98 protein-coding genes, 2 pseudogenes and 1 riboswitch (1 of these 101 running past the window's edge) are annotated in these 115,343 nt (G+C 47.2%); of the genes and pseudogenes, 14 read left to right on the forward strand and 86 right to left on the reverse strand.

From position 1 onward, the window contains the following. Nucleotides 1-227: 227 nt before the first annotated feature. The 3 genes from DXC51_RS04555 to DXC51_RS04565 form a co-directional block, all read right to left on the reverse strand. A complete protein-coding gene (locus DXC51_RS04555) occupies nucleotides 228-1,316 on the reverse strand; it encodes a DUF4179 domain-containing protein (RefSeq protein WP_117543908.1) in 1,089 nt (362 codons plus the stop codon). Beyond that, nucleotides 1,313-1,876, reverse strand: a complete 564-nt coding sequence (locus tag DXC51_RS04560) for an RNA polymerase sigma factor (protein WP_117544024.1) — start codon at nucleotides 1,874-1,876, stop codon at nucleotides 1,313-1,315. Before DXC51_RS04560 ends, DXC51_RS04555 begins: the two co-directional genes overlap by 4 nt. A gap of 174 nt (nucleotides 1,877-2,050) precedes the next feature. Next, on the reverse strand, nucleotides 2,051-2,254 hold the full coding sequence (locus DXC51_RS04565; protein ID WP_025489623.1) for a hypothetical protein: 204 nt from the start codon (nucleotides 2,252-2,254) through the stop codon (nucleotides 2,051-2,053). Between the two features lie 361 nt (nucleotides 2,255-2,615). Here DXC51_RS04565 and DXC51_RS04570 point away from each other — a divergent pair, with 361 nt between their 5' ends. The 5 genes from DXC51_RS04570 to DXC51_RS04590 all read left to right on the forward strand — a co-directional run bounded on the left by DXC51_RS04570 (nucleotide 2,616) and on the right by DXC51_RS04590 (nucleotide 6,788). Continuing rightward, on the forward strand, nucleotides 2,616-3,296 hold the full coding sequence (locus tag DXC51_RS04570) for a response regulator transcription factor (RefSeq protein WP_117543910.1): 681 nt from the start codon (nucleotides 2,616-2,618) through the stop codon (nucleotides 3,294-3,296). A 106-nt stretch (nucleotides 3,297-3,402) separates the two neighbouring features. Further along, the gene (locus DXC51_RS04575; protein WP_021636059.1) at nucleotides 3,403-4,341 is read left to right on the forward strand and encodes an ATP-binding cassette domain-containing protein; all 939 of its coding nucleotides are present in this window, start codon (nucleotides 3,403-3,405) and stop codon (nucleotides 4,339-4,341) included. Continuing rightward, nucleotides 4,319-5,026 (forward strand): ABC transporter permease, encoded by a 708-nt coding sequence (locus DXC51_RS04580; RefSeq protein ID WP_025489622.1) that lies wholly within the window; start codon nucleotides 4,319-4,321, stop codon nucleotides 5,024-5,026. The genes DXC51_RS04575 and DXC51_RS04580 overlap by 23 nt, the downstream gene beginning before the upstream one ends. 10 nt (nucleotides 5,027-5,036) lie before the next feature. Beyond that, nucleotides 5,037-5,774, forward strand: a complete 738-nt coding sequence (locus DXC51_RS04585) for an ABC transporter permease (protein ID WP_025489621.1) — start codon at nucleotides 5,037-5,039, stop codon at nucleotides 5,772-5,774. A 141-nt stretch (nucleotides 5,775-5,915) separates the two neighbouring features. Beyond that, nucleotides 5,916-6,788 carry a sensor histidine kinase gene (locus tag DXC51_RS04590; RefSeq protein WP_243003122.1) on the forward strand — a complete coding sequence of 291 codons (873 nt, stop codon included), beginning with the start codon at nucleotides 5,916-5,918 and terminating at the stop codon, nucleotides 6,786-6,788. Between the two features lie 104 nt (nucleotides 6,789-6,892). Here the strand turns inward: DXC51_RS04590 and DXC51_RS04595 are convergent, their stop codons facing one another. The 10 genes from DXC51_RS04595 to DXC51_RS04640 form a co-directional block, all read right to left on the reverse strand. Continuing rightward, nucleotides 6,893-8,245: an MATE family efflux transporter gene (locus DXC51_RS04595; RefSeq protein ID WP_117543914.1), complete on the reverse strand. Its 1,353-nt coding sequence runs from the start codon at nucleotides 8,243-8,245 to the stop codon at nucleotides 6,893-6,895. Between the two features lie 316 nt (nucleotides 8,246-8,561). Continuing rightward, nucleotides 8,562-9,677 carry a glycoside hydrolase family 5 protein gene (locus tag DXC51_RS04600; RefSeq protein WP_243003123.1) on the reverse strand — a complete coding sequence of 372 codons (1,116 nt, stop codon included), beginning with the start codon at nucleotides 9,675-9,677 and terminating at the stop codon, nucleotides 8,562-8,564. A gap of 78 nt (nucleotides 9,678-9,755) precedes the next feature. Next, nucleotides 9,756-11,207: a glycoside hydrolase family 30 protein gene (locus tag DXC51_RS04605; protein WP_117544026.1), complete on the reverse strand. Its 1,452-nt coding sequence runs from the start codon at nucleotides 11,205-11,207 to the stop codon at nucleotides 9,756-9,758. A gap of 117 nt (nucleotides 11,208-11,324) precedes the next feature. Next, on the reverse strand, nucleotides 11,325-12,881 hold the full coding sequence (locus DXC51_RS04610; protein WP_181970022.1) for an ABC transporter substrate-binding protein: 1,557 nt from the start codon (nucleotides 12,879-12,881) through the stop codon (nucleotides 11,325-11,327). 34 nt (nucleotides 12,882-12,915) lie between these two features. Then, the gene (locus DXC51_RS04615; protein WP_021636070.1) at nucleotides 12,916-13,833 is read right to left on the reverse strand and encodes a carbohydrate ABC transporter permease; all 918 of its coding nucleotides are present in this window, start codon (nucleotides 13,831-13,833) and stop codon (nucleotides 12,916-12,918) included. 17 nt (nucleotides 13,834-13,850) lie between these two features. Next, a complete protein-coding gene (locus DXC51_RS04620) occupies nucleotides 13,851-14,786 on the reverse strand; it encodes an ABC transporter permease (RefSeq protein WP_021636071.1) in 936 nt (311 codons plus the stop codon). 430 nt (nucleotides 14,787-15,216) lie between these two features. Then, a complete protein-coding gene (locus DXC51_RS04625; RefSeq protein WP_117543918.1) occupies nucleotides 15,217-17,049 on the reverse strand; it encodes a cache domain-containing sensor histidine kinase in 1,833 nt (610 codons plus the stop codon). After that, nucleotides 17,046-18,611, reverse strand: coding sequence for a response regulator transcription factor (locus DXC51_RS04630; protein ID WP_117543920.1), 1,566 nt, complete (start codon nucleotides 18,609-18,611; stop codon nucleotides 17,046-17,048). Before DXC51_RS04630 ends, DXC51_RS04625 begins: the two co-directional genes overlap by 4 nt. 343 nt (nucleotides 18,612-18,954) lie before the next feature. Beyond that, nucleotides 18,955-20,094: a DUF2264 domain-containing protein gene (locus DXC51_RS04635; protein WP_117543922.1), complete on the reverse strand. Its 1,140-nt coding sequence runs from the start codon at nucleotides 20,092-20,094 to the stop codon at nucleotides 18,955-18,957. Between the two features lie 44 nt (nucleotides 20,095-20,138). Next, nucleotides 20,139-21,278 (reverse strand): glycoside hydrolase family 88 protein, encoded by a 1,140-nt coding sequence (locus tag DXC51_RS04640; RefSeq protein WP_035321682.1) that lies wholly within the window; start codon nucleotides 21,276-21,278, stop codon nucleotides 20,139-20,141. A 432-nt stretch (nucleotides 21,279-21,710) separates the two neighbouring features. On the opposite strand from DXC51_RS04640, the gene DXC51_RS04645 reads away from it, so the two are divergent. Then, nucleotides 21,711-22,511: an AraC family transcriptional regulator gene (locus DXC51_RS04645; RefSeq protein ID WP_025489618.1), complete on the forward strand. Its 801-nt coding sequence runs from the start codon at nucleotides 21,711-21,713 to the stop codon at nucleotides 22,509-22,511. A gap of 274 nt (nucleotides 22,512-22,785) precedes the next feature. On the opposite strand, the gene DXC51_RS04650 is transcribed toward DXC51_RS04645, so the two are convergent. Beyond that, on the reverse strand, nucleotides 22,786-25,503 hold the full coding sequence (locus DXC51_RS04650) for a heavy metal translocating P-type ATPase (RefSeq protein WP_117530552.1): 2,718 nt from the start codon (nucleotides 25,501-25,503) through the stop codon (nucleotides 22,786-22,788). Between the two features lie 194 nt (nucleotides 25,504-25,697). Then, nucleotides 25,698-26,060: a metal-sensing transcriptional repressor gene (locus DXC51_RS04655; RefSeq protein ID WP_117543924.1), complete on the reverse strand. Its 363-nt coding sequence runs from the start codon at nucleotides 26,058-26,060 to the stop codon at nucleotides 25,698-25,700. A 241-nt stretch (nucleotides 26,061-26,301) separates the two neighbouring features. On the opposite strand from DXC51_RS04655, the gene DXC51_RS04660 reads away from it, so the two are divergent. The 3 genes from DXC51_RS04660 to DXC51_RS04670 all read left to right on the forward strand — a co-directional run bounded on the left by DXC51_RS04660 (nucleotide 26,302) and on the right by DXC51_RS04670 (nucleotide 27,373). Further along, complete coding sequence (locus tag DXC51_RS04660; RefSeq protein ID WP_117543926.1) at nucleotides 26,302-26,613, forward strand: hypothetical protein; 312 nt, start codon at nucleotides 26,302-26,304, stop codon at nucleotides 26,611-26,613. Between the two features lie 201 nt (nucleotides 26,614-26,814). Then, complete coding sequence (locus DXC51_RS04665; RefSeq protein WP_147332335.1) at nucleotides 26,815-27,192, forward strand: hypothetical protein; 378 nt, start codon at nucleotides 26,815-26,817, stop codon at nucleotides 27,190-27,192. Beyond that, nucleotides 27,161-27,373, forward strand: coding sequence for a hypothetical protein (locus DXC51_RS04670; RefSeq protein ID WP_117543930.1), 213 nt, complete (start codon nucleotides 27,161-27,163; stop codon nucleotides 27,371-27,373). Before DXC51_RS04665 ends, DXC51_RS04670 begins: the two co-directional genes overlap by 32 nt. A gap of 246 nt (nucleotides 27,374-27,619) precedes the next feature. Here the strand turns inward: DXC51_RS04670 and DXC51_RS04675 are convergent, their stop codons facing one another. The 16 genes and pseudogenes from DXC51_RS04675 to glmS form a co-directional block, all read right to left on the reverse strand. After that, a complete protein-coding gene (locus DXC51_RS04675) occupies nucleotides 27,620-27,919 on the reverse strand; it encodes a PD-(D/E)XK nuclease domain-containing protein (RefSeq protein WP_181970023.1) in 300 nt (99 codons plus the stop codon). A gap of 30 nt (nucleotides 27,920-27,949) precedes the next feature. After that, a complete protein-coding gene (locus tag DXC51_RS04680) occupies nucleotides 27,950-29,104 on the reverse strand; it encodes an AAA family ATPase (protein WP_181970024.1) in 1,155 nt (384 codons plus the stop codon). After that, nucleotides 29,008-29,265 carry an AAA family ATPase gene (locus DXC51_RS30525; protein WP_117543936.1) on the reverse strand — a complete coding sequence of 86 codons (258 nt, stop codon included), beginning with the start codon at nucleotides 29,263-29,265 and terminating at the stop codon, nucleotides 29,008-29,010. The genes DXC51_RS04680 and DXC51_RS30525 overlap by 97 nt, the downstream gene beginning before the upstream one ends. 322 nt (nucleotides 29,266-29,587) lie before the next feature. Next, nucleotides 29,588-29,803, reverse strand: coding sequence for a hypothetical protein (locus tag DXC51_RS04690; RefSeq protein WP_117543938.1), 216 nt, complete (start codon nucleotides 29,801-29,803; stop codon nucleotides 29,588-29,590). 279 nt (nucleotides 29,804-30,082) lie between these two features. Beyond that, a complete protein-coding gene (gene wecB / locus DXC51_RS04695; protein WP_117543940.1) occupies nucleotides 30,083-31,189 on the reverse strand; it encodes a non-hydrolyzing UDP-N-acetylglucosamine 2-epimerase in 1,107 nt (368 codons plus the stop codon). After that, a complete protein-coding gene (locus DXC51_RS04700; RefSeq protein ID WP_117543941.1) occupies nucleotides 31,186-32,448 on the reverse strand; it encodes a flippase in 1,263 nt (420 codons plus the stop codon). Before DXC51_RS04700 ends, wecB begins: the two co-directional genes overlap by 4 nt. Beyond that, nucleotides 32,449-33,630: a Coenzyme F420 hydrogenase/dehydrogenase, beta subunit C-terminal domain gene (locus tag DXC51_RS04705; RefSeq protein ID WP_117543942.1), complete on the reverse strand. Its 1,182-nt coding sequence runs from the start codon at nucleotides 33,628-33,630 to the stop codon at nucleotides 32,449-32,451. Between the two features lie 13 nt (nucleotides 33,631-33,643). After that, a complete protein-coding gene (locus DXC51_RS04710; protein ID WP_117543943.1) occupies nucleotides 33,644-34,927 on the reverse strand; it encodes a hypothetical protein in 1,284 nt (427 codons plus the stop codon). Between the two features lie 36 nt (nucleotides 34,928-34,963). Then, entirely contained in the window at nucleotides 34,964-36,076 is a 1,113-nt protein-coding gene (locus DXC51_RS04715; RefSeq protein WP_117543944.1) for a glycosyltransferase family protein, read from the reverse strand. A 21-nt stretch (nucleotides 36,077-36,097) separates the two neighbouring features. Further along, entirely contained in the window at nucleotides 36,098-37,207 is a 1,110-nt protein-coding gene (locus DXC51_RS04720) for a polysaccharide pyruvyl transferase family protein (protein WP_117543945.1), read from the reverse strand. Nucleotides 37,208-37,229: 22 nt separating this feature from the next. Beyond that, nucleotides 37,230-38,114: a glucosamine inositolphosphorylceramide transferase family protein gene (locus DXC51_RS04725; RefSeq protein ID WP_117543946.1), complete on the reverse strand. Its 885-nt coding sequence runs from the start codon at nucleotides 38,112-38,114 to the stop codon at nucleotides 37,230-37,232. Next, nucleotides 38,083-39,354, reverse strand: a complete 1,272-nt coding sequence (locus DXC51_RS04730; RefSeq protein ID WP_181970026.1) for a glycosyltransferase family 4 protein — start codon at nucleotides 39,352-39,354, stop codon at nucleotides 38,083-38,085. The genes DXC51_RS04725 and DXC51_RS04730 overlap by 32 nt, the downstream gene beginning before the upstream one ends. A gap of 15 nt (nucleotides 39,355-39,369) precedes the next feature. After that, entirely contained in the window at nucleotides 39,370-40,533 is a 1,164-nt protein-coding gene (locus tag DXC51_RS04735) for a Coenzyme F420 hydrogenase/dehydrogenase, beta subunit C-terminal domain (RefSeq protein ID WP_117543948.1), read from the reverse strand. Next, the gene (locus DXC51_RS04740; protein ID WP_181970027.1) at nucleotides 40,520-41,647 is read right to left on the reverse strand and encodes a polysaccharide pyruvyl transferase family protein; all 1,128 of its coding nucleotides are present in this window, start codon (nucleotides 41,645-41,647) and stop codon (nucleotides 40,520-40,522) included. Before DXC51_RS04740 ends, DXC51_RS04735 begins: the two co-directional genes overlap by 14 nt. Nucleotides 41,648-41,651: 4 nt before the next feature. Further along, complete coding sequence (locus DXC51_RS04745) at nucleotides 41,652-42,779, reverse strand: glycosyltransferase family 4 protein (protein ID WP_117543950.1); 1,128 nt, start codon at nucleotides 42,777-42,779, stop codon at nucleotides 41,652-41,654. A 391-nt stretch (nucleotides 42,780-43,170) separates the two neighbouring features. Further along, a pseudogene (glmS, locus tag DXC51_RS30530) lies at nucleotides 43,171-45,038 on the reverse strand (glutamine--fructose-6-phosphate transaminase (isomerizing)). 1,838 nt (nucleotides 45,039-46,876) lie between these two features. Here glmS and DXC51_RS30535 point away from each other — a divergent pair. After that, a pseudogene (locus DXC51_RS30535) lies at nucleotides 46,877-47,089 on the forward strand (DUF6444 domain-containing protein); the annotation flags it as partial. A 128-nt stretch (nucleotides 47,090-47,217) separates the two neighbouring features. On the opposite strand, the gene DXC51_RS04760 reads toward DXC51_RS30535, so the two are convergent. From DXC51_RS04760 to DXC51_RS04830, 15 genes are all read right to left on the reverse strand, one after another. Next, nucleotides 47,218-47,658 (reverse strand): hypothetical protein, encoded by a 441-nt coding sequence (locus DXC51_RS04760; RefSeq protein WP_147332336.1) that lies wholly within the window; start codon nucleotides 47,656-47,658, stop codon nucleotides 47,218-47,220. Further along, the gene (locus DXC51_RS04765) at nucleotides 47,571-48,806 is read right to left on the reverse strand and encodes a hypothetical protein (protein ID WP_117543952.1); all 1,236 of its coding nucleotides are present in this window, start codon (nucleotides 48,804-48,806) and stop codon (nucleotides 47,571-47,573) included. The genes DXC51_RS04760 and DXC51_RS04765 overlap by 88 nt, the downstream gene beginning before the upstream one ends. 23 nt (nucleotides 48,807-48,829) lie before the next feature. Beyond that, on the reverse strand, nucleotides 48,830-50,398 hold the full coding sequence (locus DXC51_RS04770; protein ID WP_117543953.1) for a hypothetical protein: 1,569 nt from the start codon (nucleotides 50,396-50,398) through the stop codon (nucleotides 48,830-48,832). Then, the gene (locus DXC51_RS29260) at nucleotides 50,373-51,839 is read right to left on the reverse strand and encodes a hypothetical protein (RefSeq protein ID WP_147332337.1); all 1,467 of its coding nucleotides are present in this window, start codon (nucleotides 51,837-51,839) and stop codon (nucleotides 50,373-50,375) included. Before DXC51_RS29260 ends, DXC51_RS04770 begins: the two co-directional genes overlap by 26 nt. Before the next feature lie 879 nt (nucleotides 51,840-52,718). Then, complete coding sequence (locus DXC51_RS04780) at nucleotides 52,719-53,711, reverse strand: synaptonemal complex protein 1 (protein WP_117543955.1); 993 nt, start codon at nucleotides 53,709-53,711, stop codon at nucleotides 52,719-52,721. A gap of 59 nt (nucleotides 53,712-53,770) precedes the next feature. Continuing rightward, nucleotides 53,771-57,016: a hypothetical protein gene (locus DXC51_RS04785; RefSeq protein ID WP_117543956.1), complete on the reverse strand. Its 3,246-nt coding sequence runs from the start codon at nucleotides 57,014-57,016 to the stop codon at nucleotides 53,771-53,773. Continuing rightward, entirely contained in the window at nucleotides 57,013-58,599 is a 1,587-nt protein-coding gene (locus DXC51_RS04790) for a hypothetical protein (RefSeq protein ID WP_117543957.1), read from the reverse strand. Before DXC51_RS04790 ends, DXC51_RS04785 begins: the two co-directional genes overlap by 4 nt. A gap of 13 nt (nucleotides 58,600-58,612) precedes the next feature. Continuing rightward, complete coding sequence (locus DXC51_RS04795) at nucleotides 58,613-59,008, reverse strand: hypothetical protein (protein WP_117543958.1); 396 nt, start codon at nucleotides 59,006-59,008, stop codon at nucleotides 58,613-58,615. A 13-nt stretch (nucleotides 59,009-59,021) separates the two neighbouring features. Then, nucleotides 59,022-60,677 carry a hypothetical protein gene (locus tag DXC51_RS04800; RefSeq protein ID WP_117543959.1) on the reverse strand — a complete coding sequence of 552 codons (1,656 nt, stop codon included), beginning with the start codon at nucleotides 60,675-60,677 and terminating at the stop codon, nucleotides 59,022-59,024. A 97-nt stretch (nucleotides 60,678-60,774) separates the two neighbouring features. Then, complete coding sequence (locus DXC51_RS04805) at nucleotides 60,775-61,602, reverse strand: hypothetical protein (protein WP_117543960.1); 828 nt, start codon at nucleotides 61,600-61,602, stop codon at nucleotides 60,775-60,777. Continuing rightward, nucleotides 61,593-62,588 carry a polysaccharide biosynthesis tyrosine autokinase gene (locus tag DXC51_RS04810; protein WP_117543961.1) on the reverse strand — a complete coding sequence of 332 codons (996 nt, stop codon included), beginning with the start codon at nucleotides 62,586-62,588 and terminating at the stop codon, nucleotides 61,593-61,595. The genes DXC51_RS04805 and DXC51_RS04810 overlap by 10 nt, the downstream gene beginning before the upstream one ends. A gap of 117 nt (nucleotides 62,589-62,705) precedes the next feature. Then, the gene (locus DXC51_RS04815) at nucleotides 62,706-63,443 is read right to left on the reverse strand and encodes a YveK family protein (RefSeq protein ID WP_117543962.1); all 738 of its coding nucleotides are present in this window, start codon (nucleotides 63,441-63,443) and stop codon (nucleotides 62,706-62,708) included. A 184-nt stretch (nucleotides 63,444-63,627) separates the two neighbouring features. Next, nucleotides 63,628-64,377, reverse strand: coding sequence for a CpsB/CapC family capsule biosynthesis tyrosine phosphatase (locus DXC51_RS04820; RefSeq protein ID WP_243003124.1), 750 nt, complete (start codon nucleotides 64,375-64,377; stop codon nucleotides 63,628-63,630). 28 nt (nucleotides 64,378-64,405) lie between these two features. Then, nucleotides 64,406-64,840 carry a helix-turn-helix domain-containing protein gene (locus DXC51_RS04825; RefSeq protein WP_117543963.1) on the reverse strand — a complete coding sequence of 145 codons (435 nt, stop codon included), beginning with the start codon at nucleotides 64,838-64,840 and terminating at the stop codon, nucleotides 64,406-64,408. 338 nt (nucleotides 64,841-65,178) lie between these two features. Further along, the gene (locus DXC51_RS04830; protein ID WP_117543964.1) at nucleotides 65,179-66,354 is read right to left on the reverse strand and encodes a tyrosine-type recombinase/integrase; all 1,176 of its coding nucleotides are present in this window, start codon (nucleotides 66,352-66,354) and stop codon (nucleotides 65,179-65,181) included. Between the two features lie 906 nt (nucleotides 66,355-67,260). On the opposite strand from DXC51_RS04830, the gene ytvI reads away from it, so the two are divergent. Further along, nucleotides 67,261-68,334, forward strand: a complete 1,074-nt coding sequence (gene ytvI / locus DXC51_RS04835; protein ID WP_035321797.1) for a sporulation integral membrane protein YtvI — start codon at nucleotides 67,261-67,263, stop codon at nucleotides 68,332-68,334. Nucleotides 68,335-68,420: 86 nt separating this feature from the next. On the opposite strand, the gene DXC51_RS04840 is transcribed toward ytvI, so the two are convergent. The 29 genes from DXC51_RS04840 to DXC51_RS04980 all read right to left on the reverse strand — a co-directional run bounded on the left by DXC51_RS04840 (nucleotide 68,421) and on the right by DXC51_RS04980 (nucleotide 99,813). After that, entirely contained in the window at nucleotides 68,421-68,699 is a 279-nt protein-coding gene (locus DXC51_RS04840) for a type II toxin-antitoxin system HicB family antitoxin (protein ID WP_021636140.1), read from the reverse strand. Nucleotides 68,700-68,884: 185 nt separating this feature from the next. Further along, complete coding sequence (locus tag DXC51_RS04845; protein WP_243003125.1) at nucleotides 68,885-71,179, reverse strand: penicillin-binding transpeptidase domain-containing protein; 2,295 nt, start codon at nucleotides 71,177-71,179, stop codon at nucleotides 68,885-68,887. Nucleotides 71,180-71,416: 237 nt separating this feature from the next. Next, on the reverse strand, nucleotides 71,417-71,761 hold the full coding sequence (locus DXC51_RS04850; protein WP_025489583.1) for a hypothetical protein: 345 nt from the start codon (nucleotides 71,759-71,761) through the stop codon (nucleotides 71,417-71,419). Nucleotides 71,762-71,982: 221 nt separating this feature from the next. Further along, nucleotides 71,983-72,600, reverse strand: a complete 618-nt coding sequence (locus DXC51_RS04855; RefSeq protein ID WP_117543965.1) for a precorrin-8X methylmutase — start codon at nucleotides 72,598-72,600, stop codon at nucleotides 71,983-71,985. 14 nt (nucleotides 72,601-72,614) lie between these two features. Next, nucleotides 72,615-74,114: a cobyric acid synthase gene (locus DXC51_RS04860; protein ID WP_117543966.1), complete on the reverse strand. Its 1,500-nt coding sequence runs from the start codon at nucleotides 74,112-74,114 to the stop codon at nucleotides 72,615-72,617. Between the two features lie 21 nt (nucleotides 74,115-74,135). After that, complete coding sequence (locus tag DXC51_RS04865) at nucleotides 74,136-75,197, reverse strand: pyridoxal phosphate-dependent aminotransferase (protein WP_147332339.1); 1,062 nt, start codon at nucleotides 75,195-75,197, stop codon at nucleotides 74,136-74,138. Between the two features lie 77 nt (nucleotides 75,198-75,274). Further along, nucleotides 75,275-76,243, reverse strand: coding sequence for an adenosylcobinamide-phosphate synthase CbiB (cbiB, locus tag DXC51_RS04870; protein ID WP_117543968.1), 969 nt, complete (start codon nucleotides 76,241-76,243; stop codon nucleotides 75,275-75,277). Then, nucleotides 76,204-76,827 (reverse strand): histidine phosphatase family protein, encoded by a 624-nt coding sequence (locus tag DXC51_RS04875; RefSeq protein WP_117543969.1) that lies wholly within the window; start codon nucleotides 76,825-76,827, stop codon nucleotides 76,204-76,206. The genes cbiB and DXC51_RS04875 overlap by 40 nt, the downstream gene beginning before the upstream one ends. A gap of 140 nt (nucleotides 76,828-76,967) precedes the next feature. Continuing rightward, entirely contained in the window at nucleotides 76,968-77,345 is a 378-nt protein-coding gene (locus DXC51_RS04880; protein ID WP_025489577.1) for a bifunctional adenosylcobinamide kinase/adenosylcobinamide-phosphate guanylyltransferase, read from the reverse strand. Nucleotides 77,346-77,460: 115 nt separating this feature from the next. Continuing rightward, nucleotides 77,461-78,243 carry an adenosylcobinamide-GDP ribazoletransferase gene (locus DXC51_RS04885; RefSeq protein ID WP_117543970.1) on the reverse strand — a complete coding sequence of 261 codons (783 nt, stop codon included), beginning with the start codon at nucleotides 78,241-78,243 and terminating at the stop codon, nucleotides 77,461-77,463. Beyond that, entirely contained in the window at nucleotides 78,240-78,839 is a 600-nt protein-coding gene (locus DXC51_RS04890) for a bifunctional adenosylcobinamide kinase/adenosylcobinamide-phosphate guanylyltransferase (RefSeq protein ID WP_117543971.1), read from the reverse strand. Before DXC51_RS04890 ends, DXC51_RS04885 begins: the two co-directional genes overlap by 4 nt. Continuing rightward, nucleotides 78,833-79,930: a nicotinate-nucleotide--dimethylbenzimidazole phosphoribosyltransferase gene (gene cobT / locus DXC51_RS04895; protein ID WP_117543972.1), complete on the reverse strand. Its 1,098-nt coding sequence runs from the start codon at nucleotides 79,928-79,930 to the stop codon at nucleotides 78,833-78,835. Before cobT ends, DXC51_RS04890 begins: the two co-directional genes overlap by 7 nt. 46 nt (nucleotides 79,931-79,976) lie before the next feature. Continuing rightward, nucleotides 79,977-81,419 (reverse strand): cobyrinic acid a,c-diamide synthase CobB, encoded by a 1,443-nt coding sequence (locus DXC51_RS04900; protein WP_243003126.1) that lies wholly within the window; start codon nucleotides 81,417-81,419, stop codon nucleotides 79,977-79,979. Next, a complete protein-coding gene (cbiT, locus tag DXC51_RS04905; RefSeq protein ID WP_117543973.1) occupies nucleotides 81,416-83,605 on the reverse strand; it encodes a precorrin-6Y C5,15-methyltransferase (decarboxylating) subunit CbiT in 2,190 nt (729 codons plus the stop codon). Before cbiT ends, DXC51_RS04900 begins: the two co-directional genes overlap by 4 nt. Next, nucleotides 83,602-84,363, reverse strand: a complete 762-nt coding sequence (gene cobJ, locus DXC51_RS04910) for a precorrin-3B C(17)-methyltransferase (protein WP_021638613.1) — start codon at nucleotides 84,361-84,363, stop codon at nucleotides 83,602-83,604. The genes cbiT and cobJ overlap by 4 nt, the downstream gene beginning before the upstream one ends. Before the next feature lie 15 nt (nucleotides 84,364-84,378). Further along, nucleotides 84,379-85,491, reverse strand: coding sequence for a cobalt-precorrin 5A hydrolase (locus DXC51_RS04915; RefSeq protein WP_117543974.1), 1,113 nt, complete (start codon nucleotides 85,489-85,491; stop codon nucleotides 84,379-84,381). Continuing rightward, entirely contained in the window at nucleotides 85,491-86,264 is a 774-nt protein-coding gene (cobM, locus tag DXC51_RS04920; protein ID WP_117543975.1) for a precorrin-4 C(11)-methyltransferase, read from the reverse strand. The genes DXC51_RS04915 and cobM overlap by 1 nt, the downstream gene beginning before the upstream one ends. Nucleotides 86,265-86,314: 50 nt before the next feature. Next, on the reverse strand, nucleotides 86,315-87,463 hold the full coding sequence (cbiD, locus tag DXC51_RS04925; RefSeq protein ID WP_117543976.1) for a cobalt-precorrin-5B (C(1))-methyltransferase CbiD: 1,149 nt from the start codon (nucleotides 87,461-87,463) through the stop codon (nucleotides 86,315-86,317). 20 nt (nucleotides 87,464-87,483) lie between these two features. Continuing rightward, on the reverse strand, nucleotides 87,484-88,965 hold the full coding sequence (gene cobI, locus DXC51_RS04930) for a precorrin-2 C(20)-methyltransferase (RefSeq protein WP_117543977.1): 1,482 nt from the start codon (nucleotides 88,963-88,965) through the stop codon (nucleotides 87,484-87,486). 201 nt (nucleotides 88,966-89,166) lie between these two features. Further along, nucleotides 89,167-89,403: riboswitch (cobalamin riboswitch) on the reverse strand. Nucleotides 89,404-89,587: 184 nt separating this feature from the next. Continuing rightward, nucleotides 89,588-90,628, reverse strand: a complete 1,041-nt coding sequence (locus DXC51_RS04935; protein WP_117544030.1) for a MupG family TIM beta-alpha barrel fold protein — start codon at nucleotides 90,626-90,628, stop codon at nucleotides 89,588-89,590. A 44-nt stretch (nucleotides 90,629-90,672) separates the two neighbouring features. Beyond that, the gene (locus DXC51_RS04940; RefSeq protein ID WP_117543978.1) at nucleotides 90,673-92,118 is read right to left on the reverse strand and encodes a PTS transporter subunit EIIC; all 1,446 of its coding nucleotides are present in this window, start codon (nucleotides 92,116-92,118) and stop codon (nucleotides 90,673-90,675) included. A 28-nt stretch (nucleotides 92,119-92,146) separates the two neighbouring features. Further along, nucleotides 92,147-93,055 carry an N-acetylmuramic acid 6-phosphate etherase gene (murQ, locus tag DXC51_RS04945; RefSeq protein ID WP_117544031.1) on the reverse strand — a complete coding sequence of 303 codons (909 nt, stop codon included), beginning with the start codon at nucleotides 93,053-93,055 and terminating at the stop codon, nucleotides 92,147-92,149. Nucleotides 93,056-93,190: 135 nt separating this feature from the next. Further along, entirely contained in the window at nucleotides 93,191-93,430 is a 240-nt protein-coding gene (locus DXC51_RS04950) for a hypothetical protein (protein ID WP_117543979.1), read from the reverse strand. Between the two features lie 292 nt (nucleotides 93,431-93,722). Then, nucleotides 93,723-94,643 (reverse strand): tyrosine-type recombinase/integrase, encoded by a 921-nt coding sequence (locus DXC51_RS04955; RefSeq protein ID WP_117543980.1) that lies wholly within the window; start codon nucleotides 94,641-94,643, stop codon nucleotides 93,723-93,725. A gap of 246 nt (nucleotides 94,644-94,889) precedes the next feature. Beyond that, nucleotides 94,890-95,549 carry a DUF2461 family protein gene (locus DXC51_RS04960; protein ID WP_117543981.1) on the reverse strand — a complete coding sequence of 220 codons (660 nt, stop codon included), beginning with the start codon at nucleotides 95,547-95,549 and terminating at the stop codon, nucleotides 94,890-94,892. A 183-nt stretch (nucleotides 95,550-95,732) separates the two neighbouring features. Then, nucleotides 95,733-95,927, reverse strand: coding sequence for a hypothetical protein (locus DXC51_RS04965; RefSeq protein WP_117543982.1), 195 nt, complete (start codon nucleotides 95,925-95,927; stop codon nucleotides 95,733-95,735). A gap of 10 nt (nucleotides 95,928-95,937) precedes the next feature. Next, the gene (locus DXC51_RS04970) at nucleotides 95,938-96,555 is read right to left on the reverse strand and encodes a helix-turn-helix domain-containing protein (RefSeq protein WP_021638628.1); all 618 of its coding nucleotides are present in this window, start codon (nucleotides 96,553-96,555) and stop codon (nucleotides 95,938-95,940) included. Between the two features lie 251 nt (nucleotides 96,556-96,806). Then, nucleotides 96,807-98,069, reverse strand: coding sequence for an ATP-binding protein (locus tag DXC51_RS04975; RefSeq protein ID WP_117543983.1), 1,263 nt, complete (start codon nucleotides 98,067-98,069; stop codon nucleotides 96,807-96,809). A 394-nt stretch (nucleotides 98,070-98,463) separates the two neighbouring features. Then, a complete protein-coding gene (locus DXC51_RS04980; protein ID WP_117543984.1) occupies nucleotides 98,464-99,813 on the reverse strand; it encodes a glycoside hydrolase family 30 protein in 1,350 nt (449 codons plus the stop codon). Nucleotides 99,814-100,047: 234 nt separating this feature from the next. Here DXC51_RS04980 and DXC51_RS04990 point away from each other — a divergent pair, with 234 nt between their 5' ends. Then, the gene (locus DXC51_RS04990; protein WP_021638634.1) at nucleotides 100,048-100,731 is read left to right on the forward strand and encodes an ABC transporter ATP-binding protein; all 684 of its coding nucleotides are present in this window, start codon (nucleotides 100,048-100,050) and stop codon (nucleotides 100,729-100,731) included. Beyond that, a complete protein-coding gene (locus DXC51_RS04995; RefSeq protein ID WP_117543985.1) occupies nucleotides 100,728-103,055 on the forward strand; it encodes an ABC transporter permease in 2,328 nt (775 codons plus the stop codon). Before DXC51_RS04990 ends, DXC51_RS04995 begins: the two co-directional genes overlap by 4 nt. Nucleotides 103,056-103,166: 111 nt before the next feature. Here DXC51_RS04995 and DXC51_RS05000 read toward each other — a convergent pair whose 3' ends face one another. From DXC51_RS05000 to DXC51_RS05030, 7 genes are all read right to left on the reverse strand, one after another. Continuing rightward, complete coding sequence (locus tag DXC51_RS05000; protein WP_021638636.1) at nucleotides 103,167-103,637, reverse strand: pyridoxamine 5'-phosphate oxidase family protein; 471 nt, start codon at nucleotides 103,635-103,637, stop codon at nucleotides 103,167-103,169. Then, nucleotides 103,634-104,470, reverse strand: a complete 837-nt coding sequence (locus DXC51_RS05005; RefSeq protein ID WP_181970028.1) for an alpha/beta fold hydrolase — start codon at nucleotides 104,468-104,470, stop codon at nucleotides 103,634-103,636. The genes DXC51_RS05000 and DXC51_RS05005 overlap by 4 nt, the downstream gene beginning before the upstream one ends. A gap of 78 nt (nucleotides 104,471-104,548) precedes the next feature. Beyond that, the gene (locus DXC51_RS05010) at nucleotides 104,549-105,256 is read right to left on the reverse strand and encodes an HAD family hydrolase (protein ID WP_117543986.1); all 708 of its coding nucleotides are present in this window, start codon (nucleotides 105,254-105,256) and stop codon (nucleotides 104,549-104,551) included. Between the two features lie 40 nt (nucleotides 105,257-105,296). Further along, nucleotides 105,297-108,098, reverse strand: coding sequence for a glycoside hydrolase family 3 protein (locus DXC51_RS05015; protein WP_117543987.1), 2,802 nt, complete (start codon nucleotides 108,096-108,098; stop codon nucleotides 105,297-105,299). Nucleotides 108,099-108,155: 57 nt separating this feature from the next. Further along, complete coding sequence (locus tag DXC51_RS05020) at nucleotides 108,156-108,995, reverse strand: sugar phosphate isomerase/epimerase family protein (RefSeq protein ID WP_117543988.1); 840 nt, start codon at nucleotides 108,993-108,995, stop codon at nucleotides 108,156-108,158. A gap of 101 nt (nucleotides 108,996-109,096) precedes the next feature. Then, entirely contained in the window at nucleotides 109,097-109,570 is a 474-nt protein-coding gene (locus tag DXC51_RS05025) for a VOC family protein (RefSeq protein ID WP_021638641.1), read from the reverse strand. A 222-nt stretch (nucleotides 109,571-109,792) separates the two neighbouring features. Then, nucleotides 109,793-110,923 (reverse strand): Gfo/Idh/MocA family protein, encoded by a 1,131-nt coding sequence (locus DXC51_RS05030; protein ID WP_117543989.1) that lies wholly within the window; start codon nucleotides 110,921-110,923, stop codon nucleotides 109,793-109,795. Between the two features lie 154 nt (nucleotides 110,924-111,077). Here DXC51_RS05030 and DXC51_RS05035 point away from each other — a divergent pair, with 154 nt between their 5' ends. Further along, entirely contained in the window at nucleotides 111,078-111,905 is an 828-nt protein-coding gene (locus DXC51_RS05035; protein WP_117543990.1) for a helix-turn-helix domain-containing protein, read from the forward strand. On the opposite strand, the gene DXC51_RS05040 is transcribed toward DXC51_RS05035, so the two are convergent. The 4 genes from DXC51_RS05040 to DXC51_RS05055 all read right to left on the reverse strand — a co-directional run. After that, nucleotides 111,883-112,773: a sensor histidine kinase gene (locus tag DXC51_RS05040; protein ID WP_117543991.1), complete on the reverse strand. Its 891-nt coding sequence runs from the start codon at nucleotides 112,771-112,773 to the stop codon at nucleotides 111,883-111,885. The genes DXC51_RS05035 and DXC51_RS05040 overlap by 23 nt on opposite strands. Before the next feature lie 71 nt (nucleotides 112,774-112,844). Continuing rightward, nucleotides 112,845-113,651: an ABC transporter permease gene (locus DXC51_RS05045; protein ID WP_117543992.1), complete on the reverse strand. Its 807-nt coding sequence runs from the start codon at nucleotides 113,649-113,651 to the stop codon at nucleotides 112,845-112,847. After that, complete coding sequence (locus DXC51_RS05050) at nucleotides 113,644-114,555, reverse strand: ATP-binding cassette domain-containing protein (protein ID WP_117530565.1); 912 nt, start codon at nucleotides 114,553-114,555, stop codon at nucleotides 113,644-113,646. The genes DXC51_RS05045 and DXC51_RS05050 overlap by 8 nt, the downstream gene beginning before the upstream one ends. A gap of 161 nt (nucleotides 114,556-114,716) precedes the next feature. Beyond that, on the reverse strand, nucleotides 114,717-115,343 hold the 3' portion of the coding sequence (locus tag DXC51_RS05055) for a response regulator transcription factor (protein ID WP_117543993.1). 45 nt of this gene lie beyond the right edge of the window; the window shows 627 of its 672 coding nt (coding positions 46-672); the start codon falls outside the window, past its right edge — the gene reads right to left on this strand; it ends in the stop codon at nucleotides 114,717-114,719.

Here is a 115,343-nt window from a genome sequence, read left to right on the forward strand (position 1 = left end):
CGGATATGAGCCTCCGGCGGAATTTAGCGCCTGGATTTCTGCGGCAAGCGCAGAAACCAGAATGCGCAGATATAATGTCGTCTTCGACGACATTATATCATATCCGCCCAAAACACACCACCGGAAAATACGTCATGCGGGCCATCCGGGAAATATGTGGCCAGCCGGAGGGTATCCGCAGGCGGCATCAACCGGTCTGTCCGACAGCTCCTGCAGTAGTCTGATATTTAAAGGGAAAAGGTAACTCTCCAGTCACCCTTTACATTTCTTCCTGCCGTGTAAAAGCTTCCGTACAGCCGGTATTCTTCCAGCGCCTCCTTCGGGATCTTAAACATCATCTCGTCATAGTCCACGCGCAGGTCATTGGATTCCGTATGCTCTGCAAAATAAACAGCGCAATAAGAATCGATGCGTTCCCCTTTTTCATTCATCAGATAAACGAAACCGTGTGGATCAAGCGTTAACGATTCCTTCATACGGAGCTGAATATGCAGCATGCCGTCCATATAGGCGGCCGCTGAAATATCCATGTTTTCCATGGGGGAATACAGGCTTTCTCCGGGAACAAGCATTGTAGTGGGTAGTTTTTTCTCCAGTTCTTCCATGGCAGTCTCATCTTCTATGGAAACGCCGAAGTCCTGCTGTGCCTCCCAGGAATAGCTGCCGCCCGTAATCACAGGATCGGTCAGCACTCCGGTAATCTCACGCTGTGCAAGGTCCGAAGGCTTCAGTTCTAAGGGAATGTCTTCCCTGGCAGTTTTGCCGCTGATGAATTCCCTTACGGAAAAAGTGATTTTGCCGCCTTTGATGTCACTGCCGCCCATGGCTGTTATCTCTATAAGGAAAGTGGCTTTTCTGTTTTCTTCATCATAGGCGACTCTGCTGCAGGTACCAACACTGTCAAAGCTGCGTCTGATGGCATAGCTGTCAAAAAGATCCGTCGTTTCATCGATTCGGTCTCCTTCCAGATCCTGAAGGGAAACATAAATCCTGGCAGTATCTCCTTCCAGGCCGGCGGATTCCACTTCCATCCGTATCCCATTATCAACACATGCCTCCCTGACCGGAATAAAGAACTGTGCCGCAGAAGGAGAAACCGAATAAAGGGCCTGGTAAAAAGCCGGACTTTCCGCAGCCAGCAGGGGAGTCCCCACCATGATGACAAGCGCAGCCGCGGCTGCAGACGCGATCCCTTTTTTCAGTCTGCTCTTCTTTCTTTTCTTTCCTGCCGGCCTGTCCTCCGGCTGACACAGCGCCTCTTCAATACGTGATTCGTCAATATGCCCCATTGCATCCCACAAAAGCTCAGATTTCATATCCGCACACCTCTTTCCTCCAGAAAGCATTTCAGTTTTTTACGGCTCCGTTCCAGAATCACCGCCGCATGATGCTCCGTGACGCCGCATTCCCTGCTGATACTTTTTACCGGCTGGGCAAACCAGTATCGGCGCAGAAAAACCAGTCTGTCACGCTCCTTCAGGGTATCCAGGAATTCCTCCAGATACCCTGCAAGCTCTCTGGCCTCGATCTGATCCTCCACCTCCCAGGAGGACGGCGCGGGAATGCAGTCTTCCAGTTCCTCCAGCACACAGGTCAGCTCACAGGTTCTTTTCGCCGCCGTATTGAGCCGGTATTTTTTTATCGCCTGATTCCGGGCAATTCTGCATAGATAGGCCCGCAGCGCTCCCGGACGCCGGGGCGGGATGCTGTTCCAGGCTCCCAGATAGGTATCGTTCACACACTCCTGCGTATCCTCTTCATTTCCCAGGATATTCCATGCGATTTTCCGGCAGATGCCCCCATATTTATCCGCAGTTTCAGAAATGGCCTGCTCAGAACGTTCCCAGAACAGTTCTATAATTTTTTCATCATCCATTGCCTTCTCCCTCATTCTGCCGCCATTCAGGCAGGCAGACCTATGTATTCCGGCCGCAACAGGCATCTTGTCGGATTAACTGCTGCGAGCCTTCATATATTAACTACGTTTTCTTGAGGAAATATCACAACGGACGGCAAAATTTCTGGAAACCGGACCGTTGCCGTACTTACCTTATAATGTCTGCGTCCCCTCAGCCCGCCGGCCCTTCTTTTCTGCAGCTTTGCGGGCCGGCGCTTTTCCCTTCTTTCTTTCGCAGTAGGGGGCGCTTTTCGTGTGTTTCTTTCTGCAGCTTTCACAATCGCCGTAACGCTCACATTTCGTTCTTGGGCAGGGGCAGGCGCCGCCGCATAGGCTGTCCTTTTTCTTTTCTTCCAACTATCGTCCTCCTGTGTGCTTCCAATTTCTGTTTGCCTTCAATTTTGCCCAGGCAGGCTTACATCTTATAATCAGTCGTTTCGCCGCCTGGTGCTTATGCTGTTTCAATGTCAGTTTTTGAATGAGAATCTGTAATCATGATACGTTTTTCTCCAGTCCCAGTCAAATGTAAAATAGTGGGGAATGGCCGTTTTCATCCATCCTGCGGTTCCACGCCTGTGCCGCAGGTAACGCGGTTTTGGCTTATGCAGCTTCGGGGCAGGTTGTCCCGGCGCGTAAATTGTTGTAAAATGGTAACTGTCTGTAAGAAAGTGATTCAGAAGTGCCGGACTGCGGCGCGCATTGCGGGAAAGGAAAAGGAATGGCGAGGATACTGATTATTGAAGATGATTTGGAAATCAGCGGGCTTTTATCCGAATTTTTGCTGGAAAACGGATATCAGGCCTCCTGCTTATATAATGGGCTGCATGTTCCTGAGGTTCTGCAGGAATACAGGCCGGATCTGGTTCTTCTTGATCTCATGCTGCCCTACCGCAGCGGTGATCAGGTACTGACGGACATACGCGCCGGCTGGGCCGTTCCCGTCATCATCATTTCCGCCAAAGGAACCACCCGCAATAAAATAGACCTTCTGCGCTCCGGCGCCGATGACTATGTGACCAAGCCTTTTGATCTGGAGGAGGTGCTGGCCCGTATTGAAAGCAATCTGCGGCGAGCCGCGCTGAGCGCAAAGCCTGAGCGGCGGCTGCGCTGCGGTGAACTGTTGTTGGACGAGGATAAAAATACCGCTTTTATAAAGGACGCCGAGCTTTCCCTGACGGCCAAGGAATACCGGATACTGGAGCTTCTTCTGCAATATCCGGACAAGATTTTTTCCAAGGCCAATCTGTTTGAAAGCGTCTGGGATTGTGAATATCTCAGTGAAGACAATACGCTTAACGTCCATATCAGCAACCTGAGAAATAAACTGAAGGCGCTCTCCCCCGATGAGGAATATATTGATACTATCTGGGGTATCGGCTACCGCTTACATAGAAGCTGAAGGGAAAAAACCTTCGGCTTTATTCTTTTTTTAATATTTTCCCGGTCCACTTAAGAAATTCTTTAACCTTTCGCCTTAGACTTGGGATTAGAAAGGAGCTGACGCTATGAATACTGCTGTTTTGGAAACAAACGCACTGACAAAAAAATATAAACATACCACCGCTTTGGATCATGTCAGCCTGCGGCTGGAAAAAGGGGAAATCTATGGCTTCATCGGCCAGAACGGCGCGGGGAAAACCACGCTTCTGCGGCTGATTACCGGACTTTCCTTTCCCACGCAGGGGGAACTTTCCTTATGGGGGAAAAGCACGCCGTCCGGGCTGCAGGAGCAGCGCAGGCGCATCGGCTGCATGATCGAAACACCCGCCCTCTACCCCAATCTTACCGCGGCGCAGAATCTGGAGGTTCAGAGAATCCAGAGAGGAATTCCCGACAAAAGCATCATCCCCGGCTGTCTGAAAACCGTAGGCCTTCAGGATACCGGAAAGAAAAAGGCCCGGAATTTTTCCCTGGGAATGAGGCAGCGTCTGGGGATCGCCCTTGCACTGTTAAGCACTCCCGAGTTCCTGATTCTGGATGAGCCTGTCAACGGCCTCGATCCCGCCGGCATTGTGGAAATCAGAAGGCTGCTGGGCCAGCTGAACCGGGAATACGGCATAACCATTCTCGTATCCAGCCATATCCTGGAGGAGCTTTATCAGACGGCTTCCCATTTTATCCTGATTGACAGGGGACGCATTATAGAAGAGCTTACGGACAGGGAACTGGACGAACGCTGTAAACGCTGTCTTTCCATCCGCACAAAGGACCCGCAGAAGGCCCTTCTTCTTCTGGAGCAAAAGCTGGATACGGAAGAGATGCAGCTTATGCCCGACGGAAGCATCCGCCTGTACGAGCATACGGATGAGCCGGAACTGGCGGCGCAGATCCTGTCGGATGCCGGAATCCTTGTTACCGGACTGCAGCAGGAGGGAGATACTCTGGAAGAATATTTTCTAAACAGGATAGGAGGGGGACGACATGGCACAGCTGCTGAAGGCTGAGTTGTATAAGCTTGTACATCAGAAAAGCTTTCCCGGGCTGCTCGTCTTTTCCCTGCTGCTGGGAAGCGTGATGATGCTTGACCGGAAGCTGCCCGCATCTGCGGCAGACTGCTTTTCCGGCGCACTGTTCAATACGCCGCTGCTTTATTTTCTCAGCATAATATTATGCCCGCTCTTTGTGGGGGTGGATTTTGAGAACCGGACCTTACATGCCGCCGTGGCTGCCGGACACAAGAGGCTTTCCCTGTTTCTTGCAAAAGGAATTGTTTTTCTCGCCGCATCCTGCTGTATCCTGACAGCGCCGCTATTTGCTGCGGCTCTCTGGGGACATCTTTTCTTCGGGGGAAGCTGTTTTCCAGCCACTGTCCGGCCGGCGGCTGAGGCAGGCGTTATCTTTATGGCCGTATGCGCCATGGGAAGCCTTCCCTTTTTCCTGGCTTTTGTCTGCCGGGATGTGGGGAAAACACTTTCCCTGGGAATGAGCGCCTTTTTTCTGATGATTTTTCTGCTCAACTTGCCCGATGCACAGCTTCTGGCGCCTTTTATTCCCATGGGGCAGCTTCGCTTCCTCTCTTTGGGACAGCTGGCCATACCCTTCACACAGCTTGTTTTTGTGGATGCTGCCTGGGTTTTCCTCTGCTTTGCGGGCGCGGGCATTATATTCTGTCATGCCGATTTAAAATAGGGAGGTTGCTATGCTTAATCTGATAAAAATGGAACGGTATCAGCTGTTCAGGAACCGGATTTACCAAATAAGTACACTGGCTGTTTTCGTTCTTGGTTTTCTTATGGCGGATACCTATCTTATTGATTCCCCGGGGAATCCGGGCGGCGAGCCAAAAACTTTAACGGATATATGGAACAGCATGATTTATGATTCCACTTTTCTGCTGATCCTGCTTTCCTGCCTGCTCGCCTTTCTCCTGGGACAGGAGTTTTCCTGCCGGACAATTGACCGGGAAATCACCGCCGGACATTCACGTTCCCATATCTTTGCCGCCAGGCTCGTGGTGCTGCTTCCAGCCTTTAATCTGCCTGCTTTTATTTATCCAGCCGCGGGCTGTCTGCGGGAGCTGTCCCGTTTTGGCCTTCCGGACGGCGGCATATTTCTACAGACAGTGTTGAGAACCCTGGTTTATTCCCTTCTGCAAAACAGCGCATTTTTCCTGCTGCCGCTGCTCTGCTGCTTCCGGCTGAGGGACATGGCGAAATCCGTTGCCGCTGCCGCCCTGGTTACCTTTACGCTTGCTCTTTACTTAGGTTATGGCATGATGCTGGGATTTCCTGTCCGTTTTCTTCCCACCTTCCAGATCAGGGAGGCTGTCGTGTTATCGGACTGGTTCTATCCGGAAGGGCTGATGGTGGCGCTGATCTGGTATGCAGTGCTGATTCCCGCGGCCTGGGGCGCTTTCAGGAGATGTGAACTGAAATAAGATACGTGACTGTAAAGTGTAATTGAAAAGTTATGGATATCCTGCAGCCGCCGCCTGGAGAATTTTGGGGCTGGGGCAGTTTAAACCGCAGGGAGGAAGGGGGCGGACGCCATCGGTCTTTACATCGTTTTTTTCGGTATTTTGTTCGTTTTTATCTGTACTAAATATTATCTGCTGAAAAAAGGAATCCGTCATCTGTCGAAGCAGCTTACCCTGCTCGCGGACGGCGAAACTGAAAAAATGCTGGAGCTGTCCCTCACTGATCGTGACCTGGAGCGCCTTGCCGGGCAAATCAACCGGCACTATGCCAGACAGCGCTCCCTTACGGCGGGTGCCCTGCGCCATGAGGAACAGCTCAGGGAGTCCATCGCCGGGATTTCCCATGATTTGCGCACGCCGCTTACCGTTATTATGGGACATCTGCAGCTGTTAGAGCGCACCTTTCTTTCAGAGGAACAGCTGCGCAGGACGGATACAGCGCTTCGGAAGGCCCGCCGTATGAATGAGCTTATTGAAGCCTTTTATGAGCTTTCTGTCCTGAATTCCGAACAGCTGCAGCCGCATAAAGAGTCTGTTAATCTCTCCAACCTGCTCATTGACTTTCTCACGGAAAATGCATTTCTGCTGGAAGCCGGAGGGATACATCCTGATATCCTGCTGCCCGAAAAATCTGTTTTCTTACGTACTGATCCGGGCATGCTGGAGCGTATTCTGCAGAATCTGCTGACCAATGCGGTTCGTTACAGTCCAGGGGATATCCGGATTTCCCTTTCAGAAAATCCGGAGGGGAGCATCATGCTGCGGATGGAAAATCCGGTCGAAGCAGGGGCGCGCCCTGACGTGGAGCGGATGTTCGACCGTTTTTATACAGGGGACGCCGCAAGGACACAGGGAAGCACGGGGCTGGGACTGGCTGTTGTGAAACTGCTTGCGGAAAAGCTTGGCGGGGAAGTCACTGCAACGCTGACGGGGAATTGGCTGGCTGTTACGTTGAATTTGTATGCAGACCTGTAGCTTAACGGGTGCCGGGGCGGATAATGATTACATTGTGCTAAATAGATTTGACACCCTCGTTGATGCATATTACACTGAAGGACTGCGAACCGGATTGACAGGACTTACTCTACTACCTCTTTTTTGGGTTTTCTGCGGTAAAGCAGGAGAAAATAGCCAACGCACAATATAATCTGTACCACAGAGGAACAGGGGGTTGCCAGGCCCACCTTGAACAAGGATACCGGCTTGATTCTGCTCATGATGAGGGACACGGGGATTCTGACGCCGAATGCGCCCGCAATGCCCTGCAGCATGACGAAGAGTGTTTTCCCGCAGCCGTTGAAATAGCCTATCATGCAGAACATGACGGACACCAGCAGGCAGTCGATTGCATAGGCCTTCAGATAATCCGCGGCAGCCGCAATGACCGCTTCATCCCTGGCGAACAGCCCTGCCAGAAGATCCCCGTGGAAGAAGGAAAGCCAGGCCATAAACACGCCGACCACAAGAGACATTCCGATTCCGCACAGCAGGGCGCGCTTGGCCCGATCCATTCTTCCCGCGCCCATATTCTGGGCTACAAAAGCGGACATAGACTGGTTAAAGGCCGAGGGCACCAGCATAATGAATCCGCACAGCTTCTCCGCCACGCCCACGCCTGCCGAAGGGATCACTCCCAGAGAGTTTACAATTGCCGTAATGGCAAGGAAGGAAATACTCACAAGAAGATCCTGGAAAGCAATGGGCAGTCCCAGGCGGAATACGCTTCCCATTCTTTTTCTGTCAAAAACAATATCCGTTCTGCGGAAGGTAAATGGAAGCTTCTGCCTCCGGATAATAAGTACGGAAATGATCACACTGAGCGCCTGGGCAAGAACCGTGGCAATCGCCGCTCCTGCCGTCGCCATGCCGAAAACGCCCACCAGAAGGAAATCTCCCGCAATATTAAATACACAGGCTATTGCCACTGTAACCAGCGGCATCCTTGAATCCCCGATTCCCCGGAAAATACTGCCCAGCACATTGTAGGCAACGATAAAAACCGATCCGGCCGAACAGATACGGACATACAGGACCGTTGCGTCAAAGGCCTCGATGGGCGTACGCATGATCTGCGCCACAGGCACCGCGCACAGTTCCATAAAAAAGGTGATTACCACTCCGATGATGGTAAAGAGAACGATACTGGCTCCGATGATTTTTCCGGCTTCTTCCGGCTTTCCTTCTCCCAGCCTCCGTCCAAGAAGCACTGTCGTACCCATGGCAATCCCCACCACAAACGAAGTAATCAGCTGCATCAGCCAGCTTCCTGTGGAAACGGCGGAAACATCCGCCGCCGTGGCAAACTGCCCCACCACCAGCATATCCACCGCACCGTACATCGTCTGCAAAAATAACGCCGCCAGCACCGGCAGCGCAAACCGGACGAGGGAGGTGAGAATATTTCCTTTTGTAAAATTCTGCGTTTCTTTCATATCTTCTGTTTCCCTTTCTCTGTATGTATATTTAGCTGACGCTTAAAAATCGCCGCACAAAAAACCGGATAAGAAGCAGGCATCTCAGCCAGCATCTTATCCGGTTACCATTTCCTTACGAATGGTTCACCCTCCGATGAACGGTGTCATTATATAACAGACTTTTTTCTTTGTCAATCCGTTTCCGGGTATTTTTGTTTCCGGACCTTTTGTCATCTGGTCATTTCCCCGGCCGGCGGAAAAGCCCGGGAAAATGAAGCCGCAGGAACTCAAAAGGAGCGTAGGCGGAAATCATCGGCACAGGCTTCGCCTGGAATCAGAAGCCTTTTTCCAGATTGTCCGGCAGCCAGCCTTTTTCCACGCACTTCCTGAAATCCCAGCCCTCCGGTTGGGAAAGCAGCTTGTAGCTCCAGAAGAAATATCCGCTTGCCGATTCCCATGCCATAAGCTGGGCATCACCGATAAGCCTGTAGGAAAGCTGTTTTTCCAATGCGGAATATTCTCTGCCGGGCTTCAGGTTATGGGACAGGCACCATTCTCCTATAATTACAGGAACCACTGCCTCCATTCGTTTCAGTTTTTTTACGTCTTCCTTTAATATGGCATTCATATAGGAAAGCTCATCCGTATCTTCATCGGGCTGTCCCATGCCCAGATACCAGTGCGCATCAAGCACCACATTTTCAAAACCTGCTTCCCTGAAAAAAGTATCCCATACCTCAAACCGGAAACCATCGTGGAACACGATTTTCTTGTCCGGAGGCAGGATACTTCGCAGCATATGATAGCCTCTGGTGTAAAAATCGTATAAAACCTCCAACGGTACAAAGGAGGAGCCTGCCGCCCTTTCCGGATCCTGCGGGAGATATCTGCTACGGATCATCTGCCACAACGGTTCGGATATGGGTTCATTCAACAGCTGAATCCCCCACAGCGCCGGATGGCTTTTATACCTCTCCGCCAGCATTCCAAGCACCTTGAGTACTCTGTCAATCCGTTCGGGACTCTGCGCCCATTTACAGACACCACAGATGCCGCCGTTATCAAAGCCGTTTTGGCTTTCCGGCGCCGTATGAAGGTCAATCAGTATCTGCAGGCCTGTTTCACCGGCCCAGTCAAATGCACGATCCAGATATTCAATACAGGGCACGTACGGTTCACAGTACACCGGGTCATCTCCAAATATAAAGTGAGGTACGGGTATGCGGACCATATTCAGTCCCCGCTCACTGATGTATATAAAATCTTCCCTTGTAATATAACTGCCTCTGTGTGCTGTCAGTCTTTCGATCAGCTCCTGTCTGGGGAGTTCCCTGCATAGCGCATCCTCGTCCTCCGCCTTCGTTCCTTCAAACAGCGCTGGACTCATCCATTTTTCCAGCACCAGCCAGTTACCCAGATTTACGCCTCTTATTTTCATGTTATTTTCCATTTCTGCTCCTATCTGCCCGCTGAAGCGCGCGTATTCGTCAGGCAGGATAAAACGGCTTTCTTCCTGCCAGACATACGGTTAAAATATGAAGGTTACGATGCTGTGCGCCGGGATAAAGGTCTGCGCTATTTCTTCATGGAACCGGAGTACCACCTTTTTTACTTCCTCCGATGCATTCATCGCCACAACGGCTATTGAGCCATCGGGATTTTGAAAAGCGCATACTTCCAAATCCGAGGTATAGACCGAGCTGCCGATTCTCTTTGCCCCACGTTTGATAAAACGGCTGAAATGGCCGATATAATAATAAGATGAGGCGTAATGCAGGCTTTTTTCCCCATGATCACACAGAAGCGGCGACTCGCCGAACCAGATTCCCTCTTCCTCCATCAGCTTCCGGAAGTCTTCCTTTTTCCAGTCGATTTCCAGGCCTCTTTCCAGGCGTTTCCGTGTGATGCTTTCCCACTGAAGCTGCTCATCCAGCCAGTGATCAGGGCCTCCGTTTTCATCCAGCAGCATATTCCAGTCCACCCACGCGCTCACCCAGTTATTCAAATCCCCTATGATATCATGGGCATAGGCCTCTCCCGACTCCCACGCCAGCTTCTCTCTCCCCTTGCACTGTTCGGAGGCAATAAGAAGCTTTTCCGGATACAGGCGGTGGAAAACATCCAGCGCTCCAAAATGATCACCGGAATACCAGTGAACCGCTATGCCGTCAAAGGCCGCTCTTGACCGCTCATTGCAAAGTGTTTCCAGCCCTCTGTCCACCGCGCGCTCTTTATTGTGATCCCAGAAAAAAATCTTTCTGTCACCCAATCCTGCTTTTTCATAAGCAGGCTTCAGGAAACCTGTCACAAAATCCCGTTCTTCTCCTGCCTCATAATGGCAGGATTCCCAGCCCTGCTCTGCTTTTGCCTCATTCTGTACGGTAACGCCCCAGATGGGGATTCCTTCCTTTTCATAGGCCTGAAGGTATCTGGCCGTATAATCCGCCCAGACCTGTCTGCAGTCTGCCCGCAGGAATCCTCCCTTATCCATTTTCCCATTGGTTTTCATCCAGGCCGGAGGACTCCAGGGAGAAGCGAACAAGAGCAGTTCCGACGCCTTTTCCCGGGCTGCATGGACCATGGGAATCACATCCTCCCTGTCCCTGGCAATGGAAAAATCCTTCAGTTCAAAATCTTCCGGTGTATCGTCATAGGAATACATTTCCGTGGAAAAATCACAGCTGTTGATGGTAAGGCGGCAGAAGCTGTAGCCAAGCCCCTTTTCCCTGTCGAAATAAGCAGTCAGCACCTCTTCCCTCTGTGCTTCGTCCAGCTTTTTATAGTTCACAGCGGCGGCCTGGGTAAAAGCCCCTCCGAAACCCAGGATTTCCTGATACTTTACCTGATCATATACATTCAGGACGTGTCCCTCATTACCATCATTTCCTGGTTTGTCCGCTTTAAAAACAAGCGGCGTCTCTTCCGAAAGGCGTCTGCCATTCCTGATATCTGTCAAATATACCTTCACTCTTCTTTCCATAAAAATCCCTTTCCCCTTTCTTTCCGGCATAATACCCCGTAAAGGCGGCGGAAAATTTACCGCCGCCTTTATACACTAAAACTTTTCTTAGCTTTAAATCTTTATTGCTTTAAATTCTTACTGTTTTAAGCCTGCAACATAAGCATCCAACTGCTGCTGCAATACCTCGCGTACCTTTTCAATACCGGCCGCTTCCATCTTTTCCTGATATTCCTTCAGCCCGCTTACCGGATCCGTATAGCCAAGCTCCAGAGGCCACCAGTACTGCTGATGCACATTCTGACAGGCCGCATACTCCGTTTCAATTGAAGAGGTATCCAGTACGAAAGAACGGTACTTCTGGCTTCCCACGCCATCCTTAATATATGCATCCCATTCCTTTTTCAGCTCTGTGGTACGCTCCGGTGTGCCGATGCCATCCCTGTTCAGTTCAGTGGTACGGGCCGCCCACATGGCGGATGCAGCATAGTTGTCAGGATCCAGTGTTTTTACCTCGCCCTTATCATTCAGTTCATAGGAAACATCCTTGATGCCATAGAAGAATGCGTCAAATGCTTCTCTGTCCGTAGTAATCAGGTTCCAGAGCGCCAACGCCCTTTCCGGATGCTTGGAGGTATTGGAAATAACCATGGCATCCTGTGTAAAGGACAGGTTCGAAACATCCTTCACCAGATTCGCATAATCAAAGGAATACTCCGGTTTGTCAATAACCAGTCCTGTAAAAGTATCAACATTATGGATTTTCAGCGCTGCCTTCCCGTTTTTCGTTTTTTCCGTATCCGTATCGGACAGGGCTGATTTGCTGAAAAAGCCTTTTTCATTCCAGCGATTCATCATTTCCAGGAATTCCGGGGTTTTGTCATATTCATAATAGGTGAAAAGCTTGGGATTTTCTTCCATGGGATCAATAAACAGAAAATCATTGGTTGATCCCTTAATAGCATACATCCCGTTATTGTACATATACAGGTCATCCATTTCGGAACCGGAGGAGCATACGTCGTAGGGTTCAAATTCAGGACGGTTGGCCTTTACCAGATCCATGTATTTTTCCATGTCCTCAAAGCTTTCCATTTTGCCGTCCCAGTCTGTTCCGTCAAGAATATCAGTGCGCCACATAGGGCCGTATGCGGAATAGGTTGCCAGCAGTGTGGGAACGCAGTAATAATGTCCGTCGATAGTAGCCTGCTGCTTGGCTGTTTCCGACTGCATGGCAAAATTATCAGGCGCATAGGTGGGCCAAAGTTCATCCAGATTCATGAACGCCCCCTTCTGTGCCAGCGCCGAAAAGTTCAGCCAGGTAGCGGCATAGGCCATATCAAAGGCTTCTCCTGAGGAGAACAGCAGCGGATACTTGTTGGGGTATTCCGCCCAGCCGATATAGTTGATTTTCAGCGTACAGTTCAGCTTTTCCTTAAAAATCTTATTCATGTTGTCCGTCAGCTCCTGCTGTTTTGCAGGCTCATTGCTGACTACGTACATTACCAGCTCCACCTCCTCCGAGGTATCAAGTCCTGTTTCCCCCGATGAGGCTGTCTCTGTGGAAGCCGTGCCCTTGTCCGCAACGGACTCCGTCGTGGTTGTGTTTGAACTGCTGCCGCCGCAGCCTGCGAGAAGTGTTCCCACCATGGCCACCGTAAGCAGCGTGGAGATCAGTTTAGAAGCTTTTTTCATGTTTATAACCCTCCTTTTTTTCATATATCATCCATCAGCCCTTCACGGAGCCGATTGTGACACCTTTAACAAAGTATTTCTGTACGAACGGATAAAGCAGAATAATCGGCCCTGTGGCCACTACCGCCATTGCCAGCTTCAACGTGTTGGATGGCAGGCTTTCCACCCGGATACCCGCCTGGCTGGCGATTCTGGCCAGCGCCTGCGTCTGCTGCAGCAGGTCATAAAGCATGTACTGAAGCGGATATTTTTCCGAACTGTTCATGTAAAGCATGGCATTGTACCAGTCATTCCAGTAGCCCAGCGCCATGAACAGACCGATGGTTGCAAGCCCTGATTTCAGAAGCGGCAGGACAATCTGGAGAAAGGTCCGAAACTCTCCCGCCCCGTCTATTTTCGCGGATTCCACCAGTGCAATGGGTACCGCCGCAACAAAGCTGCGCATGATGAGCAGATAGAAAATATTTACCATTCCCGGTAAGATAAGCGCCAGTAAGTTATCCTTCAGATGCAGGTACTGGATGTAAAAAATGTAGGTGCTTACCATTCCACCGTTAAACAACGTCGTAAAATAGAAGAAAAAGGAAATTACATTACGGTATTTAAAGTCCTTTCTGCTGATGACATAAGCTGCCATCGTAGTGATAAACAGTCCCAGCACGGTTCCCGTTACCGTAATAAATATGGATACACCGTACGCCCGTGCTATTTTTTCCGGATATTTGAATACAATCCGGTATGCTTCCAACGTAAACTCCTTGGGGAGCAGTCCATAGCCGGTAAAGCGGATGGCCTGTTCCGAAGAAAAAGAACCGGATATCAGCATGATAAAGGGCAATAAACAGATGATTGCCACAAGCCCTACCAGTATATAGCCGATTATATTGAATACAATCGCAGCCGTCCCCATTTTTACTTTCCTGGATTCCATAACCTGTTCCTTTGCTGCCATAATTTCTCACTCCCTCCCTAGAACAACGCGTAATCTTCGTCGATTTTTTTGACAACTGTATTTACCAGCATGATGATAATGAAACAGAGAATGGACTGATAGAAGGTGGCCGCCGCCGTCATTCCCAGATTGGAATTCTGCATCAGGGAACGGAACACGTAGGTATCGATTACATCGGTTGCATTATAGAGCTGCCCGTTATTTCCGACGATTTGATAGAACATTTCAAAATCGCCGCGCAGGATTCTGCCCACCTGCAGAAGAAGCATGGTAATTACCGTAGGCTTGATACAGGGCAGCGTAATGTACCAGATACGCTGAAAAATATTTGCACCGTCAATCTGCGCCGCCTCGTAGCACTCTCCATCGATTCCGGTAATGGCCGCTATGTAAATAATGGAATTGTAGCCGCACCACTTCCAGGCATTAAAGCAGCAGATGATGATAGGCCAGACCCACGGCATGGAATAGACATTGATTTTTTCCATTCCCAGCGAAGTAAGCCAGCCGTTAAGAAGCCCTGTTTCATAGTTGAAAATGTTGTAGACGAAAGCGCCGACGATTACCCAGGAAATAAAGTAAGGAAAAAAGATAACGGACTGGGTAATTTTCTTGTAGTATTTGCCTTGCATTTCAGAAATGATAATGGCAAGAATGATTGCAAGCCCCTGAGAGGTAATCAGATTCAGGAGATTGTAGAGAATTGTGTTTTTGGTAATCAGCCATCCTGTTCCCGATGAAAACAGGTAACGGAAGTTCTCCAGGCCATTCCAGTCACTGCCGAATACCCCCCTGTCAAACCGGTAATTCTTGAATGCCAGTATCAGGCCCGACATGGGCAGATATGACAGGACCAGGACCAGGAGCACCGCAGGCAGCGCCATGAGGAACAGCGCCCTGTTTTTTTTCAGTTCATGGCCAAAGTTCTTAAATCGCTCTTTCACGACTTCCATCCCCCTTCTTTACTGGTTACAGTCCGGCCAGGGCCGAACCATAATCTTTTCTGTACACATTTCACTTTTTACTACCGCGTTGTGTACGTATTGCTGATATAAGTATTGTATTATTCCTTGATAAAAATTGAAATATGACAAAACTGAGATTTACCGGATTATTTTATGCTTTGTGTGCATTTTGTATATTTATTTATAAATTATATTGCTTTTACAATCATTTTTATTTTATATTTTTATTCGCCATTGGTAATTTGCATAAAAATTTAAAATTAGCACATTTTTTATGCTCTTTTTTACCATTCAAGGTTGCTGCCACCGGCCTCCTTAAACCCAAAAAATAACGCGGCAGGAATCCTGTCCCCGGACTCCTGCCGCGTCTGCCGGCTATTTATTTTGCCGTTTTTTTATTTTGTTGTCTTTTTCCGTTTTAACTGTCAATATACAGAATCTTTTCCGCTTCCTCCGGGGTCAGGGCGGGCAGACGGACTGTAACCGTGGTTCCCTTTCCCACCTGGCTTTCATAGAAAACTCCATATTCTTCCCCATAGCACAGCTTAATCCTGAAGTTCACGTTCTTGGCTCCGTAGCCATGGCTTACTTCGCACGTATTTTCCTCAAAAATATGCGCTACCTGTTCCGCAGTCATCCCCAGCCCGTTGTCGGTGATACAAAAAATAAGATCCTTTCCTTCGGTCACCGCGGATATACGGATTCTGCATTCCACCATGTCAGGCACCCTGGCAATGCTGTACATAATCGCATTTTCCACAAAGGGCTGAAGGATGATGTTGATGCAGGACAGCTCCTCCACGCCCTCCTGCGCATCAATCTCAAGCCTGATGGCATTATCAAAATGGTAATTTTCTATCCTGACATAGGCACGTACATGGTTCAGCTCCTCCCGCACCCTGACGATCTGCCTTCCCTTATTCAGGCTGATCCGATAGAACTGAGCCAGATTCTGCGCAAGCTCCATGATTTCCGGCGCATTGTAATCCATGGCCTCCCAGTTGATCAAATCCAGGGTATTATACAGAAAGTGCGGATTGATCTGCGCCTGCAGCGCGCGCAGCTCGGCCGATTTCACGTTTTTACCCAGCCGGTACTGCTCCAGCATCAGCTTGCGCAGCTCCTTGGTCATATAACTGAAGCTGCGGAACAGCTCGCCGATTTCATCGCTTTCCTCTTCCGGTATTTCCAAAGAAAGCTGCCCATCCTGTACCTGTTTCATCTTCGTATTCAGCGTTACCAGACGCTTTGAGTAATATTTTCCCAACAGCCAGGAAATCAGAAAGATGGAAAGCACAATCAGCACGGAAAAAAAGATAAGCGTCATCCCCATTAAATAAGTCTGCCTGTAAAAATCCTGTCTGGGAATGATGGAAACCAGCGTCCATTCCGCCTGCTCCAGCTTTCTCTGACGGTAAAGATAGGCGCTTCCTCCCATCCGCAGCTCCTGCCATGAGGAATTCCTGCCATGGCCGGGAAGGCTTCCTTTTCCGGACAGCTCATCCAGATTTTCCTGACTGGATGCCGCCAGAATTTCCCCTCTCTGATTAATGAGGTAACTGATTCCCTTCTGCGTAACATCCGAATTCGCCACAATCCGTTCCAGTTCATCACTGGAAACACTCACCCTTGCGATACAGGAGCTGCCGCTTCCCGCCTCTCCGTATATTTTCTTCAGCATTGCCACACGCAGCTGCTTCTCTCCCACCAGCTCCGGGCCGCTTCTTTCAAGCCCTGTGAAATACAACAGCCCCTGATTGATTCGGCCGCACATTTCCTCATAATACGGTTTCTTCTGCAAATCGGATTCCGGGAAAAAATGGTATCTGTTATAGGCGTAAACAAGGCTGTCAGGCACATAAATTCCACATTGGTACATTTTATTGGAAAGCTCCAGCGAGGTCATAATATCATTGATCCTCCAGTAATCCCTCCACTGATCGCCCGCTTCCTGTCTGGTAAGGTAATTTCCCTCCTCCAGCATGTCCTGCAGCTCCCGATCCGCACCCACAAGCTCCAAAATATAATTCATATTCTGCAGATGGCTCTCCAGAAAGTTGACCGCCTGTTCAAAGGATTGATCTGCGGAATAGATAATCTGCGCTTCGTATCTTTTCTCAATCAGCATATAGCTGCAGGAAAGCAGCAGAATAAAAATCAGGATCATAGGGCCGGAAAAGGATACGATAAGCTTAATCCGCATGGGCAGGCGTTTGAAATAATTTTTCATCCGGGACCATATTTTTTTCACAGGTTCTTATTCTCCTTATATTCTGAGGGCGTCATTCCTGTCTGCGCCTTGAAAATCCTGGCAAAATAGGCGGCATCCTCATAGCCCACAAGATCCGCCACATGATACAGCTTCAGGCTGTTGTCACGCAGCAGCTTCTTGGCCTGGTCAATCCGCATGTTGGTCAAATACTGGTTGATGGTGGTTCCGGTCCTCCTTTTAAAAAGACCGGACAGATAGGAGGGCGTGAGGTATACGGCATCCGCCAGATCCTTAATACACAGGCTTTTGTCTGAATACCGCTGCTTCATCACTTCAATTACCTGGAAAATCACCGCATTTCCTCCGGTACCTTCCCTTTCCCTTGCTTCAATAGCTTCCATGGCCCGGGCGGCAACAAAGGTGTGCAGCTCTTCCAATGTCTGCGCGTTGTCCCAGAAACGTCCGGATTCCCGGCGTTCCCTTCCTTCTCCTGTCAGCAGTTCCTTTTCCAGCTGTTGGATATGGCTGTAAAGCAGGAAATACATATTTTTTACCGAGCTGTTCAACGCGGCCTTTTCTGTTATAAGCTGTGCATAAATCTGCTCCAGAATACGGATGGCTTCCTCCTTCTCCCGCCTGGAAAGCGCGCCCACAAAGGCCTCCTCCTGATCCTTTTCCACCTCAAAATACCGATCGGCCGGCGCTTCCCCACAAAATGCAAAGGAGGCAAAGCCCTTATAGGAAAGGCATCCTGCCGACTGGCAGGCGGACTGATAGGATGCATACAGCTTTCCGGGTTCCTCCACCATAGCTCCCACAGCGAGGAAATGACGGTATTCCCCTTTGGATTCCATGGCCAGTACACAGAGGGCACGAATCAGTTCTCCATCCCTGTCCAGCATGGACTTCGTGCCGGTTGCCAGCAAAATCAGCGTTCTGTTGTCGTGGAAATCCATATTACAATAGAATTGTTCTTCAGCCATAAATATCTGCAGTTTTTCCCGGTAGAAGCGGACAAACTCCCCGGTGTCGTCCACCGTTCCCGCCAGCTTTACAATCCCGATGCGCATCCGGGTATCCCCGCTGTCCCAAAGGCCGCTCCGGCGCAGCTGACATTCCAGCTTTTTTACATCCTCCGGCGTGGAAAGCAGGGAAAACAAAGCCTCCCTCTTCAAAAAATCCATGCTCTCCGTATAGCTGTCCTGCAACGCCTTCTGCTTTTTAATCTGAGCAATTCTTTCGATGCCTTTTTCCACCGCCCCGATTAATTCCTCCAAAACCACGGGCTTTTCCACGTACTGTATCGCCCCCAGCTCAATAGCGGCCTTCAGATACTCCTTGTAGGAATAGCTGCTGACAAAAATAATCTGGCAGTCCGGCAAAAGGCTGCGCAGCTGTCTGCACATCTCGATACCATCCATGCCCCTCATCTTAATATCGGAAAGCACAATATCCGGCTGCCATCTGGCGCATATCCCGAAAGCTTCATCTGCATTTTCCGCCGTTTCCACGGCATCCACGCCTATTTTTTTCCACGGGACATGCCGCATCAGGCCGCGCCTGGTTATCAGCTCATCCTCTACGATAAGCAGCTTTATCATGTATTTTTCCTCCCCTGTGCGCTGTCCGCCGACGGCGGCAGCTGCGTTCCTGCCAGCAATGTATCCCCGGAAAACCGGGACCAATCATTTTCATACGATGTAAAAATGTATGAATTTCTCTGGATATTATAGCATAAGGAATATGGGGTGACCAATATATTTCGCGGATGTGGAACTGCGTGATATGGAACTGTACACGGAACGAAATACGGGACGGGAAGGGAATGTATATGAGAATAGTTTTATTGAGGGGACAGGTATGGCAAAAAAATAAGAAGCCAAAACAGTCTGCATTTTGGCTTCTTATAATTATTATGATCCTGTCGGGTCAATATTGTCCAGTTCAGTCAATCGCATGATCAATCTGTACGTGGCCGCCGCTCCACACTTTTCGGGAGGTCCAGTCCGCATCTTCATCGGCCCAGAACGGGTCAGAGACGGGAAGGCCCAGCGGCAGGAATACGGCGCTGCACAGGTACAGGCTTCCCACATTGATATAGCCCTCCGCCAGTTCGGGCTGGCATCCGCAGACTCCCGGCCGCAGCCAGCCGTTTTGATCAAACATTTCCTGGTTTTCCATACATCTGCGGATAACCGCGGTCAATGCACAGCGGACCTGGGCAGGCTTCAGAGAGCCCTCCAGACGATGTTCCAGCACGGCCTGGGACAGCATCTGAAAAGCGCCGAAACGATAGCAGATGGAACGTCCAAGGATTGGATAGCTTCCGTCAGGCGCGATCATCCGTTCCAGAACGGAGGCATAACGTGCGGCCCGGGCGGCTACCCTTTTTTCCAGTTCCCGGAATTCTTCCCCCAGATTTACGAACATTTCCGCCAGATCCAAATACATGGGCTGGATAACAAAGCTGTTATAATAATCCCAGTGGAACATTTCGCCATCGCCATAGACGCCGTCCCCTTTATACCAGCCGTCAAATACCCTGAGGGCGTATGCAATGCGCATTTTATCATAATCTTTTTCACCCAGCACATACAATCCGGCTTCCACCATAGCGGAGAAAAAAATCCAGTTAGAATTGCAGGCCACAATCTGCCTGGAGCTTCTCAGGGCCGCCGCCAGATTCCTGTGCACTCTCTCCGGCAGTCTGCCTGCCAGCTGTCTGGGGGCGCGTACCAGCGCATGGCACAGGAATGCCGTATCCACCAGGGGCTGGCCGCCTTCGTTAAAAATCATAAAGTCCGCGGATTTCGGATCCGTCGCTTTGTCTATGCAGCGTACTGCCAGGCTGCGGTAGGTTTCCTGAAGTTCCTTTTCCTCTCCTTCAAGTCCCTCCGCCTCCAGCCAGGGCGCCAGGCCGAGCATGCTCCTTCCGAAAGCCTCCAAAGGCGCAAAGGGCGCTCTTTCTCCATGAAAATCCAGCGGCATGGTCTTTTTCAGTTCTTCTTTTTCCAAAGCCCGCAGCACCGGAGTTACGATGTGCAGCATGGAATCCAGCCATATTTTTCTTGTATTGTTTTCCATAATCTCTCCTGTCCGCGCGCATAGCACGCCTTTTTATAAATATACTACCAGAGGAAGCAGTCCTTGTGAAGCAGACGCAGGATCGCTTCTATGAAGAAATAGTCACCGTAAATAATCGCTTCCTGTCCGGCATCGCTGTGGTAAGCTGCTTTTCCCATTTCCAGGATAGCATCCTCTTCAGGGTTCCAGTTAGCAAAATTCTCTTCCATGGCGCGCAGGATACGGTATGCACCTTCCTCATACAGCCTCTTTTCATGTTCAGGCACAAAGGAGGCTATTTCCAGGAGGCCGCAGGCAGCACAGGCTCCTGCCGTGGAATCATAATATACCGGTTCCTGGGGCGAACGGAAATCACAGAGCGGCAGATAATCGGTCATAGCCACGTTAGCTAAAAAATAATGCGCCACTTTTTTCGCCGCGTCCAGATATCTGGCCTCACCGGTGTGATGGTAGCTGAGGGCAAAGCCGTAAACCGCCCAGGACTGGCCTCTGCTCCAGGCGCTGTTTTCACCGTAGCCCTGGCCTCCGGGCGCTTCCAGGAGTTCTCCTGTCAGCGGATCAAGGATGCCGATGTGATTGCAGGAGCCGTCAGGTCTTAACAGCTTGTCAATGGCCGTATCCGCATGGATTTTTGCAATTGCAGCGAATCGGGGATCCTTGCTTTCCTCGCTCATCCAGTAGAGGATGGGAAGATTCATAAGGCAGTCGATAATGATCCAGCCCACCTGGTTATCGCCGTTCCAGGCGCGGATAAAATTGCCCAGCGGATTGAATCTGGCTGCCAGAACATTGGCCGCATTTACACCTCGTTTTTTGGCTTCCTCGCTGCCGGTGAGACGGTAATCCGCAACTGCGGTATGCAGCCACATAAATCCCACATCATGATACAGCTTTCCGATATCGGCCAATGCGGTATCCATCCTCTTTTCCACGCCTTCGGCAGCTTTCCGGTATTTCTCATCCCCTGTGGCATGGTACATCTGCCAGAGCATTCCTCCCCAGAAACCATTGGTCCACCAGAATATGTCTTTTTCACCCCAGTCTGTTGTATATCTGCCGTTTTCCGGCACATACGGGATTTTGTCGCCGACTCTGTCGCATTCGGCGCTCATTTTGGCACAGATTTTGCCGTATACCTCCTCCAGCCATTTCTGTCTTTCTTCTTTACTTTCCTGTCTTGCCATGGTTTGTACTCCTTTATGTATTATTATTGTAACAGTTCTGGCAGGTTTGCGCATTCACTGCGCAAGCCGTGAGAAAATGTGGTGGCAGCAGGCATCCGTCCCTCGCCGAAGGCGACTATTAATGAGCGGATGCAGTAACAGTTTGACCGAAGGCTGAACTGTTACTTATTTTTTGTTTATTTGCAATTAGATGAGCCGGGCAGCGGGCGTCAGATACAATTGCAGAGAGACTGGCAGCGGTTTGCTGCTCTCCTGCTGTATACCCGGAGAGCGGCAGCCTTACATTTATTTATTTTTATAACAGCACTATACAAATCTGTAAAAGGCTGTAAAATATAACTGACAGGAATGCTGCGGATATCAGGGAAACTGCTCTTTTATCCAGATGTCCGGCAGGGCTGTCATTTTAACCTGAAAGGATATGTATCTGCCATGATTACTGTCGGCCACTGCGGTTATGATTCCAGGCACCGGACCAGGCTGGAAATGCGCCGTCCGGGAGGAACGCCTGACTATACTCTTCTGCTTATAAAAACGGAGGCTTTTTTCCGGATAGATGGAAAAACTCTGCAGACTCCGCCGGGGACGGTTATTCTGTATGAACCGTCGGTTCCTGTCCATTACGGCAGCGTAGGCGCCTCCTATAATGATGACTGGATTCATTTTCTGCCTGAGGACTGCGACTTACCATTCCTGCAGGAGCTGAAGCTTCCCTGCAATACGCCATGCACGCTTTCCTTTACCGGACAGCTCTCCGAATATGCCCGTATGATCGTCCTGGAAAAAAATTCGGAGCATCCCTACCGGGAACAGATTCTAGATTCCCTCATGCGGACTTTGCTGTATTCACTGGCCTCCCAGCTTTTGTCTTCTCCTGACGAAGCCATGGAAAACAAATATTATTCCGCAATGAATGAGCTGCGGATGTCCATTTTAAACACGCCTCATAAAAAATGGACAATTGAGGCGATGGCTGAGTTAGTGCATATCAGCCCTTCCTATCTGCAGCATCTTTACCGGGAGCTGTTTGGTGTTTCCTGCATTCAGGATGTGATTCAGGCACGCCTGAAATCCGCCCGTTTTTACCTGCGGACCACGGAAATGTCCATCCAGTCCATTGCAGAGCTTTGCGGGTATGAAAATGAGCTTCATTTCATGAGGCAGTTTAAGAAATTTACCAATATGACGCCCAGCCAGTACCGCAGTCATTATCTTTGTGAACAGCAGAAATGATGGGTGATGGGTGATGTTTGCAAAGATAACAGAAGTTGCTTGAAAAAGCCTCCGCACCGTGTTTCTGTCGGTGCAGAGGCTTTTATAAGCTTCTGAATTCAGTTTCTCCGGCAGAAGAAGCTGCATCCGGAATTCTTTCAGCTGTTTCGCTGCTTTGGGGCCGCGTCCCATTCGTTCCGGCTGGCTCTTCTTCTTTATACCTTATTTAGGTTCTGTGCGCAATGAACTATTCCCTGTTGAACTGACATATCCTGCTTTTTTGTTCAGCGCTGTTTTATCTGGTTACGCAGTCCACTGCGGTATAGCCGGCATCCTCCACGGCTTTCTTCAGGATGTCATCCGCTACGTCCGCAGACAGCTTAACTGTGGCTTTTTTTGCTTCCAGATCCACATTCGCTTCCTGCACACCTTCCACGGCTGCAAGGGCTTTCTGCACATGCATCTGGCAGTGTGCGCACATCATTCCTTCTACTGTGATTACTTTTTCCATTTCTGATTCTCCTTTTCCGGACAGTTCTTCCTGTCCATTCCTTTCTTTTTCTGGTTTTATTGTGTCCTGGCTGGAGGGGTCTTCCTGAGTAACGGATTCCTCCTGTGCAGCGGTCAATAGCTGTTTTTTGACGGCAGATGGCTGCTGTGATTCCGGCGCAGAAATTGCTTCCGGCTGGTCAAAGGCAGTAATGTCTGTTGTTTTCCCTTTGAAGAAGCGCAGACGGAGGGCATTGGTTACAACACATACGGAGCTCAAACTCATGGCTGCCGAACCAATCATGGGACTTAAGCGCAGGCCGAAGGCCGGATACAGAACGCCTGCCGCCACGGGAATTCCCAAAATGTTATAAAAGAATGCCCAGAACAGGTTCATGCGGATATTGCGTATAACCGACTTGCTCAAATCTATGGCAGTCGCCACGTCGACGAGGGAATCCTTCATAAGGACCACATCCGCCGAATCGATGGCAATATCCGTTCCTGCACCGATAGCGATTCCCACATCCGCCCTGGTGAGTGCGGGAGCATCGTTGATGCCGTCGCCTACCATAGCTACCTTATGTCCTTTTTCCTGAAGCTGCCTGATAACGGATTCCTTCTGGGTGGGCATAACCTCTGATATGGCTTCTTCAATATCTAATTTTTTACGGATTGCTTCTGCCGTAATCCGGTTATCGCCGGTCAGCATTACCACCTTCAGGCCGGCTTCCTTAAACTGCTTCAGGGCAGATCTGCTGGAATCCCTGACGGTATCCGCCACAGCTATGATGCCCTCAAGTTCGCCGTCTTTTGCAAAAAGCAGAGGGGTCTTTCCTTCATTGGCAAGGCTTTCCAGTTTCTGTTTGGCTGTTTTTTGCATGTCTTCTTTTTTAAGAAGGCCGTTTTCCTGTAAAAAGGCGAGGTTCCCGGCCAGATATTTTTTCCCTTCCACAACGGCGCTGACACCCCGGCCTGCGCGGGCGTCGAAGCTTTCCGCCTGGGGAACCGGAAGCTTTTTCTCTTTGGCTTTTTCTACCACAGCCATAGCCAGGGGGTGTTCGCTTCCGGATTCCACCGCTGCTGCTTCTGCCAGGAAGGTGTCCTGGGTTATATTTTTGTTAAAAATAATCACATCGGTTACCGAAGGGTGTCCGGAGGTGATGGTTCCTGTTTTATCCAGCACAATGGTGTCGATGGAATGCAATGTTTCCAGGCTTTCCGCTGATTTTATCAGGATGCCGTATTCTGCCGCTTTTCCGGTTCCCACCATAATGGCTACGGGAGTTGCAAGGCCCAGGGCGCAGGGACAGGAAATTACCAGCACTGCGATAGCATTGGAAAGGGCAAACTCAAAGGTATGGCCGGTGGCTATCCAGGCAATTGCAGTCAGAACAGCAATAACGATAACCGTGGGGACAAAGATTCCGCTGACACGGTCCGCCAGGCGGGCAATGGGAGCCTTGGTGTTGCCGGCCTCATCTACCAGACGGATGATCTGTGCCAGGGTGGTGTCATCCCCCACTCTTGATGCACGGAAACGGAAGGTGCCGTTTTTATTGATAGTAGCGGAAATCACTTCGTCTCCGGGGTCTTTTTCCACGGGGATACTTTCTCCGGTGATGGCGGCCTGGTCCACATAGCCGTGGCCTTCTGTAACCACTCCGTCTACGGGGATGCTTCCGCCGGGTTTGATAACAACGATATCACCGGCAATGACGTTTTCCGCCGGGATCGTCTGTTCCTGTCCGTCGCGGAAAACCACGGCGGTTTTGGGGGCGAGATCCACGAGTTTGCGGAGGGCATCGGAGGTCTTGGCTTTGGAGCGAGCTTCCAGGTACTTTCCTACGGTAATCAGTGTGAGGATCATAGCGCAGGATTCGAAATAGAGTTCATGGGCATATTGATGGATGATGTCCATATTGCCGTGTCCGAAGCCATAGGACATTTTATACATGGAAAATACGCCGTATAGGAAGGCGGCAGCGGAACCGATTGCCACCAGGGAGTCCATATTGGGGGCCTTTTTTATCAGGGCCTTGAAGCCGGACTGATAGAAATGGCGGTTGATGATCATAATGGGGATAGTAAGCAAAAGCTGGGTCAGGGCTGATATCAGGGCATTTTCCATACCGTTTAGAATACCCGGTACGGGTAATCCCATCATGGGGCCCATGGCTACGTACATGAGGGGAATCAGTATGGCTACGGAGGTTATCAGGCGGGTTTTCATGCCTTTCTGGTTTTCCTCGGTAAGTTCACGGCGGTTTTCCCATTCTCTGCTTATTGTACTCTCTTTATTTTCATTTTGTATCGGGCAGGAAGCGCCGTAGCCGATGCCTGTTACGGTGTCAATTATTTTGGCTGTGTCGGCCTGGGTTTCGTCATAGGTTACGGTCATCTGGTTGGCCAGGAGGCTGACGTTGACGTTTTGGACGCCGGGCAGCTTGCTGACGTTCCGGGTGATGTTGGCCTGGCAGGCGGCGCAGGTCATGCCGGTGATGTTGAATTTTTGGGTTTGCATGGGGGGATCACCTCTTTCTTTATTACTATCCTTATTTCTGCGGTGGGAAGCTGGCAAATGAGTTGGTGGGGGACATTGGGACTTTTGGGACTTGGTATGCGGTTAGAACTGGGATTTTTGGAAAACCCGGAGGAGCTTTCATTCATTTGGCGGCTGTCGCATTGTGAAGATTGTAATTAGGGTTATTGTCTGAATTATTTTAGTTTTTTAATCAGATCTATGGCTTCTTCTAAAATTTCTGTGTTACCGTTTTGGATTTCTTCCACGACGCAGGTTTCCAGGTGGTCCTGGAGAATGATATAGCCGAAGCTTTGGAGGGCGCTTTCTACGGCTGCTATCTGGGTGAGGATGTCGCCGCAGTAGCGGTTGTCGTCCAGCATTTTTTTGATGCCGTTTAGCTGGCCTATCATGCGGTTTAGGCGGTTTTGGAGCTGGTGGGTAGCTTCGGGGGTGCGGGGGGTGTGTTTGTGGTGGGGGCAGGATGCAGGCGAGCCGATAGTAGCAATGGTTGAAGCTGAAATTATGGGAATATCATTTGTCTCTGTGGAATCTTGCATAAAATTACCTCCTTAATATATGGACACTTTTATAAGTTAAACTACTGCGCATTAATTTTTAGCAATACCCTATAAGGGTATATTGTTTACAAGAACCACATTATACCCTTATGGGGTATTTGTCAAGTGCTTCTTGGTTCTTTCCAAGGTTAGACCCCTTAAGGAATCGTAAACGCCAAACCATGCGCTCTGTCTATATAATGTGAACTCTGCATATATTTTAGACTAAATGGAGGTATGTATGTACAGCAAAATATCTGTTCGAATTCCACAAGTTCCAGGAAAAATCACCTCAATCAAAAAAGGGAAAGCAACTTATATACTTTATGAATATGACCGTGTGTATAAACCGGAAAAAAAGTATACAATTGCCCAGAGAGCAATAATTGGTAAGGTTACTGATGCAGATGAGCAAAAAATGAGTCCGAACGAAAACTACCAGAAGTATTTTCCGAATGCAATTCTACCAGAAGAATTGCCAGAAGCATACAGAAGCTACTGTCTTAAGATTGGTACTTATCTTGTTCGGAAAGACTTATTTGGACTATTTTGATTTTAAATATGATAAAAAAGGAATACTTCTGTATGCAGAAGAAAAACGGAAATCGTACAGCGGGAACTGGAACTGTGCGGCTATTTTTGCATAATCACTTCTGAAAAAATGACAGCGGAGCAGGTACTGGTAAAGTATAAGGGAAAAGACATCTCTGAAAAGTTATTCAGTGCAGACAAGTCGTTTATAGGATCAAAAAGTATGCGTGCACAAAGCAGCGAAGCTATGTCCGCGAAGCTGTTTCTCGAATTTGTGACGCTCATCGTAAGAAACAGAATGTATAATCTGCTAAAAGAAGAGATGCTCAGAATAGAAACAAGTCCTAATTATCTGATCGTTCCTGCCGCAATCCGTGAACTGGAAAAAATTAAAATTGTGCGATATAACGGTGAAAAGTACAAACTGGATTATGCAGTAACGAAAAAACAGAAGGACATACTGGCGGCGTTTGGAATGAATGCAGAATACGTCATTCAGAAATCAAACAAAATCAGTGAATTACTACAAAATGAATTATCCATGAAGGACGATTTGGAGGAGGAAGAAGATGTCCAGAAAGAAAACGATTGCTTCGATTGAAGAAGAAAAGGAGAAGGTAAAGAACGAGCTGAAAAAAACGCAGGAAAAATGTGATAAACTATCATCCAGATTTCTGGAGCTTCAAGAATCACATAGAAAATATGAGGCAGAGCAGATCATAGATGCTTATATAAAAAGCGGAAAGAGCCTAAATGAAATGATGACATTTTTAGGGGTGTAAACATAACCCCCTAAAAATGTGTTTAGTCTAACTTTTTTGCAGAGTTCACAATATATAAACTCCCAAAAGGAAACCGATTTTCACAGAAATCTTGAATTTCCACAATCAGCTCCTACATAATTAATACTGTATAATATCAATTTTTAATACACCAACTTCTTAGGAGCCTTACGAGAATTTACTCTCCGTAAGGTTCTCATCATTTTATTATGGTGTGGTCTACTGTTTTACCCAGACATCAATCCTCTAATCTAAACGATAAGCAATCTCCGCCTGCTTCTTATAAAAAGCAATTCCCAGCTTCATCTTCTGTGTTATGCCCTCGTCCTGCATCTCAAATGCATAATTCTTCTCATCAATCTGCTGGAGTGCCATTTCAGAAAGTGCTGTCAATTTTTCGGTAACATTTTCTGGAGCAACGGTTCCACGCAGCACCTTCAGTTCAATCAGAATACCAGGCATCTTTTTGTTCAGCGGCATCATCTGAATGTCATACCTACCATCTCCGGCTTCACGGTTAGAGGTGATCCTATAATGATTGTTCATGATTGCGTACAGCCCCAACATCAGACCATGCTAAAAGCTTTCGGATGAAGCATCATAAATACTAATGGTCTGCCGCAAAAAATCCTGCAAGTGTTTCTGTAAATTTGGTACATCCTGCATTATAATCGCCTGCTGGATAGCAATCGCAGTAGACGGTGAAATGCTATCGGCAAGGCAGGACAGAATTTCTTTTTCATACACATAGAAAATCTCCTTATTGGGAATCGCTATGGTACAGATATTATTCCCATCATGCAGCGCCTGTCGATCAACAATCTTCAAATATCCTGCCATCAACAGGAAACTGTAAATCGTATAAGGGTTTCTTTTTATTTCAGGGTAGATGACTGCTATGTCCACATAGGTAGAGATTGTCTTTCCCTGCATCAACAGCTGCAAATTCTCCTGAATCTCCGATGTCGCGCCCTTGATAATTTCTCCTATAATACTGTTATTTCCGGTAGACTGCCAGAATGCTTGTGGCGAGCAATGTTCATTGATGTAGTTAATAACGGACCATGGATTGAATATTTCTGTTTCTCCGAACAAGTATCCGTCATACCATTCGCATACTTCACTGAGCTTCATCTCTACTCCATAATATTGAAGCATTACAGAAACCTCATCCTGTGTAAATCCGAAATACCTGCTGTAACGAACATCCAGAACAGAATCGACGCTCAGATTGTTCAGGCCGCTGAAAATGCCCTCTTTTGCAACCCGCAGAATCCCGGTCAGAAATCCATAGGAAAGATGGCGATTATCTTTGTATGCACCTGAAAACAGATTACACATAAAGGAAACAATCTGATTGTAGTAGCCTTTCATAAAGCCATTCTGAATCGGTGTGTCATACTCATCAATGATAATGACAGGAGCTATACCGTAGTAGGAATCCAGCATCTGTGACAGCTTACCGAGCGAAAATGCCAAATCCACTTCATTGGGTGAACCGGAAGCAATCTTCTCAAAGTCCTGTTTTTCATATTTATTAATGGCAGAACCATCCAATATTTCCAAATGGCGCAAATACTCATTTCGCAGCAACTGAGCGATTGAATTTAGTGCCAATTCCCATGTATCATATTTTACATCTTTAAAGGTGAGAAATATGACCGGATATTTACCTTGATGCTTGCGATAATCCTTGCCGCAACCCCAGATCTTTTTATCACGGAAATACACGGAAGTATCTTTGTCTGTCTTTTCAAAAAAACGCGAAGCATATCCATATTCAATGTTTTGCCAAAACGTCGAGGACGGGTAAACAGCGTAACCTTTGCGCGGGTATCGAGGAAATCTTTAATCAGCAGTGCCTTATCCACATAATAGAAGTCCGATACCACTTCCTTATTTTCATGTTATTAGTCTCACTCCATGTTATCAGACACGCCATGTGAGCATACCACTTTATCAGACACTGCATCTTATTAAATCGTAATAATCTATATATTCAGTCACAAAGAGAGGCCGATTTTCATCGGCTCCTCGTTCCGGTTTGTTCCGATTCTTCATTTTCTGTTTGGCTCACGGGTTGGCACTATAGGGATTTTGGGTGTTAAACACAATAAGTGTATTTACCACAGTTTTGTTGATACCAGAATTCCGCACCTTCTCCCCGTCTACAGTTTCTACCGTTTCCTTTAAACCACAACTCGTTTCCTCAAATCAGTCCTTACACTGATATCCCATCATCCGTAATTCTGCTATTAGTTCCATTTTGTTTGAATACGCAGAATACTCTGGAGTATCGCAATGGACTTCATATCCTTCTTTTCGTAGATTATTCACTCTGTTTATCAATGCTTCATCATTATAGGAAGGTCCAAAAATCTCGGCAGTTTTTAAACTATCATTAAATAAGACTTCCCAATATTTTTTCATTTCCTTATACCTCAGCTATTTTCTATTGTAGAGTATGCAACCTAAATAACAATAACAGTATACTACTTTTTTGGCAGACTGTAGTCTATCTTTTTGTGGTACACTTTGGAGGGAAACACATTTTTTCAAAATACTCTATTTCTTCAGAATGCTCTATTTCTTTTAAGATTGATATATTTTTGCTGTGCTTTATTGTGACTCTGCTGATATTTTTTCTATTCGAACAGGTAATCGAACAGTTGACTTATTGGCATTGAGATAAATTATTTTGTGTTGCTGTTAAATCTCTGTGTAACCAAACTCCAGAATATCAGCAATTCTCCTGCAAGTTTTACCATCACCATAAGGATTTGCTGCATGAGCCATTGCATTATATGATTCTTTATTTTCCAACAATTCCTTAAAATTCTTATAAATCACATCCTCATTAGTGCCAACTAACTTAAGAGTTCCAGCTGCAATCCCCTCCGGACGCTCAGTTGTATCTCTCATTACAAGCACTGGTTTACCAAGCGAAGGAGCCTCTTCCTGAATTCCGCCAGAGTCTGTGAGAATCAGATAGCTGTTAGCAAGAAGGTTATGGAAATCAAGTACTTCCATTGGTTCAATAATTCTAATTCTGTCACAACCGCTCAGTTCTTCATCTGCAGTCTGTCTGACTACAGGGTTCATATGGATTGGATATACGGCCTTAACATCAGGGTGCTCATCCATGATTCTTCTGATGGCGCGGAACATATGATGCATTGGTTCTCCAAGATTTTCTCTTCTATGCGCTGTGATTACAATTAGTCTGCTGTCTTCAGCCCAATCAAGAACTTCGTGCTTAAAATCAGCCCTTACTGTCGTCTGAAGAGCATCTATCGCCGTGTTACCTGTGATAAAGATAGATGCAGGATCTTTTCCTTCTTTAATTAAGTTGTTTGCGCTTCTTTCGGTTGGTGCAAAGTTATACTTGGCAATGATTCCAACAGCTTGGCGGTTGAACTCCTCTGGATAAGGGCTATAGATGTCATAAGTTCTAAGCCCTGCTTCAACATGTCCCACCGGAATCTGTTTGTAGAAGCAAGCTAATGCTGTAACAAATGTTGTAGATGTATCCCCATGCACCAGGACAACATCCGGTTTAACGTCATCCAATACATCCCCAATTTTATTAAGGATATTTGTAGTCACATCAAACAATGTCTGACGGTCTTTCATAATAGAAAGGTCATATTCTGGCGCTACATTAAAAACCTCAAGAACCTGATCTAGCATCTGTCGATGTTGTCCAGTAACGCAGACAACTGTCTTAATTCCTTCTCTTTTCTTTAATTCATTAACTAATGGGCACATTTTAATAGCTTCGGGTCTTGTGCCAAAGACCAGCATTACTGTTTTCATATACTCTCCTCTTCCGTGGATTTCACTTTTAATATTTGAAAAATTAATAGCAACATTAATCCGGCTTCACCAATAGCTGCTGCACTGGAAACACCATAAACGCCAAAAGCGATTCCCAGTGTGATATTCAGTATAACTGTAACAACTGCACTTAAAGAGAATGCCTGACTGTACTCTTTTTGATGCCCACTTGCCACAAGGAATTGTATCCCCAAGAAATTGTTTGTAATCGATAACACCATCCACATTACCAAAGGTACAATAATATTAGAATATTCTGTATAAGCAACGCCAAATGCAACAGAGATTAGGAAATTACGCAACAGGATAATGAGAAGTCCGCCTATTGCAAAGAGACCAATTATGTACATTGCTGCCCGCTTTACAGTTTGACAGCCCTTTGGAAAGGATTCCGAAAACTTTACACTTATATACGGATAAAGCGTCTGGCTGACCGGACTGAAAAACAAAATCATGATATACGGTATCTTATATATTGCGGAATAAATACCTACAATGCTCGGAGCAGCAACTGCGCCAAGAACAGTAATTCCCACGCTACTGAAAATTTTGGACATTGCCTGAGAAATAAACAGATACCAGCCGTCTTTAATTTCTTCAATAGCATCCTTGAACTTGCAAAGCTTCACCTTCAAGCCATATTTTTTTCTTGACAAAGCAAGACCTAAAATGGCAGAGAAAATGAATGTTCCGGAATAGCAAAAACAGTACAGATACAGATGCTCCTCTGCTTTCACAATTAGGAAAACAAGAAGCACGGAAATCAGACGAGACACAGCATTGATCATTGTAATCAGCTTCATGTCCTGTTTCCCCTGAAAAAGCCAAGTCAGCTGAAAAGCAACACCGATGATTACAAGGAAAAGAATATTCATACTTACATACTGCTGCACACCGACATGTGTTACATAAGCAAGTACATTCATCCCTAGATAGGAAACTGCCAACAGCAGGAGTCTTGCACTTATGATTCTGCTATATAAGTTTTGCAGACTGGAATCCCCCTCGATAGATACCTTTCTTGCACCAGTAAAACCAAAGCCGTATTCTACAATGACCTGGAAATAGGTTATCCAGTTCAGAGATAATGAAAAGATGCCATAGTTAGAGGCTCCCAAAACTCTGGTAATGTACGGCAGCGTCAACAATGGCACAACCGTATTAAAAATCTGTAGTAGGAACAGCCACATTCCATTTTTGAAGAGTTTGGTGCTAATCATTTTTTTTATATTTTCCATTTATTTTCTTCCCAGTACTTTTTTTACGCAAATTTTCGCTATGTGAATAATCGGTCTCTTAATCTTTTCGTTTTTAAACACAACATTGCATGCCTTGTCAAAACCATTTTGGGGATAAAGTTCCACAAAGCGATTGCGATACATCGAAGGAATCGAGGGATTAGCAAGCTGATTTTCAAACTTCAGTGCTTCCTCAAGAGGTCTCAAATCGATGGAAAGATCCCCCTCTACCTCCAATTGTGTAAGGAGTTTCTCTCCCTTCTCTGAATTACAAAGCACACAAGAAATACCCTGATATCTCATTTCTACAACATTTCCTTTAACTGAATCCACTTTGCCTAATCCGGTAAAGTCACCAATGGTCAAATCACTACATCTGTCAGGGCTGGCATACATACAATTGTAGCAATTTGGTCTGTAAATTGTTGCATTATGATATCCAATTTGAAAATTATCATCACTTTCTACGTATTTATGATAGTTCTTTCCCTTATAATCCACACTAAATACAAACTTAGACGTCATGAAGCGTTCATCTCTAAAAGATAAACCATCAATGCATTCGCCTTTTGTAACGTACTGCACATGCTCTTTGACGTAAAAATCAGAAGGAACCCCATGACAAATAAGATCGACTGTAAACAACTCATCGGTACTCACTTTTTTCGTTTCAGCATATTTTTTTACCGCAGCCACTTGACAAGGCAGACCAATAAAAAGCATTTTCTTGCCTGCCTTCAAGGTATCAACAACATCTTCACAAATGCCACCCATAAAGGAAAATGTGTATTTTGAATTTGTAAATTGACGGATATCTTCTTCTGTAACTCCAAGCTTATGTTTAGCCTTCAATTCTTTGTTGTCAAAGTATACACCTGAAAACAGAATTCCTTTCTTCAGACACCATCTATAAATTGCTTGCGCCATCCCCCCCGATGCGCTAGTTTTCCGGATTGTCGGATTCGTAGCATAGCCAGAATAGCACATTTGAGGTAAAGTCTTTTCAACACGATTGACTACGGGACATACTTTTTGGCACAAACTGCAATCCACGCATTTACTACTATCAATCACCGGATATATATTATTCAATGCATCTCTTTGAAACGTAATGGCATTTTTCTTACATGCTAATCCACAATTTCCACAGCCGGTACAAGAATCTCTGCTTACCAGTTCCATTTTCTTCCTCCTACTATTTTTTGCTAAATTTGATTTTGATTTTCGGATACTTTATATGCTGCTTGAGATAATACATAAAAATGAAGAAAATATACACAACATACACGTCTGTATTCTGTGTAAGCAAAACGAGTATGAGCATAAAAACCAAAGATTTTGATTTAGTTTGCTTCATACTGTCTGCAAAATAACAAAAACCAATCAGACCAAGTATACCCACAAGAAAGCCCAAATACCCAAAGTTGCACAACGTCATCTCATACCAGCAGGGAGTTGTTCCTGCGGGCAGCTTAGGAATCGGAAGATTGAGGATGGATGAAGTCAAATATTGATAATGACTATAGGGTTTACTAGGCCAAATAATTCTGGGAATAAAGATAAAAAGCGTTGAAAAAAAACTTTGCCCCGGATAATCCAAAATGTGTATTTTTTTGAAGAATTCTTCATATATGACATATTTAACAACATCATCTCTTCCAAAATCAACTCGCAACATATCATATACACTATCAAAGTTCATGTTTGAAAGCGGTTTGATTATAACCAAATAAAATGCTGAGAAGGCAATCAGACTGATTCCCAAAATCGGAAGTACCCAGAAAAGTTTCTTCCTTCCTTTCTTTCCAAGTTCTGACTTGGTAAGGAAGAAAAGATAAAAGACACCCATGACTGCAATGATAAAGCGTTTTCCCTGCATCCAAGCCAATACAAAAGTAATCATTAGTAACACGCAAATCTTTTTTGCAGTAATTCTTCCTGAGAATATCATAATGCAGGTGCAAAACAAACTGACTAGAATCAGCGAGTTCAGGATTAAATTGTCCTGTCCGCTTACGCCTCTCAAACTCATAGAACTATATATTAAAAATTGATCCACATTACCGGACAGCAATACAAAAAGTACAGGTGAAGCAATCCCCAAAATATAAATGCATGGATTTTCGTTTTTATTTCGCAAGGCACAGCTTGCAACTACCGCTCTTTGTGTCAATTTCTTATTCATCATTATGCCATAAGTGTACAAAGCTAAAATGGCAACTATTATATAGATATCATAAATAACAGCAACGCTCGCATTATTCATTGATTCTAAAAAAGACCTGTACCAATATACTACAATATATTGTGGCATTCCAATCAGATAATTCAAAAGAATTGGAAAGCAGCAAAAAATATACACAATAAATACCACATAAAATGATACAGAGCAGTATCTATCAAACACAAATTTTTTATACGATTTATATGTTACAATTGATGTAATAAAAATCATCAACCAATCTACGATTGGAGACATAATCTACCTCTCTCTATACCATGTAAAGATTTTATCTCATTGAATACCATTTTCTACAATAATCTGTTTCATCAGTGCTACATTGTCCGTTCCCTGATAAAAGTCATAAGCATTTTGGGCGTACAGGTCATAGTGATCTTCAATATCCCTAATTGCGTGTATAAGATCACCCCTTTTCATTGGTACGCAAACACCTGCTTTGGCTGCTCCAATCGTATTGATCAATCCGGGAACTTCATTTCCGATTGCTGGAATACGCAGTCCCGAGTATTCGTAAATCTTGTTCGGCGCGCAGAATGCACGGTTCAGACTGTTCCGGTCATCATAGAATACAAAGCCGATAGAAGCGTAGCTGGTAACTTCCAAATGATAGGGAGCCGGAATATTCTTAATAAAGATGCATCTTTCGTACTCTTTCTGAATATCTTCAAAAATATTCTCCGGATCCAATCCCATCAGTACAAAATAGTAGCCAGTACCAGAATCCCGAATTGCCCTTACCATTTCCAGCATATAGTCCAGGCTTTTTAAAATACCCTGGTAAATAATGAATTTCTTATCCTGAACCAGTTCGATTGCCTTCTGGGTTGCCTCGATAGAAGGCGTCTTGCGTCTTTCATCATGGAAATCATAGGGCTTATTTGGCATCACATAAGGCAGCTTCTTCAAGCCGTACCAGTTACGCATAATATAAGCTCTCGATGTCTCACAACAAACAATAAACTTAGCATCTCCAGTGAGTTTGCAAAATAACTTATTCTTGAACTTATTGTCATCTAAGAGTTCCAAAGATGTCAATGCATAATTGTATCCCTTCAACATTCCGATCATAGGCATCGCAGTCTCTGCGGTTCCGAACCAGAACAGTATCTTCGAAACATCCCGCAGGTTTTTCATTCTCTTTTTCACTGAGAACGCAAACTGTTGCCAGTTATTTAGTTTATCCAGTTTTCCAGGCAATTTTCCACGCTGCTCACGAAGATCCACATATGGAACATTCTCCGAATCAAAAATTGTAAGTAACTGCTTATCACAAGAGCCGTACCATACCTCAACATCCACGCCACACTTTTTCAGAATACGGATCTGTGCAATGCAAGGAGGATAAATATGTAACTCTGATTTTACTATATAAATTACTTTTTTCATCTCATTATTCTCTCATTTTTCTCATTTTTCGATTGCCGTTTTCAAGAACACCTTAGATGCATCTGCAACAGTTCGAATTTTTGAATCCACTTCAGCGTAATCAATCCTATTTTGTGGAATATCTAGTGCATCACCATAAAAAATTCTACCTTCAAGGCCAATCTGCGTTAGGTAGTCACGAATCCTAGAATCAGTACTTTGTCTGTTATTGATTACGGAATATATGGGCTTATTGAAGATTGTTGAGAAAACCGTACCATGATATCCATCTGTCAAAACAGCCGAGGCGTAATACATATAGTTTAGAAATTCTACCGGGCTGGCATCATTCATAAAGTTGCTCCGAAACGATTCCTTTTCCAGATGCATCCAAATATACTTTATCTTCATCCCGTGCGCTTTAGCAATCTGCTCTGCGATCTCCATATTCCGTTTTATAGGTTTCTTATCAATGAGATAGCACAGCAAGTATTTTTCTTTGGAAAGTACGCTTTCCTTATCAACAAATGATTCCCAGTCCTCCCGTGTCAGCAATAGAACCGGATCCACTGTATCCACCACACTATGTTCACAAATTGCTTCTACCTTTTCCCTCGCACCCTTTTCTCTCAAACCAACACATGGAAACTCTTTCGCATATTTGGAAAAAGCACGAATATCGTCCAAAGACGAATCTCCAATACTTACAGAGTAGCCAATTTTTTTAGCCTTTGTCTCAAAAGGGAAGAAAAACATCTCATCAAAGTCAAAGATATGAGGATTCCACACTTGATCACTCCCGCTGATAATAGCACAATACTGCTCTCGATCTACCAATGCCTTAAGTTGCTCTGTATTCACAACCTTTTCCGTATGTGGAATATAGTTTTCCACAAAATCAGCAAAGCCTTTCTCCTTCTTGAGTCTCTGTTTTACAAACGGTAGCAAAACGGCATTCACAAGAACATTCTTTACACCATCTTTCTTATGAAAAACAGAGTTGTTCTTTTCCTGAATTCTGGAAACAGCATTCAGCACAACAGCGTCGTATCCTGCTTTTTCTAAATACTTTCTGAGCGCATAACATTGCAAAACAGCTCCATAGTTTCTGGCAAAATGATATGTGATAATTCCAACTTTCTTTTTATTCATATATTAACCTCAATTCTTTCTGCTATCTCTTCATCGCGTGCTTTGCTTTTTCTATCAGAATCGTAGGGTTAATCTGATAATACAGAAGATCAATCACTTCTAAATTGCCCATTCTATTGAGCGTATGCACGCGCCAATAGTTTCTTTTGCTGTTTATTACCATGTCCGAAACGGAATAAGTACCAATTTCTGTTTCCTGTAAAGTTTCGCCATCAAAAGAATCCAGTTTGCACAAATGCAAATATTCACCATATACCCTTCCGCATTCCTGCAAAGCGTGATAGGTTCCATTGTCATATTGGATAAAGTTACCGGCTGGTCGCTTATCTACATAGTTTCCTTTTAGTGCGGAGAGTTTCGCCTTCCATGTATTGGTATCAATTTTAAACAATACATTGTTTTTTTCTGGAAGCTTTTGACCAATCGCATACATAACATTTCCTTCTGTCTTCACAAAAACTGTGTCCACTACCGCAATATCATCATACAGGATGGACTGCAATTTCCATTCATATGGGAAGTCGACAGCTTTGTACAGCCGTAACTGATTGGACTCACTGGTTTCCGGCATCATATAAAACTCGTTTTCAAACTTAAACACATTGGGGAACGACATGTGGAAGGGCTCATTAATGATTTCTACAACCTCCTTAGTATCCTGTAGATCAATCACGCCGATTGTGCCCTTCTCACCATTTGCATCATCTAAAATTTCTACGAAAATATATTCCCTGCCATTCTCTGCAAAGGGGAACGAGTCGGCATACCAACGGTGCAGTGTCGGTTCCAGCACCTCAAACGGCTGAGTATTATCAAAATGTGTAATATTATCACCGGCATGTCGGTAACCTACTGCATAGGCACCTTTATAAAAATTATGTAAGAACTTTTTGATTTCCTTTTTCATCCTTGCGCTCCTTCCTGAGAATGTCATCATACAAACGATTAACTCGAACAACATACGCAGCATAGCTATAATCCGCACATTTGAAAGAGTCCTTAATATTTCTTTGAAACTGATCGATGGAAGTGTCCTCTAGGGAAGCCTGAATTTTTTGTTTCAAAGCTTCCACATTTCCTGCCTCATAAATCAGACCATTTACGCCATCCCTAATAGTTTCCGTAGCTGAAGTACAGTCTGTAACAATACAAGGCAGACCTGCCGACATTGCCTCAGGAATGGTCAAAGGTGAGCCCTCGTTGCAAATAGATGGGAAGATTAAGGCTCTGGCTACCTGATAGTATTTCGTTAACTGCGCACTATTGACCCAGCCGACGAATTCAATTTGGGGGTATCTCTGTTTTAATGTATCCAGCAGAGGGCCTACACCAACAACCTGTCCTCGAATATCAGCACATTTTTGTAGTTCTGTAATTGCTTTGCAGAAATCCTCTACTCCCTTTTCTTCAGATACTCTGCCGACGCAAAGGAAAATATTGCTGCAATGGTGAGTCATTACCATCTGATCCGATAAGTCGATAGGATTTCTCAGGTAGTGAAATTCTGTCGACTGCATATATGGCTGGGACAGATTCAGAATTCTGTTGGAAATATATGCAAAATTAATGTCTTTGGAGTTTTGTACATATCGGTTCTGAACTATTTGTCTAGCACATCGCCAGATTTTTTGAAAATAAGATCGTTTATCACAATTACAGGCTATGCACTTCCAACTCATCGGTTTCAATTGGCACAGTTCTTTTTTCCGGTAGTCAAAAAAACCTCCATTGGGACACACCGAAAAGTAATCATGTAAAGTGATGAGTATCGGAAATTTCATTTTCTGGGTAACAGCAACAACGGATACCGACAATGCCTTACTCCATCCATGTATATGAACAACAGTATGGTTCGGGTCTAAACCTGTCAATATTTTCACTAGTTCAACTTTTGCCTGTCTGTTCCAAATGCCATAACAGCACGCTTTTAGCTTATTCCTATTGCCAGCAATATGAGGTGTATCTATACAGACCACCTTGATTGCGTCATTTGATTGTAGACACTCGTCAATCTCTGCATCTGCAGAGAAATAAATAACATTATTATTTGGGTTCTTTGCTAATTCAATCGCACTTTGAATGGCAATTTTTGCAGCACCTCCGCTGATAACTGCCTTATCATATACTATTACAATTGTTTTTTTCATATCTTCTCCCATTGTTTACAGCTTTTTTATGAAGCTATATTTTATCCATTCCGGAATATGGTTTTTAACAAAATTTTTTAGGGATTTTGGGGGAATCATCCTTTCAACAACATCGCTATCCTTCAAGCTATACTGGATTCTACATCCAACATCTGCACTCTTAATCACACTAGAATTGCTGGCAACAACTGCTTCATATTGAGACTTTTCCTTCCGAATAGTTTTTCTTGGAATCTCTTCGAATAAACGTTTCCCCTTATCGCTATAGATCAATACCGCAGATGCCCCGTACTTCGCATCAAAACTAGGATGAGCTTTCTCTATTCCCCAAAAGTCACACAACAATATATCTCCAGTGTGATTAAAATTTTTATATTTACAGTGATAGCAGGTGTCTCTTAATGTTTTTCCCTTCAGAAAAGATGCATAAAATGGATCTTCATTGGAGTACTTATAAATCTTTCTTCCATTCTGATCCTCAAATGAAAATGTATAATGCTCTCCCTTTTTATGCTTCACTTTATTTCTAAAAGTATAGTTTGCAATTTTAATGCTGTATTTTGCTTCAAGCCATGCAATATATTTCGCAAATAGACCGGGTGCAGGTACTCCGTGGCAAGCTACTTCCACAGCATAGAGAGTATCATAGTTTTTCCCCAAATAAGAGCGAAGTCCTGCAATTTGACATCCAGTTCCGCTATATAAAACTGGAACACCGTTTTGCAATAGGCCTTGCACCTCTTTGAAAGTATCAGCCGTATTCGATTGAATGTATTTCGACTTTTGAATGTTGAACAACGCATCTATTTTGGTTACTTTAATATGCTTTACACGGAAACCAACCTCCCACGTACAACCAAATACAACGCCGTTTTGGGATAAAATTTGTTCTGCAAACAGTACAAATACACCACCGGATGTGCTCTCTTTTAGAATATCATCTCTGATATCCGCAGCAGCCCAAACTTCGACTACTTTATTGACGAATTCAGTATTTTTCCTTTCCGGGCAAACATCCACACACAGACCGCATGAAATGCATCCATCACCAATCTGAGGGAGTAAAAAACCGCGATCGTTCTCAACCATCTGGATGCAATGTTTTGGACACTTCTGATAACAAGCACCACAACCATTGCAAGACTCTTCACCTACATTCCCTAAATTACACTTCATCATTCATTCCTTTTAAGCATACATTTAGCCATTCTTTTGACTTAGACGCATTTCTTCCCATTTTCCTGTGCAGCGCTTCCCAATTTAAATCACGACTCTTCTCAATATCCTGAACACCGGATATCATACAATCTTCGCACCCATATGTTTCTAGCAAAGTATAAATTCTGGAATTTTGTGACCTAATACTCGCGTCATCAAATCTTTTTGTTACATATAAATCCTTTTTGAAAACAAATGAGAATATACTTCCATGAAAAGAATCAGTGATTACAGCGCAAGAATTCTTAACCAAGCCAAGCCATTCACATGGACCAGCATTTTGAATAACCACGCCTTCAAATGCGTAGTGTTCTTTTTGCGTTGGAACCAGAACAAGTTTACAGCTATATTTCTGCGCAACCTTTTTTGCAATTTCTTCGTATGACTTCTTATTTGACAAAAAATAAGCAAATACATATTTTTCGTTTATCTCAGGATTAATCACTAACTCATTCCATTTCTCAGGCTCCAGCAATAGTGTTGGATCCACGTTTATGGGCACATTTTTTCCGATCAATGCATTTACAATTTTTGCACCTGTATTTTCACGGACAGAAATCTCAGAAAACTTTTCCAAATAGTTCTGAATAATTTCTTTCTTTTTGGTAGGAATTTCACTTACGCCAAAACTGCATGCATAAGCATATCTACGTTCATTCTCAGATAAAAAGTTAAAATAATAAACTGGATTCAGAAGCATAGGGGACCAGATTTGATCCGAACCACATATATATGCATCATATTTCCCTGATAGATCAGTCAATGTGTCTGCTTTGGAGTATTGTTTTGTTAAATTAATGTTCTGATTCATAAATTGTTCAAAGGCTAGATCTCTCTTGGATAATAATTCCGGTTCTCCTTGTTTTCTGCTTAAATATCCATCAAATTTTTCTCTAATCAATGAAAGTGAGTTATGACATTTAATCAGATTTTTCACTTTCTCTATTGTAGAAGGCTTAAAGTCAATATTGCTAACTTCATATCCCTCTCCCTTCAGGAAACTTTGCAGTGCATACGCCTGCAGAAGAGTGCCATAGTTTCCATTATGTAACCATGTTAATATTGCTATTTTCATTATTTCAATCCATTTCCTTGTTAAATAATTCACTATGCTCCGCAGAAACTCTCCGAGCGTTAAACCTGTTATGTACATCTTCTATACCCTGTGCTACTAATTTATCTTTCAGCTCATCTTTCTGATAAATTTGCATCACTGCTTTATATGTACCAACAGGATCGTCTACACTAACAAGTAAACCATTTTCTCCATCCCGAATTATATTCGGAATGGCATCAACTCGGCTTGCAACTATAGGCTTACCCGCCATCATATACTCCGGTAGAACCAATCCGAATCCTTCCCATCGGCTTAACAAACAAGCAACATCGAACAGTTCCACATAACTCATCGGATTATCAACCCACCCCGTGATATGTAAGCTATCATTAAATCCGTTCTCTTCTGCATACTTTCTGACTTCATATTCCTGTTCTCCATTACCCACAATAATGAAATGCGCATTCGGAATTCTATCTTTCACCAGCCTTGCCATCTTGACAAAGACATCAGGTGCTTTCTGCAGACTCATTCGTCCAACCATACCAACAACAAACGCATTTTCTGGAATATTTAGGTCTTTTCTCTTGACAGAGCCATGCACTTCTTTTTCATATGCCTCAATATCCGCTCCATTAAAGATGACCTGCAGCTTATCAACTTTGCAAATCTTTTTCTCCAATGCAGACTGTTTCTCCGCATCTGAAATGCAGATAATCTTATCGCAGAACGGTGCTGCAATTTTTTCAATGGCTGTGTACATTGTTTTTTTCCTGGTAGAGCATCTCATATTGAATGCCCACCCATGCGGATTGTATATACAACAATTCCTCATCCCAATGTCAGCAACTCGTGCAATTGCACCAGCCTTACTAGAGTGAGCATATACAATGTCTGGGGTATACTTCTTTATTAGCTTTCGGACTTTTCCAATTGCTCTTAGGTCATTGCTTCCAATCGCTCTAGTCATCTCAATTTGTTCAAATGATTCAACTAGGTCTTTGTAGTCTTCACCATCAAAATCATGTGAACAAACCAATATGTTTTCAAACTTTTCTTTATCCAAGTACTTGAGAAGCATTCGGATGTAGCAATCCACGCCGCCGGCAGCCTGTGCTACATGCAGTATTCTGATTTTATTCTTCCTCATCACTCAAACACTCCTCATCTTTTTACTTTCATTGAATCTATATACATATCTATTGGGCATGGACGGATGTTCTTTTCCAAATGCACCGGGCATTCCTCACACTTGGCTAAGTGTATTACCTTGCAGTCATTCAAAGATATGAACACCGTATTGTCACGGCATCATGTTAAATATTTTTTATTCCTATGTAGGTTGTATGTAATTGTTAATGCGTTTTACCATGGGTTAAAATTCTTAGAAGAATTCTGCAAAAACTTGTGTATCAGGGTCTAATTTGTCGCTTGCTTAACTATCACAATAGCAACTCAAAATTCGATGATTTATCAAACTCTTCTTTGCTTCATTTTAAAAATCTCCCATGCCAAAATGGCATTTTTTTCTCTACCTCTACCTACTCCACCGTCACGCTCTTCGCCAAATTTCTCGTTTTATCAACATCCAGTCCCTTTGCAACACTCACGTAATATCCAAGTAACTGTAGCGGTATTACAGCCAGTGAAGCCATAAATCTTTCATCCACCTTTGGAACATAAGTGACAAAATCTGCTGTTTCCTCAATTTCATAAATTCCATAAGCAGTTACTGCACATAGATTCGCTCCACGGCTCTTGCACTCGACCATATTGCTCACTGTTTTTTCATAGAGCTCGTTCTGTGTAAGAACACCAATTACAAGAGTCCCATCTTCTATCAGACTAATCGTGCCGTGTTTCAATTCACCGGCTGCATACGCCTCAGAATGGATATAACTGATTTCCTTTAGTTTCAGGATGCCTTCCAGACATACAGCGTAATCAATCCCTCTTCCAACAAAGAACACATCCTTCTTGTTTACACACTTACTTGCAAACCACTGTATTCTCTCTTTATCATCCAGAATCTTTTCAATCTTAACTGGGATGGATTGGAGTTCCTCGATAAGGTGAGTATACTCATTCTGTTCAATCTCACATCTGGCCTTTGCAAATTGAAGTGCAATGCAGTACATTGCCATAAGCTGAGCACTATACGCTTTCGTTGTCGCAACTGCTATTTCAGGTCCAGCTAATGTATAGAACACATAATCAGCTTCACGAGCAATCGAGCTTCCAACCACATTTACAATTCCCAGGGTCTTACATCCCTTTTCCTTTGCCAGTCTTAGATCCGCCAAGCTATCCGCAGTCTCTCCTGATTGACTAATCACCATGACCAACTGCTTTTTGCTTAATAGTGGTTTTCTATAACGAAACTCTGATGCCAGTTCAACGCGAACCGGAATTTTTGCAATATCTTCGAACACATACTGGCCGGTCATTCCAACATGCCAAGCAGATCCACATGCCACTATTGTGATAGACTCAATTTCCTTAATTTCTTCTTCACACAACCCCATCTCTGCTAAGTCAATGTTCCCGTCTTTAAGAACAGAAGCAAGCGTATCAGCTACCGCCTTCGGCTGCTCATGTATTTCTTTCTTCATGAAATGCTTGTATCCGCCCTTTTCAGCAGCCTCTGCACTCCATTTAATTTCTACAAGTTCATTACCAACCTCATCACCATTCAAGTCAAAAAAATAAACTTCTCCCTGTTTAAGCTGAGCCATCTAATGATTTTTGATGTAATATACTTGTTTCGTATATTTCAGAATGGCCGGAACATCTGATGCCACATAAGTTTCCCCATCCGAAATGCCTATAATCATAGGAGAGTCTTTTCTTGCAACCCAAATCTCGTCTGGAAAGTCTTTAAACATCACTTCAAGAGCATATGAGCCACGAACACGTACCATTGTTTTTGCAATCGCATCAACCGGACCAAGCTTATACTTTTTGTAATAGTAATCAACAAGCTTTATAAGCACTTCCGTATCTGTGTCACTATAAAATGTGTAACCGTTTTTCAAAAGCTTCTCTTTCAGTTCCACATAATTTTCAATAATTCCATTATGTACTCCAACAACATCAGCCTCTACTTCTCCAGATCCTGATCCAGTGCAATTACCACTAACATGTGGGTGCGCATTCTTCTGAGAAGGTTCACCATGTGTAGCCCATCTCGTGTGTCCAATACCACATGTTCCAGATAAAGCATTTCCTCCATCCGTTTTTTCTGAAAGAGCAGAAAGTCTGCCTTTGGCCTTAATAACATTTGCCGGTTTTTCTCCGTCTCTTACCGCTAGCCCGGCTGAGTCATAACCTCTATATTCAAGTTTAGACAGTCATCCAACAAGATTGGAGCCGCCTGTTTTTTTCCAACGAATCCTACAATTCCAAACATAAAACTACTACCTCTTCACGCACATTAAATTGCGTGCCCTTTCCCATATGTCTATTTCTTCAACCACAGGGCTTTCCAACAATTTCAGTGTCTGCTTTCACGCTTACATCACACTTCCACTAAACTTTGATGGATATACATAACTGCTATTTGCCAAAGTATTCTGTGAGTAGTTTCCATCGAATTCACAGCAGTATCATCTGTGTTCAATCCTCGTTCTATCCAATTCAGTTTATTGTGATAATCCGTGTTCCTCTTTCCCCACAATAAACTGAATTGGATATAGACTTATTCACAGTGCTATTGCCGTATTACTACATTGACTATCCTCGGAAATTCTTGATTTATAAGGCTCTTCCACACAGCATCAGCCCTCTGCATACCTCACCAGCACCCACAGCTTTTTATAGCACTACTCCAACCATGTCTATCCAAAGCACCGATTTCCCACTAACCAAACCCTCATTGGATAGACCTGTCACACACGTCCTTGAACAGAACGCCCCGTTGGATACGCACAACCAACTGTGTACATCAGCCTGCGACCAAGTTTTTTCAGCGTTTTCTCTGTTAATCTACCTCCGAAGCTCGCCTTAATTTCGCGTTATTTCCTATAGCGATACACACACCATGTCTATCCAAAATGCAGATTTTCAGTAGTTTTAGTGGCGAGAGTGTGGTTTTGAATCCTTTTCCACTAATTTTCTTGGATGAGAACATCACTTTTTCCTTGTGAGTAACTCATTTTTCATGATTTTCTCTGTCATTTTAAGCCACTAATTTCGTGGCATAGACATTCGCAAGTACTGCTATAGCGACGAAATCCACATTGCTATATACTGTTTTCGTACCCAGCGTTGCGGTCAAGTCCGGCTTATTTCAGCCAGATATTTTTCTATACACAAATCCTGTATGGGCGATTTCCGGTTGTTGATCATCTCTACTTTTCCGGAATGATGTCACAGCCGTTACATGTTTATGCTGTGCCAGAAGCACCTCAATAGACTAATCGATATACCTAGACTCGCAACTACAATATTAAGTTTTCTGTTTTCCAAAGTTTCCAATAGTCTTAGTCCATCCAGATTTTTTAATTTATCATCAACTAAACTGTTAACAACCGTAGCGAACCTAAATTTCAAGAGGCGTTATGTACCTACATCTTCCCTTTACGTCGGGTATGAGTGTAAATTCATCAAATTTCCATCATATTAGCATAAACCATTCGTATCAACGAAAGTTTTATTTTCACCCTACAATTCAGGTTGCTTTCCCTGTGGAATTTAGATGATCTGAAACAAACTTACTGTTTACTTTTTATTCTTATTTTCCATCTTCTCCTACACATTTGTGGTATAACCAACCTTAATTGTGTACTTTTTCTGAGGCATCTTTTTATCTCCTTCATCTATTACATTTATTTCTTCTATAATCATTGACTTCTTCTATATCATTGAAAGATCGTAACTATTCAGAACCCCTAATTGCGTTCAAGTAACATTTGTACAAAACAGAGAAATTTATTTTTCTGTTTTGCGTTATGCTTCCTGTAATCTGTGGATAATAAAGCCACAGATATTACGGAAATTGTTTTGTTGTGGATTACTTCGCAAATAATTGAAATAACCATGTTTCAGGGCTGTAAGCTACAGCTTTTGAATAAATTCAGCGACACCTGAACCTTGAAATTTGATACTTATCCACCGTCATTTTGACTATAGTTAAATTTATGCTAATTCGCTTTTTCCTTAATTTTCCTGTAAAATATAAGCATAAAATCAGGAAAGAAGGTGGTCTGGATGCCAATTAATATCACGGAAGAATTTGTGCGCAATCTAATGGAGCAGAATACTGCACTCATTGCACAGGTTGCAAATCTCTCCGCAACTGTTGAATCTCTTAACCAGACCATCAAGGAACTTCAGGAGCAGTTAAATAAAAATTCCAGGAACAGTTCTAAACCACCTTCAAGTGATGGGCTAAAGAAGCTGCCAGTTAATAAAGACAGAAGCCTGCGCGGAAAAAGTGAAAAAAAGCAGGGTGCACAGGATGGACACAGCGGTGTGTATCTTTCTGTTCTTGCGGATCCGAATGAGGTGAAACATCATATGCACCCGGACTGTACCAGATGCCCTTATCACGATTCATGTCTCGAAAGAGCATGTGTAAAAGAAACACGTCATGATATTTCACCACTTCCTACCCCACCGCTGTCTTTCTTCTCACTGCCACCGTCTTCCTTTTCTTCAGGTACAAGCTGTTGTGTCTGTGGTGTTTGCTGTATCTGCGGCAACTGCTGAATAGCAAGCGCATTTTCCAATGTCTCCGTCCGCTCTCTCAGAATTTCCAAATTCCCTTCCAGTTTTTCTACCTGCTTCTCTAAATTCTCTATCTGCAGTTTCATATCTTCAATTACTGTCGTTTCAGAAATCATTTCTGTTTCAACATTCCCGTTCGCATTCTCCGGCTGCATACTTTTTTTTACATCAGCTTTCCCCAAAGCAAAGCCCAATAAAAAAATCACCACCAGAATCACCAGGGCCAGGACACTATAGAGAATTTTTCCTTGTAATGTACTTTCTTCCTCCGCTCTATTATCATATTCAAATCCCTTTTCCATTTTTTATTACCTCTCTTTTCATTTTCAACGGAACTTTCAGGCAATCCATCAAGTAGAAACATTTCCTCAAAGTAAACATATGGTTCGCTTTCCTGCCAACGTTCTTCTGCCTCATTATAAAAGTGCTTCAGGAACTCACCGGCCTCTCCTTCTACTTCGTTGACCCAAAGATATTCCTTATCCCAATAATTCTTCAACTGGCCTGTTACACATATAAGAAGTTTGCCATCCGGCACTTCTTTCCCTGATATCTGAAAAGTTTCTTTCATTTTTTCATCATCTAATGAATCATGCTTTGTATAACATTGAATTTCATCATTCACCCATTCCTTTATCCTGCCATTTTCCCATAAATAGCTCTTAATATCCCAATAAAACCTTGCCTGTTTTGGTACCTCAATTGAAAATGACAGTTGCCACTCATTCCGCTTGTCCCGGCCCACTCCTTCTTGCTCCTTATATTTATACAGATACAAACTGTTATTTTCCGTTTTTTCATCTGTCTCAAGTCCATAAGATATCCTTTCTAGGATATTTTTATATTCCAGATTCACCATAAGGAAATCCAGATTTCCTGAATTAAAATTCGAATATTGCGCGATTTCTGCAGGCACGACATTGGCTACCCCGGAATATACGTTCTGTATTTCTCTGTCTTTTTGTTCATCGTTAGATATGACAAAATAATCCTTGTCCTCTTCCATCTGTTCGTCTTTTAGTTGATAAATAATATCCTCATATACATCTCTGACACCTTCTCTGGAACCTGACAGGGAAATCAGCCAACCGCTGTTGCTGTTCTCTCCAAACCATAATAAAGTCTGTATCTTCTGTAAGTCTTTTTGTATTTCTTTAAAAGAAATACTGTTCTCTCCTATTACTTCTTCCATTCCATCTTCAAAAAAATAAATATTGATACTAACTGGTTCTCCTTCTGCATCTTTCGTATAACTTTTTTGTATCCGGTCAATGACATTTTTTATTTCTTTTGCATTTTCTTTTTGCTCCTCTGCCTTTTTCTCAAGAATTTGATAATCATCATCTATATGGACGGATACCAGTCCCGCATTTTGTACCGCATTAATCTCTTTTTTGCCAACGAGGCAGAAACATATTAAAATGGCTGGCAAAATTGCTGATTTTTTCATTTTCCTTCCCCCGTCGGTACATACTAATCAGGCTTAACGTCTCCGACTTTAAACAATCCTACAAATCTGACTCCCTGCGTATATTTATTCAGTTCAGAATATTCCACTTGTATCTTTATAATTGATTCTTCTTTCACCTTGCCAAGTATTATGAGGTTGGTTCCTTCGACACGGCACCGGGGGGTTGTCTGATTCTTATTCTTATCAAACCAGGCACTGTAAACAAGTTTATCCTCCGGGTTGTGCAGCAGCCCATGTCTGCCCTGTCCCGTCTGAACTATGCAGCCAATATAGTCGGATAAATTAATCCGTACCTCTTCATCCGTTACTGCTATATTTGAAAGTATATCTTTCAACTGACTTTTATCTGAAGCAGCACATATATCTATCTTTGGTGCACTGACAAGCACAGTCTGTCTAATTCCAACCGCACATTTTCCAAAACGTTCTACAGTTACCTGATATTCCCCTCTGTCCAGATAAATACTTCCTGCATATACCGGCTCTTCATATGTAAGCGGCATATTGTGCTTCTTCTTTGTATTTCTCTCTGTAAAACAAAGACAACTGTTATTCATTATGTCAGTCGGCTTTCCATCATATTCCGCCTTAATTATCACTTCAAATTTGCTTCCTTCATAAATGAAATCCGTAAAGGGATCCGTCTGAAAGCTGACCGTAATCTGAGGTATAAGCATAACCTCACATTTTCTATCCTTTATCACTCCTGCCAGTTTTCTCAATTCTCTGCCTTCCGTATAGTAAAAGCAGCCATTTTCAGTATCATCGCTTCCCACCAGGGTCATTCCTGAAGCATCAGATTCCGGCAAAGGTTCATTGCAGTGAACATAATACTCATCCGCTTTCCCATTGGTATTGCTCAGTTGAGAAAAGCTTTCCCAGTTCATACCGCATCCGTACATGATTTCCGCGCACATCTCTAATACTTCTTCTGCCGCTTTTACTGTATCCGTTTTCTTTCCTTCCTGAAGCCGAATCTCTTCCACTCCATTCAGTTTCACCTGTTCCAGTCCATTAACTCTTTCAGACTCATTTTCCCATGTAATAAGGTGCAAATGGGCATTTTGAACTGTTCCCCAATTCATTGTTTCGTAATGACTGCTGTTTTTACTGTCATACATATCTGAAATTATAATCACTTCCCATGGCTCATTAATATCACCATTCTCAAGCTCAACATCATCTGTCTTCAGATCTAAAATATTTTCCAACACTTTATCCAGATCCGTATTCTTTTTGCCGTAATCAATGAAACTATCCCAGCTCACCTCCTCACTCTGTAAAGAATAATTATTCCCCAGTTGGGAAACATCTTCATCAAAGGTATAGATTCTGCATTTTACCCTATCCGATTTATAGAAATAGTCGTACAGCAGGGAAAGAATATATTCCCTGTACTCCTCCATACTTTTTACAGAACCACTGATATCCACATAAATACAGACTTTTTTCATAATTTTTAAATCATCATATCTCAGTGTTTCTTCTGCCTTGCATTCTGTTGCCCTAACGAAGAAGGACAGGAACAGTATTGTGATAAAGAACTTAATACCTATCTTCATTGTCTTCATACAACAGTACCTCCTGTTCAAAAGTTGCCTCCATATTATCAGTATTGAAGGCCCTGTCCATCAGGACTTCCAATAAAAGATCATAAAATTCATGGCTCAGAACATAAAATTTTGTACATTGGTCTATCTCATCCAGCAATGGAAATACCAGTTCCGCCTCCATCAGGAAGCCAATTTCAGCCTTCATCTTCGAGGGAATAGAACCACTGTCAATAACGAGTCCATTTACCATCTCCGCGCTTACTGTTATAAGTTTCTCCAGGTTATGTGGAATATAGGGCTTAATTTGGTATCTGTAATCTTTTTTAAATTTTTCCTTTTCCTGTTCATAAAATATCTTTCTCTGATAATAATCGTCCGCCTTTTCCACCAATAGTATTTCCCTGAACAGAGGCATTGCTTCAACCTGGCTCAGCATGGTTTCCGCATCAGTTTTCAGCAGGCTCTCCAGACAGTTTATATTCTTTTTTTCTTCCTCTTCTTTTTTAAAGTTACCATTGTTAACCACCTTTTTCAGCCGGGCTGAACTGATCCAATAATGAAGTGCAGACATCAGGAACAGAATCACAGTCATGAAAAGCAGATAAGCCATCAGGGGCCATCCGATATATCTGATCAACATTCCGCCTGCAATGACTGCCGCAGCGGTAAGGCATATAACAACATTCCAATGAGAATCCCGCTGTTCTGAAGCAATATCTATGTATTGGTTAATAAATGCTGCAGCTATAACATTTCTTTTTTTCAAGGCTTTTTCTGCAGGTCTTAAATGCCCCCGAAGGAAACATAAAACCAGAATAAATCCTTCCATAATCACTCCCATCACAATCGACATAACTGTTTTAGGGTAATCATAAAAGTGCATCCTGTCGGCAATAAGATACCAAACCTCTTCAAAGGATCTTTCCTGGTCACTCACTTCCTGGTCAATGATTTTGAGCCAGTTCAGCGCGCCAAGATAATTTCTATAGGAGCTTTCATGGAAATTGGGGTAACCGCTGATTTTATCCGGATTTACATCTCTTATGCTGCTGAAGATTTCCATCTTTTCCAAATAATGATAAATTAATTCTGCATATTGTTTTGCCTCACCTTCCGCGTTCTCACCACTACTATCAGCAGTACTATCTAAGAAATTTTGTATATTATCAAGTGGGTCCTCGTTTTCCGATGCAAAATATACCCGCATGATTAAATAATTATCTACTGCTATTTTTAAATCGTTTAAATCATAGCCTGTTTCTCCAAATAAAATATCGGAATTTTGATCATAAACGTGCATATCATCCAAAAATAATTTAAAATTCTCAGCAAACTCCTCGGCTTCAAAATCAGCTTTTCCGTTTGCAAGTTCATTAATAATATCAGTCGCTCTTGATGACCGATCCTCTTCCTCTGCTTTTTTGCATATATCTCTCGCTTCATACAGGAAATCATTCAAAAAATCTTTTGTGTTTTCATAATATAACTCCAGCTTTTCTTTATAGTGCTGCTGATCTTTTTCCAGGAACCGGACCACCCCGTATTCTCTGTCCGCCGCCGTTTCCCGCGCAATTCTTTGTTCACATAAATAAACTGCAGAAAAAAATGATAAAATCAAGCCGGTTACAATAACCGCAAATGACATAATAACTATTTTCCCGATCTTTGCTATTTTTTTCAGCTGTCTATTTGCACCTTCCTTATCACCTGAGTTTATGCAGACTGTTTTATATACACTTGCAAAATTATCATTGTCCACTTTGCCTGTATTTGATATTTTTCTGCCTGGTATTTTTTTTGTCTGATAGTACCTTGTTATTCTCCTTGCACGGGCATATCTTGGGAAAAAATATCTGACAAGCCTGGAAGAGAAAAGCAGAAAGGCTGTCTGCAGCCCAAAAGCCATAAATATTGCTGATACAGTATCAATTACATTATCCAGCCCGCCTGTTACCATAAGGAAAGATGCTGCACTCAGGAAGGTAATGGCATAATTCATCATGACAAACTGTGCACTTTCCGAAAAATGTCCGAAAAGAAGCGTCCTGATCCCATCCTTAAAGCTGATTGCACTTTTCACGGCATCAATAATGTCCACTATCAGCGCAGAAATATATAGTATTAATTCCTTTATGGCACCCATAATGCCTTTGCCGAGCCCTGTTTTTCTCATCTGCTCGTTCCCAATGAGAATAATGAGTATTATCGCTGTCAGAACCAGCCAGAATAACTCGTTTTGCCCAAGATCTATCAGCTTTTCCTTAACAATTATGGACAATTCATTCAACTGTTTATCCAAAATTCTGCCCCCATAAAACTGATTTACAGCTTATATTCCTTATCCGTTTTCTGATGTGATTATTTTTCCTTTATTAAGCAGTATAATTTTATCTTGTCCTACTATTTTTACTTCGGCAGGTATGATTTTGGTGATTTTTATCTGATCGTCTGCTTTAGGTTCTATGTTAAACAATTTTTTGTATCCGAAATCATCACACTTACTTGATGAAAATTCTCCACCCGTTTTTAGTCTTCGTGGATAAATATATATCTTCTCTAAATTTTCTATAATTTCAAATGGGCCACTACCATCCAAACCGTAAAACATTCCCTGTTTCCATAATAAATCATCATCTTCCAGATTTTTCAGCTCAATATTAATAGGTTTTCCGCTTCCTTCTTTCGGATAGCTAACAGGAACTTCTTCTTCCTTTGTAGTCTCCGCTTCTGTCTGTATCCCGCTGTCATTTCTTTCTTCATTGTCCGGTATCGTTTTTGCAAGAGATTGCATTTCATCTGAATCTGATATTTCAGCAATATTCTCTTCTATTGCTTCATCTGTTGTTGCTTTCTGTTCCTCTTTTACTAAGTGTTCCCTCGACAGTTCTCGATCTTCAAGAATCTGAGATTGCCGCTTCACAATAAATTCTAAGCTCTGTTTTATTAAGCTAAGCACACTTAGTAATCTATCAATCTTTTCTTTTTCATTTTCCTTCAGTTGTGTGTTTTCATATTTCAGGTTTTCATACTCATTATTTAGCTTTTCATGCTCATCTTTTAAGTTTTCGTACTTATTTTTGATTTCCGTATTTTCCTTATCTGCTTTATCTCCGAGTGAATAAAAACATTTTTCGAGGTTCCTAACCTTCCAGTATTTAGAAGATAAGGCGATTAAATAAATGATTGTAAACAAAAAAGCCCAATGCACCGAAAAAGGCTGTTTGAATATACCGAGCATCCACAGTACGAAAAAAAACGGGATTAACAAAAGCAACAATGAATAAAAAGCATCTGTCAATTTGAATACTTTCTTCACATTTTCCCCTTCCATCTTGTTTTTCCTGCCGTTTTCAAATGCTTTGCCTTTTGAAAGCGGCAGGAAATAACTGCTTACAAATTCTTCATAAGAAGGTAATTGGACATTTTTACATCAAACAGGATATTCCACAGACATTTAGGGTTGTCTTTGTCCCGGCTTATTTGCGACCACAAATTTTCCGCACTCTGCCGGAAAAAGGTTCTGTTACTCTTTTCCTTTTCCGTGGCTTTATCCTCACTTTCCCCGACCGAGATCAAATCATAAACCTGCGTTTCTCCTTCTTCGGTTCTGAGCCTCAGAAAACTCTGCCCTTTGACTTCCTGTATAAAATTATGGTATTCACTAATCAGGTTTTCAATTTCCGTCCGATCCGGTGCTGCCGCAGGAAATACCGCTGTATGACAGGTTTCCTGCCAATAAGCATCTATCTTATCACAGTCATCCAGCGCTTCACTATTTATTGGTGATATATGCGTTCCTGTTTCCACCATGCCTTCAACCACTTCCGTCTTCCGATACTTCCCGTCCACCTCTATAATCATAGAATCTTCACTGATCCCGGCTTCTTTGCTCAGCAGACAGGTAACATATACACCAAACGCTGTCTTCTGGAACTGCTCCAGAGGAAGATTTATGATATTTCTAAGCGCCTGTTTCCCACCTCCATATAAAAACAACTTGAAGTTTCCACCCCGACTGTTGTAAAACAGCTGAAGCAGTCTGCCATAGACACGGAAAAGATTCAGATATTTATAGGTTAAAATGACTGCAAATTTTACATATATATTTGAAGTGCTTACATTCAAATTTTTTTGAATTCCCACTTTTTCAATAAGCATCTGAATAATATTCCGCTTACTGTCTTGTATCCCCAGATCTCCCACTCCGTTTTCGTCCGGTTTTTCCATCTGATCCTTTTCAAAATCCTCATACCTGTTTATCAGTTTCTTTGCATCCGAATATACTTTATAATCCGCATCGGTTTTGGAGGGAATCGCCCACAGTCCCCTGAATCCGTCACTGTTTCCACGAAAGAATAATTCTATCGTGTCCGCCAGAATTTCCTTTCCCGCATATCGCATGGAAAACTGTATTCTCTTCGGAAGCTGATTTTCCTTCGTTTCTCCTATAAACAGATTAAAATCGCTGGTTCCTGCACCTATATCACAGATGCCAAAAGTACTGCTGGCTGATACCTGTTTTTCCGGTGCCTCCAACATGGCTTTCTGCAGGTAGTGTGCATTGGCTTCGGCTTCAGAGCAATAGGTGGTTTTCTCTATGGCAATACCGCTGTATTCTTTCAGAAGATCGGTAATCTTACCCCACACCTCCTTAATTCTTTCATATACATTACTTCTCGGATAGGAAATACATACCTGCATTTTACCTGCCCCATTGAGGGCACATTCCAACGCTCCAAGCCATAGCATGTTGTAGAGAAATATCTGGAGGGCTTTTTCATAAAGATTTCCTTCTTCCGGGCCATATTCATTTCCGAACTTAATATCTGTTACCACCTTGTCGTCCAGAAGCGGCTTTTTCCCTTCCATAAATTCATTGAGCAATTCCAGATCCGGGAAAAGGGCACATCCTTGCTCATAGCAGTATATTTCAGATTCTCCAAATCCCTGTTTATATATCCTGCTCATAGTAGGGAAGCCTCTGTCGATCTCCCGTTCCGGCGCATAACACTGCCTTGCAAACAGACTGTCCCTCCTGCCCTCCGTCCCGGAAAGAAGTACCTCATATAGCCCCTTCCTGGCCAATCTATAGTTAATATCTTTACCATTAATATCCTTATAAGCAACAATCGTATTACGGGTTCCCATATCCAGAGCCCACCGATATGTCTTTGAAAAATCGGTTTCCGTCAAAGATGGCGTGCCTACGCAGATAGCTCCCAGATATTCACTTTTCTTTCTGGGATTTCTTACAGCATCGGGGAGGCTGAAATCCGTCCTGCAGAGTTTCACAAAAGATGGAAGTCTGTCGTAGGCGGCATAATACCATTCTTTTTTAAATTTCTCCTGGCTTGTCAATACATTGGAACGGTAGATGTCGTCATCCGCCATATCAATCATGCTGCCTCTTATCTGAAGGAAATCCTTCAGAAATTCCTGCAGGGCTGTTTCTTCTTCTTCATCATCTTTACATTTCAGGAGCGCCATATAGTACTTTTTCCAATACTCTACAGGCAATTTCACATAGGGAAAGGCTGTTATTATGGGTACTCCCGATGCATAAATCAAAGTTTCCTTCCGGTAACACCTGGTTACTTTAATAAATTCATTTTCAACTTTAAGTTGGAAAGTGATAACCAGATTTTTCTTTGCTCCAAAGTGACTTGCGTCTATATCCACTCCCGTCATATACACATTCGGTGTTTTATCAAGAAAATCTACCATTTTTTCGGATAACGGCAAAAATCCGGAAAAATAAAATGGATCATCCTTCAGTATCAATTGGAATGAAAACACATTTTCTTTTCCAAATTCTTTTCCTTCACCCACACCTGAAATGGACTTAACTTTTGTCGATGCAAACAAAAGCGTGGAATTGAATATGGCCGGAAGCTCAACTGCAAGAACCGGCAGTTCAAAAAATTTCTTTCCCGTATTCTTTTCACCAAAGACCGCTTTCCTTACATTGTCCGATTCAGGGTGAGTTCTGTAGCTATCCTCCGGAAGCAGTTTGGCCCCCTGCTCTTTCAGCGCAGTACAGAAGCGGACAATATAATATTTATATTCAATCGCATCTTCCTCAATACGGGTTAAGTAGGTATAAAGAATATCCTTTTCATAATCCTGAAGTCTCTGTATGCAGTCCTCTCCCATATCCTCTTCTATCTGCACGGGGAATTCTGCCATGGGCAATAAAAAGCCATCCTTATCAAAAATGGCGATATTCTTACCCTCCAGCTGCAGAAGGAACAGCCTGTCACTGCATTCGGTATTCCCCGCCAGCCTGCGCCCGAAAATATACCATACTAGAGGGCTGCATTCGCTTTCTTTAATTTCTTCTATACGGATATCCGATGCCCTGTATTTGCTCAGTGCAAATATAGTAATTACCTTGCGCCACAGTTCTTCTTCATACCGTTCCTTCGCATCGGCAGTCTTCATATCGCTGCGAAGCTTTATTACATGTGCCGTACCGGAAGAGATGGCATCCAGCCCGGCTGTCTCCGCATGCTCTCTGGCTGTCATCTGCCCCAGTTCCCCCAGCGACTTGATTATGTTGTGAAATCCCGGTTCATTGGCCGGAATAATTTCCCCTCCGCTTTCTAAGGGAAATGGCACTGCAGCAATAATCTTCATCCCTGTTCCTCCTCTCCGACTTTGCACAAATCATAGATGCACAAGAGCAATTCCCTGGCAATTTCACTGCCGGACTTTCCTTTTTCTGCAATCTTATGCAGGCTTTTCCGGTTCAGCAGGCTGTCATAAATATCAAGTCCCTTTTTCTTTTTTGGATAATTGGCATACTCTTCTACCTCTGTCAGTTCATCAGGATCCATCCGTTGCCGTACTGTTACATATCCATCTTTACCACACTCCAGAATATACTTGATTGCGTCTTTATTAAAAAACCGGGTGACGCTGTTTTCTTCCTGTCCATATTTGGTAGTATCCTCAAGTTCTAACCAATATTCCATATATTTTCTGCAGAAGCCGCAGCAGCACAGGACGGTTTCACGAAGCTGCGTATCAATTTCTTCAATCACATTTGCCTTCGCATTATAAAAAAGTCCTTTCTGGCCATACAGATGGATAATCAGCGCTTCTCTTACATAGCCTTCAAATTCAGGACGGAACAGTGGTTCCAGACATGCCAGCAAAAATGAGGAAAACCGCATAAATCTTACATGCTTTTCCTTGAATCCAATTCCCTGGGGCATGTGTTCCCATGAAATAAATTCTGTTCCTTCATGAGAATACTGATATCCGAAAAGATTGTAATTATTTTCATTACTTTTTTTCAGGATGTCATTAACAGCAAGCGCAACCAGCATATCTATTATGTGCAGTTTATTCTTTTGCCTGTCTTTTGCCGCATTTACATCAGAAACACGATCCAGAACCTCCTGTCCCAAATAATAGAAGCTGTCAAACACTGGAGCCTGTTCTTTTCCACTTTTTATCAGCTTCTTTTCATCCCCAAGCACAATCGTTACTGTAGCTGATTTAGCATAGAATTTATGGTAATTAATCTGGTTCTGATCATCACTTTCAGGATCCGGAAAAGAAAAATAGGGTTGTACATGGATACAGTGGATCCGCAGATTATTCCTTCTGTTTTGGTATTCCTCTGCCAAAAATTCCCCGAAATTCACACCGAGGCTGGCTCCGGTTCCACCAAAGGAGGTACACGAAATAATAAAATCCACCTCGTTTCCTGCATCCAGCTCCTTTTCTACATCCTTTACCATACTGATCATCTTATAAATACCCTTATATATCAGCAGATCACTGGTCACTGCCCCCAAATTGGCCTTGCCATAATACCCACCTTCCAGGTTTCTGTTCTGTTCTTCTTTTGTCAGACAAATATCCAGCAATTCCCTGTCTTTATCATTTAGCTCCTTTTCCATAGCCATGACATAGCGGATGGACTCATCCTGTGCACGTATTCCCGCCTGTTCCAGCATATCTTCGAAGAGATCTTCCACCCTGGAAACAGCTGTTGCCGCCATTTCTCCGCCTTCCATAACCTTCCGAAAATCATTGTACATTTCACAGAAGGTTCTGCTGTCCACATAATTGGCACTTCTCGTATCCTTATCAATAGGGTAGCATCTGATTTCACAATCCTGATATATACCCGCCGCACAGTTCAGATATAAACAGATTTCTCCTCTTGAGGGTGTTCCCCCGAACATCGCCACAAATACCTTTCTCATCGTATACCTCCTCCTACCAGGGTCTGAATTTTTCCAGGGAAATACAGAATGCAGCCCCGGTAATCAGTACATTAAGGATGACATGTCCCCAGGCTTCATCCAGAAATCCCTGCAGCTGCACCAGCCCGAAAGCAAGAGCGGCGTCTGCGATTATCACTGTTATCAGCAGAACAAGGCTCGTACTGTAATTTTTCATATCTCTTGTTCGCTTTTTCGCCTGTGTCCAATACCATAATGTATAGCTGCCCCACAGTACTATGAGGGGGATCAGGAACAACTGCATCATCAGGCTCCCTCTGTTATCCGGGTTAAACATGGCAAGATCCATTGATAAAAGGATGCCGCTTATCAAGGCTGAAGCCCCAATTCCCGCTGCTATCGTTCCACTTCCGAACAGATATTTCTTCATTTTTGATGCCCTCCTATTCTTTCAGATCCGTAATTAATACAGGTATTTCCGCATACGAAGATACAAAGCGGAGCGTGTCATCTTCCATTCGTTTGTTCCGGTAGCCAAACAGGATGTCATAGAAACCTATCAGGTTGTAGGTATGTTGGAAATAATCATCCGGCTCATCTGAGCTTGACGTGTCAAACCTGGAAAGCCATTCCGGCCTTTCATAAGGCACCCGTTCCTCTTTCATTATCTTGAAAATTATCAATATTTCCTTTTCTCTGGGGCTATGCCCTTTTTCTGTCGGTTTATCCTTACAGGAAAAGAAGACAGCTGTTGGATATTCAGGCATAGCACCCTCATATTCTTCCGTAATTTCCTGCATAATCTCCACTCTGGAATTACCGTCTGCAACCCATTCCCTCAGTTTCTCCTCTTTCTGCTTCATTCCTTCCTCTGTTTCGATTTCCTGTGTGCTGTCTTCATTTTCCCCGGAAAGTCTGTATATCCGATAATCACAGGTGTAAGTGATATTCGGGTTCTTTCCATCGCTCAGCGGAACGTAGAAATTCAGCTCCCAATCCCCCATTTTTTCAGGGACGCCTTCTGCCTTCCGGTATTGGAACGCCGCTATTTGGGTAGGGAGTGTTCCTTCAAACAGCTGGGATACATTGTTATAGGGAATCAGGTTTTTTGAAGGTCTGGTATTTGTTGACTCTGCCTGCAAAGTTTCTTCAGTACTCAAGTCTTCCGCGTTGTTTTTTCCTCCGTATTTCTTTCCGCCGCCACTCGTTTTGCCCTTCCCTGAATACAATTCTTTCATTTCCTCATAATCAGCAAAAGGCTCAAATACGACATCCGTTACATCTGCCTTGACCTCATTTACAGACAGTCTGCTTGTGGCAGTAAAATAATCCTTTCCCTCAGTCAGTTGCTGTCCGGCAAGCAGCTCCGTCAGCTCCGTCCTGTATTTAGCTACATACTGCTTTGGTCCCGTAATAAGCATATAATATGGTCTTTTGCCATCCACCCGCTCATCCAGCATATTGGAAATCTGATCCGGATTCGGTACCTGGGTATTCCCATGGAATTCAAAAGAGAACACAAACAATTCCGCCGCACAGTCTTCTTCCTCACAAAGCTTCTGTATCTGCTGTGCAAGCTTTGTATTGTTGAGGTTCTGCTCCGCTAAATCCGTAAGAATGACATTAACGTATCCTGCGTCCAACCCACCTTCGAAAAAGAGGCTTGTAAGCGGCCCCGCTTCGGTTTCATTCCATCCTACATGGAAGCCGTCCGAAGCAAAATCCTGATAAACACTTCCTTCATATTCCACCCACCGCTGCTGATATCTGTCTATCGTATAATAGACTGCATCCTGTAGTCTGCTCATATCACGCAGGCACCTTATCAGGGCTAAATAAGAGGGATCCGGACTGCGTCCGAAATTTTCATCAAATGTAAATCCTTCCATACTTCCCGTATTGTCAAAGTATATCCTGGCTGGGATAACGGCTTCTCCAGCCCACGCATATGCTGATGTATCTTCATTTTGCTCCAGGACTGTACTGTAATTGGGGAATGGAAGAGTGCTTCCACCGCTGTTTTCACTCTCTCCGCATCCGCAAAGCAATAATACGAACAGGACAATTAACGGCACCATTTTGTATATGCTTTTTCTCATTTATTCCCCGCCTTTCTTGGACCTTTATTTAGCCTTTTTCCAGCTGTATTCCCAGCCGGCCTACTGCATCCCACCCGCATCCTCTTTCCTATTTTTTCTATTCCACCTTTACAACCAATTCTCTCATCTCTGACCTGTTCCCATCCGAATCCACCGTATACAATATCACCGGATATTCCCCAGGCCTGCTCAAATCCACATGTCCTTCCAGCTTCAGGTTATTATAAAGCGTATTATAATCATCTTTATCGTCCGACATCGTCTCTATTACCGTATTCCAGTTCGGTGCAGTTCCTTTTTTAGTAATAATCTCATCAGAATTCATCACCAGCACAGGGGCAGGACCCGACTGTTCTGCATTTCCATTTCCTTCTTCCCGGTTAACGTCTCCGGTATTTTCTTTCCCGCCGTTTTCATCCCCGGCATTTCCATCCTGCTGTGTATCTTTGGCATCACGGTTATCCGCAGCCCCGCCATCCTCAGAGCTGTTATCCTCCGCCGAATCATCTCCCATTACCGTACCTGATTCCGTCTCATTCTGACTCATTCCATTTCCATCGTCCGTCTGCATTTCGTCCCCATCGGACGCAGCAGCAGATCCTGAAGCAACCGCAAACACCTTCGATGCCTTGCCCACATTATTGGATTGATCCAGTGCTACAAACGTTACGATCACTTCTTTTCCGTTTGTTCCAGCTACCTTTTCCACCATCAGGCTATTGCTCACATCTCCGTCTCTGTCATCCATCGCTGTTACTTCCTGCAGCAGGAGACTCTCGTCCATCCCGTCTTCATAGACCGCCGTACTATCGCCAAAGGATATCACTGGCGGCGTTCTGTCCTTCCCCAGATACAGGAACAGGCATACAACAAGAAGGACAGCATCCACAATCCCTATTCCAATTGCCAGTTTTTTTATTTCCATTTTTTCTCCCCTCCTGCTTCCTCCGGTTCTTCCAGCATTTCTATTTCAGCTTCCTCCAACTGTACGATATCCACATCCAGCTGTATCATGTCATCTTCTTCATACAGGCCTTCCGCTTGTTCCTCCCCGGAATCTCCGACAGCCAGTTTCACATTTCCGTCAGCCTTTGCCGCAGCCCTGCCTTCGTGCCCTTTCAAACCAGCGCCATTCTCATCCTGCTTCTGTCCGGCCTTTGCCGGTTTCAGCCCCTTCTGCACTACTGCAGAATGCAGTCCGCCTTCCTCATTCCCTCCGTAATACTTTCCATAATACTTCCCATAATATTTTCCATAGTAAGCGCCATAATACCCTTTGCCGCTCATATTCACCTTATTCAGTATCACTCCCAGGATCCGGCAGTCCACCTTCTCCAGCTGCTCCTTCACCTTCTGCGCAAACTTATAGCTGATGGCGCCGCTTTCAATCACAACTACCGTTCCATCGCAATACTGTGCGGCAACCGCCCCGTCAATTACGCTTCCCAGCGGCGGCGTATCTACAATCACATAATCATATTCATTCCGCAGATATTCCAGCAACAGACGAAATGCATCGTTCCCCAACAGTTCACTGGGGTTAGGCGGCACCGGACCGGAAAAAATAACAAAGAAATTCTCAATATTTGTCCTGCATGTAATATCCTGAATCGAGGCCTGCCCGCTTAAATAATGAGATAGTCCGTACCTGGAAGCATTCGTCTTATATCTTCCCTTCAGCACTGATTTTCTCAAGTCTGCATCCACAAGGACCACCCTCTTGCCGCCTTCCGCAACCGACAATGCCAGCTGAAAGGAGACGCTGGTCTTTCCTTCATTCGGCGTACAGCTGGTAACAGAAATCACCTTCCTGTCCCTGCCGGAAAATTCCAGGTTCGTCCGCAGTGTCTTATAGCTTTCCTTCGTCCGGAAATCCAGTTTCTCTATTGCATTAAAATTTACCGTCTGCATTCTTTCTCCGCCTTCTTCTTTTTCTTACATTTACAAGCCGCGTATGATAACAGCAGAAAAAACTCATCCTCGTTTCTGCCCGCCTTTTTCTAAATCATCTTTGTTCCAGCTAACCTTCTAGCTTCTTTTTACTTTCTTCTTTTTCTTTTTTCCTTCGCTTTCCCCTTCATTTAGAGGAATTACTGCCAGGGTAGAAAGCTGCAGATATTTCTCCACATCCTCCGGGGTTTTCACCGTGTCATCCATCAGGTAACGGACCAGCACAACTGCAATTATCAGAAATACCCCAAGCAACCCGCCAATAAATGTATTTTTCAATACACTGGGGCTCGACTTTTTCATCGGCATATTTGCTGTCTCCGCCACATTCACCGCCTGGATGTCCATCACATTCATGATATGTACCGCGGCAGCCTCCCGGATCGCATTGGCCATTTTCATCGCCATTACCGGGTCGGAATCTTTCACTGTAATCGCCAGAATACGGGTATCCGTCGGCGTAGTAACCGAAACCTTTTCCTTCATCTGCTCATACGTCAGATCAAGCCCCATCCCCTGTACCACTTCTTCTAAAACAAACCGGCTCTGAATCAGCTCCGCATAGTCCTTCGTCAGCTGCGTGCCCAACTGGATATCCGAATAAGTAACCGAAGCATTTTCCTGTTTATTCAATATATATATCTTAGTAGTGGATTCATAAGTAGGTGTCACCAGCAGCTGCGTAAACAGAAAAGCGCCCAGTGCCACCATGATTCCCACAGAAATAATCAATGCCAGATTATGTATCAGCACCAGACAGATTTCCCATAAATCAATCTCAATTTCATCCGTCTGGCGTATTGTATTCTCTTCCATCCCTTGCTTTCTCCCATCCTGTTTCTTATCTGATAAAGTTTAATATCCATTGACTGTGATTAACATTTGACCTGTCTGCATAATCAATTTACAGTATCTATCCGTATTTTCTATTTGTACTTTCCATCTGTATTTTCTATCTGTACTTTCTATCTATATTTCCTACCTGCATTTTCTCTCTGCGCTAAATCACCCTGTCCTCCAGTACCGCCTGCGGGTTCCCAATCAAAAGCTTATCTGCATAATCCTTCCCAAGCCTTTTCTGTATCCATCCTGCGCATTCTCTCAGGCGGGGGCTCCGCCTGCCTTCACTTCGGTGGGCGTCAGTCCCTATAAAATCAACGGTTCCCTGCTTTAACAGCTTCCTCGCAACCGCTTTTTCTCCAAATCCATGATTTCCCATGACGCTTGCTGCATTTACCTGAAAATAACACCCGGTATCCTCTTTCAATTCTTCGGCTTTCTGCAGATTCTTTACCACATTCAGGTATCTCTCCACATGTGCCACCACCGGCCAGTAGCCGAAGGAAATAAGCCGGTTTAAAGCATCCCGTATGTATCCGAAGTCCTCTCCGGGCAGGAACTCCACCAATACATAATGAGAATCCGCCAGTGTCCGTATTTTTTTCAGTTCCAACAATTCTCCCAGCCCATGCCTGTAAAAAATTTCATTTCCCGGAAACAGTTTTACCGGAATTCCTTTTCTGTCCGCCTCTTCCTGAAGCAGAACCATACGCCTGATAATTCCTTCCGGAGTGACACATTTTCTGTCCGCCTTTTGGTGAGGCGTCAGAATCATTTTCCGAATGCCTTCGTCCGCAGCAATCCTCAGCATGTCCAGCGCCATTTCCATCGTTTCCGCCCCATCATCCACCATCGGCAGAACATGGCAATGAATATCAATAAACCCCTGGATATCTTCTAATCCATCCATCCCAACTATTCCATCCCGTTTCCTGTCTCTATCCGTTTTTCATTTCCTCCAACTGCCCATCGCCGTCCGCAGGCTGCTCTTCTTCCTTCAACCCCACATCACTGCACGCAATCAAAAAAGTCCGCAGCACCTTCGCCGCATACATCCGCTCCCGCTTCGAAACACTATTCAGCAGTTGATATACCGCCTCAGATTCTTCTGTCCGGTTTATTTCCCTGTCTTTGACCGCCCTGTCATCATCTTCTTTCCCAAGAATCAGGTAATCCAGGGACATATGGTACAGTCTGGAAATTGCGATCATCGTTTCCACCGACATCCCGCAGTTTCCCCTTTCAATGTCCGCATAATAAGTAGGCACACGTCCCAGCTGTTCCGCGGCTTCCTTCATTGTGATTCCCAGCTGTCTGCGTTTCTCACGGATCCGCTTTCCAGCCGCTTTTCTGTCATACGTATCTTTTTCCATTGTTTCCCACCTTCCGGCGTTCTTTTTTCTGGTGTACAATCGTTATATTCTATTATTGGCTTATAAGGCGTCTATTGCGGGAACCTCTGATCAAAAAAAACAGTTCCGGCAGTTTATTTTCGCAAAATCTATCCTTTTGCGAAAAAGAACCGCCGGAGCTGTTTTCTACACTTCTGTTGAATTGTTGACCATTTTTTTGACGGCTTCTGAAAACCTGTCTGCCTGATGATACGGAATTCCGGCCTTTTTATCTTTTATGGCCGGATACGTCTGGAAAAACAGGCATGACAAAAAAACTTCCGTAAAGGTTCCATTCAATCTGTACCGGAAGCGGTTCTTCAGGCCGCCATTTTATATCCTGACATCAGCATTTTTTTCCGTTCCATATCCGAGTGCACATAAATACGCATAGTCGTGCCCACATTGGAATGTCCCAGCAGCTCACTCAGCGTCTTCATGTCAAATCCCTGGGAAATACAGTTTGTGGCAAAAATATGGCGTAGCATATGGAAATTGAAGCCTGGGATCCCCAGTTTTTTCAGGATTGCCTGAAAACGGTACTGCAGCGTGCGCGGCTCTGTATATTCCTTCCTTATCCCCTTCAGTACATAGCCTTCCTCAGATATTTGGCCGCTTTTCCTGGCGGTTTTCAGCAGTTCCACAAGGAATCCCGGCAGAGGAATCTCCCGGATGGAATTCCTGGATTTGGGCGCGGTTATAATCACCCTGGTTCCGGTCTTTCCCGTCATGCCAGCTTCGTCTGCGGAGGAAAAAGTACGTATTCTCTGCATCGTTTTACGTACTATGATGCTTTCTTTTTCTAAATCAATGTCTTTCCACTGCAGTGCGCAAAGCTCGCCAATCCGGATTCCGCTGCAGCCCGACAGCAGCACCCCCAGGCTGGTCAGCTCTCCTTCCTGTGCGCTTTTTATAAGGTGTTCCTCCAGTTTTTTAAGTTCGCGCCCCTCCGGCGGCTGCGGAATCTGTGCTTTAGCCGGGGAGGTAACCGAGGGCAGCTCCGGTCTGTTGCAGCGGAATTTTTTCCCCAGGAAATGAAAAATCTGGCTGAGCAGGATGAAAATCTGATGAAGATAGGTTTCGGACAGCTTTTTTTCCTGCGCTGCGCAGGCCTGTCCACGCAGGCCTTCAAAATAAGCGCGCCAGGCTTCCTCATCAAAACCGGAAACTGCCTGTCTGCCGATGACTGGCAGGATATGTTTCTCCGCAATGGAACGGTAGGTAGCTAATGTGGATTCCTTCCATTTCATCTGATTCTCCTCCATCCACAGGCGGACGGATTCCCGGATCGTAAGCCCCGGCGGCAGCATGTTTTCTTTTCCGCCTGCCAGGCAGGCATCTCTCTTTTTAATAAGAAGCTTTTCCTTCACTTCCCTGTAGGTTTTCCCGTAAACCGAACGGTATCTGGCTCTTCCGTCCGGGAGCCTTCCCGCACCATACCTTCCTTCCCATCGTCCATCCTTCCTTTTATAAATGTTCTCTCCTTTTCTTGCCATAATGTCCTCCCAGAATCTGACGAAAAATTTGACGGCTTATAAATCAAAAAGGTATCTATGGCAATTTGGGTCCCCGGATTGTCTGTATATCATTTTTATTTAGTCTTTATACAGGCATACTGTTACCTGTATTATAAATAAGAAACGCAAAAAATGACATTTAAGTATTATTTTATACTCATTAATTGACAAAATATAAAACTTGTCTTACAATAAATTCCAGTGTCGAGTTTAAATTGCCACGAAATACCAGTTTTAAACTTATATTCATTTTCGCATAAGGATAGAATTTACGAAAGCGTTTTTACGGTATTCAGTATATATTTGAATTAATAATTCCAGCTATTTGTAAACAGGCCGAATAAAAGGCCTGTTTTTTCAGTATTTCAGGGGATTTTAGAAATCCGGTAAATAGGAAGCCGATTTCTACGCCGCCCTTTTATCACAAACTGCCGGCAGATAACAAATGTATGTTTTAAACTGACCACAAAAAAAATTAATTCCATATAATATAGATTTATGCTTTTTCCAATAATCAATTTCTCCCCTATGGAGTGGGAACAGGAAGCTCCTGTGTTAAATCTGTGTAAAAAATTCCCTTTTCATCTTGCCACCCCTTTACATATCCTTTACAATGAATAAAAATGGTACCCCGGGAGAAAAATTATCGAATGACAACCAGGCCAGCCGCTCCCCCGCGGCTTGATACACAGGATTTTAACGCAGTTCCCATAAAACATGCATAACCTCTGCCCATTATGGCAGGGGCTGTGCTTTTTTTGTATTTCCGGCAAAAAAAGCCGGTCTGTCGGTCATGATTTTTGAATAGACTCAGATAACCGTTTAAATACCGGGTAAACTGATTATAGAAAGGACAAGGCAGGGCGCATGACGGCCCTGCCGATGATAAAAATGGAAAAAAAGAAAGCTTTCCTCATTAATTTTCTCTACTATGCACTTCTTTTGTGCGCAGCATTTGTCGTCCTGAAATATGGGCTGCCCCTGCTGGCTCCCTTTGTAATTGCTTTTATTCTGGCCTATTTATTAAGAAAACCTGTTTTATTTTTATCCCGTAAGCTTCATATTCCCCAGAAACCAACGGCGATCCTGCTGGTACTTATTTTTTATTCCACCATAGGCTTGCTGCTTTCCCTTGTGGGCATCCGCGCCTTTTCCTCAACGAGGGATCTGGTGCTGAATCTGCCGCAGATTTACGCCCGGCATGTGGAACCGGTATTAATGGGGATTTTCGGGAATCTGGAGCAGGCTCTGCAAAAAATGGATCCCTCCCTGGTTTCTACCCTGGAAGATCTTTTTAACCAGTTTACACAGTCGTTAGGGCAGATGGTATCCGGCCTGTCCGTTGGCGCCATGGGAACCATCTCCGGAATTGCCTCCTCCTTGCCGGGACTTTTCATCAAGCTGCTGCTTATGATTATTTCCACATTTTTTATTGCCGCGGATTACGAGCTTCTCACCGGTTTCTTTCTGAAACAGCTGGGCGGAAAAACGCAGAAAATTTTTATGCAGGTAAAAGAATATGTAGTGGGAACCCTTTTTGTATGCATCCGTTCCTACGCTTTGATCATGTCAATTACCTTCGTGGAGCTTTCTCTTGGGCTGACTGTGATTGGTGTGAAAAATTCGATATTGATTGCTTTCCTGATTTCGGTATTTGACGTCCTTCCGGTTCTTGGGACAGGGGGAATCATGATTCCCTGGATGGTCATTTCCGCGCTGACCGGCAATTATTCCCTGTCTTTGGGACTGCTTATTGTCTATCTGTTTATAACGGTCATCCGGAATATCATCGAGCCCAAAATCGTCGGCAGCCAGATCGGGCTTCACCCGGTGGTAACGCTGGCAAGTATGTTTGCAGGGGTCCAGCTGCTGGGCGTTGTGGGCCTGTTCGGCTTTCCAATCAGTCTTTCCCTGCTGCGTCACCTGAACGACAACGGCACCATCCATATTTTTAAATAGCAGGGCAGAAAAATAACCGGCGCCTCATGTGATATGCCCCTTGTCAGGCAGACAAGGGGCATATCAATGGGGCAGCCGGTCTTTTATCAGTCATTGTCGGGAAGCAGCTTGATTCTCACCAGAATCCTTCTCACGAATTCCCCTTCCTTCAGTTCAATATCATCCTCGTGCGTCTGCGGGGGAAGTTCGCATTCTTCCTCTTCCATTTCCGCACAGATCCAGTTATATGCTGCATCAGCAGCATTATCTATCGCATCCTCCAGATCCGGTCCCTGTGCCTCACAGCCTTCCAGATCCGGAAATGCCACGTAATAGCCTGCTCCCTCCTTTTTGGGGGTAAAAACTGCCGGGTACGTAAATGTCATCTATATGCCTCCTGATTTTCAGCCTTCCCCGCCTCCCTGAGGAAGCGGTACGGCTTTTATTTTCTGTTATCCTGTACCATTATAATTTCAGCAGGGGGCCTTTGTCAAATAGTTATGTTTCCCATAGCCCTGTTTCCTGGCGCCGTGGCAAAATCAGTTTATATCCTCTTATGACGTCCGATGAATTATTCTCTGCTGAAATAGTAATTGAGGACCTCCTTTGATTTACCCACCACGTAACCGCTGCCGCCTCTGCCTTTTACATCCTCCGTCATAGTAAGAAGAAGAATCGGCCTGTCGGCATTTTTCTGAGGCGTGAATACGCAGAACCAGCCCAGCTCCGTACCTGTGGTATCCGTTTTGGACTGTTTGATTTCTGCGGTTCCTGTTTTTCCGGCAAGCAGGATATCCTCCCGGTAGGCGCTGCGTCCGGTTCCATGGGGAGAGGCGATTACCTGTTCCATGGCCTCTTCAATCAGGCGGGCCGTATCCTGGGTATAGGCCTGTTCCAGCCAGAACTCAGGCTTTGCATCCGACTGGTAGCGCAGACGCGGCCTCAGCACGTTTCCGTCGTTGGCAAAGCCGGTGTAAAGCGCCGCCAGATGGATCGGGTTCACCAGAACCTGTCCCTGTCCATATCCGCTGTCCGCAAGCTGGATTTCCGAATCAATTCCATCTTCATTGGAATACTGTGACGGGGCAAGGGATATTTCAAAGGGAATCTCCTGGCCGAAGCCCAGCTTATCCAGGGATGCTGTCAGATCCTTTTCCCCGATGCGTAAGGCTGCCTTGGCAAAATAAATATTGTCAGAATAAATCAGGGCATTTTTCAGGACAACCGGATCATAGGCATGGAGGGTTGTTACATAATAGTTTCCCCAGCTGGCATCCTTCTGCCATGACAGGCCGACATTGCCGTAATCCTCGTTGGGATCAATGGCTCCTGTATCCAGGCCGATGGCTGCAATGACGGGTTTAAAGGAAGAGCCCGGACAAAGCTTCTGCCGGAAGCGGTTATAAAGGGGCATCCTTTCATCCTCATTCAGGCTGTCCCAAAGCGTCTGGGACATGCCATATATAAAATCCCTGCTGTCATAGGAAGGCGTGCTTACCAGGGCAAGGATTTCCCCGGTGTAAGGATCCATGGCTACGGAGCAGCTTTTATCCTCCGCATAGGCTTCGTACAGCGCCTGCTGGAGTCCGGCATCTATGGTGAGCTGAATGGTTTCCCCGTCTCTTTTTGTAATCCGGGCAAGCGTGGCTTTTTTATTTCCCTGTTCATCCACGATGCTTATCTCACAGCCGTCACGGCCCTTCAGTTCTTTTTCATACAGAAGCTCCATGCCGCTGCGGCCGATAACGCTGTTTGACCGGTAGCCCTCCCCGGGATGTTTTTCCAGATCCTCCGCCGTCACCTGCTGGATGTAGCCGGTCAGATGGGCGGCCGCTTTTCCCAGCGGATAGTCCCGTATCTCCACATCTGTTATCAGCACACCGGGAATCGCCAGCAAGGCGTCCTGCAGCTCTTTTTTCCGGATGGTTTCCTCCGAAGGGTATTCCGCCATCAGCTCCTGGTCGGTCAGCTTCTGGATTGTCTTAATCGGAACAAAGGAATCCGGTTTCACCCATTTGGCCGACAGCTTCTTCCGTATACTCTCTGTGGAAACCCCGAGAAGCTCTGCCAGGCGTATGACGGATTCGTTCTCTTCCTCCGCCTCCACAGCTTCAGATGTGTCTTCCACCCGGCTTTGCGCAGTTTCGACGACCGACTCAGCCCAGCTGTCCGTCACCTCAGTTTCATCCGGCAGCCCCTCTTCGTTATCCGGCATTTTCCCGGGCACCAGGCCCACCGAAGAACCCGTACCCCGGCCTGCGAGAAGCCTGCCATTCCGATCCACAATCGTTCCCCTGGCCGCCTCGTCTCTTGTGACCTTCACCTTGTCATAGGCCGTCAGTCCAGGAAAAATCAGGCTGTCCTCCCAGACAAGCGCATAAGGATATCCTTCCTCTTCGCCAGTCCTTTTCAAAAAAACAGCCTGGTTGGAAAAGGAAATTTCTCCGGCCACACTATCCATTGTCGTATCATAAAAAACCGTTGCTGCCTGGCTTCCGCTTTCCTGGGCCTGTGTTACCGTTACCCGGACATCCGCCGCTTCAATTCCCTCATAAATCTTCTTGTTACGTTCTGCAAAGGCCTCCTCTGAAATCCCGCTTCTGGTCTGGGCATCCAGCATACGGTACATTTCTTCATATTTTCCGTCTTCAATACAGGCCATATAATATAGAAGCAATTCTTCCGGCGTCTCCGGTTCCTTTTCCGCCTTTTCCTCTCCAATTGCAGGCAGAAGCTTCTTCACTCCGTTAAAAATCAGGACTCCTGCCCCCACAACGATTACAACAGCCGCCAGAAGGAGAAAAATTCTTTTCATCCGCATCATTCCGGCCCGGTTCCTCCTGCGTCTTCTCCGTTTCCTTTTCATATCAGCCTCCATTTGATTACATATGTAAGATTTATCTTTAAAACAAAACCGCCACACGGCGGTATCCTTTTTCCCTTCGCCAGGCTGCAGCATATTCTGCGCGAAAGCCACGGCCAACAGGGACAATGCCACTTTCAGATACTGTTTTCCCCAGCCCTCCGGCGGCAATTTCTTTTATTATCCTACCTCCGGGAAATTCATATGTCAATATAAATTTCCCGGATATTATTTGGGCCATTAAAATACCAGAAAACCGCCGATGATTCCAAAAATAAAACATATTGCCAGGCCTGCAATAATAAGATTCCTCATAAACCTGATATCCCCTGCGATTTGATGTATATCATGATACAATGGATGATTCTGTGTAATTTCAATTTTTTGCGTTACTGCCTTCTCTTTGTTTACCTGTTCTGTAATTTTCTGGTAATATTCCGTCCTGTCAGAATTTAATACATCCCTTGCCGCTTTTTTAGCCAGTTCTGTATAATCGCCCTCCGACGAAATAATCCTTTCCAGCTCTTCCTGAGATTTATCACTATATTGCCTGAATAATGAATCATATTCTTTTGACGGTTCCATAAAGTATCCTCCTGCCTGATAATATTTTTTCGTTTACGTGTCATTTTACCTGACGGATTTTTTCTGGAAAAGCTATTCCCATGGAAAATCCTCAGTTCATACTTTTAATCCTATCAGAAAAGAAGAGTTTTTTCATCCTTTTTTACATAATTTTCAGTAAAAAATAAATGTCAGCTCCGTATCGTTTTTGTATCGGCCGGAAGGGCCGGGAGAATCAAAAATTACAGCTGATAAATCAACGCATTACAAATCGCCGCAGCCACATTGCTGCCGCCCTTCCGGCCTCTCGCCACTATCACCGGCACGCCGGCCGTCAGGATCAGTTCTTTCGCCTCCACCACATTGACAAATCCCACCGGTACGCCGATAATCAGCCGGGGGCGGATTTTTTCCTCCTGTATCAGTTCATAGAGCCGTATCAGGGCAGTAGGCGCATTGCCGATGGCAAAAATAAAATCCTCCTGCATGGCGGCCGCTTTGTCCATGCTCACGGCAGCCCTGGTGGTCTGTTGCGCCAAAGCAGCCGCGGCCACATCTTCATCCGCCATAAAGCAGTGTACCTTTCCTCCGTACTTCTCCAGTTTTTTCTTATTTATGCCCGCTCTTCCCATATTTGTATCCGTAATGATGGATACACCCTCTCTGAGAGCCTGCAGTCCCTTTTCCACCGCATTTTCAGAAAAAAACAGGGTATCCGCATAGCTGAAATCCGCTGTGGTATGAATTACTCTTTTAATAATGGGCTTCAAAACCGGATCCAGCTCTCTTCCCAGTTCCTCTTCAATAATTTCAAAGCTTCTTTTTTCGATCTCTCCGGGGGCAATCTGCTTCAGATTCATTTTATTTTCACTCCTTATTTCAGTCCGATTATCCGCCGGACCGCATCCATATCCATGTGGGCCCGGATGACATCTGCCAGGATATCATACTGTTCCTGCCTGTAACCTGCCAGATCCCTGTAGGTGCCCGGAGGCATTCCTTTTTCCAGAAAAACAGGATTCAGAAGGCCCTTCAGCAAACCGGGGGCGTCCAGTATTCCATGAATATACGTGCCGCATACGTTCCCTTTGACACAGCCGTCCGGATACTGTTTTCCGGTAACGCAGTCCGTCACGCTGGCAAAACGTCCGCAGGTTTCCAGAAGGCAGGTTTCTCCCATATGGATTTCATAGCCCTCTGCCGATACGCCGCTCATTCCCTGATAGATGCCCTCTATTGGTTCCACGCGGCCCTCCACTCTGGTGCGATGCTTCCTTTTGCCAAATGTTGTGGTGATGGGAAGCAGTCCCAGTCCGGCCAGTTCGCCGCCGTGCTCACAGCCGTCCGGATCCAGCAGACGCTGTCCCAGCATCTGATAGCCGCCGCAGATGCCAAAAATGCGGCAGCCCTCCAGGGCGGCTTTCTGTATGCCCGCTTCCAGGCCGTTCTGTCTTATCCACAGCAGATCCGACATGGTATTTTTGCTGCCGGGCAGGAACAAAATATCCGGTTTTCCCAGCTCCTCCGCCGTATTTACATACCGGACGGAAACGCCCTCGCAGCCCTCCAGCATGCCGAAATCCGTAAAATTGGAGATATGCGGGAAACGGATAACCGCCGCATCGATCCCTTTGCCGATCTGTCGTCTGTCAAGCCGTTCCGAAAGGCTGTCTTCGTCGTCGATATCCAGCTTCGTGTAGGGAATCACCCCGGTTATGGGAATACGGCATTTGTCATACAGCTGCTTCAGTCCGGGATCCAGGATGGTTTTATCCCCCCGGAATTTATTGATCACAAGTCCTTTAACCCTGGCCCGCTCCTCTTCCTCCAGAAGCCAGATGGTACCCAGCAGCTGGGCAAATACGCCGCCGCGGTCGATATCCCCCACCAACAGCACGGGCGCGTCAACCATGCGTGCCAGTCCCATATTGACAATATCATTATCCTTCAGGTTGATTTCCGCAGGGCTTCCCGCGCCTTCTATGACAATCACATCAAAGCTTTTGTCCAGTTCTCCGTAGGCCTTCATAATAGAGGGAATCAGGCTTTTTTTCATGCGGAAATACTCCTTTGCCTCCCGGTTTCCCAGGACCTCGCCGTTTACAATCACCTGGGAGCCCATATCACTGTTGGGTTTGAGCAATATGGGATTCATCCGGATATCCGGTTCAATGCCGGCGGCCTCCGCCTGCATTACCTGGGCGCGGCCCATTTCCAGTCCGTCCCTGGTAATGTAGGAATTCAGAGCCATGTTTTGTGACTTAAAGGGGGCGACGCGGTAGCCGTCCTGATACAGAACGCGCAGAATTCCTGCGGTCAGGATGCTTTTTCCCGCATTGGACATCGTCCCCTGAATCATCAGATTTTTTGCCATACCTTTTCCTGCCTTCCTTTATTACAGCTCTTTTGCAAGCTCGTCCAACGCCTGAAGCAGCGCTTCATTTTCTTCCCCTGTACGTACCGCTATCCGGTAATCGCCAGGTCCCAGCCGGCGGTAATTCTCACAGCTGCGGATGGCGAAGCCCTTTCCTGCAAGCAGCCTGTCCAGTCCCGGCACGCCCTCAAAAAAAATAAAATTCGCACAGGGCGGATAGATGCGGTATATCAGCTTATCTCTTTTTTTCAGGCCTTCTATCAGACAGGCGCGCGCTTTGTCCAGATATCCGATGGTTCTCTCCCGATAGTCCTCTTCACGCAGCGCCGCCAGGCCGGCCAACTGGGCAGGGACAGATACGTTCCAGGCCGGGAGCTGACGCCTGATTTGCCGGATAACCTCCCTGTCGGCGCAGATGCCGTAGCCCAGACGCAGGCCTGGCATGGCATACAGTTTGGTAAAGGCGTTAATTATCAGGAGATTTCCATAATCCCTGTAAAAACGCTTCATACTGATGTTCTCATAATCCCTGCAAAAGGGCAGGAAGGTTTCATCCGCTGCCAGCCAGATTTTTTTCCGGGCCGTCAGCCGGAGCACCCGTTCCGACAGCTTGGGATCCATGCAGTTTCCCACCGGATTATTGGGATTGCACAGAAACAGCAGGCTTCCGGAGGGCTGCTGTTCCAGGAACGTAAGCAGGCCCTCTTCTGCCTGAAAGCCGTTTTCCCGACGTAAAGGGAAACACCTCACAGGACAATCTGCCGCAAGGAGCGCTCTTTCGTATTCGGAAAAAGCAGGGGCAAGAATCAGCCCGGCCGCAGGCTTAAGCGCACGGACAGCGGCATAAATCAGCTCCGAAGCACCGTTAGTGCATACAAGCTGCGCCTCATCGGCCTGCCACTGCCGGGCAATGGCCTCACAAAGGGTGCGGCTGGTTTCCTCCGGATAGCTTTCCGCCCGTTTCCATTCCCTCTGCAGTACCCGCGCTACGGCATCCGGCATTCCCAGGGGATTGATATTTGCAGAAAAATCATAAGTTATGTTTGTGCCGCCATGTTGGCCGCCGTGTTCAAAAAAATCCATATCTGTTCCCGCCTGTTTTTTCTTTCTTCCTTTGCCCTTTATCGATAGGTCCCAGTCATAATCCGGAGGGCAGAATTTTATAATCCCCAGCCTCCGCAGAGTGTCCACCGAAGCAGCAGCCCTGCCAGCCAGATTATCCCTGCGGATACGTACAAAAGCCGGTTGGCTCTGACGATATCCTCCGCCTCCACGCGGCGGTGGGCGTCCCCGATAAAGGGCTTTTTAACGGTTTTCCCAAAATAAACCGCATCTCCTGCCAGCGCCACGCCCAGCGCGCCTGCGCATACCGACTCCGTCTGCGCCGAATTGGGGCTGGCATGGCAGAACCGATCCCGTTTCCAGATCCGGTATGCCCCTGCGGCATCCAGGCCGCACAGGCGGGAGGCTGCAATCATAGCCCAGGCCGCCAGGCGGGAGGGGATGAAGTTGGCCACGTCGTCCAGGCGGGCCGCCGCCCTGCCGAAATACATATATTTTTCATTCTTATAGCCCAGCATGGAATCCATGGTATTCACTGCCTTGTATGCAAAACCGGCAACAGGCCCGCCAAGCAGGAGAAAGCATAAAGGGGCAATGCTGCCGTCGGAGGTATTCTCCGCCACGGTTTCCACCGCCGCCTTAATGATCCCTTCCTCAGATAATACCGCGGTATCCCGTCCCACAATCATGGAAACGGCCGTCCGCGCTTTTTCCACATCCCCCTCCCGCAGCGCTTTGCAGACCTTCATGCTCTCCGTCTTCAGGCATTTGGTGGCAAGAATCTGGTAGCACATGAAGGACTCCAGCACAATTCCTGCCGCGGGATGTATCCGGCAGGCAAGGAAAAGCAGAGCCGCCGGAACCAGGGCGGACAGCAGCACCATAATACACACAAGGAGCAGGCCGGAACAAAACTGCGCCTGCGGCGACTGCCCGGGACGGCGCAGCTTTTTTTCCAGCAGTCCTATCCCCGCTCCCATGGCACGGATGGGATGGGGCATCCAATAAGGATCCCCGAAGAGCAAATCTAATATAAATCCTGCGAATATTGCAATGGCTGTATCCATGAAAGCCTGATCTCTCCTTTACCGTTCTTTTCCACCAGGCAGCAATAGCCCTGGCCATTGCCGCACTGGTAGTCATAATAGTCCTTACCCTCCGTTCCGAAGCGGGAAAGCAGGGCCATTATCGTCCCTCCGTGGACAATGCAGGCCGCAGTCTGCGGTTTTTCCTCCTCTTCAAAGCGGGCAAGCAGCTGTCCCAGCCCCCGTGCGCACCGCTCCCGGAAGCTTTCCATGCTCTCTCCTCCGGGAAAAGGAAGGGCGCCGCCGCTGTCAATCCAGGCCTGATACAGCGGATTGTCTGATAGTTCTTTATAATTTTTCCCTTCGAACTGGCCGAAGCTGCATTCGCGGAAGGCTTCGATTATCAACGGTTCCTGCCCGGGATACAAAATGGCGGCAGTCTCCAGGCAGCGAACGAGCGGGCTTGAAAAAAGGAGATCCGCAGCGGGATACAGGCTCCTTTTTTTCTCCTGGTTCAATGCTTCCCGCCCTATGGGACACAGCTTCTCGTCCGTCATGCCAATATATCTTTTTTCCCTGTTCCCCGCCGTCATGCCGTGGCGGATGAGTATGAGCTTCCAGATCATGTGTTTCCTCCTCTGTTTACAGCTTCACAGTTACTGCCAAACCCATCCCAAATTGCCTTAAGAGATAGGATTTAGGCACTCCTGAATCACTTTCATACGGTCAGCCCGGCCAATGCGTGGGCTGCCGAAACGCTACAGCTTTACTTCAGGCGCTGTGGTATGCCGCAGATAAGGCGCTCCACATGCTCTGCCCGTTCCACTACCCTGCACATGATCCGGCCCACGTTTTCCCTGTAATCCCTGTCGCTTTTTTCCAGCGGCACAATACCGCAGCCGATCTCATCACAGATAATTATCACTTCCGGATTTTCCCGGCAGATGCGTTCCGCCGAACGCAGGGCGGCGGCTGCATCTGCCCCGAAACGGCCCAGATACAGATGAAAATGATCGATAATTTCTGCCCGCAGGCACTCCTCCTGCGCAGCATATTTACCATCTGCGATTTTTGTCTTTTGCGGATATTTTTCCCTCACAAAGGCAAGCTTTCCCTGTGCCCTTCCTCCGATATAAACTTCCATTTTAACTCCCTGGCTCCCCATCCGCGCTTCCAGGCCACACTTTGCCGGCAGCCCGAATCCGCATTCTTACGGTCAGAAGCAAAGCTGTGACCTGACGTTACAAGTTACAATTCCCCTATAAAACCTGCAGCAGGCATAATCCGGCAGGTATCACGGCGCTCATCCATTCGGCGCACAGCAGAAAACAGCCTGCCAGATCCCCGGTGATACCGCCGAATTCTTTCTGTGACATATGCCTGTACCACAGGAATACCGCCAGATTCCCAGCCGCGGCAAGCGCTCCTCCCACCGGGGATACAAAAAGCAGGGCCAACAGACAAACAGCCAGCAGGAAAAGCAGGACCAGGCGGACACACCTTTTATGGGCGGTGGAGGAGAACGCATAAAGAAGCCCTTCCTTTTTCGCCGCGGGAAAATAAACCAGGCTCAGGCCGCTCAGCGTTCTGGACAGCAGAAAGCCAAGGCAGAAGCACAGGACCGCCCTGTCACTTTTCAGCTCGGATATGCTTCCCAGATAAGTAAGGTAATACCCCAGCAGGCAAATAACTGCAAAAGCGCCGATATGGGAATCCTTCAGTATCCGCAGCTTTTCCTCCCGATCCCTGTAGGAATGCAGGGCATCCATGGTATCCATAAAGCCGTCCACATGGATGCCGCCCGTAAGAAACAGCGGAATGGCCGCCATGCCGGCCGTATAGAAGAAAGCTCCTGCATTGATACCCCCGCACAGCCTGTACCAGGCATAGCATAACGCACCTGCCACAGCTCCCACCAACGGGAAAAAACAGATGACATATTTCCGGTTTTCCTCCGACCATTCCGCCTGGGGCATGGGGATTTTGGAATACATGGAAAACGCAATGGCAAAGGAGCTGCCGATGGATTTTATTTTCTTCATGCCTGATCCTCCTGCATTTCACAGTTTTGTCTGCAAATCTGCCTGATTTTTTCCTGTTCTCCGCCTTTTTTCAGCGACAGAGGAATTCCGTACACCACTTCCCAGACCTCCTCCGCCTTCCTGCCAAGGCGGCAGTTCACCTCTCCCAGCTGGCGGATATAATCCAGGGTGCCTTCTTCGTAGGCAGCGCCGTCGGAAAATACTTCCCCCGTCACAATCACCAGATGGCGGCATTTGGAGTACAATGCTTCGATCTGGCGCAGAATACGGCGCCAGGCTTCTTCCCCGCCTTCCTTTTCTTCCGGAGGATCCGGGGAAAACATTTCATTTGCCATCAGGTTGCTCATGCATTCCAGGAGCACCGTGGCATCCTCTCCCGGCTCCGCCCTGTCCACCCGGACAGGCCGTTCTATGGTTTCAAAGCCTTTGCCGCGCCGCAGCTGTCTGTGGCGCTCCACCTTCTTTTTTCCTTCCTCGCCATATACCTGCATGGTGGCAAGGTATACAAGCTCTCCCCCGGCAGCAAGGGAAACGGCTTTCTGTTCTGCGAAGGCAGATTTGCCGCTTCCGCTTCCTCCCGTTACCAGGATCAGCATTCCGGCCCCTTTCCCGCGCCGTAATCCTGATAGGCGTCCATGTCCAGCTCCTCAAAGGTCGCATTTTCCCGGTATACCTGATATGCCATATCAAGAAGAGGGAAAAAGGATACGGCTCCCGTTCCTTCCCCCAGCGCCAGATTGGCATGAATTATGGGCTTTAGCCCCAGCTCTTCCAGAATCGCGGCCATGGCAGGCTCCTTTCCCAGATGGGACGCCAGCAGGTAATCCCGTACCTCCGGAATCAGCCTGCACGCCGCCAGGGCGGCCACCGAGGTAATCAGCCCGTCCAGCACCACCGCAAGCCCATAGACAGCGCCCCCGATACACACGCCGGCCAGCGCGCACAGGTCAAAGCCTCCTACAGTCTGCAAGGTGCGGAGCGTCTCTTCCTTTCGCAGTCCATAAGCGGCGACGGCGGAGGCTATGACCTGTGCCTTATGCTGTACGCCTTCCTGGTCCAGGCCGGCTCCCGGGCCGGTGACCTGCTCCGCCGGGCGTTCCAGAAGCACGGAAGCCACCGCGCTGCTTGTGGTGGTGTTCCCGATCCCCATTTCCCCAAGCGCCACAATATGGTATCCCTTCCGGCCGAGCATCTTTGCAATTTCCACACCCGCGCGGATCGCCGCCAGCATTTCGGCTTCCTCCATGGCAGGCTCCCTGGAAAAATTGCGGGTGCCGTTTCGTGTCTTCCTGTGCAGAAGGTTTCCCGCTTCTATTGTTTCCTTCATTCCCACATCCACAGGGTAAACATCCGCCCCGGCGCAGGCGGCCATCCGGTTGACGCTGGCAAGTCCCCTGGCGATATTTCCGGTCACCACCGTCGTCACCTCATGGCCGCTCTGGGATACTCCTTCTTCAATGATGCCGTTATCCGCACACATGACAGCCACCGCCTTCTTTTCCAGGGACAGATTTTCCGTTCCCTGGATCCCGGCAATGCGCACCAGCGCATCCTCCAGAAGCCCCAGCCCGTAAAGCGGCTTGGCAATCCCGTTCCAATGCCGCCTGGCGGCTTTCCATGACCGTTCATCAATCCCCCGTATTCGTTCTTTACAGCTGTTCAGATACTTTTCTGTTTCTGTCTCCATCTTTTTATCTGGTTGCCTCCCTGTTCTCCCCCTAGTCTGCAATGGCTTAAATACCTGCTCTATGGCCATATTCCTTCGCCGCCCTCACAAATGCGTAAGCCGCCTCTTTGTTCCCGTAAAAGTAAAGGTGCGGAAAGCCCGCATACATCCGCTTATCCGCCACGCCCGCCTTCCAGCAGGCCGATCCGCCGGCCTTTTTGGCCGTAAAAGCATCCGGCAAAAGTGTGCTGTCGTAGTAATGGAATTCGTGGGCCTTCAGTGTCCCTCCGGCAGGGCAGAGCAGGTTGTCCTTTTCCGCTTCCATAGTAATATAGCCAAATCTCGCAAGCCCGGAGGTCTTATGGCATTCTCCGTGCAGTACGCCTGCCATCCCGTATTCTTTGCCGTCTTCCCCCTGCAGCCGTTCATGCAGGTACATGAAACCGCCGCATTCCGCAATCACGGGCATGCCGTCCTTTACCGCCCTGGATACCGCCTGCCGCATGGCCGTATTTGCCTCCAGGGCCGCCGCATGCAGCTCCGGGTAGCCGCCGTTTAAAATCAGCGCGTCCGCCCCTTCCGGAATTTCTTTCTCCCACAGCGGGCTGAAAAAAAGGATTTCACAGCCAAGAGCCTTTAAAAATTCCAGGTTATCCCGATAGAGGAAACAAAAGGCTTCATCCTTTGCCACCGCTATTTTAATGCCCCGGCCGTCAGGGCCGTCCTTTTCCTCCGGAATGCAGGCGAAAACCGGCGCCTCCTCTGCCAGCGCAAGAATGCCGTCCCAGTCAATGGTTTCCCGCATGGTTTCGTATAAAAGCCCCAGTTTTTTCCGGAAGCCCTGGATTTCATCCGGAGCTACCAGTCCCAGCTTCCTGCTTTCAAAAGCCGCCCCCGGAATGCGGGGCAGATAGCCAAGCACGCGTACGCCCATGGCCTCGGCCTCCCTGCGGATATCCGGATACAACTTTGCCGGAAGCTGGTTAAAAATCACACCACGGATGCTCTGCTCTGTCTGGGCTGCCAGGAATCCGCGCAGCACCGCCAGCACGGAGCGGCTCATCCCTCTGGCGTTAATCGTGAGAATCACCGGTGTTTGTGTCAGCGCCGCGATTTCGCTCGCGCTTCCTTTTTCCGTAAAACCACAGCCGTCATAATACCCCATGACGCCCTCAATCACACACGGATCCCCTTTTTCCCGGGCAAGCAGCCTCCGCATGGTTTCCCTGTCCGTAAAAAAACTGTCCAGATTTCCGGTTTCCACTCCCAGCACCCGGCTGTGAAACATGGGGTCAATATAATCGGGGCCGCATTTACAGGCACAGGGATGCAGTCCCCTCTGTAAAAGCCCGTACAGGATACCGCAGGTCAGCGTCGTTTTTCCGCAGCCGCTTCCGGTTCCGGCTATCAGGATGCGGGGACAGCCGGAAGCTCCCTCCATTTGCCGTTTACGGGAACAGGCTCCGTCTGTCTGCGTACGCATGGGCTGATTTTTTTCTCTGTTTTTCATTCCGTCAGATCCCCCCATATGAGAAAAATAGGATTCTGCGCCTTCAGCATATGCAGTCCGCCTATCGGCTGCAGCCCTGTCACGGCAATCTGGCAGGCGCCCGCGTTCTGTAAACGGAAGCTTTCCACGCAGCCAAGCGCCTCCGATACCGTTTCCAGCGTCACGGCGCTCAGGCAAATCCGCATGGGCTTCTTCTTTTGCCGCAGCGCTTCCAGGATACCGGAAAGTCTTCCTTTGGTGCCGCCGATGAAAACAGCGTCCGGCGCGGGCAGCCCTTCCAGAACCTGGGGCGCCATTCCTTCCACTGCAGTCAGATTGCGGCAGCCAAATTTCTCCCCGTTACGGCGTATCAGTTCAATGCCCTCCGGATCGCATTCCACGGCGTATACCCGTCCTTTTCCGGCGGCCAGCGCCAGTTCCACGGAAACAGAACCGGTCCCTGCCCCACAATCATAGACGATATCCTCTTCTTTTACCGAAAGCTTGCTCAATATGACGGAACGCACCTCGCTTTTGGTCATAGGCACCCTGCCGCGCAGAAAGCTTTCCTCAGGGATTCCCGTGACAGGAAACCGGCTGTACCTGTCATTGATTAAAAAGAGTACGGTAAGCCCGTCCATCCCTTCGCGGCGGTACTCCCTTGCCGGATATTTACGGATGGTTTCCCCCGGGCCTGAAAGATTGGTTCCCTCATACACCAGGGTATCCCCCAGGCCGCCTGCCGTCAGCTCGGCGCAGATTTCCCCGGTCTGCCCTTCCGTCAGGACAAAGGTTTTCCGGTGGCCTGCTACAGCGGCCAGAAGATTCTCTTCTTTCCCATGGCAGCTTAAAATCTTTGCATCCTCCCAGGAGATCTGCAGTTTGGATGCGAAATAGGACAGGGAGGAAATTCCGGGCTCCACATGGATTGTGACCTCCCGCCGGCCTTTCATCTGTTCCCGGTAAGCCTCCAATGCCTGCAGAAGCTTCTTCGTCCCGCTGTAAAAACCGCTGTCGCCCGACATCAGCACAGCCGTCTGTGCTTCCCCGCTCTCCTCGATTGCCCGGCAGATGATGTCCGGCTCCCAGGCACAAAGAACCCGCCTGCCGTCCGCCGTTCCCTCCGTAAGCCCGCAGGCGTTCAGCATTCTTCCGGCGCCCGCCACCAGGCCGGCCCGGGAAAGCAGCTTTTTTACGCCCTCAGTCATGCTGTCTGCAGAGCCCATGCCGATTCCCAGGATGCTGATGTTCTGCCGGAGGCAGGGAACGGTGTTCCCACCATCAATTTGTACAGCCGCCGACGTGTCGCCGGAAAGGAGGGCCTGGCTGTTATCCGGCCTGCCGTCAGAGCCGGTATCCCGGCCGCCGTTTTGGAGCAGCGCCTTCACTTCCTCCACTGAACAGCCCTCTTCCTCCACCGGCCGCTTTACCACAACTACGGCCGCGCCCGCTCTTTTCGCACCGCGCAGTTTTTCCGGGAAGCCTCCTGCGGCCCCGGATTCCTTGGTCAGCAAGATCCGGGCATTCGTTTCACGCAGCATGGCATAATTCATCTCTTCGGAAAAAGGACCCTGCATACAGATAATATGTCTCCCGGAAAGTCCCATTTCCATGCATTTTTGCACCATTTCAGGCTGCGGCAGGATTCTTGCAAAAATACGCTTGGCAAACCCGGGCAGCCCCCGCAGCGCTTCCAGCTCCTTGCTTCCTGTGGTAACAAGAATGTTTCCTTCCATTTTTTCCAGCAGCTTTGCGGCCTCTTCCATGCTGTCCGCTTCCGTCAGCAGGCGGCTTTCTTCCTGGCCGCCGATTTTCTGCGTTATATCGGTTATTTCCGGCCATGCGGTCTCTCCTGCCACCACAGCCATTTCGGACCCGTTTTTTTCTTCCCCGCAGGATTCCCGCACAACACGGATATAAGGAAGGTTTAAAAACCCGCAGGCGGCGCGTATATTTTCCGTGGCCAGCCTGGCGTACGGATGGGTGGCATCTATCACCAGCTGCGGGCCGAAGGAACTTAATTTTTCTTCCATCTGCGCCCGATCCAAAGCGCCGGTGCAGATTTCCATATTTTCCCCGGAAGGAAGCAGCTGCTCTCCATAGGACGTGGTCACGCAGACGCAGGCCTTAATATTTTTTTCTGACAGGAATTCGCACAGCAGCCTTCCTTCCGTGGTTCCTGCAAACAGCATCACCTTCTGTATCATGTTCTCTCCTGCGCGGCCGCCGCTTCTTCTTCCAGACGATATCCTCTGGGCGTTACCATTTTGCCGTGAATATTCCTGGTATGGCTGTTTCCGATAAAAACTGTGGTAAACATATCCACCTGGGTATCCCTCAGCTCTTCCAGGGTGAGCACCGCAGCTTCCTCCCCTTCCCGGCCTATGTTCTTCACATAGCCGCACACGGTATCCGGAGAAAGATATTCCAGCGCTATTTCACAGGCCATGCGCAGATAATCGCCTCTTTTTCTGCTGGATGGATTATAAATACAGATTACGGTGTCACTTTGTGCGGCGCAGCGGATCCTCTTTTTTATCACTTCCAGAGGGGTGAGCAGATCGCTGAGGCTGACCGTGAGAAAATCATGAGACAGAGGCGCACCCAGCAGCGCGCCCCCGCTGGCTGCCGCCGTTACTCCCGGAATCACCCGTATCCGCTTCATCAGCGCTTCGTCCCGGGCCGCCAGCTCATATACCAGGCTTGCCATGCCGTAAATTCCGCTGTCACCGCTGCATACCAGCGCCACCTTTCTGCCGTCCTCTTCCTTTTGGATGGCAAGAAGACACCGCTCCTTTTCCTGCTTCATGGCCGTTGCCAGAAATTCCTTTTCCGGAAACCATGGACGGATCAGATCCACATAGGTGGTATAGCCCACAATCAGATCGCTGTCCTCCAGCGCCCGGACAGCTTCCACAGTCATGGTTTCATAGCCCCCCGGGCCAAAGCCTACTATATATAACATCGTTTCCTCTCCTTTTCAGTTACCTTTGTCATTTCTGTAAAAACGGATAACCGGCATACGCTGCGCCGCCGCTATGGTAATGCCCCCGGCCGCCTGCCTGGGCACAAGGAGCCTTCCGCCGCCGCTTCCCAGCACCGCCGCCCGTTCACAGACATTATCCACGCCCACCGTTTTCCTGACGAACCCGGACGCTTCAAACTTCCCAGGAACGGCCTCCAGCTCCTGTGCGGTAAACGTAAGGAAGGGCGCCCTTTCCGCAAATGCCAGCTCCAGGATACCAGCCTCCTTTTCCTTCAGGCTGATGGAGGCGAAACGGGCAATCCGCCTTTTATCCAGATCGAATTTCTGAAATACCGTCTGCAGAAATTCTGAAAGTTCCGCCCCGCTCCTTCCCTTTCTGCAGCCGATACCCACTGTCAGATCTTTCGGGATCAGCCGGCAGGTAACCGGGAAGCGGACGGCCTGGGGCTGCGCTGCAATAATAATGCCGCATTCCGGCAGGCCGCTGTCACCTTTTTCCCCTTCTTCTACCAAACGGGGCCGCAGCAGGCCATCCCCACCCTTTTCACACGGCACAAGCAGCTCCGGAAGCTCGCCCTCCCAGGGCAGTTCACTGTAAAACCCCACCTTTTCCCCATGCAGAAGCCTGCCGGAGACTTCCTTTATCCGCTCCCGTTTTTCAATAAAAAGCCCGTTATCCCTGGCAAAAAGATCCACCGCAAATACGCCGTTTAAATCCGTTGCGGTGGTAATCACCGGCTCGGCGCCTGTGAGCAGGGCAACCTGCCGGCACCAGTCGTTACCGCCTCCCAGATGCCCGGACAGCAGGGAAACCACATGCACCGCATGTTCATCCATCACAAGCACCGCCGGATCCCGATCCTTTTCTTTCAGAAAAGGCGCTATGGCACGCACGGCGATTCCTGCGGCACCGATAAAGATAAGAAGCCCGCAGGAAGAAAACAGGGTTTCCGTCAGGCTGCGCACCTCCCGGAATGCCGTCTGTCCCTCCAGCGCGTATTTATAGAAGGAATAGCCTGTACAGGAGAGTTTTTTGCGCAGCAGGGCAGCCAGTTCCCTGTTTTTCAGGGCTCCCCTTGCCGTAAAGGAAATAATCGCCGCTTTCATTATGTATTCCCGTCCTCTCCCTCGCGCGCCTGCCTGAATTCCGTGGAAAAATCAGCGGCATACAGGCGGGAAAGCTCATAATCAGAACCCAGGACCTCTCCCACAACAATCAACGCCGTTTTCCGGACGCCGGCTGCTTCGGCAAGCTCCGGCAGCTGCTTCAATGTACCGCGCAGGATTTTTTCATCCTCCCAGGTCACCTTGTAGCAGACCGCGCATGGGGTATCCGGGGAAAGGCCGCCCGCCAGAAGCTCTTCCCTTACCTGCTTTAAAAGTCCGGTGCTCAGGAAAAGGACAAGAGTGCTTCCATGGGCTGCCAGGCTTCTCAGCCGCTCCCTCTCCGGCACCGGGGTACGTCCCTCCATCCGGGTGATGATCACCGTCTGAGAGACGCCGGGAAGCGTATACTCCGCCTGCAGGGAGGCCGCAGCGCCGCAAAAGCTGCTGACGCCGGGACAGACCTCAAAGGCTATACCGGCTTCCTCCAGCCGATCCATCTGCTCCCGGATGGCTCCATACAGGCTGGGATCCCCGGTGTGCAGGCGGACGATGGTTTTTCCTTCCCGTTCGCCCTGCACCATGACCTCCACCACTTCCTCCAGCGTCATGACGGCGCTGTTGTAAATCAGACAGCATGCAGGCGCCGCCTTCAGCAGCTGCGCATTCACCAGGGAGCCTGCGTAAATAATAATATCCGCCCGTTTCAGCAGTTCCTGCCCCCGGACTGTAATTAAATCCGGCGCTCCCGGACCTGCTCCCACAAAATATACCATATCCTTCTACCTCTCCATTGGTTTTCTCATCATTTTGTTCCCGGTTCCGTTTACTGCGGTTCCCATCCGTTTTCCTGCTGCAGCCGGGAAAGCAGGCTGTCCGCTCCGGGCGTTTTCCCCAGGATACCGAATTTATTGGAAAAAACCACCGCCTCTGTCTGTATGCTTCCGCCGGTGCGGTGTTCCAGATGGCCCGCTATTTTTTCCAGCAGGATCGCCATGGTTTCTTCAAAAGGGCCTTTTTCCCGGAGGATTTCCAGCGCCTCCTCCGTCGTATTGGAGCGCAGCAGCGCCGCTGCCGTCCCTGCTTCGCCCCCGGCCAGAATCGCACAGGAAGCAAGGGTTTCCAGACGGGCATCCGCCCAGCGGGAATGGGTGTTCATTACGCCGGCTCCCAGCTTCACCAGCTTGCCGATATGCCCTACCAGGAGAACGCTATCAAAACCGGTTTCCACTGCCTTATCCAGAGCTTCCCCGATATAATTGCTGCATTTCACGCTTTTTTCCTGATCCAGATGCAGCACTTCCTTCAGAAAATCCATTCCGTAGTTTCCCGGGGTGAGAATGATTTTTTTCCATCCCTGCGCCGCCCTCTGCTTCATTTCCACTTCAATGGTGTCAAGCAGCGCCGCCTCGCTCATAGGCTCCACAATCCCCGTGGTTCCCAGGATGGAAAGCCCGCCCTCAATTCCCAGCCTGGGGTTGAAGGTTCTGCCGGCAAGCCTCACGCCCTCCGGTATGGAAATCAGGACACGGATGCCGCCGGTATAGCCGTACTGCGCGCAGATATCCTCCACCGCCCGGGTTATCATCCGCCGCGGCACCGTGTTGATGGCGGCCTCCCCCACCGGCTGATCCAGCCCGGGGAGCGTGACTCTGCCCACGCCTGTGCCGCCTTCCAGCCGGAAACCATCCTCTGCTTTTTCCACGGAAGCGAAAATAAGGATCCCGTTGGTAATATCCGGATCGTCTCCGCTGTCCTTTCGTATGGCGCAGGATACCCGTTCCTTTTCCTGTAAAATTTCTTCCACATCCAGAAGAAGCTTCTGGCCGGACGGCGTCACAAGCTCCACGGTTTCCGTCCTTTGCCCGCCAAGCAGCATTTGCGCCGCCGCCTTTGCGGCCGCTGCCGCGCAGGATCCTGTAGTATAGCCGCATCTTAGCTTCTTCCTGTTTTTATATATATATTGTTCCAGCAATGCATTTCCCTTCTCCGTGCTCAGTTTGGCTCCGGACGGATAATAATCGTGGTAAAATAGCTGCTCTTTTCCTCCGCCGCTGCGGCAGAGGCCTGTACGAAGCGCTCTCCCGGCAGTCCGCAGTCGCTGGCAATCAGGGCGTCATTTACCAGCCCGTTTTCGTGCAGGTACTTCCGTATCTTTCCCAGCTTACCGCCGCTTTTCATAAGCACCTTGGTGCCCTGAAGGGGGAGATAGCTTTCCAAATCCCCGCATCCTGCCGGGATTACCATTAACGGCTGGGTGCCGGAAACCAGAGGTTTTCCGGTTTTCGCCGCAATGTCGCAGAAGGAGGGAACCCCTGCGCATACTCTCACCGGGAAACCCGCCTGCGCCGCTTTCCGGGCCACATAGGAAAAAGTGGAATAGATGGAAATATCCCCGATATTCAGCATTGCCACATTCAGCCCGTCCTTCAGGTACGCGGCAAGCTGTCCGGCAATTTTTTCATAATTATCTTCCAGCACCTGTCTGTCACGGGACATGGGGAAATCCGTATAAACGATCTGTTTTCCTGTTAAATCCGCCGCCTGCCTTGCAATGGAGAGCGCCAGGGTATTTTCCCCTTTGGTGCGGGGAACCGCCAGCACCGGGCATTCCTGTATGAGCCGGACGGCCTTCAGCGTAAGCAGCTCCGGATCCCCCGGCCCTACGCTCACTCCGTAAAGGACGCCCCGGCAGGCTTCCTCCAGCTGCTTCAAATGTCTTACATAAAGGCTCCTGATCTCCGGGTATTCCCCCATCCCTTTTACTATGCAGCGTACCTCAAAGCCTTTCCCCTCCAGGACGCTTTTCCAGCTGCCTTCCTGCGCGCCCGCCATATCCGTATGGGCATGGTCTCCTGCCACAAGCATCAGGGGTGTCAGCACCGCCCTTTTTAAACCGCTCTTTTCCAGCTGACTTGTCACGTCCTCCAGATCGGGCTTCGCTTCCACGGTTCCCAGGAATACATCCCCGCACTCCATCTGTGCCCACAGCTCCTGCAGCCTGGTATAAACCACATTATTTTCATGCTGGGAGCCATGTCCCATCAGGACCAGGGCTTCGCCCTCTTCTCTTGGAAAATGATTGGCATAAAAATCTGCAACTCTGTGCAGATCCTCCTCCGTATGCAATAGCGGCGCGCCGATGTCCATCCGTCGAAAGCTTCCGCGCAGGACCTCCGCCTGGGCGCACAGCTTTTCATACTCTTCTCCCGCCAGTAAATGGGTGGGCTGGATAAGAACCTCCTCAATCCCATCCGCCGCCAGTTCCCGCAGCGCGTCCTGCACATCCGGGATATGTACTCCCCGCTCTTCCCAGATCCGCATGATAACGGAACTGGTAAAGGCCCTTTTCACCGGCATTCCGGGAAAATTCTCCGCAAAATCCTCTTCCAGCGCCCCTATGGTCTGCCTGCAGCTGTCTTCATAGCTTGTGCCGAAGCTGACCGCCAAAATTCCTCTTTTTCTTATTTTCTCCAATGTCCTTCTCCATCCCCGTGAGCGACCGGAAGTTTCTTAAAAGCTGCTGTTAAGCGCTTACAGCCACGCAAAACAGCCATAAAAAAAGTACCGTTTTCTGCCGCCTCCACGCGCGCAAAAACCGGTACTAAAAAGCAGGCCTCTCATCCTTCTCAGATAAAAAAGCACTTCCTTTTGCACCCGGCCATCGCTCGTAACCGATGCATTCTTCATGAAGGGCAGGTCTTCTGGCTTCGGAGTCCTTACCGTATCTTTCCTTCCCGGTTTCCCAGTGGAGTTGCGTAACACCAAAATCCCCATGGATTTATGGATTACGGTTTCTGTAAGATACGGCTCGTCCGTTACAGCGGCGGGACCGCAGGGGAATTACACCCCTTTCCCTATTATCCCCGGAGCACGGCTGCTGCCGTCCGGGGCACCTCTTCATTTTCTCTTATTCCCGCCGGATGCCTGACATACAAAACTTCTGTCAGGCCGCCGCGGGGAAAATACCCGTGCTTCCAGGCATGCCGCATCGCGGCCGGGTATTTCACTGCATTACTTCGTATTATATACGACTGCCGCCCATGCCGCAATCCTTTCTTTAAACTTTTTTCTTGTACTTTTTACAACAGGGTACTGCTCAGATAAATTTTATGCCAAGCCCCTGTCTGATACAGGAAAGATACCGCAAATGCTCCGGCGCCACCTGTCCGATGATATTCAGCCGCTCATCTGCGGGCAAATCCACGCGGGCCGCCTCCAGCTCTCCCATATACCGCCGGTATTTTTCATTGGAAAGGCTGATGCTGCCGGCGGGCCGTTCACAGATTCCTTCCGGCAGTATATGCTGTCTGTACTGCCTGGATTCCTGGGAACGGAACACCAGATCACTGGAATCCGGCCGGTCGTGGTGAATGATGTTTCGGACAAAAGAATATTCCGGACGTATTTTTGCCCGCAGCCGCACATAATTTTGACTCAGCGCAGCTATATCCTCCCAGTCTTTTTCCCAGACATCCACATCTCCTATGAGAACCGTACCACACATCCCTTCATAGAAAAGCTCCAGCATATTTAAAAGCACCTCGTCCCGCCGCCCCCGATGCTCCTCCACCGTAGGAAGCCCTTCCTGAAGCGGCCCCCGCAGCTCCTTATTCCCGGGCACAAAGCCCATGGTGTCAAAACCGAGACAGCGCAGCCGCCGGTTTATTTCCCGTACGCTCTCCAGGGAAAGTGCGGTGAATTGCTTCGGATAAAAGTTATGACAGGCGGTAAAGCGGATAAAATCCGCCCCGGCCGCCTTCCATGCCCGGATGTCTTCCTCCGTAATGGTGGAAGCGTTAAATACCACATGAAATTTTTCCGCAATGCGGACCGTTTCCTGTGGTGAAAAGCCGTAATCCAGACGGACATGGGTAATCCCGGTATTTTCCAGCTCCTCTATCCTGGAAACGCCGAGCTTTTCCAGTGTTTCCGGCCCCACATCCACAATCAGCTGCAGGCCTCCCTCAAAACAGCACTTCAGCATGCGCCGGATATCCTTTTTGTATTCCACCCCGTTTTCCTCCGGGATATGGAGCGAAGTAAAGGCATATTTCACGCCGCAGGCCGACGCCTTACGGATTATTTCCTCATTTTTTGCCGCTCCGGTTGAAAAGTACAGCGAAATTCCTGTATTCATAATATTTCCCTTGCTCCAAATCTGTTCCCTGGCCGGGATTCCCATCAGTCTCCATATACTTCATTGATCCGGTCCTCATCCACGCCGAAAAAATAGGTCAGCAGAAAGCCGCCCGCATAAGCGATCGCGATGGATACCACAAAGCCCATCTGCTGCCCCGGCTGGACAATGAGAAGGCCGAACAGCCCGGATACTCCCTGGGAAATGGCGCCCAGATGGAACAGGGCCGCCGCCGCGCCGCCAAAGCCTGAACCAAGGCAGGCCGTCAGAAACGAACGGCCCAGCGGCAGGGTGACCGCATACATCATCGGCTCCCCGATTCCCAGAATTCCTACCGGGACAGAATCCCGGATGTAGCCCTTAAGCTTCTTGTTCTTCGTCCTTAAATACAGCGCAATGCCGGCGCCCACCTGACCGCCGCCCGCCATCATCAGAATGGGGAGCAGATAGTTGATTCCCTTCGTGGCGCCCTCCGGATCGTTGAGCAGCGCATGGATTGGCGTCAGCGCCTGATGCAGTCCCACGGACACAAGGGGAAGGAAGCCGGCGGAAAGGATATAACCGCCCACCACGCCCAGCTTTTCATATACGAAGGTAAGTACCGTGAAAATCCCGTTCGTCAGCATGGCGCCCACAGGCTGGATGATGAGAAGGACCGCAAGGCCGCCGATTATCAGCACTAGCAGCGGGCTGATAAAGGTATCGATGATATCCGGCATGATCCTGCGTATCTGTTTTTCCAGGAAAGCGAAGAAAACGCCTGCGATAAGCGCGGCCAGGAGTCCGCCCGCCGCCGGATTGAAAACAGCGTTGGTAAAGGGCAGCGTTATCTGTTTATCGTCAAAGGTGGCAAGAAGAGGCATTGCTGTATTGGCAATGGACATCGTGCCCGCAATTGCGCCCAGCACGCCGGAGCCGCCGAATTCCCTTGCCGCATTAAAGCCCACCAGTATGGGAAGGTAGGCAAACAGCGCCCAGCCCATGGTCCGGATGCACTCATACCACCACAGCCCGGACAGCGCGCCGTCCGTAGAGACATTGATAACATTGCAGATGCCGTTGATCAGGCCGGCGGCTATGATGCCGGGCAGCAGCGCCACAAAGATATTGGCAATCTTCTTTAAAAAACGCTGTACCGGTTTGTCATGCTTTGCCTTCTGTTTTTCTTTGTTTTCCCGGGTCAGATCCGACACGTTTTCCGTTTTTGCAGGCGCCGCGTCCGGATCCTCCGCCACGCCCTTGGCCAGTCCGGTCAGCTGGTAAAATTCTTCCAGCACCTTATTCACCTTCCCCGGCCCGAACACGATCTGCAGGGTATTGCTCTCCACAACTCCAAGAACGCCCTCCACCTTTTTGACGCCTGCCAGATCCACCCTGGACATATCCCGGATGCCCACGCGCAGCCTTGTCATGCACGCGGCATTGGAGGATATATTATCTTTGCCGCCCAGCTTTTCCAGCAGCTGTATGCTGATTTGTCTGTAATCCATTTGCCAGCCTCCTTTTCTCAGCTTTTACTCATTTTAAGGTACTCGTTTTAAGGGCTTCCCTGATTTTGCCGTGGGCAGCCTCCAGCTTACTGGCGGCTTCCGAAGCGCTGCAGTGAAGGAGAAGCATTGTGATCGCAGTTTTCACATGTCCCTTTGCCTGCTTCAGCGCTTCCTCCGCCTCTTCCCTTGTGCATCCTGTGGCCGTCATTGTGATGTTCTGCGCGCGCACCACCAGCTTTTCATTGCTCTGCTTCACATCCACCATCAGGTTTTCATAGGCTTTTCCCACGCCTACCATACTTCCGGTGGAAATCATATTCAGCACCATCTTCTGGCAGGTCCCCGCCTTCAGACGGGTGGAGCCGGTCAGGACCTCCGGGCCGGGCTGGGGCTCTATGGCAAGCCGGGCCTGTCTGCCCACCTCCGAACCTTTATTACAGGCGATACCTACGGTTTTGCAACCGACGGATGCTGCATATTTCAAGCCGTAGATCACATAGGGCGTCCTTCCGGAAGCTGCCAGCCCGATCACGATATCCTTGCTGGTAAGGCCCAGTTTTTTCAAATCCTCTTCACACAGCGTCCGGCTGTCCTCCGCACCTTCCACCGCTTTTATGAAAGCGCCTTCTCCGCCGGCTATCAGCCCCACCACCCGGGAGGGATCCACACCGAAGGTGGGCGGGCATTCCACCGCATCCAACACGCCCAGCCTTCCGCTGGTTCCGGCTCCCAGGTAGATAATCCTGCCGCCGGCCTCCAGGCTTTCCGTCGCCCATTGGATCGCCGTGGCTATTTCGGGCAGCACCTCTTTCACCGCCTTCACCACTTTTTCGTCTTCCTGGTTCATCGTGCGGGCTATTTCCAGCGGAGTCATTTCATCCAGCGTCATAGTATCCGGATTCCGGGACTCTGTTGTTAATTTTGACAGGTCAAGCATAAGCTTTACCTCCTTCTTTTTCATATCTTTATTAATATGCGTCCGACAAAACCGTTTCATACAAAATTTATAATTTCTGTTTAAGGTCTTTTCCATAAAAAAAAGAGCCTGGATTCAGACTCTTTTTTTATGGCTTCAGTACAGCTTCAAACATTGCAGGATACAGCGATAGACAGACTTCGCGGAATCGAATGGCCCGGCCCCTTTTCCCAGGATATACTCTGCCGCCTCTTCCCACTCTTCCAGGGTATAATCCTCTGCCTCCATTTCCTTCAGTGCATCGTAGATATCAGGCCAATAGGGTTTATAGTGCAGGTCTGATAAAAAAGTCAGCCCGGCTCTTTTTGACAAACTTTCCAGTAATGTTTTTCTCAATGTATGTCTCTCCCTCCGTTTATCTCTGATATCTGCGGCAGTGTAATCTGCCTCACTGCCCGTTGAACACTACATAATGATGATTATGTGGTAACAAACATAACTTAAAATAAAATACATATTAATTTTAGCATGTATAAATGAGAAATACAACTAAATGTAACGGCTGCGGTGAATAAATAAAAAAGCAGTCGTTATGGTAATTGACATTACAAAAAGGCCGGGGAATGATTTTTTTATCCGGCCTGGTTTACGTATCCATTTAGAGGGGAATATCCGTGCGGAATGTGCGTCAGTTTCTCCGTTTCCTGTTATTTACCACATAATCATCATTATGTGGTTTTTGTTTGCCCGCAAAAACGAGCCCCATCCGTTCGAGCTGCCGAACATGCTTCACACCGCTTTCCATGGTATAGATGCGCGTGGTGGCTACATTGGCATGTCCCAGCAGGTCCGCCAGTTTTGACAGGTCTTTTTCCATTTCATAATATACCTTTGCAAACAGGTGCCGCAGGTTATGGGGAAATACCTTGTCCGGCTCCACCTTTGCCCTTTCACAGAGGTACTTCATCTCTTTCCATATATTCGACCTATCCAGCGGCTTCCCGTTTTTTGTACAGAAAATCATTCCCTTCCCAATCCCCTGACTGCTGCAATAACGGCCAAGGACACGGACCAGCTCTGAAGGCAGCAGGACAATACGGGTTTTGCCCTTGCAGTCCACTGCCGCACGGCCCGTCTTCACTGCTTCCGCAGTAATATATTTCAGTTCGGATACCCGGATCCCTGTTGAACAGATGGTCTGCAGAAGGAGCGCCAGCCGGTGCCTGTGTTCTCTTTCCGCGGTTTCCACCAGCCGTAAATATTCGGTCCGTGTCAGTTCCTTCTCCGGCTTTGAAAAAATTTCCCTTTGTATTTTCAAAGGTTTTACCTTTAATTCAGGAAGCTGAAGCCAGTCAAAAAAGCCATTTACTGCAGCCAACATGGAATTTATGCTGGCCGGGCTGTGGGTGGCCTGCAGTTTTTCCTTCCATGCCAGAATATTTTCTTTTCTGACCAGCCCGCCGTCCATAAAAGCTGAAAACGCCCGGATATCGCGGATATACTTGCTGACGGTATTCCTGCTCTTTTCTTCCTTATATAAGTATGATTTGTACTCAGCTATCAGTTCCTCTGTAATTACGGCCGTCTCTTCCACATAATTTCTCTGCATCCATTGAACCTCCTTTTTCTATACATTTATTGTACCGAAATTTGAAAAATTCATGCAGAAAGATTACTGCGGCCATCTATACTGCCCTGACGGAAGATATGGCAAAGGATTTTTCAGAAAAGGATTTTGAAATCCCGAATTGCACCTGATAGAAATATGTGCCGCCTGTCGCACGTAAAAAGGAGAACGCTTCCAGGTTCCGTACCCGAAAACATTCTCCAATATAGGCCTTTTCCTATGATTAAATTACAGTGCTTCCTTTAGCATAAAATACACATCCTGCACACTATCAAATGCAGCTAACATACATTCAAGTATATCTCTCCCAAAAAACACATCGCTTAATTCATCTTCATGCACAAAAGAAATTCTCCTGCGCTCCAACCACTCCCGTAATATCACATCTTCTTCAGGATAACATGCTCTTTTATATTTTTCTCCCCGCACTCCCAGCAAACCAGACTCATTAAACTTTTCAATTACTCCTTTTGCATAATTCCTGTTATCCAATATATACTCCCTTATTTTTTCCATACCTTTTGCATCTGAATTATAGATATTCAACCCAAACTTATACCCTGTCAAAGATGCATCGAAAAAAAAGCCAGGTGCATTCTTTTTATTCACCTTGTCCAGCTTAAATCGTATGTAAAAATACTCCTTAACCGGAGCATCCCTGCAAAATCGTGCATCGTTATATGCAGAAGAGATACATTGTCTCTTATTACCCAGCAAATCCCCGTCTGCTTTACTGAAATATCGATACAGTTCAGAATACAATTCTTCCAGCGGATATTTCACGCCATCAAAGTATAGCATTTTATTTTCTTTATGCGTATTTTTACAATTATCTTTTCTGATTGCCTGATAATACCCTATTGTAGACTCATTAAATCCTTCAAACATTGTTCGTCTTCCTATTCGCCGATTATCTCTAATTCATCTGGTAATGCCCGCACAACAAGTGCACAGGTATTTGTTAATCTCACATTGTCCTTTAAGGGATATGCTAATTTACCTCTCGTCTCTCCTTCTTGACAATGTACATCTAATTTTGTATTTATTAACCCCAAGTTACCAGCTAAATTATTAGAGAAAAGAAGGCTCCCTGCACTCACACCGATTACCATTCCATTTCGGCAACACTTCTATTGCTCCTACATCTGTGGCGGCTGTCGGAATAAATAATGCCTTTACGTTTGCCATCTTTTTTCCTGTCATTTTCACAAAACACTCTTTAATCTCTTCTGTTTCCAACCCCGCTGATGTTAATATTACTCTCATGCCGGCTCTCCTATTCTGACCAATTCATTTCTCCATCGGAAATACCCATTTTGCGACATTCAGCACATACATTTTCTTTCTCAGATTGGTTACCGATCCGGTATTTTAATATTTTATCTTTGAATACGATATATTTCTCATTTCCGGCTTTGAAATCAACGAACCAATTTTGACCACCTTCCGTATCCGAAACCATAACTTTGGCCATTTGTTCCGGCAAATCCTGCTTATCACTGGTAAAAAAAAGAGCTGTCCAGTATTTCGGTTTTCCGCCTGTATTCCATAATTCAATCTTGTGGATATTTAAAAAATCAATAATATTCTCGTCGTTTACGCTTTCCTTTATCAATACGCCCTCATATATTTCCTTCTTTTTCCCTTGAACAGCATTGGTTCCGCAGCTATGCACCTCTTTAACCTCTCCTAATGTCAGCTCATCCTTTAATAACACATCCATAGAAACATGAAATATATTACCCAATAACAGTATTTTTTCAGTTTCCGGCAATGCTATATCCGCCTCCCATTTAGAAATAGACTGCCTGCTCACATTACAGATGGAAGCAAGTTCCTCCTGCGTCATAGCGTTTGCTTTTCTTAATTCCATAATCTTCTCTGCCAACTTCATCAGCAAACCTCCCTTTTTTAGTAATTATTTCCGCTGTCCTGAACTGTTACTGATTATTATACACAGAAGGTGTTTTACTTACCATCATTTTGAAAGTTCTTTTTCGCAACCATAAGTTGCCTGAATATAAAAGAGAGCCTGCATCCAGGCTCCCTGATTATGCCCACGCATTTTTCCACAGGCAGTTTTATAAATTTTTTATTGCAGGCGGAATCCGCCTGTACAAAATGTGCCCCATCTTCCAGCTCCGTCTAAATAATCCATGCCGGCACATACCAGTTTTTCCGATCAACAGGAATTAAATCAGGCGGCATACATACTACCGCGCCGGTGCCAACTTTTGTTTTCAGATGCGCTGTCCCTGAAAATACATCCTCCGAAGCAGCCTCCTCTTCTATCGGATTCAGAACAGAAAAATTCTTAACAGCATCCTTAGGTGCCGAGCCTTTCTTTATTTCCACCGGACTTACAATTCCATCCTGATAAATAATCAAATCAATTTCTTTCTTATTGCTGTCCCTGTAAAAATAGAGCGGCGGATTCTTTCCGGCATTTATATAACTTTTGTATATTTCAGACACCACCCAGGTTTCAAAAAACTGCCCGTCCATGGCACCGCGCTCCATAACCTCCGCACTGCTCCATCTTGTCAGATGGGAACATAATCCGGTATCCAGAAAATACATTCTCGGGGCCTTGATGACACGCTTCAGAGCATTATTGGAAAATGCAGGGATTAATGCAACCAGGCCGGAAGAAACCAATATGGACATCCACTGCTTCACTGTGGGCGCTGAAACTCCAACCTCGCCCGCCAAAGCTTCATAATTAACATTTGTTGCGGTACGCGCTGCGACAACTGTCATAAAATTAAGGAAACTCAATTCATCCGCAACCTGAGTCAGGTCTTTGATATCGCGGCTGATATATGTCTCCAGATAAGATTCATAATATTGTTCTTTATCAACATTTTCATTTTCATATAAGCGTGGCATAGCGCCTTTATAAATACGGGAAAATATCTGTATGATATTCATAGGCTCCGTATCACTCATACGATTCATCAGTTCCGGAATGTCAACCTGAAACGGTGCAAAATGTTTCCCGCGTATTTCACTGTTGCTAAGTCCCTGCATTTTTACAATCCCTGCCCTGCCGGCCAGAGACTCCGTCACTTTTTTCATCATATGAAAGGTCTGTGAACCGGTCAGCCAAAAATCTCCGCATGTTTTCTTCCTGTCCACATATCCCTTAATATAGTCCAATAATTCAGGCGCATACTGTACCTCATCTATTAATACGGGAGGGGCATACCTTTGCAGGAACATTTCAGGATCGCTCCTGGCAAATGCACGTATAGTCGGATTATCCAGGGAAACAATTTTTCTATTTGGATCCGCCAGCCGGGTTAACAGTGTCGTTTTTCCTACCTGCCTTGGCCCTGTTACAATTAATACGGGAAATGTTTCACTTATTTTTTTGATGGTTGGCTCTATGGTCCTTTCTATATACATAGCAGTCCTCCTACTTGTTTTGCGGAGCAAAATACGGTTTCTTTGCGTTCAGCGGATTTTCCTCCCCTAATTAGCATGTAAAAAAAATATTATCTTATGCAAATACAAAATCTTATTTTATATTTACATAAATATCGCATAAAGTCAACCACTGTATCAATATAAGCTCACCCTTTTGCCCTCTACAACAGTTTTACCGTATGGGGCTTGAAGTCAGCCTTTTTCACCGGACAACGCGGTGCCTGGAGCTAACGGAGGACGGACAGAATTACATCAGCGTTATCCCCGTCCTGCCGCCCATCGAAACCCGCATTGCCCTTTACTACTGTAAAGGGCATTCCCCGTCCCCATCGCAAAGCACTTCGTTTCCTGCGTGAGCATCTGTCAGGAAAAATCAGCCGCGCCCTCCGTCAATCACGAAAGTATTCATTGAATGGGCTTCTATCACCGCCGAGAAGGATTTTTCCTTACATAAGAAGGTAAATACCCTGTCCTGGTGCATGCTGTTCATTACCGTAACCACCAGCTGTCCGTCCGGATTTTCAAAAACCAGGGCATTTGCAGTCCAGTGCCCCTTTGTTTCCAGCAACCTGGCTCCCGGTTTGATAAAATGGGAAAAATGCTTCATCAGGTAAAATTCCGGCTGCAACGTCAGTTCGCCCGTATCCTCCGCCACCGTTGCCAGTGAATTCTGGGACCAGCCCCAGCTGGACACTCCGCCCTCCGGCAACGCCATGTTCCAATAGGTATACGCTTCCGCCCCGTGCCGGAAAAAATACCACATCAGGAAGTAAATATATTCCGCCTGCTCCCATTCATTTTTCCCGTCTCCGCACTCGCTTTCCGTCTGCATGATACGCATTTCCGGGAAACTCGCCTCGATCTGCTCCAGCTGATGCTTTCCGCCCCACTGCACGCCTACTCCGGTCAGATATTTTCTGGCCTCCTTATCGCTTAAGATCGTATTTGCAAACTGATCATAAAATTCTTCATAGGGTGCGCCGTAGCCCGGCCAGCGGAAATCCACAAAAGGACCGTTTATCGTCCCCAGCCAGATCTGGGTTCCCAGGCCGCTTTTTTCAAAGGCCGGCCCCAGATATCCTTTGATAAAATCTCTCATATCGCTGCCATGCCACAGGCAGGAGGGAAACTTCTGATCCGCCATGGGCTCATTCTGTACATGAACCATGGACACCGGGATACCCAGCTCCTTATAGGCCTCTACAAATTTCACAAAATACCTTGCATAGGCGTCCAGCACCTTCTCTTCCATGCGGATCCGTCCGTAATTATAGACCTTCTTCGTCTTCATCCAGGTGGGAGGACTCCAGGGAGAGGCAAAAAGCTCTAATTCGGGACAGTATTTCTGTGCTTCCCTGATATAGGGAACCGTATATTCCTTGTCCCGCTCCACATTGAAATCCTTCAGCTCATAATCCCCATCCGTCTCATCGCAGCTGTACCATTCCAGGCTGAAATCATTGGCCCCGATGGGAACCCTGCCCATATTAAAGGCGCAGCCCTCTTTTCCGTAAAGCTCCCTGATAAAATTCTCCCGTACCGAAGGCTCCGTTTTCAACAGAGCAGCCCAGCCCAGCTCATTAAAACAGCCGCCGAAACCCAGGATTTCCTGTTTCTTTCCCCCTGTCAGCTCCAGTGTGTCTTCGCCCGCAGTGATATTTCCTACTTTTCTGTTTTTCCAGTAATCCTTGTCCTTACTGACAATATGAAGTATACCGTCCATTTAAAATCCCCTTTTCCTTATTTTTATACTTTATTTTACTCTTTTTTGCTTCCTTTGACAAAAACTATTATTAAGGCGCATAATGGAACAATCAAAAGAAACAGCTTATCAGGTGTTGGAACTACCTTTACCATCAATTTTCTGATTCCTACAAAATTGTAGGCTGTGCGTCATCTCGCAGTAGGGTTCGTATGCTACTCTTTTTATATCAAAACAGAAAGAGGTGTTAATAGAATGGATTTATTAGAAGTTAAAAATATTTCAAAAACTTATGGAAATGGCGAAGTTGCCGTACACGCATTAAAACAAGCGACGTTTTCTGTCCCCAAAGGAGAATTTGTTGCCGTCGTTGGGGAGTCCGGCTCCGGGAAAAGTACGCTTCTGAACATGGTGGGGGCCCTGGATACGCCCACCTCCGGCAAGGTGTTTATTGACGGCAAGGACATCTTCTCTATGAAAGAACGTAATTTAACCGTTTTCCGGCGCAGGAATATTGGCTTTATTTTTCAGAGTTTTAACCTGATACCGGAATTAACCGTGGAGCAGAACATTGTTTTTCCCGTATTGCTTGACTATCAGAAGCCGGACATGAAATATCTGGAAGAGCTGCTTACTGTCCTTAACCTAAAAGAACGCCGCCGCCATCTTCCCAGTCAGCTTTCCGGCGGCCAGCAGCAGCGTGTGGCAATCGGACGCGCTTTAATGACACGTCCGGCGCTGATACTTGCCGACGAACCGACCGGAAATCTTGATACACAAAATACAAGTGAAGTCATTGCATTACTGAAAGAGGCGTCCAGAAAATATGAGCAGACCATTGTAATGATTACCCATAGCAGAAGTATCGCACAGACAGCCGACAGGATTTTGCAGGTATCCGACGGGCAGCTGACCGATTTTGGGAGGTGCCGCGAATGAAAAGCTACCTTAGCCTTGTGCCTATTTCTGCGCGCGTCCATAAACGCCAAAGCCGTATGACCCGCATTTGTATTATTCTTGCGGTATTTCTGGTAACATCTATTTTTTCCATGGCAGAGATGTGGACAAAGGCAGAAACCACTACAATGCGCCACAATCAAGGGGACTGGCACATTGCCCTCCAAAATGTATCAGAGAATGAAGCGAAACAGATTATGGAAACCTCTGATGTTGCTTTTTCTTCATGGTACAACGAAATAAACACCAGTGCAGATCAAGGTTATTACACAGGCGGTAAAAATGCTGCTTTGTATGGTGTTGAGGAAACATACACAACAAATATTATGAATTACCCGTTGGAGGGTTCTTATCCGCAAAGTGAAAAGGAAGCTGCTCTTAGTGCTGACGCAAAAGATTTATTCGGAATTACGGTTGGCGACAGGATTACCTTAAATACACCTGCGGGGGATTTTGAATATACCATTTCCGGCTTCTATGAGGATGATACTGAATTTAACAATATTATTGACGGAACCTGTGTGTATATGAACCGGGCGGCATTTGATGAAATTTCTGCCATGAACGGTACGGAGCCCGCCCCTCAATTCTACATTCGCTTTAAAAAAGAAAGCGGCCTGAAAAAAGCGATTGCAGACTTGAAGCAGCAATACAATCTTACCGCCGCAAATGTAAAAGAAAATATGGGTCTTTTGGGAATATTGGGAGCCAGCAGCAATAAAAGTGTAAGCCAGCTCTATCCTCTGGCAGCCGTCTGTTTCATTATCATTTTAGTTTCAGGCGTTTTTATGATTTCAAGCTGTATGAACAGCAATGTGACACAACGTACAGCATTTTTTGGGATGATGCGTTGTATTGGTGCCAGTAAACAGCAAATCATACGTTTTGTACGGCTTGAGGCATTGAACTGGTGTAAAACAGCAATTCCGATCGGTTGTGCCTTGGGAACCATAACCTGCTGGATATTATGCGCGGTTTTAAAAATTTTGGTAAAAGGCGAGTGGGTGGATATGCCGCTTTTTGCAGTAAGCATAAGCGGTATTCTCAGCGGCGCTGCCGTTGGTGTTGTCACTGTATTCATTGCCGCCCATTCCCCTGCGAAGCAGGCAGCACGGGTTTCGCCAGTAGCAGCAGTATCCGGCAATGCAAATGTATCGAAAAAGGTTAGCCGCATCACAAAAATAAGGTTTTTCAAAGTGGAAACTTCTTTGGGTATTCATCATGCAACCGGCGCAAAGAAAAATCTTCTGCTTATTACAGGTTCCTTTGCCCTTATGATCGTCCTGTTTCTTGCATTTTCCGCCTGCCTTGATCTTGTGCATAAGCTGCTCCCGTCTATAAGCGACTTTACACCAGACATTACAATCAGCAGTGAAAAAGATGCAAATTCTGTAACCAGGGATCTGGTAGAAGAAATTTCAGAAATACCCGGTGTGAAAACTGTTTTTGGTACTATGCTTAATGCTGCATACCCTGTTGAAATTAATGGAAGGGCAGAAACGGTTGATCTTTTCTCTTATAATAAGTTCATGATTGACAATTTCAAGAACTCTGTTATGAGCGGCGATTTATCAAAGGTCTATGGAAATTCCGGCTATGCGTTGGCAATCTATAATCAGGATAAACGGCTAAGCGTTGGCGATAAAATTAAAATCGGAGGTGAAGAAATTGAAATTGCATGTATCGTTTCCGAGGGAGTGGGAAGCGTCAGCGGTTCGGCTACAATGGTCTGCTCGGAAGAAACCTATACACGCCTGCTGGGTGAACAAAACTATATGATGGTTAGTGTGATGCTGGAAAAAGATGTTTCTGAGGCAGACGTAAATAGAATTTGTGATCTGGCTGGTGATTATCTGTTTTTGGATAATAGGGAAGAAAATAGAGATGTCAACGGCTCCTACTGGGTGTTCCGTCTTGCAGCATACGGTTTTCTGGCGATTATTTCCCTTATCACCGTGCTGAATATTATGAACAGTATTTCCATAGGCGTATCTGCAAGGATTAAGCAATATGGCGCAATGCGCGCTGTTGGCATGGAAAGCCGGCAAGTAACGAAAATGATAGCTGCCGAAGCCGTTACATACGCTGCCAGCGGTACGATTGTTGGAATTGTACTCGGCCTGCTGCTTCACTATCTTATTTATGTGAAGATTATTTTAAGCCATTTTGGCGGCGTATGGAAAATTCCTGTCACTCCAATAGCAATTATTATTTTATTGATTTCATTTTCGTGTATTGCTGCGGTTCACACACCAGCAAAGCGTATTCGTAATATGGCGGTTACAGACACTATTAACGAGTTGTGATTGCCTGAATACAAGATCTATGTAAAAAAACGCATCGTTGATTTATCTGCTGCCGACGGCAAAAGGCAAAAAGCCGCCGTGCAGCAGCTCCGGCCTGCCTGGCAAAAGCTTCTACGGATGCTCCTTGCAGGACAGCTCCGTCACGTCCAGCCTGAGGATGCGCACCGCTTCTGCCATCGCATCCGAAAACTCCCAGTCGTCCCTGCCGGTATTATGGCGCATGATGCTTTGCAGCGCCGCCTTTCTTTCCTCCGCTGCATCCACAAAGCTGACGCGGCCCGTACCGATTACGCTCTGAAAACGCGCGGAATGATTACATGCCAGATCCCCTTCCACAAGCTCATAATTCGTATCCAGTTCAAACCCCACAGAAGGCGCTGCCGAAATCAAATCGATTTTCCTGCCTTCCCTTGCGCTGTGAAAATAGAAAAATCTCCTGCCCTCCTCTTCTTCATAACCGAAGCTCAGAGGGACAATGTAAACCTCTTTTCCGTCAAAAAAACCCAGCCTGCAGCAATGGCTGGCTTCAATAATCTCCCGTATTTTGGCCGGTTCCGTAATTTCTCTGTCTTTTCTTCTCATACGTTTTCCTCCAAAGCTGTCTCATTCAGGAAATCCATGACCTGGCGGTTGAAATCCTCAGTTTCATCATAAGCGCCATGTCCCAGTCCTTCATAAATTATCATTTTGCACTGCTTGATTTTTTCTGCCATTTCCGGCGCGGCGCCTGTCCCCACAATTTTATCGTCGCCTCCTCCCAGGATAAGGACAGGGCAGCTTATCCCGGAAAGCTCTTCATAGGCATTATGGGTGAGGCAGGACTCCGCCTGGATGAGGAACCGGCTGAAATCCTCCGGCTTTCCCACCCTGCACAGCAGCGGATAAAGAGGCCTGTATTTTTTCAGTGTTTTCAGGGAATATGTCTTCTCGCTTGTATCTGTCATCAGCGATCTGTAATCGCCCTTTGCCGCCATCTCCATCCACCCGTTAACAGCATTTTTCAGGATTTCGTTCTGCCTGGACGCAGTCACCCCCAGAACAAGTTTTTCCACAATATCCGGATGGGCTATGGCAAAATGCTGGGCAATCATACCGCCCTGGGATATCCCCATGAGGTAAATTTTTTCCGTATTCCATGGACGCAGCTGTTCCAGCGCCAGCCACAGATCCTCTGCCATATCCTTCGTCGTACAACCCTCTTCCAGCTTATTTTTTCTGCTGAAAATATACGCCCGGTAATAGGGGGCAATCTTCCTGTAGTAAAAAGCCAGATTGACGGCCTGACCGTGAACGGTTCTCAACCCGTCGCCCAGTCCGGGCAAAATTATGAGCGGCCTGCTGCCATAGCCGAATTCCACATAATCCATGGCAGTATCCTTTATAATTACCTTATGTTCCGCAGCCTTGTAAAACAACAGCGCCTCCCGTCTGCCGCCTCCATGCGTCAGCCCTTTTTCGATAACAGCTCAGCAGGCTGAACCGTTACTGCTTTTCTATTTATCCTGTCCACCCGTTTTTTCATCCGTTTTCCCTTCGACCAGCTGCAGAATATCTGAGATCTGTTTCACCTCATAATCTGCCAGCGACCTGTCAAAGCCAAACCTGTCATCCACCACCGCGGCGACCCTCATCCCGGCCAGGTGGGCCGCCGTAATGCCTGCGGTGGAATCCTCCGCCACCAGACAGCGTTGCGGCTCCACTCCCAGGCAGGAAGCCGTGTGCAGATAAATTTCCGGATCCGGCTTGCTGCGCCGGAAGCTCTCTCCGCTGACCACCACCTCGAAATAAGGGCGTATGCCGTTATCCGTAAGGATTTTTTCCACAATGGAAAGACCGTTGGAGGAGGCCAATGCCAGCCGGATTCCCCGCTGCTTCAGACTCTCCAGCACCCCCGGTATTTCCCTGCGGAACACACTGGCAAAATCAATCGAGGCATAGGTGCATACCACGGTTTTCCGGTATTCCGCCAGAAGCTCCTGCCAGGTCATTCCGTTATGCACCGCCTCCGCCACAAGGGACCAGCTGCCTTCCGAGGAGCGGCCCACCGTGGGATACAGCTCTTCCAGCGTCACTTCCGGATTTTTCTCCCTGGCAAACTGCCAGCGTAAGTTCAGATACAGCATTTCACTGTCCACTATCACGCCGTCCATATCAAATATCACCGCATCCGTGACCTGGCAGCCGCATTTATAGTTTATCATAAAACATTCTCTTCCTTCCGGTATTCTTACGTCCAAACCGTTACTGCAGTTCTTCCTTTAAAATCATTCTCACTTCTCCCAGCTCCAGGCCTGACTGGCCGAAATAAAATTTCAGATACTGGTGCGGGAAACGGAATTCTCCCAAATCTGAGGAGCGTACCACCCATTCCCCCTGGGTGCCGTTGATGGTAAAGGTGATTACCACTCCATGGTTCATAAAGATAGACATGGGCACCTGGGCCAGCTCGCCCGCATCACATCTGGCTTTGATCTGAATGGCATAAATTCCCTGATGGAGAAGCTTCACTCCCAGCACGGAGGAAGCCCCCTTCTCCGTGGAAATCCCTGAAATATCCAGCGGCGTATCCCGATCCACCTCCTGATATTTCAAATCCAGGAACTGTGCATCCTCTCCCGCGCTCTCCCTCTGCTCCTTCAGTTCTTCCTCTGAAATCCGGTTGAGGAACCGATCCATAACAGGCAGACGCATCAGTACGCTGCAGATATTCCGGGCGCTGCGCAGCAGCTCGCCTCTGGTAATCCTGCCGTCGGCCAGGCCTTCCAGGGTATTGTCCTGGGCGCTGTTTGACGCAGCGTCTGATACCACCATGTATACATCGTTCTGCCCGCGCACCATGGCCGCCGTGTTACGGGTATCTCCATCCTGTCCCTCATCGTTCATCTTCGCCCACCAGTCCGTCATCACCAGGCCGTCAAAGCCCCATTCCTTCCGCAGGATCGTGGTCAGCAGGTCATAGCTTCCGGCGGTCCATAGGCCGTTCACCGGGCCGTAGGTGCTCATAATGGAGATCGCCCCGCCTTCCTTCACCGCAATCTCAAAGCCCTTCAGATAAATTTCACGCAGTGCCCTTTCCGAAATTACCGAATCCGCCAGATTTCTTGAAAATTCCTGGTTATTTCCGGCGAAATGCTTGATCGTTCCGCTGGTTCCCGCTTTTCCCATGCCCTTCAGCTGGGCTGCCGCCATTTTCCCGGTCAGATAGGGATCCTCTGAAAAATATTCGAAATTCCTTCCGTTCAGCGGATTCCTGTGGATATTCATTCCCGGCCCCAGAAGAAGATCCACCCGGTTTCTTCTCAGCTCCAGCCCTTCCATTTCAAAGAGGGCTTCCACTAACGCTTCATTAAAGGTACAGGCCAGGCAGGTCCCGTTGGGCAGGCTGAAGGCATGGGTGCCACAGTCCATACGTATGCCGGAAGGGCCGTCGGCGCAGCAGCCCACCGGGATGCCAAAGTCCTTCAGCCTGTCCGTCACGCCGCCAAAGGCGCCTGCTGTTCCCGGAGTCACCTTAGGGGAACACATTCCTTCTCCGCGCACGATACAGGCAAGATCCTCATCGGTCAGCTGGGAAAGGAATTCGTCCAGTTCCGCCTTTTTATCATATACATCTCCCAGGGTAATGCCCTTATCGCCGCTGCAGGCCGCAGCTTCAGGCCTGTTTTCCCGAATCCGGTCCGCAAGGCTTATGGTGCGCAGGGGCACAGCCTCCTTTCCCATTTCCAGTTCCAGGGAATCATCAGCCTCTTCCGCAGTCTTTTTACCGCAGACAGCCTCCGGCTTCAAGCGGAAAAACGGAGTCACAGGCGCCAGCGCTTCCTCAAGCTGCTGTGTCACCTTCAGCTCCGGCTGCGTAAAGGAGCCGCATAAAGCGGCGCTTCTCACATCCTCTCCCGCAAAAAAGCGGTAAGTGCCTTCCTCTAAGACATAACAGGATTTATGTCCCGTCGCGCCGCTGTCATCATAGGAGGCCAATTCCTTTTTCCATATAGTAAACGGAAGCTCCTCTTTTTCTCCCGGCATAAGCACCCTGGTCTTGGCAAACGAGGCCAGGCTGCGCAGCGGCTTCCCCAGAACTCCCTGGGGCGGGTTAACATAGACCTGCACTACCTGGCGGCCGGGAAATTCTCCTTCATTCGCAACTGCTATTTTTAAGGATACGGAATCGCTGTCCTCTGCAAATTCCAGTGTTTCCATGGAAAAATGTGTATAGGACAATCCAAATCCGAACGGGTAAAGCACTTTGTCTTTGGCTGTTGTTTCAAAATAACGGTATCCCACGTAGATGTCTTCCGTATAAAAATTCCTGTACTGATCGCCAAAGCAGGAGGAGGACGGGTAATCTTCTATGGAACGGGCGATAGTATCGCTCAGACGGCCGCAGGGGTTTACCCTGCCGGTCAGCACGTCGGCAACGCCGCTGCCGCCCTCCATTCCGCCCTGCCATACATAAAGAACAGCGGAGGGCTTACAGGTCTCCACCCATTTCATATCAATGATATTCCCCACATTCAAAAGTACCGCCGTCCTGGTAAAATGTCTGCTTACCGTACGGATCATGGCCTCCTCTTCTTCCGTAAGCAGGTAGCTTCCCGGTTCAGCCTTGGTATCCTGATCCTCCCCGGCGGTCCTTCCGATGATAACCAGCGCCACGTCGCTTATCTGAGCGGCTCTTTTTGCCACATTGTCCGGCAAAGGCATTTCTTCCTGGGACCATGGCTCCTGTCCCCAGCCCTTTCCCTTATCAAAAGGGTGCCCTTCGCACCATTTTTCGTAGACTGCCGCCAGCTCTTCGTTGACGTGTATCTCCTTTTCCTGGCGCAGCGCATCCAGGATTCCTGTCACATAGCGGGTATTTACTAGCCCGCCTGAGCCGGTGCCGCTTTTATAATAATTCAGCTGTATTCTGCCGAATACGGAAACAGTTTCCCCTTTCTTTACCGGCAGCGTGTTGTTCTCGTTTTTCAACAGAACGCAGCCCTCCGCCACAGCCTGGCGGGCCAGCTGTTTATATTTTTCCATGTCCAGATAGTACTTTCCCATTAGTGATGTCCTCCCTTTATATCAGCAGTTCAATATGATAACGGTTCCGCAGAGCGCTTAATTGCACATACGGATTCCGGCTTTTTCCAATCTTGCCTTCAGATAGGCGATGCTTTCCAGATATTCATCGTCCGAATGGAGATGCTCAATGATCATGGGCATCTGCGGGTTTACTCTGTCTGCCAGCCGGGCATATTTTTCCAGATTCAGAATTCCTTCCCCGCAGGCTGTCTCCTTCAGCTGGAAGGTAAACTCCGCCTGAAGGCATACGTCCTTAATGTGGCAGCTTTTGATATGGCTCCCCAGCTTATCGAAGCATTTTTCCATAAAGTCTTCATTATTAAAATATTTTTCCGGGCTGGTAATCCAGTTTGCCAAATCCATGTGCACTGCAAACCGTTCTCTGTCCACAGCCGCAATCAGGCGTTCATATTCCTCCGGATCCTTTGGCACCATCCAGGGCATAGGTTCAATCGTATAGTATGTATTCACCGGCGCGGCGGCATCGATGATCTCCTGGATGGATTTCACCGTCTTTTCCCAATGCTCTTCGGAGAAATTCTCCTTATAGGCGCCGTCCCATCTGCTCCCTGTGCTTCCTGCGATATTTACACAGCAGTTGGCGCCTATTTTGTCCGCCAGCTTCAGCTGTCCGATGCAGCGCTCCATGGCCGCCCTGCGCTCTGTTTCTGCCGGTGCCACCGGATTGCACCAGGCGCCCACCTCCGCAATGACAAGGCCGGCCTTTTTTGCCGCCTCTGCATAAGCTTCAATCAGTTCCTCCGGCGCCGTATAATCCACCGGGAACACTACTGCCCCGCAGCCCAGCTCTTTCATTTTCTCTGCCCATTGTGACGGGGTATCATGCTTTAACGATGAAGATAATCCAATCCGCATATGATTTGCCCTCCTCTTTTTTGTTTTCCCTTTCCTTAAAAAAATGGGAATACGGACATGCGTTGCCCGCTTTGTTCTTTTTGACGGCCGCTGTGGGTATTTTACTTGTGATCACTCTCCAGAAGCTCAATCAATACCTTAAGATCCTTCTCAGCCGACAGATAAGCATACCTGCCGTCTCCGCTGCCGTATTCCCCCTTCTGTTCCAGCGTCATTCCAAAATCCTGACAGTTTACCACCGCCTGCTGCATATTCATACCATTTACGTTAAAGGCCAGGTGATGTACGCCTTCGCCGTGCTTGTCCAGGAATTCTCTCCAGGTGGAAGGCTCTTCGTTGGGCTGGATTAATTCCAGCTGCAGTCCCGGCCCTACATCAAAGAATGCCAGAAGACTCTGTGCGCCGGGCGCAGGCTGTCCCTTGTATTCGGTCTGGGTCACCGCATAGTCCCCCGCCTCCACTGCCGGTGGTTCCTCTACGCCGAGAAACTGCGCCCATTTCTTTTTTGTTTCATAAATGTCTCTTACAATAAATCCTACCTGTGTCACTGTGCTGCTTCCTACGACTCCGCTCATGATTTTCTCCTTTACATTTTTCCCAAATTTGTTTTATGGTCGCATTGCTGCCATAGATAATCATCTTACTAATCAGCTACCTTCTATCCTAAAACCTGATAATCACACACAGTATACCCTTTTTCTCCTAAAGCAGCAATATGGTGCCGTAAAAAAATTACGGCACCATACGTCAAATTATTGTTATTTGCAACTGCTATTTTACCATATAAAACTCAGGCTTTAAAACTCCGGCACCACAACCTCCGCCCCATCCTTCATGGCAGAAATATGCGCGCAGATTCCCGCCGCGGTAATATTGCCTCCCAGCACCTCATCCACCGCAGGCTTCCTGTCTTCCAGAATGCTTTTGAGGAATTCATTCACCAGATGGGGATGCGACCCGTGATGGCCGCCCGCCGCGCCGCTGATAAGGGAATCCTGGGGATTGAGCGGATCATAATTGCCGCCTACCGTATGCTTCTGGATTTCCCTGGGCAGCATCTCATAAAAGTTGGGCATCACCCGCGCCTCCACCGACGTGGTTCCGCCTCTTCTTCCGTCCTCCGCTCTCTGCGCGGTTGTAATCACCGGATCATCATCGTCTGCAAAGCCCCATTCAAAGCTCGCTTCACTGCCGTAAATAAACATGCCCTCCTGATAAACCCTGGCCGTTTCAAACAGCGTCCTCGTAGCCTCCCCCTTCAGCCCGTTTTCAAAGGAGAAGATTGCCGTTTCCACAGGATACGGGTTCTGGTACTGTCTGACAAGCCATTCCTCCATGGTGCCGGAGCCGAAGCAATGTACCTTCTGTATCCTCGATCCTGCCATAACCCGCATGGGCGCGATGGCATGGGTCCCGTACCACATCGGGGGAAGCCCCATCCAGTAGGAAGGCCAGTTCGCCATATCCTGATAATGGGAGCCGCGCAGAAACTGAATTTTACCGAATTCCCCGTTTTCCAGCATCTGCCTGGCATAGAAAAACTGCCTGGTATAAAGCGTGGTTTCCATCATCATATATTTTTTCCCGCTTCTTCTCACCGCGGCGGTAATCCGCTCCAGATCCTCCAGGGATGTCGCCATCGGCACGGTGCAGGCACAATGCTTTCCGGAATCCAGCACGGCCACCGTCTGTTCGGCATGCAGCGGAATCGGTGTTACCAGATGAACCGCATCCACTTCCTTATCCCGCAGTATTTCATCAAAGCTGTGATACTGCCTTTGAATGCCGTGCGTGCGGGCGAATTCCTCCATCCGCCCGGTATCCGTGTCAAAAATCCCAATGTTCCCTACGGCGGGATGATCCTTATAAATCGGGACAAACGCCCCTCCAAAGCCCAGACCCACAAGCACTACATTTAATTTTTTCATCCTTCATTCTTCCTTTCCCATTCCTTACGGCGCAGACCTGTCTGTCCTGCCGCGGTTTTCTATAGTATAAAAAATCCTCCCGCCAACGTCCATTGACAAAGAGGAATAAAAATGTATATTATGGACTCATACTAAAAAAAGAAGGTGATTGCGGATGCCCTTTTACAGCTTCGGATCCCCCAGGAAAATCAGCGCGGCAAGCTATATTTACTATGCCCAGGGCTGTCTCCATCCGGACCGTGTCATGCAGGAGCACGATTTTGTATATATGCTAAATGGACAATGGGAAATCTTCCAGGGCAGGGAAGCCTTTTTCATGGAAAACGACGATGTGCTCATACTGCACGCCGGACAGCATCACTTCGGCGTCAGGGACTGCCTCCCCGGGACGCAGACCATATACTTCCATATCGGCGCCGGACATAAGGATACCTTCCAATGCGGCAAGGAAACACCCTCCGAAGGCGCGCTTCTTCCCCCTCTGATTCACTGTGGCGGCCGGCCGCGGGTAAAGCTGCTGTTTCAGGAGCTTGTCTCCATCTGGCATGAGCCTGCGCCCCGGCGGAACCGGAAGCTGGACACGCTGTTTGAACTGCTGCTTCTGGAGCTGGAGGAATGCTGCGGACAGGAAGCGCATTTTCATGATGAAGTACTGCTGCGGTCCGTTTCCCTGCTGGCCCAAAATCCACAGAAGTTCTTTACCGCGGGGGAGCTTTCGGATCTGCTTGGCATCTGCGCCAGGACGCTGAACCGGCGTTTTCAGCTCCAATATGGAAAAACCTTCTATCAATACCAGATGGAAGAAAAAATGCATATGGTCCAGCAGTTCCTCCTGGATTATCCTGAGGCAAAGCTGCAGACGGTGGCTGTCAATTTCGGCTTCTATGACGAATTCCACTTAAACAAGGCCTTCCGCAAATATACAGGAATGCCTCCCGGGCAGTACCGGAAGGCAAATATCACAAATTTCCCGGGGCTTTGAATTCCAGGATAATTGTCAGCTGCCCGGCTTCCACCGCCGCGGCAGCGCTTCCTCCCATTTTCTCCATCAGCCCTTTCACACTGGCCAGCCCCAGTCCGGCGCCGCCGGTATGCCTTGCCGCATCCGAACGGTAAAAACGGTCAAACAGCCGGTCCGCATCCAGTGTTTCCGGCTGTTTTACGGGATTGGTAAACGTGATCCGGTTTCCCTGTCTTTTAATTTCCAACCGCCCGCTTCCGTAACGCAGCGCATTCTGCAGCAGGTTGGAAAAAATCCGGCGCAGCGCTTCCTCCGATCCCCAGACGCCTCTTTCCTCTTCCCCAAATTCCACTGCCGGCTCCACACCCGCGGCCGTAAGCCTGTAATAGAAGCCTGCCAGCACATCGCAGAGCACGGGGAATGGCGCTGTTTCCGAGCATTCGATGCTGTATTCTTCATTGGACAGCTTGGAAAATAAGAACAGCTCCTCCAGCAGCCCTTCAAGATCCTCCATCCTCCGGCGGATAATGGAGATGTATTCCTTCTGCCTGGCAGCATCCGGAGTGTTTTCCAGAAGCTGCAGGTAGCCCATCGCTCCTGTCAGCGGAGTGCGGATATCGTGAGAGACGCAGGATACGGTATATTTCAGTTCCCTGCTCATATTTTCCAGGCGTATCCGCGCCTGCTGCCCGTTTTCCAGCCGATGGTTCATTGCCCTGCAGCAGCGCAGGAAAGCGCGGCTGCGCACACTTGTGCCCAACCGCAGGTTACTGTTTTCATCCGTTTCCTCCAGCTGCTCCGCCCAGTCCTTCAGCTGCCTTTCACAACGCCACAGCCGGAGGAGCGCCAGCAGCAAAGCCGCGCCCAGTCCCATGATTATCCAGTTCATGCGCCCTCCTTATAGGGAACAACTCTTTTCCTGTAATAGCTCCGGCAGTTGAACTATTACGATTTTTCTGCCTAAATATCCTTTTTATACAGCGGCCAGAGACTGGCTGCTGACCAGATTACCAGCCATACGCCTGCCACTGCAGCGCCTTTCATAAAGGAATCCCCCTGTACAAGATATCCTGTCATATTCTGCACACAGCCATATAACGTCATATCATTAATGGAAAGCCCCCAGTTTCCAAGCATTGATTCCACCATGACTATCAGAATCCCGCCCGGCACGACGATTGCCGCCGCAATCCCGGCGCCCTCGCTTCTGAACATCACGCTGAGGAAGAGGCCCTGCGCCATATAAGCCGCCCCGATTAACAGATATCCCAGGAAAAAAGCCGCATAGACGCCCGGTTCATCCGGCGCAAAGTACATACCGCAAATCCTGCATATTACCCGGAAAGCCAACATGGATCCGGCTATCCAGACAGCGCAGACCACCGACATGCAGATCATTTTGCCGGCGAAATAACGCCATCGTCCTCCATTATAGGAAAAAATGTTTTTGGCAAAGCCGCTGCTGAAATCAGAACAGATAAACAGAACCGCCACAACATAAAGCGCAACAAAGAAAAATCCACCGCTGTAAATAGTGGAACAGAGCGCCTCTGTTTCCGACATCTGCCTGATTTCATCGAAATCCGAATCATTCGTGGTGGTGAATTTCATTCCCGCGTCAATCGCCTGCTCACGAAGCTCCGGATCCGTTATTGTGTGAAGCATAATGATCATTATCAGGATTCCTGCAGTCAGACAGAGGAAAGCGATATAGAACATTTTGGAACGAAACATACGGCGAAGATCCATTCTCAGCATATTAAGCATTCTCTCCGCCTCCCATCATTTCCAGGAAATATTCTTCTGTATCCCTCCGGTGACGGTACAGCTCCTGTATCACAATCCCCTCCTGCGTGAGCGCATTGCTCACCTCTCCGCCGTCACAGCTGCCGTAAATCTGCAGCCGCCCCTCCGGACGCACCTCATACTGGGTCAGGCCCAGCTTCTTTTCCAGGCACACCGCCGCTTCCTTCGGCCGGTTTACCCTTACATGCAGATAGTCCCTGCAGTTTTCTTCCAGCTGCTGCGCTGTGATCTCCTGCACCATCCTGCCATCCCGAATCACCCCGTAGCGGGTCGCCAGCTTTCCCAGCTCACCCAGGATATGTGAGCTGATCAGGATAGTGATGCCCCTCTCCTGGTTCAGCTTCTGAAGCAGCGCGCGTACCTTTACTATCCCCTCCGGATCCAGACCGTTTACCGGCTCGTCCAGAATCAGCAGATCGGGACTGCCCAGCAGGGCCATGGCGATTCCCAGTCTCTGCTTCATGCCCATGGAAAACTGTTTCGTTTTCTTTTTCCCGGTATCGGAAAGGCCTACCAGGGAAAGCAGCTCCCGCACCTTCTTTTTTCCATCCACCAGCCCCAGGCAGACCGCCTTCTGCATCATATTATCTTCCGCGCCCAGTCCGGGGTAAATGCCGGGACTTTCAATCAGGATCCCTGTCCTTTTTCTGGACACGCTGTCCGTAACCGGCCTTCCAAATATGGCAATCTCTCCCGACGTGGGAGCCGCCAGCGAACACAACATCTTCAGCGCCGTTGATTTTCCGGCTCCATTTTTTCCTATAAATCCGTAAATGTCACCCTCATGGACCGTCATCGACAATTCATCCACCGCACTTTTTTTCCCATAAACTTTAGAAAGCGCCCTTGTCTGCACCACTTCCATTACCGCTGCCTCCTTCTTTGATATCCCGTAACCTTCCGGCGCCTTCACAGCTGAGGTGAAAATTTATCTATAGCTGCCAGTCTGCCGTCAATTACGATACCTCTACTATCGCAGAAACAGATAGAGAAATCGCAAAGAAAAGATAAAGAAAGTATTAAATGTTATTCTGTCAGCTTAAATCCGATTCCCCATACAGTGGAAATATAGTCCCCGGCGCCTGCCGAGCGCAGCTTTGCCCGGATGTTGCTCACATGCACATTGATCGTCTTATCCTCAATAAAAGCATCCTGCTGCCACACAGCCTCATAAATCTCCTGCCTGGTAAAAACCTTTTTCGGATGCCGCATCAGGAGCTCCACAATTCCCAGCTCATGGGCTGTCAGATCCACCGCTTTTCCTCCGGCCGTCAGTATCCTGGCCTGCGGATCAATCGTCCAGTCTTTGAAGGTAAGCTCCTTTTCCCCGCCCGCATTCCCACGATGTCGCAGCTGCACCAGGATACGCACCCAAAGCTCCTCCAGTTCAAAGGGCTTGGTCAGATAATCATCTGCGCCGCCACCCAGAAGCTCCACCTTGTCGTCCAGGGAATTTTTAGCAGTCAGCACAATAACCGGGATCCGGCTGGCTGCCCGTATCTGCCTGAGCAGCTCCCCGCCCGGCAGGCCGGGAAGCATCAGATCCAAAAGCAGCAGGTCAAACTCCTTCATCTGCCACAGAAGCCTTCCTTCCGTTCCTGAAAACGCCTGCTCCGCTATGCAGCCCTTTTCCCGCAGGAATTCCGCTGTCAT

The organism is Eisenbergiella massiliensis, assembly GCF_003435485.1.

Bases quoted from the DNA above. Each gene is read 5' to 3' on its own strand.
- DXC51_RS04555 (WP_117543908.1), bottom strand. From the start codon at position 1,316: ATGAAATCTGAGCTTTTGTGGGATGCAATGGGGCATATTGACGAATCA.
- DXC51_RS04560 (WP_117544024.1), bottom strand. From the start codon at position 1,876: ATGGATGATGAAAAAATTATAGAACTGTTCTGGGAACGTTCTGAGCAG.
- DXC51_RS04570 (WP_117543910.1), top strand. From the start codon at position 2,616: ATGGCGAGGATACTGATTATTGAAGATGATTTGGAAATCAGCGGGCTT.
- DXC51_RS04575 (WP_021636059.1), top strand. From the start codon at position 3,403: ATGAATACTGCTGTTTTGGAAACAAACGCACTGACAAAAAAATATAAA.
- DXC51_RS04580 (WP_025489622.1), top strand. From the start codon at position 4,319: ATGGCACAGCTGCTGAAGGCTGAGTTGTATAAGCTTGTACATCAGAAA.
- DXC51_RS04585 (WP_025489621.1), top strand. From the start codon at position 5,037: ATGCTTAATCTGATAAAAATGGAACGGTATCAGCTGTTCAGGAACCGG.
- DXC51_RS04595 (WP_117543914.1), bottom strand. From the start codon at position 8,245: ATGAAAGAAACGCAGAATTTTACAAAAGGAAATATTCTCACCTCCCTC.
- DXC51_RS04600 (WP_243003123.1), bottom strand. From the start codon at position 9,677: ATGGAAAATAACATGAAAATAAGAGGCGTAAATCTGGGTAACTGGCTG.
- DXC51_RS04605 (WP_117544026.1), bottom strand. From the start codon at position 11,207: ATGGAAAGAAGAGTGAAGGTATATTTGACAGATATCAGGAATGGCAGA.
- DXC51_RS04610 (WP_181970022.1), bottom strand. From the start codon at position 12,881: ATGAAAAAAGCTTCTAAACTGATCTCCACGCTGCTTACGGTGGCCATG.
- DXC51_RS04615 (WP_021636070.1), bottom strand. From the start codon at position 13,833: ATGGCAGCAAAGGAACAGGTTATGGAATCCAGGAAAGTAAAAATGGGG.
- DXC51_RS04620 (WP_021636071.1), bottom strand. From the start codon at position 14,786: ATGGAAGTCGTGAAAGAGCGATTTAAGAACTTTGGCCATGAACTGAAA.
- DXC51_RS04630 (WP_117543920.1), bottom strand. From the start codon at position 18,611: ATGATAAAGCTGCTTATCGTAGAGGATGAGCTGATAACCAGGCGCGGC.
- DXC51_RS04635 (WP_117543922.1), bottom strand. From the start codon at position 20,094: ATGGAAAACAATACAAGAAAAATATGGCTGGATTCCATGCTGCACATC.
- DXC51_RS04640 (WP_035321682.1), bottom strand. From the start codon at position 21,278: ATGGCAAGACAGGAAAGTAAAGAAGAAAGACAGAAATGGCTGGAGGAG.
- DXC51_RS04645 (WP_025489618.1), top strand. From the start codon at position 21,711: ATGATTACTGTCGGCCACTGCGGTTATGATTCCAGGCACCGGACCAGG.
- DXC51_RS04650 (WP_117530552.1), bottom strand. From the start codon at position 25,503: ATGCAAACCCAAAAATTCAACATCACCGGCATGACCTGCGCCGCCTGC.
- DXC51_RS04655 (WP_117543924.1), bottom strand. From the start codon at position 26,060: ATGCAAGATTCCACAGAGACAAATGATATTCCCATAATTTCAGCTTCA.
- DXC51_RS04660 (WP_117543926.1), top strand. From the start codon at position 26,302: ATGTACAGCAAAATATCTGTTCGAATTCCACAAGTTCCAGGAAAAATC.
- DXC51_RS04665 (WP_147332335.1), top strand. From the start codon at position 26,815: ATGCGTGCACAAAGCAGCGAAGCTATGTCCGCGAAGCTGTTTCTCGAA.
- DXC51_RS04670 (WP_117543930.1), top strand. From the start codon at position 27,161: ATGTCCAGAAAGAAAACGATTGCTTCGATTGAAGAAGAAAAGGAGAAG.
- DXC51_RS04675 (WP_181970023.1), bottom strand. From the start codon at position 27,919: ATGAACAATCATTATAGGATCACCTCTAACCGTGAAGCCGGAGATGGT.
- DXC51_RS04690 (WP_117543938.1), bottom strand. From the start codon at position 29,803: ATGAAAAAATATTGGGAAGTCTTATTTAATGATAGTTTAAAAACTGCC.
- wecB (WP_117543940.1), bottom strand. From the start codon at position 31,189: ATGAAAACAGTAATGCTGGTCTTTGGCACAAGACCCGAAGCTATTAAA.
- DXC51_RS04700 (WP_117543941.1), bottom strand. From the start codon at position 32,448: ATGGAAAATATAAAAAAAATGATTAGCACCAAACTCTTCAAAAATGGA.
- DXC51_RS04705 (WP_117543942.1), bottom strand. From the start codon at position 33,630: ATGGAACTGGTAAGCAGAGATTCTTGTACCGGCTGTGGAAATTGTGGA.
- DXC51_RS04710 (WP_117543943.1), bottom strand. From the start codon at position 34,927: ATGTCTCCAATCGTAGATTGGTTGATGATTTTTATTACATCAATTGTA.
- DXC51_RS04715 (WP_117543944.1), bottom strand. From the start codon at position 36,076: ATGAAAAAAGTAATTTATATAGTAAAATCAGAGTTACATATTTATCCT.
- DXC51_RS04720 (WP_117543945.1), bottom strand. From the start codon at position 37,207: ATGAATAAAAAGAAAGTTGGAATTATCACATATCATTTTGCCAGAAAC.
- DXC51_RS04725 (WP_117543946.1), bottom strand. From the start codon at position 38,114: ATGAAAAAGGAAATCAAAAAGTTCTTACATAATTTTTATAAAGGTGCC.
- DXC51_RS04730 (WP_181970026.1), bottom strand. From the start codon at position 39,354: ATGAAAAAAACAATTGTAATAGTATATGATAAGGCAGTTATCAGCGGA.
- DXC51_RS04735 (WP_117543948.1), bottom strand. From the start codon at position 40,533: ATGATGAAGTGTAATTTAGGGAATGTAGGTGAAGAGTCTTGCAATGGT.
- DXC51_RS04740 (WP_181970027.1), bottom strand. From the start codon at position 41,647: ATGAAAATAGCAATATTAACATGGTTACATAATGGAAACTATGGCACT.
- DXC51_RS04745 (WP_117543950.1), bottom strand. From the start codon at position 42,779: ATGAGGAAGAATAAAATCAGAATACTGCATGTAGCACAGGCTGCCGGC.
- DXC51_RS04760 (WP_147332336.1), bottom strand. From the start codon at position 47,658: ATGGAAAAGGGATTTGAATATGATAATAGAGCGGAGGAAGAAAGTACA.
- DXC51_RS04765 (WP_117543952.1), bottom strand. From the start codon at position 48,806: ATGAAAAAATCAGCAATTTTGCCAGCCATTTTAATATGTTTCTGCCTC.
- DXC51_RS04770 (WP_117543953.1), bottom strand. From the start codon at position 50,398: ATGAAGACAATGAAGATAGGTATTAAGTTCTTTATCACAATACTGTTC.
- DXC51_RS04780 (WP_117543955.1), bottom strand. From the start codon at position 53,711: ATGGAAGGGGAAAATGTGAAGAAAGTATTCAAATTGACAGATGCTTTT.
- DXC51_RS04785 (WP_117543956.1), bottom strand. From the start codon at position 57,016: ATGAAGATTATTGCTGCAGTGCCATTTCCCTTAGAAAGCGGAGGGGAA.
- DXC51_RS04790 (WP_117543957.1), bottom strand. From the start codon at position 58,599: ATGAGAAAGGTATTTGTGGCGATGTTCGGGGGAACACCCTCAAGAGGA.
- DXC51_RS04795 (WP_117543958.1), bottom strand. From the start codon at position 59,008: ATGAAGAAATATCTGTTCGGAAGTGGAACGATAGCAGCGGGAATTGGG.
- DXC51_RS04800 (WP_117543959.1), bottom strand. From the start codon at position 60,677: ATGAGAAAAAGCATATACAAAATGGTGCCGTTAATTGTCCTGTTCGTA.
- DXC51_RS04805 (WP_117543960.1), bottom strand. From the start codon at position 61,602: ATGGAAATAAAAAAACTGGCAATTGGAATAGGGATTGTGGATGCTGTC.
- DXC51_RS04810 (WP_117543961.1), bottom strand. From the start codon at position 62,588: ATGCAGACGGTAAATTTTAATGCAATAGAGAAACTGGATTTCCGGACG.
- DXC51_RS04815 (WP_117543962.1), bottom strand. From the start codon at position 63,443: ATGGAAGAGAATACAATACGCCAGACGGATGAAATTGAGATTGATTTA.
- DXC51_RS04820 (WP_243003124.1), bottom strand. From the start codon at position 64,377: ATGGATGGATTAGAAGATATCCAGGGGTTTATTGATATTCATTGCCAT.
- DXC51_RS04825 (WP_117543963.1), bottom strand. From the start codon at position 64,840: ATGGAAAAAGATACGTATGACAGAAAAGCGGCTGGAAAGCGGATCCGT.
- DXC51_RS04830 (WP_117543964.1), bottom strand. From the start codon at position 66,354: ATGGCAAGAAAAGGAGAGAACATTTATAAAAGGAAGGATGGACGATGG.
- DXC51_RS04840 (WP_021636140.1), bottom strand. From the start codon at position 68,699: ATGACATTTACGTACCCGGCAGTTTTTACCCCCAAAAAGGAGGGAGCA.
- DXC51_RS04845 (WP_243003125.1), bottom strand. From the start codon at position 71,179: ATGAAAAGGAAACGGAGAAGACGCAGGAGGAACCGGGCCGGAATGATG.
- DXC51_RS04850 (WP_025489583.1), bottom strand. From the start codon at position 71,761: ATGGAACCGTCAAAAGAATATGATTCATTATTCAGGCAATATAGTGAT.
- DXC51_RS04855 (WP_117543965.1), bottom strand. From the start codon at position 72,600: ATGAATCTGAAGCAGATTGCCCCCGGAGAGATCGAAAAAAGAAGCTTT.
- DXC51_RS04860 (WP_117543966.1), bottom strand. From the start codon at position 74,114: ATGGCAAAAAATCTGATGATTCAGGGGACGATGTCCAATGCGGGAAAA.
- DXC51_RS04865 (WP_147332339.1), bottom strand. From the start codon at position 75,197: ATGGATTTTTTTGAACACGGCGGCCAACATGGCGGCACAAACATAACT.
- cbiB (WP_117543968.1), bottom strand. From the start codon at position 76,243: ATGGATACAGCCATTGCAATATTCGCAGGATTTATATTAGATTTGCTC.
- DXC51_RS04875 (WP_117543969.1), bottom strand. From the start codon at position 76,827: ATGATCTGGAAGCTCATACTCATCCGCCACGGCATGACGGCGGGGAAC.
- DXC51_RS04880 (WP_025489577.1), bottom strand. From the start codon at position 77,345: ATGGAAGTTTATATCGGAGGAAGGGCACAGGGAAAGCTTGCCTTTGTG.
- DXC51_RS04885 (WP_117543970.1), bottom strand. From the start codon at position 78,243: ATGAAGAAAATAAAATCCATCGGCAGCTCCTTTGCCATTGCGTTTTCC.
- DXC51_RS04890 (WP_117543971.1), bottom strand. From the start codon at position 78,839: ATGCTGATCCTGGTAACGGGAGGAAGCGGAAGCGGCAAATCTGCCTTC.
- cobT (WP_117543972.1), bottom strand. From the start codon at position 79,930: ATGGAGACAGAAACAGAAAAGTATCTGAACAGCTGTAAAGAACGAATA.
- DXC51_RS04900 (WP_243003126.1), bottom strand. From the start codon at position 81,419: ATGAAAAACAGAGAAAAAAATCAGCCCATGCGTACGCAGACAGACGGA.
- cbiT (WP_117543973.1), bottom strand. From the start codon at position 83,605: ATGATACAGAAGGTGATGCTGTTTGCAGGAACCACGGAAGGAAGGCTG.
- cobJ (WP_021638613.1), bottom strand. From the start codon at position 84,363: ATGTTATATATAGTAGGCTTTGGCCCGGGGGGCTATGAAACCATGACT.
- DXC51_RS04915 (WP_117543974.1), bottom strand. From the start codon at position 85,491: ATGAAAGCGGCGATTATTTCCTTTACGGCAAGGGGAGCCCTGAAAAAC.
- cobM (WP_117543975.1), bottom strand. From the start codon at position 86,264: ATGGTATATTTTGTGGGAGCAGGTCCGGGAGCGCCGGATTTAATTACA.
- DXC51_RS04935 (WP_117544030.1), bottom strand. From the start codon at position 90,628: ATGAATACAGGAATTTCGCTGTACTTTTCAACCGGAGCGGCAAAAAAT.
- DXC51_RS04940 (WP_117543978.1), bottom strand. From the start codon at position 92,118: ATGGATTACAGACAAATCAGCATACAGCTGCTGGAAAAGCTGGGCGGC.
- murQ (WP_117544031.1), bottom strand. From the start codon at position 93,055: ATGCTTGACCTGTCAAAATTAACAACAGAGTCCCGGAATCCGGATACT.
- DXC51_RS04955 (WP_117543980.1), bottom strand. From the start codon at position 94,643: ATGCAGAGAAATTATGTGGAAGAGACGGCCGTAATTACAGAGGAACTG.
- DXC51_RS04960 (WP_117543981.1), bottom strand. From the start codon at position 95,549: ATGTTTGAAGGATTTAATGAGTCTACAATAGGGTATTATCAGGCAATC.
- DXC51_RS04965 (WP_117543982.1), bottom strand. From the start codon at position 95,927: ATGAGAGTAATATTAACATCAGCGGGGTTGGAAACAGAAGAGATTAAA.
- DXC51_RS04970 (WP_021638628.1), bottom strand. From the start codon at position 96,555: ATGAAGTTGGCAGAGAAGATTATGGAATTAAGAAAAGCAAACGCTATG.
- DXC51_RS04975 (WP_117543983.1), bottom strand. From the start codon at position 98,069: ATGTATATAGAAAGGACCATAGAGCCAACCATCAAAAAAATAAGTGAA.
- DXC51_RS04980 (WP_117543984.1), bottom strand. From the start codon at position 99,813: ATGGACGGTATACTTCATATTGTCAGTAAGGACAAGGATTACTGGAAA.
- DXC51_RS04990 (WP_021638634.1), top strand. From the start codon at position 100,048: ATGGATTTATTAGAAGTTAAAAATATTTCAAAAACTTATGGAAATGGC.
- DXC51_RS04995 (WP_117543985.1), top strand. From the start codon at position 100,728: ATGAAAAGCTACCTTAGCCTTGTGCCTATTTCTGCGCGCGTCCATAAA.
- DXC51_RS05000 (WP_021638636.1), bottom strand. From the start codon at position 103,637: ATGAGAAGAAAAGACAGAGAAATTACGGAACCGGCCAAAATACGGGAG.
- DXC51_RS05010 (WP_117543986.1), bottom strand. From the start codon at position 105,256: ATGATAAACTATAAATGCGGCTGCCAGGTCACGGATGCGGTGATATTT.
- DXC51_RS05015 (WP_117543987.1), bottom strand. From the start codon at position 108,098: ATGGGAAAGTACTATCTGGACATGGAAAAATATAAACAGCTGGCCCGC.
- DXC51_RS05020 (WP_117543988.1), bottom strand. From the start codon at position 108,995: ATGCGGATTGGATTATCTTCATCGTTAAAGCATGATACCCCGTCACAA.
- DXC51_RS05025 (WP_021638641.1), bottom strand. From the start codon at position 109,570: ATGAGCGGAGTCGTAGGAAGCAGCACAGTGACACAGGTAGGATTTATT.
- DXC51_RS05030 (WP_117543989.1), bottom strand. From the start codon at position 110,923: ATGAAAAAATTAAATGTAGTGCTTGTGGGTCTGGGCTTTGGAGGGGCG.
- DXC51_RS05035 (WP_117543990.1), top strand. From the start codon at position 111,078: ATGCCCTTTTACAGCTTCGGATCCCCCAGGAAAATCAGCGCGGCAAGC.
- DXC51_RS05040 (WP_117543991.1), bottom strand. From the start codon at position 112,773: ATGAACTGGATAATCATGGGACTGGGCGCGGCTTTGCTGCTGGCGCTC.
- DXC51_RS05045 (WP_117543992.1), bottom strand. From the start codon at position 113,651: ATGCTTAATATGCTGAGAATGGATCTTCGCCGTATGTTTCGTTCCAAA.
- DXC51_RS05050 (WP_117530565.1), bottom strand. From the start codon at position 114,555: ATGGAAGTGGTGCAGACAAGGGCGCTTTCTAAAGTTTATGGGAAAAAA.